The sequence below is a fragment of the Variovorax sp. H27-G14 genome, from assembly GCF_046156345.1.
Taxonomy (GTDB): Bacteria; Pseudomonadota; Gammaproteobacteria; order Burkholderiales; family Burkholderiaceae_C; genus Variovorax.
The window spans coordinates 428725-541049 of sequence record NZ_JAYLVN010000002.1; the positions used below are offsets into that span (position 1 = coordinate 428725).

General features: G+C 65.5%; 105 protein-coding genes, 3 tRNA genes and 1 pseudogene (1 of these 109 running past the window's edge). 62 read left to right on the top strand and 47 right to left on the bottom strand.

Annotated features, from left to right (window positions below; genetic code table 11):
- The 3 genes in view from cobT to VLK31_RS07550 are tightly spaced (at most 53 nt apart) and all read left to right on the top strand, a layout consistent with a single transcriptional unit that may run on beyond the window.
- Window positions 1–867, top strand: the 3' portion of a protein-coding gene (gene cobT / locus VLK31_RS07540) for a nicotinate-nucleotide--dimethylbenzimidazole phosphoribosyltransferase (protein WP_409168040.1). It extends 171 nt beyond the left edge of the window; the window shows 867 of its 1038 coding nt (coding positions 172–1038); its start codon lies beyond the left edge, outside the window; it ends in the stop codon at window positions 865–867.
- Between the two features lie 53 nt (window positions 868–920).
- A complete protein-coding gene (locus tag VLK31_RS07545; protein ID WP_409167762.1) occupies window positions 921–1715 on the top strand; it encodes an adenosylcobinamide-GDP ribazoletransferase in 795 nt (264 codons plus the stop codon).
- Window positions 1712–2287: a histidine phosphatase family protein gene (locus tag VLK31_RS07550; protein WP_409167763.1), complete on the top strand. Its 576-nt coding sequence runs from the start codon at window positions 1712–1714 to the stop codon at window positions 2285–2287. The genes VLK31_RS07545 and VLK31_RS07550 overlap by 4 nt, the downstream gene beginning before the upstream one ends.
- Before the next feature lie 31 nt (window positions 2288–2318).
- On the opposite strand, the gene VLK31_RS07555 is transcribed toward VLK31_RS07550, so the two are convergent.
- Entirely contained in the window at window positions 2319–5150 is a 2832-nt protein-coding gene (locus VLK31_RS07555) for a LuxR C-terminal-related transcriptional regulator (protein ID WP_409167764.1), read from the bottom strand.
- Window positions 5151–5293: 143 nt separating this feature from the next.
- On the opposite strand from VLK31_RS07555, the gene VLK31_RS07560 reads away from it, so the two are divergent.
- Entirely contained in the window at window positions 5294–6856 is a 1563-nt protein-coding gene (locus tag VLK31_RS07560; protein WP_409168041.1) for a methyl-accepting chemotaxis protein, read from the top strand.
- 29 nt (window positions 6857–6885) lie between these two features.
- Here the strand turns inward: VLK31_RS07560 and VLK31_RS07565 are convergent, their stop codons facing one another.
- Complete coding sequence (locus tag VLK31_RS07565) at window positions 6886–7737, bottom strand: Ivy family c-type lysozyme inhibitor (RefSeq protein ID WP_409167765.1); 852 nt, start codon at window positions 7735–7737, stop codon at window positions 6886–6888.
- A gap of 14 nt (window positions 7738–7751) precedes the next feature.
- A complete protein-coding gene (gene nth / locus VLK31_RS07570; RefSeq protein WP_409167766.1) occupies window positions 7752–8399 on the bottom strand; it encodes an endonuclease III in 648 nt (215 codons plus the stop codon).
- Between the two features lie 109 nt (window positions 8400–8508).
- Between nth and VLK31_RS07575 the strand changes: the two genes are divergently transcribed.
- Window positions 8509–9696 carry a PLP-dependent aminotransferase family protein gene (locus tag VLK31_RS07575; RefSeq protein WP_409167767.1) on the top strand — a complete coding sequence of 396 codons (1188 nt, stop codon included), beginning with the start codon at window positions 8509–8511 and terminating at the stop codon, window positions 9694–9696.
- Window positions 9697–9703: 7 nt separating this feature from the next.
- Here the strand turns inward: VLK31_RS07575 and VLK31_RS07580 are convergent, their stop codons facing one another.
- Window positions 9704–9931 carry a hypothetical protein gene (locus VLK31_RS07580; RefSeq protein WP_409167768.1) on the bottom strand — a complete coding sequence of 76 codons (228 nt, stop codon included), beginning with the start codon at window positions 9929–9931 and terminating at the stop codon, window positions 9704–9706.
- Between the two features lie 75 nt (window positions 9932–10006).
- Here VLK31_RS07580 and VLK31_RS07585 point away from each other — a divergent pair, with 75 nt between their 5' ends.
- Window positions 10007–10336, top strand: coding sequence for a DUF6172 family protein (locus VLK31_RS07585; protein WP_409167769.1), 330 nt, complete (start codon window positions 10007–10009; stop codon window positions 10334–10336).
- 7 nt (window positions 10337–10343) lie between these two features.
- Here VLK31_RS07585 and VLK31_RS07590 read toward each other — a convergent pair whose 3' ends face one another.
- The 3 genes from VLK31_RS07590 to mfd form a co-directional block, all read right to left on the bottom strand.
- On the bottom strand, window positions 10344–11408 hold the full coding sequence (locus VLK31_RS07590; RefSeq protein ID WP_409167770.1) for an Ldh family oxidoreductase: 1065 nt from the start codon (window positions 11406–11408) through the stop codon (window positions 10344–10346).
- Between the two features lie 387 nt (window positions 11409–11795).
- Window positions 11796–12509 carry a phosphoserine phosphatase SerB gene (gene serB / locus VLK31_RS07595; protein WP_409167771.1) on the bottom strand — a complete coding sequence of 238 codons (714 nt, stop codon included), beginning with the start codon at window positions 12507–12509 and terminating at the stop codon, window positions 11796–11798.
- On the bottom strand, window positions 12506–15988 hold the full coding sequence (mfd, locus tag VLK31_RS07600; RefSeq protein WP_409167772.1) for a transcription-repair coupling factor: 3483 nt from the start codon (window positions 15986–15988) through the stop codon (window positions 12506–12508). The genes serB and mfd overlap by 4 nt, the downstream gene beginning before the upstream one ends.
- A 188-nt stretch (window positions 15989–16176) precedes the next feature.
- Between mfd and ispD the strand changes: the two genes are divergently transcribed.
- Window positions 16177–16899, top strand: a complete 723-nt coding sequence (gene ispD, locus VLK31_RS07605; RefSeq protein WP_409167773.1) for a 2-C-methyl-D-erythritol 4-phosphate cytidylyltransferase — start codon at window positions 16177–16179, stop codon at window positions 16897–16899.
- Window positions 16896–17384: a 2-C-methyl-D-erythritol 2,4-cyclodiphosphate synthase gene (ispF, locus tag VLK31_RS07610; protein ID WP_409167774.1), complete on the top strand. Its 489-nt coding sequence runs from the start codon at window positions 16896–16898 to the stop codon at window positions 17382–17384. The genes ispD and ispF overlap by 4 nt, the downstream gene beginning before the upstream one ends.
- Before the next feature lie 35 nt (window positions 17385–17419).
- Here ispF and VLK31_RS07615 read toward each other — a convergent pair whose 3' ends face one another.
- Window positions 17420–18835, bottom strand: a complete 1416-nt coding sequence (locus tag VLK31_RS07615) for an ATP-binding protein (RefSeq protein WP_409168042.1) — start codon at window positions 18833–18835, stop codon at window positions 17420–17422.
- 74 nt (window positions 18836–18909) lie between these two features.
- Window positions 18910–19641 carry a two-component system response regulator OmpR gene (gene ompR, locus VLK31_RS07620; RefSeq protein WP_409167775.1) on the bottom strand — a complete coding sequence of 244 codons (732 nt, stop codon included), beginning with the start codon at window positions 19639–19641 and terminating at the stop codon, window positions 18910–18912.
- Between the two features lie 152 nt (window positions 19642–19793).
- On the opposite strand from ompR, the gene VLK31_RS07625 reads away from it, so the two are divergent.
- Together VLK31_RS07625 and VLK31_RS07630 are read left to right on the top strand one after the other, a co-directional pair.
- The gene (locus VLK31_RS07625) at window positions 19794–20183 is read left to right on the top strand and encodes a hypothetical protein (protein WP_409167776.1); all 390 of its coding nucleotides are present in this window, start codon (window positions 19794–19796) and stop codon (window positions 20181–20183) included.
- A 98-nt stretch (window positions 20184–20281) separates the two neighbouring features.
- Window positions 20282–20986 (top strand): SIMPL domain-containing protein, encoded by a 705-nt coding sequence (locus VLK31_RS07630; RefSeq protein WP_409167777.1) that lies wholly within the window; start codon window positions 20282–20284, stop codon window positions 20984–20986.
- 52 nt (window positions 20987–21038) lie between these two features.
- Here the strand turns inward: VLK31_RS07630 and VLK31_RS07635 are convergent, their stop codons facing one another.
- Window positions 21039–21809 carry a 3-hydroxybutyrate dehydrogenase gene (locus VLK31_RS07635; RefSeq protein ID WP_409167778.1) on the bottom strand — a complete coding sequence of 257 codons (771 nt, stop codon included), beginning with the start codon at window positions 21807–21809 and terminating at the stop codon, window positions 21039–21041.
- Window positions 21810–21835: 26 nt separating this feature from the next.
- Here VLK31_RS07635 and VLK31_RS07640 point away from each other — a divergent pair, with 26 nt between their 5' ends.
- The 6 genes from VLK31_RS07640 to rimO all read left to right on the top strand — a co-directional run bounded on the left by VLK31_RS07640 (window position 21836) and on the right by rimO (window position 27882).
- Window positions 21836–22840, top strand: coding sequence for an alpha/beta fold hydrolase (locus VLK31_RS07640; RefSeq protein WP_409167779.1), 1005 nt, complete (start codon window positions 21836–21838; stop codon window positions 22838–22840).
- Between the two features lie 43 nt (window positions 22841–22883).
- Window positions 22884–25088: a RelA/SpoT family protein gene (locus VLK31_RS07645; RefSeq protein ID WP_409167780.1), complete on the top strand. Its 2205-nt coding sequence runs from the start codon at window positions 22884–22886 to the stop codon at window positions 25086–25088.
- 48 nt (window positions 25089–25136) lie between these two features.
- A tRNA-Val gene (locus VLK31_RS07650) sits at window positions 25137–25213 on the top strand.
- A gap of 123 nt (window positions 25214–25336) precedes the next feature.
- Entirely contained in the window at window positions 25337–25750 is a 414-nt protein-coding gene (locus VLK31_RS07655; RefSeq protein WP_409167781.1) for a hypothetical protein, read from the top strand.
- 71 nt (window positions 25751–25821) lie between these two features.
- Window positions 25822–26382, top strand: coding sequence for a polyhydroxyalkanoate synthesis repressor PhaR (phaR, locus tag VLK31_RS07660; RefSeq protein ID WP_409168043.1), 561 nt, complete (start codon window positions 25822–25824; stop codon window positions 26380–26382).
- A gap of 93 nt (window positions 26383–26475) precedes the next feature.
- On the top strand, window positions 26476–27882 hold the full coding sequence (rimO, locus tag VLK31_RS07665; RefSeq protein WP_409167782.1) for a 30S ribosomal protein S12 methylthiotransferase RimO: 1407 nt from the start codon (window positions 26476–26478) through the stop codon (window positions 27880–27882).
- Window positions 27883–27963: 81 nt separating this feature from the next.
- Here the strand turns inward: rimO and VLK31_RS07670 are convergent.
- Window positions 27964–28048, bottom strand: a tRNA-Leu gene (locus VLK31_RS07670).
- Window positions 28049–28279: 231 nt separating this feature from the next.
- Window positions 28280–28364, bottom strand: a tRNA-Leu gene (locus tag VLK31_RS07675).
- Between the two features lie 81 nt (window positions 28365–28445).
- Between VLK31_RS07675 and rnr the strand changes: the two genes are divergently transcribed.
- Together rnr and VLK31_RS07685 are read left to right on the top strand one after the other, a co-directional pair.
- Window positions 28446–30728 carry a ribonuclease R gene (rnr, locus tag VLK31_RS07680; RefSeq protein WP_409167783.1) on the top strand — a complete coding sequence of 761 codons (2283 nt, stop codon included), beginning with the start codon at window positions 28446–28448 and terminating at the stop codon, window positions 30726–30728.
- A gap of 54 nt (window positions 30729–30782) precedes the next feature.
- The gene (locus tag VLK31_RS07685; protein WP_409167784.1) at window positions 30783–31547 is read left to right on the top strand and encodes an SDR family oxidoreductase; all 765 of its coding nucleotides are present in this window, start codon (window positions 30783–30785) and stop codon (window positions 31545–31547) included.
- Window positions 31548–31557: 10 nt separating this feature from the next.
- Here VLK31_RS07685 and VLK31_RS07690 read toward each other — a convergent pair whose 3' ends face one another.
- Window positions 31558–33018, bottom strand: coding sequence for an NAD(P)H-hydrate dehydratase (locus VLK31_RS07690; protein ID WP_409167785.1), 1461 nt, complete (start codon window positions 33016–33018; stop codon window positions 31558–31560).
- Window positions 33019–33071: 53 nt separating this feature from the next.
- On the opposite strand from VLK31_RS07690, the gene VLK31_RS07695 reads away from it, so the two are divergent.
- Window positions 33072–33500: a hypothetical protein gene (locus VLK31_RS07695; RefSeq protein ID WP_409167786.1), complete on the top strand. Its 429-nt coding sequence runs from the start codon at window positions 33072–33074 to the stop codon at window positions 33498–33500.
- On the opposite strand, the gene VLK31_RS07700 is transcribed toward VLK31_RS07695, so the two are convergent.
- Window positions 33490–34743: a D-amino acid dehydrogenase gene (locus VLK31_RS07700; protein ID WP_409167787.1), complete on the bottom strand. Its 1254-nt coding sequence runs from the start codon at window positions 34741–34743 to the stop codon at window positions 33490–33492. The genes VLK31_RS07695 and VLK31_RS07700 overlap by 11 nt on opposite strands.
- Window positions 34744–34795: 52 nt before the next feature.
- Window positions 34796–36121 carry an amidase gene (locus tag VLK31_RS07705; RefSeq protein ID WP_409167788.1) on the bottom strand — a complete coding sequence of 442 codons (1326 nt, stop codon included), beginning with the start codon at window positions 36119–36121 and terminating at the stop codon, window positions 34796–34798.
- Window positions 36122–36331: 210 nt separating this feature from the next.
- Here VLK31_RS07705 and rpsB point away from each other — a divergent pair, with 210 nt between their 5' ends.
- The 21 genes from rpsB (at window position 36332) to VLK31_RS07810 (ending at window position 58070) form a co-directional block, all read left to right on the top strand.
- Window positions 36332–37087 carry a 30S ribosomal protein S2 gene (gene rpsB, locus VLK31_RS07710; protein ID WP_409167789.1) on the top strand — a complete coding sequence of 252 codons (756 nt, stop codon included), beginning with the start codon at window positions 36332–36334 and terminating at the stop codon, window positions 37085–37087.
- 81 nt (window positions 37088–37168) lie between these two features.
- Entirely contained in the window at window positions 37169–38092 is a 924-nt protein-coding gene (tsf, locus tag VLK31_RS07715; RefSeq protein ID WP_409167790.1) for a translation elongation factor Ts, read from the top strand.
- Between the two features lie 96 nt (window positions 38093–38188).
- Window positions 38189–38911 (top strand): UMP kinase, encoded by a 723-nt coding sequence (pyrH, locus tag VLK31_RS07720; protein ID WP_409167791.1) that lies wholly within the window; start codon window positions 38189–38191, stop codon window positions 38909–38911.
- Window positions 38912–38922: 11 nt separating this feature from the next.
- The gene (gene frr / locus VLK31_RS07725) at window positions 38923–39483 is read left to right on the top strand and encodes a ribosome recycling factor (protein ID WP_409167792.1); all 561 of its coding nucleotides are present in this window, start codon (window positions 38923–38925) and stop codon (window positions 39481–39483) included.
- A gap of 8 nt (window positions 39484–39491) precedes the next feature.
- Window positions 39492–40232, top strand: coding sequence for a polyprenyl diphosphate synthase (gene uppS / locus VLK31_RS07730; protein ID WP_409167793.1), 741 nt, complete (start codon window positions 39492–39494; stop codon window positions 40230–40232).
- 12 nt (window positions 40233–40244) lie between these two features.
- Window positions 40245–41090, top strand: a complete 846-nt coding sequence (locus VLK31_RS07735) for a phosphatidate cytidylyltransferase (protein ID WP_409167794.1) — start codon at window positions 40245–40247, stop codon at window positions 41088–41090.
- A complete protein-coding gene (gene ispC, locus VLK31_RS07740; protein WP_409167795.1) occupies window positions 41087–42274 on the top strand; it encodes a 1-deoxy-D-xylulose-5-phosphate reductoisomerase in 1188 nt (395 codons plus the stop codon). The genes VLK31_RS07735 and ispC overlap by 4 nt, the downstream gene beginning before the upstream one ends.
- Window positions 42275–42299: 25 nt before the next feature.
- Complete coding sequence (rseP, locus tag VLK31_RS07745; RefSeq protein WP_409167796.1) at window positions 42300–43673, top strand: RIP metalloprotease RseP; 1374 nt, start codon at window positions 42300–42302, stop codon at window positions 43671–43673.
- A 38-nt stretch (window positions 43674–43711) separates the two neighbouring features.
- Window positions 43712–46147: an outer membrane protein assembly factor BamA gene (gene bamA, locus VLK31_RS07750; RefSeq protein ID WP_409167797.1), complete on the top strand. Its 2436-nt coding sequence runs from the start codon at window positions 43712–43714 to the stop codon at window positions 46145–46147.
- Window positions 46148–46693, top strand: coding sequence for an OmpH family outer membrane protein (locus tag VLK31_RS07755; protein WP_409167798.1), 546 nt, complete (start codon window positions 46148–46150; stop codon window positions 46691–46693).
- Between the two features lie 14 nt (window positions 46694–46707).
- Complete coding sequence (gene lpxD / locus VLK31_RS07760; protein ID WP_409167799.1) at window positions 46708–47685, top strand: UDP-3-O-(3-hydroxymyristoyl)glucosamine N-acyltransferase; 978 nt, start codon at window positions 46708–46710, stop codon at window positions 47683–47685.
- Complete coding sequence (fabZ, locus tag VLK31_RS07765) at window positions 47682–48167, top strand: 3-hydroxyacyl-ACP dehydratase FabZ (protein ID WP_177206549.1); 486 nt, start codon at window positions 47682–47684, stop codon at window positions 48165–48167. The genes lpxD and fabZ overlap by 4 nt, the downstream gene beginning before the upstream one ends.
- Before the next feature lie 23 nt (window positions 48168–48190).
- Complete coding sequence (lpxA, locus tag VLK31_RS07770) at window positions 48191–48979, top strand: acyl-ACP--UDP-N-acetylglucosamine O-acyltransferase (RefSeq protein ID WP_409167800.1); 789 nt, start codon at window positions 48191–48193, stop codon at window positions 48977–48979.
- Window positions 48980–48989: 10 nt separating this feature from the next.
- Complete coding sequence (lpxB, locus tag VLK31_RS07775; RefSeq protein ID WP_409167801.1) at window positions 48990–50138, top strand: lipid-A-disaccharide synthase; 1149 nt, start codon at window positions 48990–48992, stop codon at window positions 50136–50138.
- Window positions 50110–50853: a ribonuclease HII gene (rnhB, locus tag VLK31_RS07780; RefSeq protein ID WP_409167802.1), complete on the top strand. Its 744-nt coding sequence runs from the start codon at window positions 50110–50112 to the stop codon at window positions 50851–50853. Before lpxB ends, rnhB begins: the two co-directional genes overlap by 29 nt.
- Before the next feature lie 5 nt (window positions 50854–50858).
- Window positions 50859–51644: a TrmH family RNA methyltransferase gene (locus VLK31_RS07785; protein WP_409167803.1), complete on the top strand. Its 786-nt coding sequence runs from the start codon at window positions 50859–50861 to the stop codon at window positions 51642–51644.
- Window positions 51645–51784: 140 nt separating this feature from the next.
- Window positions 51785–52978: a glutamine-hydrolyzing carbamoyl-phosphate synthase small subunit gene (gene carA / locus VLK31_RS07790; protein ID WP_409167804.1), complete on the top strand. Its 1194-nt coding sequence runs from the start codon at window positions 51785–51787 to the stop codon at window positions 52976–52978.
- Window positions 52971–56222, top strand: coding sequence for a carbamoyl-phosphate synthase large subunit (gene carB, locus VLK31_RS07795; RefSeq protein ID WP_409167805.1), 3252 nt, complete (start codon window positions 52971–52973; stop codon window positions 56220–56222). The genes carA and carB overlap by 8 nt, the downstream gene beginning before the upstream one ends.
- Window positions 56223–56230: 8 nt before the next feature.
- Window positions 56231–57100: a Kdo hydroxylase family protein gene (locus VLK31_RS07800; protein WP_409167806.1), complete on the top strand. Its 870-nt coding sequence runs from the start codon at window positions 56231–56233 to the stop codon at window positions 57098–57100.
- A gap of 66 nt (window positions 57101–57166) precedes the next feature.
- The gene (gene greA / locus VLK31_RS07805; protein ID WP_409167807.1) at window positions 57167–57643 is read left to right on the top strand and encodes a transcription elongation factor GreA; all 477 of its coding nucleotides are present in this window, start codon (window positions 57167–57169) and stop codon (window positions 57641–57643) included.
- 10 nt (window positions 57644–57653) lie between these two features.
- Window positions 57654–58070 (top strand): DUF4149 domain-containing protein, encoded by a 417-nt coding sequence (locus VLK31_RS07810; RefSeq protein ID WP_409167808.1) that lies wholly within the window; start codon window positions 57654–57656, stop codon window positions 58068–58070.
- A 44-nt stretch (window positions 58071–58114) separates the two neighbouring features.
- Here the strand turns inward: VLK31_RS07810 and VLK31_RS07815 are convergent, their stop codons facing one another.
- Window positions 58115–58873, bottom strand: a complete 759-nt coding sequence (locus VLK31_RS07815; RefSeq protein ID WP_409167809.1) for a glycosyltransferase — start codon at window positions 58871–58873, stop codon at window positions 58115–58117.
- Window positions 58874–58875: 2 nt separating this feature from the next.
- Window positions 58876–59355 carry a YhbY family RNA-binding protein gene (locus tag VLK31_RS07820; RefSeq protein WP_409168044.1) on the bottom strand — a complete coding sequence of 160 codons (480 nt, stop codon included), beginning with the start codon at window positions 59353–59355 and terminating at the stop codon, window positions 58876–58878.
- A 33-nt stretch (window positions 59356–59388) separates the two neighbouring features.
- On the opposite strand from VLK31_RS07820, the gene VLK31_RS07825 reads away from it, so the two are divergent.
- The 5 genes from VLK31_RS07825 (at window position 59389) to VLK31_RS07845 (ending at window position 64904) form a co-directional block, all read left to right on the top strand.
- Complete coding sequence (locus VLK31_RS07825; RefSeq protein ID WP_409167810.1) at window positions 59389–60057, top strand: RlmE family RNA methyltransferase; 669 nt, start codon at window positions 59389–59391, stop codon at window positions 60055–60057.
- A 177-nt stretch (window positions 60058–60234) separates the two neighbouring features.
- Window positions 60235–62151 (top strand): ATP-dependent zinc metalloprotease FtsH, encoded by a 1917-nt coding sequence (gene ftsH / locus VLK31_RS07830; protein ID WP_409167811.1) that lies wholly within the window; start codon window positions 60235–60237, stop codon window positions 62149–62151.
- Window positions 62152–62272: 121 nt separating this feature from the next.
- Entirely contained in the window at window positions 62273–63088 is an 816-nt protein-coding gene (gene folP, locus VLK31_RS07835) for a dihydropteroate synthase (RefSeq protein ID WP_409168045.1), read from the top strand.
- Window positions 63085–64422 carry a phosphoglucosamine mutase gene (gene glmM, locus VLK31_RS07840; protein WP_409167812.1) on the top strand — a complete coding sequence of 446 codons (1338 nt, stop codon included), beginning with the start codon at window positions 63085–63087 and terminating at the stop codon, window positions 64420–64422. The genes folP and glmM overlap by 4 nt, the downstream gene beginning before the upstream one ends.
- Complete coding sequence (locus VLK31_RS07845) at window positions 64419–64904, top strand: GNAT family N-acetyltransferase (protein WP_409167813.1); 486 nt, start codon at window positions 64419–64421, stop codon at window positions 64902–64904. Before glmM ends, VLK31_RS07845 begins: the two co-directional genes overlap by 4 nt.
- Window positions 64905–64998: 94 nt before the next feature.
- Here the strand turns inward: VLK31_RS07845 and VLK31_RS07850 are convergent, their stop codons facing one another.
- From VLK31_RS07850 to lexA, 9 genes are all read right to left on the bottom strand, one after another.
- Entirely contained in the window at window positions 64999–66270 is a 1272-nt protein-coding gene (locus tag VLK31_RS07850) for an acyl-CoA dehydrogenase family protein (protein WP_409167814.1), read from the bottom strand.
- A gap of 50 nt (window positions 66271–66320) precedes the next feature.
- Entirely contained in the window at window positions 66321–67427 is a 1107-nt protein-coding gene (locus tag VLK31_RS07855) for a phosphotransferase (protein ID WP_409167815.1), read from the bottom strand.
- A 9-nt stretch (window positions 67428–67436) separates the two neighbouring features.
- Window positions 67437–68156, bottom strand: coding sequence for a Crp/Fnr family transcriptional regulator (locus tag VLK31_RS07860; protein ID WP_409167816.1), 720 nt, complete (start codon window positions 68154–68156; stop codon window positions 67437–67439).
- A gap of 61 nt (window positions 68157–68217) precedes the next feature.
- Window positions 68218–68997 carry an oxepin-CoA hydrolase, alternative type gene (locus VLK31_RS07865; protein ID WP_409167817.1) on the bottom strand — a complete coding sequence of 260 codons (780 nt, stop codon included), beginning with the start codon at window positions 68995–68997 and terminating at the stop codon, window positions 68218–68220.
- Window positions 68998–69004: 7 nt separating this feature from the next.
- On the bottom strand, window positions 69005–70525 hold the full coding sequence (locus VLK31_RS07870) for a 3-hydroxyacyl-CoA dehydrogenase (protein WP_409167818.1): 1521 nt from the start codon (window positions 70523–70525) through the stop codon (window positions 69005–69007).
- 168 nt (window positions 70526–70693) lie between these two features.
- A complete protein-coding gene (locus tag VLK31_RS07875) occupies window positions 70694–71887 on the bottom strand; it encodes an MFS transporter (RefSeq protein WP_409167819.1) in 1194 nt (397 codons plus the stop codon).
- Complete coding sequence (locus VLK31_RS07880) at window positions 71884–72891, bottom strand: D-2-hydroxyacid dehydrogenase family protein (RefSeq protein ID WP_409167820.1); 1008 nt, start codon at window positions 72889–72891, stop codon at window positions 71884–71886. Before VLK31_RS07880 ends, VLK31_RS07875 begins: the two co-directional genes overlap by 4 nt.
- Before the next feature lie 110 nt (window positions 72892–73001).
- Window positions 73002–73379: a hypothetical protein gene (locus VLK31_RS07885; protein ID WP_409167821.1), complete on the bottom strand. Its 378-nt coding sequence runs from the start codon at window positions 73377–73379 to the stop codon at window positions 73002–73004.
- A gap of 137 nt (window positions 73380–73516) precedes the next feature.
- Complete coding sequence (lexA, locus tag VLK31_RS07890) at window positions 73517–74200, bottom strand: transcriptional repressor LexA (RefSeq protein ID WP_409167822.1); 684 nt, start codon at window positions 74198–74200, stop codon at window positions 73517–73519.
- A gap of 73 nt (window positions 74201–74273) precedes the next feature.
- Here lexA and VLK31_RS07895 point away from each other — a divergent pair, with 73 nt between their 5' ends.
- On the top strand, window positions 74274–75239 hold the full coding sequence (locus tag VLK31_RS07895; RefSeq protein WP_409167823.1) for an asparaginase: 966 nt from the start codon (window positions 74274–74276) through the stop codon (window positions 75237–75239).
- 32 nt (window positions 75240–75271) lie between these two features.
- Here the strand turns inward: VLK31_RS07895 and adk are convergent, their stop codons facing one another.
- From adk to VLK31_RS07925, 6 genes are all read right to left on the bottom strand, one after another.
- Window positions 75272–75928 carry an adenylate kinase gene (adk, locus tag VLK31_RS07900; protein ID WP_409167824.1) on the bottom strand — a complete coding sequence of 219 codons (657 nt, stop codon included), beginning with the start codon at window positions 75926–75928 and terminating at the stop codon, window positions 75272–75274.
- Between the two features lie 136 nt (window positions 75929–76064).
- Window positions 76065–76838 (bottom strand): 3-deoxy-manno-octulosonate cytidylyltransferase, encoded by a 774-nt coding sequence (gene kdsB, locus VLK31_RS07905; RefSeq protein WP_409167825.1) that lies wholly within the window; start codon window positions 76836–76838, stop codon window positions 76065–76067.
- Window positions 76835–77017 (bottom strand): Trm112 family protein, encoded by a 183-nt coding sequence (locus tag VLK31_RS07910; protein WP_007836935.1) that lies wholly within the window; start codon window positions 77015–77017, stop codon window positions 76835–76837. The genes kdsB and VLK31_RS07910 overlap by 4 nt, the downstream gene beginning before the upstream one ends.
- Complete coding sequence (gene lpxK, locus VLK31_RS07915; RefSeq protein WP_409167826.1) at window positions 76998–78029, bottom strand: tetraacyldisaccharide 4'-kinase; 1032 nt, start codon at window positions 78027–78029, stop codon at window positions 76998–77000. The genes VLK31_RS07910 and lpxK overlap by 20 nt, the downstream gene beginning before the upstream one ends.
- The gene (locus VLK31_RS07920) at window positions 78030–78455 is read right to left on the bottom strand and encodes an ExbD/TolR family protein (protein ID WP_409168046.1); all 426 of its coding nucleotides are present in this window, start codon (window positions 78453–78455) and stop codon (window positions 78030–78032) included. It lies immediately after the preceding gene.
- Window positions 78456–78522: 67 nt separating this feature from the next.
- Entirely contained in the window at window positions 78523–79155 is a 633-nt protein-coding gene (locus tag VLK31_RS07925) for a MotA/TolQ/ExbB proton channel family protein (RefSeq protein WP_409167827.1), read from the bottom strand.
- A 313-nt stretch (window positions 79156–79468) separates the two neighbouring features.
- On the opposite strand from VLK31_RS07925, the gene xseA reads away from it, so the two are divergent.
- A complete protein-coding gene (gene xseA, locus VLK31_RS07930; protein WP_409168047.1) occupies window positions 79469–80761 on the top strand; it encodes an exodeoxyribonuclease VII large subunit in 1293 nt (430 codons plus the stop codon).
- A 142-nt stretch (window positions 80762–80903) separates the two neighbouring features.
- Window positions 80904–81485: a superoxide dismutase gene (locus VLK31_RS07935; RefSeq protein ID WP_409167828.1), complete on the top strand. Its 582-nt coding sequence runs from the start codon at window positions 80904–80906 to the stop codon at window positions 81483–81485.
- Between the two features lie 69 nt (window positions 81486–81554).
- Here VLK31_RS07935 and VLK31_RS07940 read toward each other — a convergent pair whose 3' ends face one another.
- From VLK31_RS07940 to VLK31_RS07950, 3 genes are all read right to left on the bottom strand, one after another.
- Entirely contained in the window at window positions 81555–82013 is a 459-nt protein-coding gene (locus VLK31_RS07940) for a DUF192 domain-containing protein (protein ID WP_409167829.1), read from the bottom strand.
- Window positions 82014–82110: 97 nt separating this feature from the next.
- Window positions 82111–82308, bottom strand: a complete 198-nt coding sequence (locus VLK31_RS07945; RefSeq protein WP_409167830.1) for a hypothetical protein — start codon at window positions 82306–82308, stop codon at window positions 82111–82113.
- Between the two features lie 154 nt (window positions 82309–82462).
- Window positions 82463–82786: a cell envelope biogenesis protein TolA gene (locus VLK31_RS07950; protein WP_409167831.1), complete on the bottom strand. Its 324-nt coding sequence runs from the start codon at window positions 82784–82786 to the stop codon at window positions 82463–82465.
- Between the two features lie 218 nt (window positions 82787–83004).
- Here VLK31_RS07950 and icd point away from each other — a divergent pair, with 218 nt between their 5' ends.
- From icd to sbcB, 12 genes and pseudogenes are all read left to right on the top strand, one after another.
- A complete protein-coding gene (gene icd / locus VLK31_RS07955; protein ID WP_409167832.1) occupies window positions 83005–84264 on the top strand; it encodes an NADP-dependent isocitrate dehydrogenase in 1260 nt (419 codons plus the stop codon).
- A 371-nt stretch (window positions 84265–84635) separates the two neighbouring features.
- Window positions 84636–87350, top strand: coding sequence for a type VI secretion system ATPase TssH (tssH, locus tag VLK31_RS07960; protein ID WP_409167833.1), 2715 nt, complete (start codon window positions 84636–84638; stop codon window positions 87348–87350).
- Window positions 87351–87380: 30 nt separating this feature from the next.
- Window positions 87381–87622, top strand: a pseudogene (locus tag VLK31_RS07965) (type VI secretion system contractile sheath small subunit); the annotation flags it as partial.
- Between the two features lie 203 nt (window positions 87623–87825).
- Window positions 87826–88311: an Hcp family type VI secretion system effector gene (locus tag VLK31_RS07970; protein ID WP_409167834.1), complete on the top strand. Its 486-nt coding sequence runs from the start codon at window positions 87826–87828 to the stop codon at window positions 88309–88311.
- Window positions 88312–88496: 185 nt separating this feature from the next.
- A complete protein-coding gene (gene tagF, locus VLK31_RS07975; RefSeq protein WP_409167835.1) occupies window positions 88497–89231 on the top strand; it encodes a type VI secretion system-associated protein TagF in 735 nt (244 codons plus the stop codon).
- Window positions 89228–89791 (top strand): hypothetical protein, encoded by a 564-nt coding sequence (locus VLK31_RS07980; RefSeq protein WP_409167836.1) that lies wholly within the window; start codon window positions 89228–89230, stop codon window positions 89789–89791. The genes tagF and VLK31_RS07980 overlap by 4 nt, the downstream gene beginning before the upstream one ends.
- Window positions 89788–90102: a hypothetical protein gene (locus VLK31_RS07985; protein ID WP_409167837.1), complete on the top strand. Its 315-nt coding sequence runs from the start codon at window positions 89788–89790 to the stop codon at window positions 90100–90102. The genes VLK31_RS07980 and VLK31_RS07985 overlap by 4 nt, the downstream gene beginning before the upstream one ends.
- Window positions 90099–90713 (top strand): hypothetical protein, encoded by a 615-nt coding sequence (locus VLK31_RS07990; protein WP_409167838.1) that lies wholly within the window; start codon window positions 90099–90101, stop codon window positions 90711–90713. The genes VLK31_RS07985 and VLK31_RS07990 overlap by 4 nt, the downstream gene beginning before the upstream one ends.
- Before the next feature lie 137 nt (window positions 90714–90850).
- Window positions 90851–91210, top strand: a complete 360-nt coding sequence (gene clpS / locus VLK31_RS07995; RefSeq protein ID WP_409167839.1) for an ATP-dependent Clp protease adapter ClpS — start codon at window positions 90851–90853, stop codon at window positions 91208–91210.
- Window positions 91211–91277: 67 nt separating this feature from the next.
- Complete coding sequence (gene clpA / locus VLK31_RS08000) at window positions 91278–93599, top strand: ATP-dependent Clp protease ATP-binding subunit ClpA (RefSeq protein ID WP_409167840.1); 2322 nt, start codon at window positions 91278–91280, stop codon at window positions 93597–93599.
- Window positions 93600–93752: 153 nt separating this feature from the next.
- Window positions 93753–95198, top strand: a complete 1446-nt coding sequence (gene cls / locus VLK31_RS08005; protein WP_409167841.1) for a cardiolipin synthase — start codon at window positions 93753–93755, stop codon at window positions 95196–95198.
- Complete coding sequence (gene sbcB, locus VLK31_RS08010; protein WP_409167842.1) at window positions 95199–96638, top strand: exodeoxyribonuclease I; 1440 nt, start codon at window positions 95199–95201, stop codon at window positions 96636–96638.
- Between the two features lie 48 nt (window positions 96639–96686).
- Here the strand turns inward: sbcB and VLK31_RS08015 are convergent, their stop codons facing one another.
- Window positions 96687–98309 carry an ATP-binding cassette domain-containing protein gene (locus tag VLK31_RS08015; RefSeq protein WP_409167843.1) on the bottom strand — a complete coding sequence of 541 codons (1623 nt, stop codon included), beginning with the start codon at window positions 98307–98309 and terminating at the stop codon, window positions 96687–96689.
- Window positions 98310–99030: 721 nt separating this feature from the next.
- A complete protein-coding gene (locus tag VLK31_RS08020) occupies window positions 99031–100008 on the bottom strand; it encodes a Bug family tripartite tricarboxylate transporter substrate binding protein (RefSeq protein ID WP_409167844.1) in 978 nt (325 codons plus the stop codon).
- Between the two features lie 68 nt (window positions 100009–100076).
- On the opposite strand from VLK31_RS08020, the gene VLK31_RS08025 reads away from it, so the two are divergent.
- Window positions 100077–100997 (top strand): NAD-dependent protein deacetylase, encoded by a 921-nt coding sequence (locus VLK31_RS08025; protein ID WP_409167845.1) that lies wholly within the window; start codon window positions 100077–100079, stop codon window positions 100995–100997.
- Between the two features lie 8 nt (window positions 100998–101005).
- On the opposite strand, the gene VLK31_RS08030 is transcribed toward VLK31_RS08025, so the two are convergent.
- The 9 genes from VLK31_RS08030 to VLK31_RS08070 form a co-directional block, all read right to left on the bottom strand.
- Window positions 101006–102226, bottom strand: coding sequence for an immunity 26/phosphotriesterase HocA family protein (locus tag VLK31_RS08030; protein ID WP_409167846.1), 1221 nt, complete (start codon window positions 102224–102226; stop codon window positions 101006–101008).
- A gap of 92 nt (window positions 102227–102318) precedes the next feature.
- Complete coding sequence (locus VLK31_RS08035; protein WP_409167847.1) at window positions 102319–103215, bottom strand: oxaloacetate decarboxylase; 897 nt, start codon at window positions 103213–103215, stop codon at window positions 102319–102321.
- Window positions 103216–103247: 32 nt separating this feature from the next.
- Window positions 103248–104462, bottom strand: a complete 1215-nt coding sequence (locus VLK31_RS08040) for an ABC transporter substrate-binding protein (protein ID WP_409167848.1) — start codon at window positions 104460–104462, stop codon at window positions 103248–103250.
- Between the two features lie 41 nt (window positions 104463–104503).
- Window positions 104504–105247 (bottom strand): ABC transporter ATP-binding protein, encoded by a 744-nt coding sequence (locus tag VLK31_RS08045; protein ID WP_409167849.1) that lies wholly within the window; start codon window positions 105245–105247, stop codon window positions 104504–104506.
- Complete coding sequence (locus VLK31_RS08050; RefSeq protein ID WP_409167850.1) at window positions 105231–106082, bottom strand: ABC transporter ATP-binding protein; 852 nt, start codon at window positions 106080–106082, stop codon at window positions 105231–105233. The genes VLK31_RS08045 and VLK31_RS08050 overlap by 17 nt, the downstream gene beginning before the upstream one ends.
- Complete coding sequence (locus tag VLK31_RS08055) at window positions 106079–107062, bottom strand: branched-chain amino acid ABC transporter permease (RefSeq protein WP_409167851.1); 984 nt, start codon at window positions 107060–107062, stop codon at window positions 106079–106081. The genes VLK31_RS08050 and VLK31_RS08055 overlap by 4 nt, the downstream gene beginning before the upstream one ends.
- A gap of 10 nt (window positions 107063–107072) precedes the next feature.
- Complete coding sequence (locus VLK31_RS08060; RefSeq protein ID WP_409167852.1) at window positions 107073–107936, bottom strand: branched-chain amino acid ABC transporter permease; 864 nt, start codon at window positions 107934–107936, stop codon at window positions 107073–107075.
- 16 nt (window positions 107937–107952) lie between these two features.
- A complete protein-coding gene (locus VLK31_RS08065) occupies window positions 107953–108507 on the bottom strand; it encodes a 3-isopropylmalate dehydratase (RefSeq protein WP_409167853.1) in 555 nt (184 codons plus the stop codon).
- Window positions 108504–109790 carry a 3-isopropylmalate dehydratase large subunit gene (locus tag VLK31_RS08070; protein ID WP_409167854.1) on the bottom strand — a complete coding sequence of 429 codons (1287 nt, stop codon included), beginning with the start codon at window positions 109788–109790 and terminating at the stop codon, window positions 108504–108506. The genes VLK31_RS08065 and VLK31_RS08070 overlap by 4 nt, the downstream gene beginning before the upstream one ends.
- Window positions 109791–109961: 171 nt before the next feature.
- On the opposite strand from VLK31_RS08070, the gene VLK31_RS08075 reads away from it, so the two are divergent.
- The gene (locus VLK31_RS08075) at window positions 109962–110777 is read left to right on the top strand and encodes an IclR family transcriptional regulator (protein ID WP_409167855.1); all 816 of its coding nucleotides are present in this window, start codon (window positions 109962–109964) and stop codon (window positions 110775–110777) included.
- 1 nt (window position 110778) lies between these two features.
- Here the strand turns inward: VLK31_RS08075 and VLK31_RS08080 are convergent, their stop codons facing one another.
- The gene (locus VLK31_RS08080; protein ID WP_409167856.1) at window positions 110779–112065 is read right to left on the bottom strand and encodes an amidohydrolase family protein; all 1287 of its coding nucleotides are present in this window, start codon (window positions 112063–112065) and stop codon (window positions 110779–110781) included.
- Between the last annotated feature and the right edge of the window lie 260 nt (window positions 112066–112325).

The window sequence follows — 112325 nt, forward strand, 5'->3', positions numbered from 1 at the left end:
CAGATGCTGGTCTGCGCCGGCGACCACGGGCTGGCGGCGCGCGGTGTCTCGGCCTACCCGAGCGACGTGACCTGGCAAATGGTCGAGAACTTTCTGGCCGGCGGCGCGGCGGTGAGCGTGCTGGCGCGCCAGCACGGCCTGGCGCTCACGGTGGTCGATTGCGGCGTGCGCCGCGACTTTCAGGCCCGCCCCGGGCTGGTGTCGCGCCGCATCGCCGAAGGCACCGCCGACGCGTCGGCGGGCCCCGCCATGACCGCCGCGCAGTGCGCGCAGGCCATCTCCAACGGCCGCGAGGTGGTGCGCGCGCTGCCGGGCAATGCGCTGCTGCTGGGAGAAATGGGCATCGGCAACAGCTCCGCTGCCGCGCTGCTGCTGTCGCGCCTGGCCGGGCTGCGCATCGACGACTGCACCGGCGCCGGCACCGGGCTGGACGCTGCGGGCCTGGCGCGCAAACGCGAGGTGCTGCGCGAGGTGCTGGCGCTGCATGCGTCCGCCACCGCGCCGCTGGACGCGCTGGCCGCCTTCGGCGGGTTCGAGATCGCCACGCTGGTCGGCGCGGTGCTGCAGGCGGCCGAGGAGCGCCGCGTGATCGTGCTCGACGGCTTCATCGCCAGCTCGGCCGTGCTGGTGGCGCAGGCGCTGCAGCCCGCCGTGCTGCAGCGCTGCGTGGCAGCGCATTGCTCGGCCGAGCCGGGGCACCTGCTGCTGCTGGCGCACCTGGGGCTCGACCCGCTGCTGAACCTCGACCTGCGGCTGGGCGAAGGCTCGGGCGCCGCGCTGGCGTGGCCGCTGCTTGAATCGGCCTGCCGCATCCTGCGCGAGATGGCCAGCTTCGAGGCGGCTGGCGTGTCGCGCAAGGACGCCTGAGGCGGCACGAACAGGCACCAGGCACCAGGCAACCAAGCAACCAAGGCACCCGGATGAACGGCATTCGCCACTTTTTGCTCGCGCTGCAGTTTTTCACGCGGGTACCCGTGACGGGCCCGCTCGCGGCCTGGGTCGGGTTCAGCCCGCAGATGCTGCGCGCCAGCGCGGCACACCTGCCGGGCATCGGCTGGCTGGTGGGCGCGGTGGCGGCGGGGGTGTTCGTGGGCGTGGGCATGGGCCTGCCCGGCGTGGCGGGCGCGCTGGCCGCCGCGGTGTTGAGCACCTTTGCCACGGTCATGATGACCGGCGCCTTCCATGAAGACGGGCTGGCCGACGTGGCCGACGGCCTGGGCGGCTCGGCCCGGCGCGACCGGGCGCTGGAAATCATGAAGGACTCGCGCATCGGCGCCTTCGGCGCGGTGGCGCTGGTGCTGGCGCTGGGGCTCAAGTTCGCGCTGCTCGCCACGCTGGCCGGGCAGGGGTGGCAGGCGGCGGGCATTGCCGTGGTCGGCGCGCATGTGCTGTCGCGCCTGATGCCGCTCTTTCTGATTCGCTGGCTGCCCTATGTGGGCGACAGCGGTGCCAGCAAGGCCAAGCCGCTGGCCGACGCCATCACCGGTGGCGCGCTGGCCATCGCCTTCGTGTGGGCGCTGCCGGCGGTGGCGTTGCTGCTGTGCGCGCACGACGCGGTGCACGTGGGCGCGGCCGTGCTGGTGGCGGTGCTGGCGGCGGGCTGGATGGCGCGGCTCCTTGTGCGGCGCCTGCAGGGCTTTACCGGCGACGGCCTGGGCGCGACCCAGCAGGTCTGCGAGCTGGCGATCTACCTCGCGCTGGCGTGGCGCGCATGAGCGCGGGCCGGCGCACCCTCTGGCTGCAGCGCCACGCGCCGGTGGTGGCCGAGCCGGGCCTGTGCTACGGCGCGACCGACCTGCGGGCGCACGCGCACGCCACGCTGGCCGCCGCGCAGCGCATCGCGCCCCTGCTGCCAGTCGGTGTGGTGTTGCGCAGTTCCCCGCTGCGGCGCTGCGCCGAACTGGCCGACGCCATCGTGGCGCTGCGCCCCGACCTGTCAGTGCAGCACGACGCCCGCCTGGCCGAGATGAATTTCGGCGCCTGGGAAGGGCGCCCCTGGTCCGCCATTGCGCGCGAAGAAATCGACGCCTGGACCGCCAACTTTGCCGACGCGCCTGCCGGTGTTCACGGCGAGAGCGTGCGCGGCTTCATGCAGCGCGTGGCCGCCGCGCACGACGAATGGCGGGCCGGCGAGTGCAGCGCGCTGTGGGTCACGCATGCCGGCGTGCTGCGCGCCGTGACGCTGTTGCAGCGCGGTGTTCGCTGCGCCGAAACCGCCGCCGACTGGCCCGCGGGCGAGCTGGCGTTCGGCGGCTGGCTGACGTTCGAGCACCCGCCCGGCAACTGACGCAGCCGCGTTTTTCTGCCTGCCGCCGCCGTCAGGGCTGCCCGCCGGCGTCGCGTTCCTGTTCCATGCGCATGCGCGCGCCCACGGCCTCGCGCCCGTGGGCGTCCAGCTTCAGGTAGATGTTCTTCAGGTGCCACTTGACCGTGTCCAGCGACAGCCCGAGCGTGAGCGCGATCTTTTTGTTGGGCATCGACTGCACCAGCAGCTCGACCACCTCGGCCTCGCGCAGCGTGAGCAGGCGCACCAGGCTGCGGTCGTCCCGAAAGCGCGGGGCCGGCGGCGGCGCGGTGGCGCGCTCCGGGCGCTGGGCGCGGGCCAGAGCTTCGATGCGCTCGGCGAAGAACACCAGCACCGGGTCGAGGTTGGGCACCGCGCGCGCCGCCTGAATGAGCTGCAGCGCGTTGTCGTGCGCGCCCAGCAAGGTCTGCATCAAGCCCAGCCGGTGGGCCATGCGCAGGGTGGCGCGCACCCGTGCGCCGCTGGCCTCGGTGCGCCCGAGCCGGCGCTCGGCCTCGGCCGCCTGCAGTTGCAGGGCCGCCACCGCGCCGACCTGGCCGCGCTGCTTGTAACGCTGCACCAGCGCTTCTGTCTTCGACAGTGCCAGCGGCCACTGGCCCTCGTGCATCGCCATGCGCACGCGCGCCTGCTCCAGCGCGTCGGCCACTTGCCTCAGGGCGCCGGCTTCGTCCTGCGGGTGCGCCGCGTGCAGCGCCTCCAGCGCCTGCAAGGGCACGCGCGCCGCGTCGACGTCGTTGCGCGCCAGCTGCACCTGGAGCTGCTCCAGCAGCACCCAGGCCAGCGCGCGGTGCGTGCCCAGGCCCTGCAGAAAGCTTGCGGCCTGCGCAAGGTGCGCCAGCGCATCGCGCCACTTGCCGGCGGCCTGCTGCGCGCGGTTGGTCATGAGGATCATGCGCAGCGTGGTGTCGGGAATCAGGCCGTCCTGCGTGCCCGGCTGCGCCTCGATGTAGCGCGCCGCCACTTGTGGACCCTGCTGCTCGCACAGCACCTGCGCGAGCAGTTGCGCGGTGAGCCGGGTCACTTCGACGCACTGCGTGCCGCGTGCTTGCACTTCGCTCAGCACATGGCGGTAGATGCGCTCGGCGCGGTGCATCTGGCCCTCGATGGCGTACGACAGACCCACCAGGCACTGGCCCACCAGCGAGCCGAACAGGCTCTCGACCACCGGCTCGCCGTTGACCAGGGCCAGCGGCTCGTCGCGCTGAATCTGCCGCGCCCGCTCGAACTCGCCGTTGCGCAGGTGCAGCCAGGTCAGCACGTTGCGCCGCCCGGCGCGCGCAAACTCGTCGGCCGCCGCCGGTGGCGCCAGAAGCTGCGAAACCAGTTGGGACAGCGCGTGGCTGTCGTCGCGGCGGATGGCGAGCAGGCACTCCAGCAGTGTCAGCCGGTAGCGCATGGCCGGGTCGATGCCGGCCGGCTCCGCGCGCAGGGCGGCAATGCCCTGGGCGCAGTCGTCCAGCCGGTAGTCGGCCAGCGCAACCCAGCCCAGCCACTGCCGCAGGTTGGCGCTGTCGCCCAGCGTCGCGGGGTCGAGCTGGCGCATCAGCGCGATGGCCTCGATCAGCTGGCCGCCCATGAACAGCGCCAACGCGCCGCGCTCGGCCAGCCGGTGGGCCGCCTGGGTGTCGTGGGCGGCCAGCGCGTGGCGTACGGCCTGGTGGTGCATGCCGCGCAGCGCGAGCGAGGGCCAGGCCTTGGCATGGAGCTTGAGCCGCTCGGCCTCGGGCCAGGCGGCCAGGCGCGCCAGCAGCACGCGGCGCAGCAGCGGGTGCAGTTGCCACCAGCGCTCGCCGGCCGGGCCTTGTGGCACCACCGACAGCAGGCCCTCGCGCGCCGGCGGGCCGAGCAGCTCCGTGCACAGGGTCGGGGTGTAGCCGGCGCCCGCCAGCTCGGCGCACAGCGACGCGCTGAAGCGGGTGGGGGCCGCGCACAGCGTGAGCAGGCGCAACTGCGTGGCGGACAGCCGCGGAAAAACATGGGCGGCGAAGTACGCCGAAAAGGGTGCGAGGTCGGGCAGCCCTTCAGGCGGCAGCGGCTGCGTGCCGCGCCGCCGGCGCACCACGGCGCTGGCCAGCCGCAGCAGGGCCGGCCAGCCGTCGGTCATGCGATGGAAGGCCGCGGCGGTGCGCGCGTCCAGGTCGGGCAGGCGCATGCGCAGGTAGTCGAGCGACTCCGCCAGGCTGAAGCGCAGGTCGTCGTTGTCCAGCTCCAGCGCCTGGGTGGGGGCATGGGCCGGCGCCAGGGGCAGCGGCAAGGTGATCGGAAGGGTGAAGGGGAGGCTGTCGCGGCTGGCAAACACGCACAGCAGGTTGGCCGGCGCATACGCCACCAGCAGTTGCAGGGCGTTCAGCACGTTGTCGCTTTGCGCGCTTTGCACGTCGTCCACGATCAGCACCAGCCTTCGGCCGCGGGCGGCAATGCCGCGCACCAGCGCGATGACCAGCCGCTCGATGGCGTCGGCGTCAGGGCGGGCGTGGGCCACGGCATGCCGCGCAATGCCCGCGTCCACGGCGGCCAGCGCGGCCATGAGGGCGGCCATGAAATGCAGGTCGCCTTCGGCCATGTTGCCCAGGCTGTTCAGGCTGGCCAGCCGCAGCCAGGCGATGTCGGTGCCCGCGGACACCAGCTCGCGCTGCCAGCTCAGCAGCAGCGAACTCTTGCCGAACCCGGAGGGCGCGCGCAGCACGATGCAGCGGCGCTCGTGCGCCGCGGAGAGCCGATCTAGCAGGGCTTGGCGCACCAGCAGGCGGCGGCTTCGGGTGCGCAGCGCGGGCGCGTTGGGCAGGCCGGGAGCGCCTTGAATACCGTGAGGGCCGAAAGTGCCGGAATGAGGGGCAGGTTGCATCGGCCCGGATTTTCATCGATCCCGACCCCCAGATGTATCCCATGTTCAAGGGTTTGCCCACCCCACCTTTCAGGGGTGGGGTGACGCACGGCGAGCCGGTCGATAACCGATCACACCACCATGGAGCTCGTCCTATGTTCGCTATGTTCGTTCTGTCGAATCTCAAAATCGGCGCCCGCCTGGGCTTGGGTTTTGCGCTGTTGCTGTTGTTGCAGCTGGTGATTGCGGGCATTGGCCTGCACGAGATGGCCAACCTGTCGGACCGCATCGCTTTTGCAACCGAGGTGGGGGCCGGCAAGCTGGACCAGCTGAACAACGTGCAGTCGGCCATCGGCAAGCGGGCGATTGCGGCGCGCAACCTGGCGCTGGTGACGGACCCGGCCGCGCAGAAGGGCGACGTGGAGTTGGTGGCGCGCTCGCAGCGCGAGATCGACAGCGGGCTGCAGAACCTGGCCACGCTCATGGCCAACCCGGCGTCGACCAACGCCGAGGAGCGCCAGATGCTCGACAGGCTGCGCGCGCTCGAGGTGCTGTACCTGCCCATTGCCGGCAAGGTGCTGACCCTGGCCACCTCCAACCAGACCGAGGCCGCCGTGAAAGTGCTCACGCAGGAGTGCATGCCGCTGCTCAACCAGGTGCTGTCGCATGTGTCGACGTTTCAGCAACTGCTGAAAAAGAGCGCCGACGAGAGCGCGACCTCCGCGCAGGCGGCCTACCAGCGGGCCAAGTGGATCATTCTGTCGATCAGCGGCGCGTCGCTGATCGGCGGGCTGCTGCTGGCGTTTCGCATGACGCGCTCCATCACCCTGCCGCTCGGGCAGGCGGTGACGGTGGCGCAGCAGGTGGCCTCGGGCGACCTCACGGCGCGCATCGAGGTGGCGGACAAATCGGAGTCGGGCCTGCTCATGAACGCGCTGCGCGCCATGAACGACGAGCTGGCCAAGGTGGTGGGGCAGGTGCGCGCGGGCACCGATTCGATTGCCACGGCGTCGGAGCAGATTGCCATCGGCAATCGCGACCTTTCTTCGCGCACCGAGGAGCAGGCCAGCTCGCTGGAGCAAACGGCCGCGTCCATGCAGGAGCTCACCTCCACCGTGAAGCAGAACGCGGACAACGCGCGCCTGGCCAACCAGCTGGCCGACTCGGCCTCGCAGGTGGCCTCGCGCGGCGGCGCGGTGGTGGAGCAGGTGGTGGAGAAGATGGCCTCCATCCATGCGTCGTCGCGCAAGGTGGTGGAGATCATTGGCGTGATCGACGGCATTTCGTTCCAGACCAACATCCTTGCGCTGAACGCGGCGGTGGAGGCGGCCCGCGCGGGCGAGCAGGGGCGCGGCTTTGCGGTGGTGGCCTCGGAGGTGCGCAACCTGGCGCAGCGCTCGGCCGCGGCGGCCAAGGAAATCAAGACGCTGATCGGCGACTCGGTGAACGAGGTGCACGCGGGCAGCGCGCTGGTCAACGAGGCCGGCAAGACCATGGAAGAAATCATGGGCAGCGTGCGCCGGGTGACGGACATCATGGCCGAGATCACCGCGGCCAGCCAGGAGCAATCGAGCGGCATCGAGCAGGTGAACGACGCCATCAAGCAGATGGACCGCACCACGCAGCAGAACGCGGCGCTGGTGGAGCAGGCCTCTGCCGCGGCGCAGTCGATGAACGATCAGGCCGCGGGGCTGGTGGGGGCGGTGCGCATGTTCAAGCTGCGCTGAGCGGGGGCGTCAGTTCAGCGCGGTTCGACTCAACTCTTCTGACGCCATTGGGTGCGCCAGAGCTTGTCGAGCTGCGGCGCCAGCGCGGCCGGTGGCGCGCCCACCAGACGGTTCTTGCCGTCGCGCTGCACCAGCCCGTAGATGCGGCCCGACCCCTGGTCGTAGAGGGCGATGGCGTTGTTGTCGTGGCAGTCGTGCGGCTTGCAGAAGGCGTGCAGCAGGTAGCGCGTGCCGTCCACCGTGACCCACTGGGGCTCGGGCGCGGGGCCTTCGCGGCGCACCAGCCAGGGGTCGTTTTCGCGCGGGCCCAGCGCGGCGCGCCAGGCCTTCTGCATTGCAGGGCCCTGCGCCAGCGCGGCGGGGCTGCCGGTGGGCGGCGGTGGCACTTTGGCGGCCGGCGCGTCAGCGGGCGGCGGCGCGGCGCGGGCGGCACCGTCGCAGCGCCAGTAGCGCAGCTTCATCATCTCGGGGCCGAGCTGGCCGGCCACCGGCTTGTCGGCGTCCAGCGTGATCGACTGGCCGCGCGCGTCGCGGTAGACCAGAAACGTGAGGGCGCCGGCCTTGTCGGCCTCGGCGATCAGCGCCACGTCGAAGCCGGCCGGCGGCGGGCTGTTGCCGAAGAAGCTGTAGGCCGTTTGCGGCGCCTTGCCGACCACGCGGCGCTTGCCGCTTTCGGCAATCAGCATGTCCTGGCGCACCTGCAGCGTGGGCGCGGCGGCGTCGGCGCAGGTGGTGGACCAGCGCCCGCCGTACAGGGCCATGGCGTCGGGCGGCAGGCCGCCGGTCGGCTGAGACCAGGCCGCGGCCGGGAGCAGGGCGCCCAGCAGCAGGGCAGCCACCAGCGGGGCGGGAGGGGAACGGTGCTTCTTCTGTGTTGTCATTCTTTGGGGTGCTGTCATGTCGTCTTGGGCGCGGGGGTCTTGGGCTTGAAGGCGCAGAAGGTGTGCACGGCGCATTCCCAGCAGCGCGGCTTGCGCGCCACGCACACATAGCGCCCGTGCAGGATCAGCCAGTGGTGCGCGTTCAGCCGGTACTGCAGCGGCACGCGCTTCTCCAGCTTGAGCTCCACCTCCAGCGGCGTCTTGCCCGGTGCCAGCCCGGTGCGGTTGCCCATGCGAAAGATGTGCGTGTCGACCGCGATGGTCGCTTCGCCGAAGGCCGTGTTCAGCACCACGTTGGCGGTCTTGCGGCCCACGCCGGGCAGCGCTTCCAGTTCGGCGCGCGTGCGCGGCACTTCGCCGCCGTGCAGCTCCACCAGCATGCGGCAGGTTTCGATCAGGTGCCTGGCCTTGCTGCGGTACAGGCCGATGGTCTTGATGTATTCCTCCAGCCCCTCCACGCCCAGGTCGTAGATGGCCTGCGGCGTGTTCGCCACCGGAAACAGCTTGCGCGTGGCCTTGTTCACGCCCACGTCGGTGGCCTGCGCCGACAGCAGCACGGCGGCCAGCAGCTCGAAGGGGGTGGTGTAGTCGAGCTCGGTCTTGGGCTCGGGGTTGGCCGCCTGCAGGGTGGCGAAGAAGAGGGGGATGTTTTCTTTTTTCATGGGGCGGGAAGCGGCTTTAGCGCAATATATCGTTGAAAGGCCCGGGCCTTACGCAGCTTTATTGCCCGCCGCTTTCGCGACAATGGCACCCCAGAAAGAGAGCCACACCATGCAATTCGCCTCCCGCCTCGACAACGTCGAAACCTCCGCCATCCGCGAACTCTTCAAGCTGCTGGGCACGCCCGGCATCATCAGTTTTGCGGGCGGGTTCCCGGACAGCGCCATGTTCGACGTCGAGGGCCTCAAGGAGGCGAGCCAGAAGGCACTGAGCGAAGAGCCCGGCGCTGCATTGCAGTACGGCGCCACCGAAGGCTACGAGCCGCTGCGCACGCAGCTCAGCGCCTTCATGAAGACCAAAGGCGTCAGCGTGGACCCCAGCGGCCTGATCGTCACCACCGGCAGCCAGCAGGCGCTTGATTTGCTGGGCAAGACCATGATCTCGCCCGGCGACAAGGTGATCGTCGAAGGCCCGACCTTCCTGGCCACCATTCAGTGCTTTCGCCTGTACGGCGCGCAGCTCATCAGCGCGCCCATCGACGAAAACGGCGTGAAGACCGACGAGCTCGAAAAGCTCATTGCCGAGCACAAGCCCAAGTTCGTGTACCTGATTCCCACCTTCGGCAACCCCAGCGGCGCCATGCTGAGCCTGGAGCGGCGCAAGAAGGTGCTCGAACTCGCGGTGAAATACCAGACGCTGGTGGTCGAGGACGACCCCTACGGCGACCTGTACTTCGGCGAGGCACCGCCGCCGTCGATCCTGGCCTTGAGCCAGAGCGTGCCCGGCAGCCGCGAGCTGATTGCGCACTGCGGCAGCCTGAGCAAGGTGCTGAGCCCGGGCTTGCGCATCGGCTGGATGATTGCGCCGGCCGAGCTGCTGGGCAAGGCCACCATGTGCAAGCAGTTCAGCGACGCGCACACCAGCACGTTTGCGCAGGCCACGGCCGCGCAGTACCTCAAGAGCGGTCGCATGCCCGGCACGCTGGCGCATGTGCGCGAGGTGTACGGCCAGCGGGCGCTGGCCATGGGCAGTGCGCTGAAGCGCGAGCTGGGCGATGCGATCAGTTTCACGCAGCCGCACGGCGGCCTGTTCTTCTGGGCGCGCCTGACGGGCGCCAACGGCAAGCTGGCCGATGCCAATGTGCTGGCCAAGCGCGCCATCGAAAAGCTCGTGGCCTTCGTGCCCGGCGCGCCGTTCTTTGCCGAGAACCCGGATCTTGCAACGCTGCGCCTGAGCTTTGCGACGGCCGATGTGGCCAAGATCGAAGAGGGAGTGAAGCGCCTGGGTCAGGCGCTGTAGAACCTCGTCAGGGCGAGCGATGCAGGCGGGGCGCCGCCAGCAGGTTCAGGTTGTCTGAAATGGCCGCATCCACATTGGGATAGCGGCCTTTCATTTTCGAGAGCGTCATGATGGTCTGCAGCGCCTTCAGGTCCTTGACCGACGGCGCCACCTTGATCTGCGCGATGGCCGCTGGGGCGTTGCCTCCGTTCACCAATGCCATCACCTTGCCTGCCCAGTCGTTTGCGCGCGCCATGTCTTTCACCTGCTTTCCATTGAGCCGCCGACTGTACACAGGACGGAGGGGGGCTCGACAGAGTTACGATCACCCATGAGAAAAACCTTTCAGCTTCAAGTCGAGGGCAAGCACCCCGACCGCCATCTCGAAGCCATCAAGCACGAGATTCGCAAGTACATCAAGCGCGAACGCCGCCGCGACCTGCCCGAAGGCAGCGACTTCTGGGACTTCGATTGCAAGTTCGGCGCCGCCGAAGAATCCGCCGAAGTGGTGCACCTGTCGGCCCTCACCGGGCTGATCGACGGTGTGGTCAAGGAGGGTGGGCCGCAGTTCTACGTGGAAGTGGTGGCCAAGGCCGCCAAGCGCGCACCACGGGCACCCGGCGAAGCGGCCGCTGGCGCTTCCGAATTCGAAGAAGACTGAGCTTTCGTCAGACCAGCGCCTGCGCCAGCCGCAGGCCATGCCGCTGCTCCGCATCCTGCAGCGAGCGCGCAATTGACGGGTGCAGCCGCACCCCGTTCACCGTTTGTGCTTCCCGACGCTTCAACCCGCCTTCACCCGGCAGCCGGACAGGCTTGGCCGGGTCGATGGGCGTGTTGTCGCGGCAGCGCTCGGCCACATGGTCCATCTGGCGCAGGAAGGCTTCCTTGCCGCCGAAGGCGTGCAGGTCGTGCAGCGTGATGTGCACCGTGGCGCCCCAGCCCTCGGGCGGGTCGGCCCGGCCGTGGCCTGCAAGCCCGGCGGTGAGCGTCTCTACCAGCAGCGCCATGCCGTAGCCCTTGTGGCCATGGCTGAGCCCGCCGACCGGCAGCAGCGTGCCGGGCGGCTGGTCGAACAGCACCTGGGGGTTGTTCGACGGCTTGCCGGTGGCGTCTATGAGCCACTCTTCGGCAAAGTGCTCGCCGGCCGCGCGTTTGCGGTTGCTCATGCCGTTGGTGGTGATGGAGGCCGAAATGTCGACCATCACGCCGCCGTGTGACAGCGGAAAGCCCATGGCCAGCGGGTTGGGCGTGAACACGGCTTGCGTGCCGCCGAAGGGCGCGACGCTGGCCGCGTTGGGGTCGGAGCAGGCCAGCAGCATGAGCATGTCTTCCCGCAGGGCGCGCAGCATGTAGACGGCGAGGCAGGCGATGTGGTGGCTGCGGCGAATGACGAGCGAGGCGGTTCCCAGTTCTCGCGCGCGTGGCACGAGCAGGTCCATGCCCTGGTCCATGAGCCACGGGCCGGGGAGGCGATTGCCGTCCCACAGCACGGCGGCGGGGCGGTCAGACAGCACTTGCGGTGCGCCCTCGCGCGTCATGCCGCCGGATTCCAGTTCTTTCACGTAGCCGGCCAGCAGGGCGAGGCCGTGGGTGTCGTGACCCAGCAGATCGCCTTCGACAAGGGTACGAGCGACGCTGTCGGCCATGGATGCGGCGAGGCCGGCTTTCTGCAGCAGGGCACTGGCGTAGTCCTGCAGGGCGTCTGCGCGGTAGAGGGGGGCGGTGTCGGTCATTTTCTTGGTCCTTGTCGCGTTTCGGGTTTGCTTGTTTTGGGCTTTTGTTCGTTGGCTTTGTTTTTGGCGCTGTTGTTCTTGGTGCTGCTGTTCTCGGTGCTGCTGTTCAGGGCGTGTGCACAGGCCGCCGGGTACTCCCCTCCGCGAATGTCCCCCGGGGCTGCGCCCCTCCTCCTTTATTTCGCTGCGGGGAGCACCCGACGCCCTGTGCACCAGGGCACGCTCTGGGTGATCGCACGATCAACCCCGGCTCTGAAAACGCTCACGTCGATGGGGTGCCTTGCGCAGCGAAATAAAGGAGGAGGCCGCAGGCCGGGGGACATTCGCGGAGCAAGGCACCCCGTCGGCGTGAGCGTCGCCCCGGACAGCGCCCTTAACAACGCCCGTTCACACCAGTACTTCCAACAAGCGATCCAGCCCACCGTCGTTGATGGCAACCATCGCCTGTTCGCGCACCTTGGGCTTTGCGTGATAGGCCACGGAGAGTCCCGCTTTACCCATCATCGGCAGGTCGTTCGCACCGTCACCGACGGCGATCGTCTGCTGTGCGGAGATGCCCATCAGCGACGCAATCTCCAACAGCGTACGGCGCTTCTCCGCACCGTCGCAGATGTCACCCCAGCTCTGCGTGACGACCTTGCCGGTGAGCTGGCCATCGGCTTCTTCCAACAGGTTGGAGCGCGCAAAGTCGATGCCCAGCCGGTCCTTCACACGGTTCGCAAAGAAAGTGAAACCACCCGACACCAACAGCACCTTCAGGCCGGCCGCCTTGCAGGCCGCCACCAACTCCGTCGCGCCCGGGTTGAGCTGCAACCGCTCGTCGTACACCTGCTGCAAGGCTTGCACCGGCACGCCCTCGAGCAACGCCACGCGGCGGCGCAGACTGTCCTTGAAGTCCTTGATCTCGCCGCGCATCGTCGCCTCGGTGATCGCGGCCACCTCAGCCTTTTTGCCGACAGCGTCGGCAATTTCGTCGATGCACTCGATGTTGATCAGCGTCGAGTCCATGTCGAACGCAATCAGCTTGAAGTCGGCGAGCTTCAACGGTGGCGTCATGCGCTGAATGACCAGGCCGGGGGAAATTTCTTGAGGGGCGCTCATGCGTTCACGGTGTCCTTGACGGTGGGTTGACCCAGGCTGCGCAGCACGTCGCGCACCATCTGGGCCCGCTCCCTCGGCTCCTTCAGCTCGCGCTCGATGCGCAGCTTCTCGTTGCCGGCGAGCTTGATGTGCTTGTTCTTCTGGATCAGCTGGATGATGGCCATGCCATCGACCGGCGGGTCTTTCTTGAACGTGATGTTGATGATGCCGGGCGCCGCGTCCACCTTCACCACGCCGTATGGCCGCGCGAGCACGCGCAGGCGGTGCGTGTCGATCAGCGTCTGCGCCTGCGGCGGCAGCTTGCCGAAACGGTCGACAATTTCTTCCAGCAGCGTGTCGATCTGGTCGGGCGTTTTTGCGGTGGCCAGCTTCTTGTAGAACGACAGGCGCAGGTGCACGTCGCCGCAATAGTCGTCAGGCAGCAGGGCGGGGGCGTGCAGGTTGATCTCGGTAGTGACCGACAGCGGGGAGAGCAGGTCGGGCTCCTGCCCGGCCTTGAGCGCGCGCACGGCCTCGCTGAGCATCTCGTTGTAGAGCTGGAAGCCGATCTCCATCATGTTGCCGCTCTGGTTCTCGCCCAGTACCTCGCCGGTGCCGCGAATCTCCAGGTCGTGCATGGCCAGGTAGAAGCCGGAGCCCAGCTCTTCCATCTGCTGAATGGCGTCCAGCCGCTGCGCCGCGTGCTTGGTCAGGCCTTCGGTGTCGGGCACCATCAGATAGGCATAGGCTTGGTGGTGCGAACGCCCCACGCGCCCGCGCAGCTGGTGCAGCTGCGCCAGGCCGAACTTGTCGGCGCGGCTCATCACGATGGTGTTGGCAGTCGGCACGTCGATGCCGGTCTCGATGATGGTGGAGCACAGCAGCAAGTTGTAGCGCTGCGCCACAAAGTCGCGCATCACGCGCTCCAGCTCGCGCTCGGGCATCTGGCCGTGGGCCACGGCAATGCGGGCCTCGGGCAATATTTCTTCTAGCTTCTGGCGGCGGTTTTCGATGGTCTCGACCTCGTTGTGCAAGAAGTACACCTGCCCACCACGCTTCAGCTCGCGCAGCACAGCCTCGCGAATCACGCCGGTGCCTTCGTTGCGCACGAAGGTCTTGATGGCCAGGCGCCGCTGCGGCGCGGTGGCAATCACGCTCAGGTCGCGCAGGCCTTCCAGCGCCATGCCCAGCGTGCGCGGAATGGGCGTGGCGGTGAGCGTGAGCACATCGACCTCGGCGCGCATCGCCTTCATCGCCTCCTTGTGGCGCACGCCGAAACGGTGCTCCTCGTCGATGATGAGCAGGCCCAGGTTCTTGAAGTTGATCGACGGCGACAGGAGCTTGTGCGTGCCGACCACGATGTCGACCGTGCCCTCGGCCAGCCCTTTGGCGGCGGCATTGATTTCCTTGGTCGAGCGAAAGCGGCTCATCTCGGCCACGCGAACCGGCCACTTGGCGAAGCGGTCGACCAGCGTCTGGTAGTGCTGCTCGGCCAGCAGCGTGGTGGGCGCGAGCAGCGCGACCTGCTTGCCGCCGGTAACGGCAATGAACGCCGCGCGCAGGGCCACCTCAGTCTTGCCGAAACCCACGTCGCCGCAGATGAGGCGGTCCATGGGCTGGGGCGAGATCATGTCCTGCACCACGGCGTGGATCGCGGCCTTCTGGTCGGCGGTTTCGTCGAAGCCGAAGTCGTTGCTGAACACCTCGTAGTCGGCCGGCGAGTAGCGAAAGGCATGGCCTTCGCGCGCGGCGCGGCGGGCGTAGATGTTGAGCAGCTCGGCGGCCGAGTCGCGCACCTGTTCGGCGGCCTTGCGCTTGGCTTTTTCCCACTGGCCGGAGCCGAGCCTGTGCAGCGGGGCTTCGTCGGCGCTCACGCCGGTGTAGCGGCTGATCTGATGCAGCTGGCTCACCGGCACGTACAGCGTGGCCTTGTCGGCGTACTCCAGGTGCAGCATTTCCTGCAGCAGCGGCTTGCCCTCTTCGTCGACGCCCTGGCCCAGGTCCATGTGGACCAGGCCGCGGTAGCGGCCGATGCCGTGCGCGCTGTGCACCACCGGGTCGCCCACGTTGAGCTCCGACAGGTCCTTGATGAGCGCCTCGACGTCGCTGACCTGCTCCTGCTTCTTGTTGCGCCGGCGCGTGGTGGGCGCGGTGGCGAACAGCTCGGTTTCGGTGACCAGGTCGATGCCCTGTTCGCGCCAGGCGAAGCCCGAGGCCAGCGCGGCGGTGGCAATGCCGATTTTTTCGTCCGCGGAGGCTTCGAACTCGGCCAGCGAGTCGAAGGCCGGCGGGCTCACGCCGCTGGCGCGCAGAAAGTCGAGCAGGCTTTCGCGGCGGCCGTCGCTCTCGGCGATCAGCAGCACGCGGTGCGGCGTGTCGCGAATGTGGGCCTTCAGGCCCACCAGCGGGTCTTCGGCGCCGCGCACCACGGCGAATTGCGGCAGCTTGTCGAATTCGGCGTAGGGCGCCTCTGTGGGCACGTCGCCTCGGATGGCCAGTTGCGCGTAGGGCTTGGCACGCTGGTAGAACTGCTCGGCATTCAGGAACAGCGCCTCGGGCGGCAGCGCCGGGCGTTCCGGGTCGCCCTGCACCAGCCGGTAGCGCTCTTGGGTGTCTTGCCAGAAGTGCTGGAACGCGGGCTCCAGGTCGCCGTGCAGCACCACGGTGGCGTCGGGCCCCAGGTAGTCGAACACGGTGGCCGTTTCTTCGAAGAACAGCGGCAGGTAGTACTCGATGCCGGCCGTGGCCACGCCGTTGCCCATGTCCTTGTAGATGCGGCTCTTGGTCGGGTCGCCTTCGAGCAGCTCCCGCCAGCGGCTGCGAAAGCGCCCGCGCGCGTCGTCGTCCATGGGGAACTCGCGCCCGGGCAGCAGGCGCACTTCGGGCACCGGGTACAGGCTGCGCTGAGTGTCGGGGTCGAAGGTGCGGATGGAGTCGATCTCGTCGTCGAACAGGTCGACGCGGAACGGCACCAGCGAGCCCATGGGGAACAGGTCGATCAGCCCGCCGCGCACCGCGTATTCACCCGGGCTCACCACCTGGGTCACGTGGCTGTAGCCGGCCAGCGTGAGCTGGGCCTTGAGCCTGGACTCTTCCAGCTTCTGCTTGGCCTTGAAATGGAAGGTGTAGCCGGCCAGGAACGCGGGCGGCGCCAGCCGGTAGAGCGCGGTGGTGGCGGGCACCAGCACCACGTCGGCCTCTTTCTGGCTGATGCGCCAGAGGGTGGCCAGGCGCTCGCTGATCAGGTCCTGGTGGGGCGAGAAGGCGTCGTAGGGCAGCGTTTCCCAGTCGGGGAACAGGGCGCAGCGCAAATCGGGCGCGAAGAAGGCGATTTCGTCGATCAGCCGCTGGGCGTCGTTGGCGTCGGCCGTGAACATGGCCGTGGCGCGCCCCGAGGCTTTCTCGCGCATGGCGAGTTGCGCCAGCAGCAAGGCATCGGCCGACAGGGGGGGGCGCGGCAGCGTGAAACGCTTGCCCGCCGTGAGGAGGGGGAGGTCCATGGAACGCTTAGAAAATGCAGCACCCCTTGCCTGCCGGCAAAGGGTAAATGCACAACACCCCTTGCCGGCTGGCAAGGGGTAAATGCACAACACCCCGCGCCAGCTGGCGAGGGGTGTGTGAAGGGCGCAATTCTAGAATGGCAGCCCTTTATTCGCTTGTCGGCCATTGCCGACGCCGGGCCGCCCACATGCCTTCTTCCCGACTTTTCGTGCTGATTCCGTGCGCCGGCTCCGGCCACCGCGCGGGCCATGCACAGTCCACCGCTCCCAAGCAGTACCGGCGCCTGGCCGGCGCGCCGATGGTGGCCCACACGCTGGACGCCTTCCGCGCGCTGGCGGGCCGCTTTGCCGGGCTGGCGCTGGTGGTCTCGCCCGACGACCGCGAGGTCGATGCCGCGCTGCCGCGCTTTCCCGCCGACAACGAACACCTGCTGCGCGTGGGCGGCGTGACCCGCGCGGCCACGGTGCGCAACGGGTTGGTGGCGCTGCGCCAAAAAGGCGCCGGCGCGCACGACTGGGTGCTGGTGCACGACGCGGCACGCTGCCTTGTCACCTCCAGCCAGATCGAGGCGCTCATCGCGGCCTGCGAGCACGACGCCGTGGGCGGCCTGCTGGCGCAGCGGCTGGCCGACACGCTGAAGGTGTCGACGCCCGAAAGCCGGGTGTCGCAAACGCTGTCGCGCGCCGACAAGTGGCTGGCCCAGACGCCGCAGATGTTCCGCATCGGCATGCTGCTCGACGCGCTGGAGCGCACCGGCGACGCCGTGACCGACGAGGCCAGCGCCATCGAGGCCATCGGGCTGTCGCCGCTGCTGGTGCCGGGCAGCGCGCAGAACTTCAAGGTGACGTTTCCCGAAGACTTTGCATTGGCCGAAGCCGTGCTGCTGGGCCGCCAGAAGGGCATCGCATGACATCGCCGTTTCACATCCGCGTGGGCGAAGGCTGGGACGTTCACCAACTGGTGGCCGGGCGCAAGCTGATTCTGGGCGGCATCGAGGTGCCGCACATCACTGGCCTGCTCGGGCACTCGGACGCCGACGTGCTGCTGCACGCCATCACCGATGCTGTGCTGGGCGGCGCGGGGCTGGGCGACATCGGCCGGCATTTTCCCGACACCGACCCGCAGTTTCGCGGCGCCGATTCCGCGGTGCTGCTGGCCGAGGCGGCGCGCCGGGTGCGTGCGGCGGGCTGGGAAATCGGCAACGTCGACAGCACGGTGATCGCGCAGGCGCCCAAGCTGGCACCGCACATTCCCGCAATGTGCCAGCGCATTGCCGACACGCTGGGCATTGCGCTGGACCAGGTGAACGTGAAGGCCAAGACGGCCGAGAAGCTGGGCCCGGTGGGCGAGGGCCGCGCGATGGAAGCCCGCGCGGCCGTCTTGTTGCACCGCTGACGCCCGGGTTGAGCTGGGCCAGCGCGCTGCTCAGGTCAGCTGAGGGCCGGTTTCTTGCCCGGCTGCGGCTCGGTGCCCACCGCCATGGCGCGCGGCATGCGAATGTGCGCCGCCAGGCCGCGGCCCGGCGTGCTGGTGAGCGCAAAGGTGCCGCCCATGCGCTCGATGTTCTTCGCCACGATCGACAGCCCCAGACCGGCACCAGCCGCCGAAGTGCGCGCCGCGTCGCCGCGGAAGAAGGGCTTGGTCAGTTGCGAGAGCAGGGCGGGCTCGACACCCGCGCCGTGGTCGCGCACCTTGATGAGCACCGCGTCGTTGTTGGCCTGCGCCTGGATGGTGACGTCGGCCACGCCGGTGGAGGGCGACTTGCCGTAGCGCCGAGCGTTCTCCACCAGGTTGGAGATCACGCGGGTGAGCTCCACCTCGTCGCCCATCACGCGCAGGTCGGGCGGCACCTCGACCTTGATGTTCATCTCTTCATAGTCCTGCACGGCGTAGGTGCAGGCGTCGACCACATCGCGCAGCAGCACCGGGCGCGGATCGACATGGTCGGGCCGCGCGTAGTCCAGAAACTTGTCGATGATGGCGTCGAGCTGGGCAATGTCCGCGGCCATGTGGTCGCGGGCATCCTCGTCGGCCACGCTCATCTCGGTTTCGAGCCGCAGGCGTGCGAGAGGCGTGCGCAGGTCGTGCGAGATGCCGGCCAGCATGATGGCGCGGTCCTGCTCGATCTTTGCCAGCTGGTCGGCCATGCGGTTGAAGCCGATGTTGACCGCGCGAATCTCGTTGGTGCGGGCGCGTTCGTCGAGCCGGTGCGCCTCGTACTCGCCTTCGCGCACCTGCATGGTGGCGCGCGACAGCTGCTTGAGCGGCAGGTTGATGAGCCGCGTGATCAGCGCCGCGCCGGCCAGCGACAGCGCCATGGCCGTGCTGAGCCACACCAGCCAGGTGCGCCCGCCCACGCGGCTGAAGCGCGTGGGGTCGAGCAGCAGCCAGTAGGTGTCGCTTTCGATGGTGAAGCCGATCCACAGGCCCGCCTCGTCGTTCACGCGGCTGGCCACCGTGGTGCCTTCGCCGAGCTGATCGATCAGCTCTTCTGTGACGCGCTGGTCGAGCGCGCCGCTGGTGTAGGGCTCGAACCGGTCGTTGGGCTCGCGCGGCAGGATGCGCACGCCTTCCTGGTCGGCCAGCGTCTTGATCAGCGACACCCGCGTGATGGCGTCCGAATACACCAGCGCCGCGCGCGTGAGGTTCACGAGCGAGGCGATCTGGTGGGCGGTTTGAATGGCGCGCGGCTCGTACTCGAGCGAGCGGAAGGTCTGCAGCCAGGCAACGGTGCAGCCTATGAGCAGCAGCGCCAGCAAAAAGAAGGTTCGCCAGAACAGGCTGAAGCCGAGCTTCAGGCCAGGGCGACGGTCACGCTGCGCGCTCGCCTCGAGCGGGCTGGGCATGGTGACCTGCGCACCGTCCTCCTGCGCGGAGCCGGGCCTGGCGGATTGGCCGATGGCCACCTCTCAGCGGCGCGTCAGGCCGTGCCGTCCGGCACGAACACGTAGCCCACGCCCCAGACGGTCTGGATGTAGCGCGGCGCGGCGGCGTCGGACTCGACCAGCTTGCGCAGGCGCGAGATCTGCACGTCCAAGCTGCGGTCGAAGGGCTCGAACTCGCGCCCGCGCGCCAGCTGGGCCAGCTTTTCGCGCGACAGCGGTTGACGCGGATGGCGCACCAGCGCCTTCAGCATCGCGAACTCGCCGGTGGTCAGCGAGAGCTCTTCGCCATCCTTCTTCAGGGTGCGCGAGCCGAGATCGAAGGCGAACGGGCCGAAGTTGACGGTCTCGTTCTCCGTGGAGGGCGCGCCCGGCGCTTCGAGCGGCGGACGGCGACGCAGCACCGCGTGCACACGGGCCAGCAGTTCGCGCGGGTTGAAGGGCTTGCCCAGGTAGTCGTCGGCGCCGACTTCGAGGCCGACGATGCGGTCGACGTCTTCGCCTTTGGCGGTGAGCATGATGATCGGGGTGCGGTCGTTGGCGGCGCGCAGGCGGCGGCAGACGGACAGGCCGTCTTCGCCGGGCATCATCAGGTCGAGCACGATCAGGTCGACCGTGTCGCGCAACAGGATGCGGTTGAGCGCCTTGCCGTCTTCGGCCACGATCACTTCGAATCCTTCTTGCGTCAGGTAGCGGCGCAGGAGGTCGCGGATGCGGGCGTCGTCGTCGACGATCACGATCTTGTCGGTGCGAGCGGGAACTTGAGTCATTTCTACAACGATGAATTTGTAACAGCGCCGATTCTGAAGGCGTTAAGCCTTCGTTGAGTCAGATTTACTTATGGTTTGACACTAAGTTACAAAACTTGCGGACGCTCGCGGTCTGGTCATCCGACGTTCGCTCAGAGGTGGCAAAGTTCCCATTGGCTTATGACTTCAGCTCAATGAGACTTACTTTTTCCGCACTCCCTTTCGTCCTTGTTTTCGCCTGCGGCCCGTCGCAGGCGGTGTTTGGCGATTTCCTCAGGGTGGGCGAAGTGCGCCGCAGCGAAGTGCGGGACGCCGTGGCGGCCCACCGTTTCGCGCAGCGTGAAGAGGTGCAACGCGAAGAGGCGGCCGCCGGGCGCCGCCTGACCGCGGCGGAACTGTTCGAGTTGCGCCAACAGGTGCGCGGCCAATGGACCCTGCCTTCGGCGGGGGCTCTGGCGCATTCGGCAGAATCGCAGCCGGCCGAACGCATCGTGCCGGCACCGGCGCCCGATTCGTCGAACGAGCGCAGCCTGTTGACCGCGCCGCGCAGCCAGCGGCGCTGAGGCGCCCGCCGGGCACCGGCCGGCCGGCCTGCTTTTCTGCCGTTTGCAGCGGGCAGACTCAGGCCTGTCTTTCATACCAATCCAGGGAGTACATCGTCTTGAAAACAATCAAATTGCTCGCGGCCTGCGCCGCACTGACCATTGCCGGCACCGCGCTGGCGCAGAACGCCGCCACGCCCGCGCCACAGAACGTGCTGCAGCTGACAGCTGCCGGCACGGTCGAGGTTCAGCAAGACCTGCTGAGCATGACGCTGTCGACCACCCGCGACGCCAGCGACGCGGCCACCGTGCAGACGCAGCTGAAGGCCGCGCTCGACGCCGCGCTGGCCGAGGCCAAGAAGAGCGCGCAACCGGGCCAGCTCGACGTGCATACGGGCAACTTCAGCCTGTCGCCACGCTACAGCAAGGACGGCAAGATCAATGGCTGGCAAGGCTCCAGCGAGCTGGTGCTCGAAGGGCGCGACTTTCCGCGCATCACCCAGGTGGCCGGGCGCATCAGCACGCTCACCGTGGCCAACGTGGGCTTTGGCCTGAGCCGCGAGCAGCGCGCCAAGACCGAGACCGAGGCGCAGACCATGGCCATCGACAACTTCAAGCAGAAGGCCAATGAGCTGGCAAAGGGCTTCGGCTTTGGCGGCTACACGCTGCGCGAGGTGTCTGTGAATGCGAGCGACAACGGCCCGATTCGCCCGCGGATGATGGCCATGCAGGCCAAATCGTTCTCTTCCGACGCGGCAGTGCCGGTGGAGGCTGGCAAGACCAGCGTGATGGTGAGCGTGTCGGGCTCGGTGCAGCTCAAGTAGCGTGAATGGCGGGCAGGGCGCCTGGCTGCTCTGCCTACCGCATGGCTAACCTTTACTGGGCAGTCCAGCCGCCGTCCATGGCCCAGGCCACGCCGCGCACCTGATCGGCTGCCGGCGAGCACAGGAAGACGGCCAGGCCGCCCAGTTGCTCGACGGTGGTGAACTGCAGCGAGGGCTGTTTTTCACCCAGCAGCTCGTTTTGCGCCTGCGCGGCGGTGATGCCTTCGCGCGCGGCGCGGTCGTCGATCTGCTTTTGCACCAGCGCGGTCAGCACCCAGCCAGGGCAGATGGCGTTGGCGGTGATGCCCGTGGTCGCGGTTTCGAGCGCGACCGACTTGGTCAGGCCGACGATGCCGTGCTTGGCCGCCACATAAGCCGATTTCTGCGCCGAGGCCACCAGGCCGTGGGCCGACGCAATGTTGACGATGCGGCCCCAGTTGGCCTCGCGCATCGCTGGAATCGCCAGGCGCGTCGTATGAAAGGCGCTGGTGAGGTTGATGGCGATGATGGCGTCCCAACGTTCGGTGGGAAAGTCCTCGACCTTGGCGACATGCTGGATGCCGGCGTTGTTCACAAGAATGTCGACGCGGCCGAATTTTTCCGCGGCGAACTTCATCATGTCTTCGATCTGCTCGGGTTTGCTCATGTCCGCGCCGTGGTACTCGGCACGCACGCCGAGCGCCTCTATCTGGGCCTTGGGCGCCTGGGCATCGCCGAAGCCGTTGAGCACGATGTGGGCGCCCTGTTGAGCAAGAGCCTTGGCAATGGCAAGGCCAATGCCGCTGGTGGACCCCGTGACAAGCGCGGTTTTGCCTTTGAGCATGTAGATCAATCTCCGGATGAATTAGGATGCGACGAGACAATTATCCGCACCAGAACGACCTCGTTTTCATGACCGAACCGACGCTTCATTACGTGGCGTGCGACGACGCCCAAGGCGGCCATCGCATGGCCTATTGGCAATGGGGCGACGCCCGCAGTGCGAGGGTCGTGGTCTGCGTGCACGGCCTGACCCGGCAGGGGCGCGATTTCGACGCCCTGGCCCAGGCCATCGTGGCGCGCGCCGACGGCGACGTTCGCGTCGTCTGCCCCGACGTGGTCGGGCGCGGGCGAAGTGACTGGCTGCGCGACCCGGCCTTCTACCAGGTGCCTGTGTACGCGGCCGACATGGTGGCGCTGATCGCGCAACTGAACGGCGAACAGGCCATCGACACGCTCGACTACATCGGCACCAGCATGGGCGGGCTGATCGGATTTGTGCTGGCCGGACACAAGGCGCTGCCGCTGGCGCGCCCCATTCGCCGCTTCGTCGCCAACGACGTCGGCCCGACCATCGAGCCGGCTGCCGTTCAGCGCATCGGTGCCTATGTGGGCAAGAGCGGGCAGTTCGAGAGCGTGCAGGCCGCGGCGGACGCCATGTGGGCGCTGTCGACCACCTTCGGACCGCACACGCCGGCCCAGTGGTTGGCGTTGTCTCAGCATATGGTGGTGCCGGCGTCGCAACGCACGGCCGATGGTTCGGCCAAGGTCGAAACCGAAGGCCAAGCCGAAGAAGGCACCGAGGGCGCCTGGCTGCTTCATTACGACCCCGCCATCGGCGTGGCGCTGCGTGCCATCACGCCCGAAGCGGCGGCGCAGGGCGGGGCCATCATGTGGGGGCTGTACGACGCCATCGAGGCGCGCACGCTGGTCACGCGCGGCGCGGTGTCCGATTTGCTGTCGCGCGACACGGCCCTGGCCATGACGCAGCGCGGCCCGCATGCCGCACTGGTCGAGTTCGACGGCGTAGGCCATGCGCCGACCTTTGTCGATCCCGCGCAGATCGCCGCTGTCACCGACTTTCTGTTCGATTGACTGACCTGTGAAGCGCGATTCCTCGAGTCTTCAGACGGCCCCCATGTCCGACGCGACCATGGTCGACTATCCGTTGTCCGCCGCCACGGCCGACCGCTCACCGGTCATGGAAAACATGCTGGCGCGCGCCCGCGCGTTCGCCGAGCCGCTGATTGCCGATGAAAAGCTGGACACCGGCGAGAACACGCTCGCGCACGCCGACGCGGTGGCCGCCATCGTTGCGAAGATGGGCGGCTCCGAGGCCATGCAGGCCGCGAGCTACCTGGTGTATTCCTGCCAGCACCTGAACCGCCCGCAGGAGGTGATTGCCAAGGTGTTCGGCGACAACTTTGCCGCGCTCGCGGTCGAGACGACCAAGCTGGTGCGCGTGCAGGAGCAGGCGCGCTCGGCCACTCAGGCGCACCAGATCGAAGGCGCCGGCGCGCAGACCGAGAACGTGCGCAAGATGCTGCTCGCCTTCTCGCGCGATCTGCGCGTGGTGATGCTGCGGCTGGCGTCGCGCCTGCAGACCTTGCGCCATGCCGCCGCCAGCAAGCAGCCGGCGCCCGAGAGCGTGGCGCGCGAGTCGCTGCAGGTGTTTGCGCCGCTGGCCAACCGCCTGGGCATCTGGCAGGTGAAGTGGGAAATCGAAGACCTGTCGTTCCGCTTCCTGGAGCCTGAAACCTACAAGCTCATCGCGCGGCTGCTCGACGAGAAGCGCATCGAGCGGGAAGGGCACATCGAGCAGTTGCGCTCGCAACTGGAGAGCGAACTGCAGGCCGAGGGCGTGAAGGCCACGGTGCAGGGGCGGCCGAAGAACATCTACAGCATCGTGAAGAAGATGCGCGGCAAGTCGCTCGACTTCGCGCAGGTCTTCGACATTCTGGCGCTGCGGGTGGTGGTGCCCGACGTCAAGGATTGCTATGCCGCGCTGGCGTGGGTGCATTCGCACTTCCAGCCGATCGACGAAGAGTTCGACGACTACATCGCACGGCCGAAGCCCAACGGTTACCAGTCGCTGCACACGGTGGTGCGCGAGCTGGTCGACGGCAAGGCGGGCAAGCCGATCGAGATCCAGATTCGCACCGAGGAAATGCACGACCACGCCGAGCATGGCGTGGCGGCGCACTGGGCCTATAAAGAAGCGGGCCACAAGGGCTACGCGGGCGTGTGGGCCAGCGGCGAATACGACGCCAAGATTGCAGTGCTGCGGCAACTGCTGGCGTGGGAGCGCGACCTGTCGGGCGGGCTGCAGGGGCAGGGCCTGTTCGACGACCGCATCTATGTGCTGACGCCCGATGCCGCAATCGTCGAATTGCCGCAGGGCGCGACGCCGGTCGACTTTGCGTACACCGTGCACACCACGCTGGGCCACCGTTGCCGCGGTGCGCGCGTTGACGGCGCCATGGTGCCGCTGAACACGCCGCTGTCGAACGGGCAAACGGTGGAGGTCATCGCGGCCAAGGAAGGCGGGCCTTCGCGCGATTGGCTCAATGCGGAGCTGGGTTACCTGGCGAGCCACCGTGCGCGGGCCAAGGTGCGTGCATGGTTCAACGCACAGATCACGCACGAGACGGTGGCACGCGGCCGCGAAGCGGTCGAGAAGCTGCTGCAGCGCGAAGGCAAGACGGCGGTGCGGCTGGAAGACCTGGCGTCGCAGCTGGGCTTCAAGTCGGCGGACCATCTGTTTGAAGTGGTGGGCAAGGACGAGTTCTCACTGCGCAATATCGAGACGCTGCTGCGTCCGCCGGAACCCGCACCGGGACCCGACGACGGCGTGCTGATCAAGAAGGCGCGCGGCAGCGAGAAGTCGGGCAAGGGCGGCGTGCTGGTGGTGGGTGTGTCTTCGTTGATGACCCAACTTGCAAAGTGCTGCAAGCCCGCACCGCCTGATGCAATTCGCGGCTTCGTTACGCGCGGTCATGGCGTCAGCGTTCACCGCAGCGATTGCAGCAACTTCCGCACGATGGCGGTGAAGGACAGCGAGCGCGTGATCGATGTGGAATGGGGTGCGCCGAAGAAGGGCGCGGAGGTGCCTGTTTATGCGGTGGACGTGTTCGTGGAAGCGGCCGACCGCCAGGGCCTGCTGCGAGATATCTCGGATGTGTTCGCACGCGAGAAGATGAATGTGATCGGCGTGCAGACGCAGTCGGTCAAGGGCACGGCATGGATGACGTTCACCGTGGAAATTGCAGACGCCGCGCGGCTTACGCAGGTGCTCGGATTGGTTATTTCGGTAATTGGAGTGCGATCTGCGCGTCGTCGCTGAAAAGCGCGATTTCTACTGCTACAATAAGTGCTTCTCGGACACATCCTTAGGCGCGTAGCTCAGCTGGTTAGAGCACCACCTTGACATGGTGGGGGTCGTTGGTTCGAGTCCAATCGCGCCTACCAATTTCTGTTCAATCCCGGCCAACCACCGGATCAATTGAACAGAGCAGGCACCGGGTTCCCCGGTGCCTTTATCGTCCTCAGTGGTGATGCAAATAAAGACCATGGCCAACTTGTTGTGCTACCTTGGTCACACGCAAACCATTTCCCAATTTCTTGATAAGCGATCAGATGAATACGCGATCAACGCTGGTTGATCGGGCTCATGCCGACAAGCGTCTTGCCGCATTGTTGAAGCAGGCTCCGCTCGAGTTCGCGCGTGCCGTGTATGGCATCAACGACTACGCAGGTGGCCGCACCGAAACCATGGCAGCGCGTGAAGTGGCGCGCGCCCAGCGACAGGGTGTGCCGTTGAGCGAAGAGCGCGCCGAGCAGCGGGCACGCGCCTACCTGCCGACGGTCGGGCAAGAGCATTGCCCGCGTTGCTGGGTTGTCTACGGACAAAAAACACCGCTGCAGTTTCGAGAGTCGGCCGAAGATCGCCCCGAAACGGCGTCCTGCCATTCGTGCGGCGCTGAGTACGCGACATCGCAGGACTGAAGGTGCTGCACGCGGTCAGGGTAAACCTTGTCGCGGCGCAGCAAAACCGCTCCCTAGAATCATCCGATGACATGGGCGTCCATGTGAAGGAGTCCGCAGTGCAGAGCAAGAAGTCCGGGGTCAAGCCGGTCCAGCGTGTGATCAAGAAGTACCCCAATCGAAGGCTCTACGACACCGAGACATCCACGTACATCACCTTGGCCGAGGTGAAGCAGCTGGTGATCCAGAGCGCCCAGTTCGTGGTGCGCGACGCCAAGACGGGTGACGACCTCACGCGAAGCATTCTTTTGCAGATCATTCTGGAAGAAGAGGCGGGCGGCGCACCAATGTTCACCGAGCCGGTGCTGTCCCACATCATTCGCTTCTACGGGCAGGCGATGCAGGGCTACATGGGTCCTTACCTCGAAAAGAACATCCAGGCAATGACCGAGGTGCAGGCGCAATTGGCCGACAAGGCCGAAGGCCTGACGCCGGAGATGTGGTCGCGCTTCATGAGCATGCAGTCGCCAATGCTGCAGGGGCTGATGGGCAATTACGTCGAGCAATCGAAGAATGTTTTTGTGCAGATGCAGGAGCAGATGCAGAAAAACACCGAACAGGTTCTGGGGGCCTTTGGCATCAAACGCCCCTGAATGCAGCGCAGCTGTCCGACGGCGCTAGCACTGTAGCCGAAGGTTATCCAATGAATGCCCCGGTGTTCCCGATAGCTGGGACAATAGAGGCATATGAGCGAAGTTGCCTCCCCCGAACGCATGGCCACGCCGACCGCCCCCAAGGTCGGATTCGTGAGCCTGGGCTGCCCCAAGGCCCTTACCGATTCCGAATTGATCCTGACCCGGCTGAGCGCCGAGGGTTATCAAACCTCCAAGACCTTCGAAGGTGCCGATCTTGTGATCGTCAACACCTGCGGCTTCATCGACGATGCTGTCAGAGAAAGTCTGGACACCATCGGCGAAGCGCTGGCTGAAAACGGCCGTGTGATCGTCACTGGTTGTCTGGGCGCCAAGACTGGCGACCAAGGCGGCAATCTGGTGCGCCAGATGCACCCTAGTGTGCTGGCTGTGACCGGCCCCCATGCCACCCAAGAGGTCATGGATGCGGTGCACGCCAATTTGCCCAAACCTCATCACCCTTTCATCGACCTGGTGCCCAACACCTTCGGCGTGGCTGGCCTCAAGCTGACACCACGCCACTACGCCTATCTGAAGATCAGCGAAGGTTGCAACCATCGTTGCACCTTCTGCATCATTCCCTCGATGCGTGGCGACCTCGTGTCGCGACCGGTCGGCGATGTGCTGAGCGAAGCCAAGGCCCTGTTCGAAGGCGGCGTGAGAGAGCTTCTGGTGATCAGCCAGGACACCTCGGCCTACGGTGTCGACGTGAAGTACCGCACCGGGTTCTGGGACGGCAAGCCGGTCAAGACCCGCATGCTCGAACTGGTGCGCACGCTGGGCGAAATTGCCGAGCCTTATGGCGCATGGGTTCGGTTGCACTACGTCTACCCGTATCCGAGCGTCGACGAAGTCATTCCGTTGATGGCCAGCGGCTCCGTGCTGCCCTACCTCGACGTGCCGCTGCAGCACAGCCACCCCGATGTGCTCAAGCGCATGAAGCGCCCGGCCAGCGGCGAAAAGAACCTGGAGCGGCTGGCGCGTTGGCGCGAGATGTGCCCGCAACTCGTGGTCCGCAGCACCTTCATTGCCGGCTTTCCCGGCGAGACGGAGCAGGAGTTCGAACATCTGCTCGACTTCATTCGTGAAGCCGAAATCGACCGTGCGGGGTGCTTTGCCTACAGCCCGGTGGAAGGCGCCACGGCCAACGACATTCCGGGCATGCTGCCGGAGGTCGAGCGCGAGGCGCGCCGCGCGCGTTTCATGGAAGTCGCGGAAGCCGTGTCAATTGCCAAGCTGCGCAAGCGCGTGGGCTCGACGATGCAGGTGCTCGTCGATTCGGCTCCCGGCATGGGCCGCAAGGGCGGGGTGGGGCGCACCTATGCCGATGCACCGGAGATCGACGGCACGGTTCGCTTGCTGCCGCCCGAGAAGATCAGCAAGACGTTGAAGGTGGGTGAGTTCACCCGCGCACGCATCGTGGGCGCTGAAGGCCACGACCTGATCGCACTGCCGGTTTGATGCGGATTCGTACAGACAAGAAAAAAGCCACCGGAGACCGGTGGCTTGTTTCGAATGACCTGGCGGGGGTCAGCTTGAATTTGGTGCCCAGAAGAGGACTCGAACCTCCACGATGTTACTCGCTAGTACCTGAAACTAGTGCGTCTACCAATTCCGCCATCTGGGCTTCATGTCTGCCGAAGCAGTCATGTTTTTTTGCTTCTCAGCAAAGACTACGATCATACCAAACTTTTTGCGCCATTTCGGCTGTTGCGCCTGCTCGTTTGCACATGATTGTGCGTCGGGTGTCGCAACTTGGCCGCATTGCCCGTTTGATGATGAATCAAACGGCCATGAAAAAAGCCACCGGAGACCGGTGGCTTGAATCGAATGACCTGGTAAAGGTCTTGTTTAAACTTGGTGCCCAGAAGAGGACTCGAACCTCCACGATGTTACTCGCTAGTACCTGAAACTAGTGCGTCTACCAATTCCGCCATCTGGGCCCATAGAACTGCAGAAGCAGCTCTGTTTTGAATTTCAGGAAAGAAGGAGATCATATCAAAAATAATGTCACTTCCAGCGGCTTGCTGGATGAATTCGAAGGAACTGTTCAAGGTCATCGCGATGGCCACGGTTTCGTTCAGCGCGACGACGGTGAAGCAGACATCTATCTGCCCCCGAACGAAATGCGCGCGGTGCTGCACAAGGACCGCGTCAAGGCGCGTGTCGTGCGGCAGGACCGTCGCGGTCGCCCTGAGGGGCGCGTGGTGGAAATCGTCGAGCGTCCGGAGCAGCCGATCATTGGCCGCCTGCTGCACGAAGGCGGTATCTGGCTCGTTGCCCCCGAAGACAAGCGCTACGGGCAGGACGTTCTGATTCCCAAGGGCGCCACCGGCCCCGCGAAAGTGGGGCAGGTCGTCGTGGTGCAGCTCACCGAGCCGCCGGCGTTGTTCGGCCAACCCGTGGGCCGCGTGAGAGAAGTGCTGGGCGAGATCGACGACCCCGGCATGGAAATCGAAATTGCCGTGCGCAAGTACGGCGTGCCGCACGAGTTCTCCGCGGAGTGTCTGGCCGAGGCCAAGGCCTTGCCAGAGAAGGTGCGCCCCGCCGACAAGAAAGGCCGCATCGATCTCACCGACGTGCCCCTCGTCACCATCGACGGCGAAGACGCACGCGACTTCGACGACGCTGTGTACTGCGAGCCCGCGAAGGTGGGCCGTGGCAAGGGCTGGCGCCTGCTGGTTGCCATTGCCGACGTCAGCGCCTATGTGAAGACCGGTTCGTCGATCGACATCGACGCCTACGACCGCGCCACCAGCGTCTACTTTCCGCGCCGCGTCATTCCGATGCTGCCCGAGAAGCTGTCGAACGGCCTGTGCTCGTTGAACCCGGAAGTCGAACGCCTGTGCATGGTGTGCGACATGCTGGTCGCGGCCGACGGCGAGATCTACGCGTACCAGTTCTACCCGGCCGTGATGTTCAGCCATGCGCGCTTCACGTACACCGAAGTTGCGGCCATTCTGGGCAACACGCGCGGCCCTGAAGCGGCCAAGCGCAAGGACCGCGTGAAGGACCTGTTGAACCTCGCCGACGTCTACAAGGCGCTGCTCAAGCAGCGCGGCAAGCGCGGTGCGGTCGACTTCGAAACCACCGAGACGCAGATCATCTGCGACGACGCAGGGCGCATCGAGAAGATCGTGCCGCGCACGCGCAATGAAGCGCACAAGATCATCGAAGAAGCGATGCTCGCGGCCAACGTTTGCAGCGCCGACTTCATCGCCGAAGGCAAGCACCCGGGCCTGTTCCGCGTGCACGAAGGTCCGACGGCGGAGAAGAAGGAAATCCTGCGCGGCTACCTCAAGGCGATGGGCGTCGGCCTGACCATCACGGACGACCCCAAGCCGGGCGAGTTCCAGGCCATTGCCACGGCCACCAAGGACCGGCCCGATTCGCAGCAGATCCACACCATGCTGCTGCGCTCGATGCAGCAGGCCATCTACACGCCGTTCAACAGCGGCCACTTTGGTCTGGCGTACGAGGCGTACACGCATTTCACCAGCCCGATCCGGCGCTACCCCGACCTGCTGGTGCACCGCGTGATCAAGGCGATTCTTACCAAGACGCGCTACCAGTTGCCGATGCTGCCCACCCCCGGCGAGGCGCATGCCAAGCTGGCGAAGCGGCTCGCATCGCGCGTGAAGGCGCCGACCAACAAGCCGCAGAAGGCGACCATCGCGCCCAGCAAGGAAGTGCTGGCGTGGGAAGCGGCTGGCCTGCATTGCAGCGCCAACGAGCGGCGTGCCGACGAGGCCAGCCGCGACGTCGAAGCCTGGCTCAAGTGCAAGTACATGCGCGAGCACCTCGGCGAGGAATACGGCGGCGTGGTCACAGCGGCCACCACCTTCGGCATCTTCGTCACGCTCGACGCGATGTACGTCGAAGGGCTGGTGCACATCACCGAACTTGGTGGCGAGTACTTCAAGTTCGACGAAATGCGCCAGGAGCTGCGCGGCGAACGCACCGGCATTCGCTATGCCATCGGCACGCGCGTGCGGGTGCAGGTGAGCCGCGTCGACTTGGACGGCCGCAAGATCGACTTCCGCCTCGTGCGCGAAGGCGAAGACCTGATGTCGCGTGCGATGAAGGACAAGGGCGCGGCACCTTCGGGCGCGCCGGTCAAGGCATCCGCCAAGCGCGGGTCGCGCCACAAAGCAGACGCCGGTGGGGCCGAGCCGCGCGGCGATCGCGTGGAGCGCTCCGACCGTGGCGCGCCGGCGCCGGTCGGGCCGCAATCGGCCATGCAGGCCTTCAAGTCGGCGGTCAAGAAGGCCGCCAACAAGATGAAGGGGCGCAAGCCGCGCCGCTGATGCCTTGCCGCATGAATCATTCGACTAACCTTGAAAAAGAAAGAGACAGAGAGCATGAGCGCTGAAGACAACAAGGGCCGCATCGCCATCGTCACGGGCGCAGGCTCCGGCATCGGCCGCGCCGCTGCGCTGGCGTTGCTGGGTGACGGCTGGAACGTGGTGCTGGCCGGGCGCCGCCTGGAGCCGCTGGCGCAGGTGGCAGAAGAGTCGGGCGCCGGTGCGCGCGCCTTTGCGGTGCCCACCGACGTGGCCAAGGCCGAGTCGGTGCAGGCCCTGTTTGCCGCTGCGGTCGAGCGCTTCGGGCGCGTCGACCTGCTGTTCAACAACGCCGGCGTGGGCAACCCGCCAGGCCCGTTCGAGGACTGGACGCCCGAGCAATGGCAGGGCGTGGTCGACATCAACCTGACGGGCATGTTCTTCTGCATTCAGCAGGCGTTTCGCACGATGAAGGCGCAGACGCCGATGGGTGGCCGCATCATCAACAACGGTTCCATCTCTGCCACCGCGCCGCGGCCGAATTCGGCCGCCTACACGTCCACCAAGCACGCGGTCGAAGGGCTCACCAAGACCGCGTCGCTCGACGGGCGCAAGTACGACATCGCGGTGGGGCAGGTGGATGTGGGCAACGCCATGACCGAGCTGGCCTCGCGCATGGCCAAGGGTGTGCCGCAGGCCAATGGCGAGCTCGCCATCGAACCGCTGATCGACGTGAAGATCGTGGGCCAGTCGGTGCTCTACATGGCCAACCTGCCGCTGGAAGCCAACGTGTTGTTCCACACCATCATGGCGACGAAGATGCCCTTCGTGGGGCGCGGCTAAAAGCCTTTCGTCAAACGGGCGCGCGGCGGGCGAGCGTGCCCGCCGTGAGCGGGGCCGCATCGGCTGGCCAGGTGTCGGCGATGTGGCCGTGCTGCCAGACGGCATCGCGCGCTGCGCCGAATGCGGGTTGTCGCATGGCCAGTGCAGCGCCGACCATGCCGGCCAGCACATCGCCGGTGCCCGCGGTTGCAAGTCGGGCATTGCCGGTCAGGTTGATGACTGGCAACGTGCCTTCTGCACCTGCAATCACGGTGCCAGAACCCTTGAGTACCACAACCACGCCAAAGCGTGCGGCGAGCCGTTGCGCGGCGACCAGGCGGTCGGCTTGCACTTCGGCTGCGGTGCAGTCGAGCAGCCGTGCCGCTTCCAGCGGGTGCGGCGTGATGACGGTGGGCGCTCCGCTTTTTCCTCGTAAGGCGAGCTGCGCCTGCAGTGAGACATCGGTGGCGATCGCGTTGAGCGCATCGGCATCGATCACCAAGGCTGCCGCCGTCGAGAGCACGCGTGGCAGCATTTCGCGCACCAGTTCCCCCGCGCCGCAACCGCACACCACCGTCATGGCCGACAGGTCCAGCGCATGGGCGTCGCGCAGCATCAGCTCGGGTTGCGCGGTGTCGACGGGCGCCGCAGTGGCGTCGAGCAGCCCTACGAACACGCGTCCCGCGCCCGCGTGCAGGGCGGCCGAACCGGCCAGCAAGGCGGCGCCCGCCATGCCCGGTGCGCCGCCCACCACCGCGACGTCGCCATAGCTGCCCTTGTGCGATGCATGGGTGCGCGCTTGCGTGGCGGGTGCGCCGGTGATGCGCGCCGTTGGTGGTTGGTTGAATGTGCCGCAGCCAAGGTCGTCGAACCACACAGTGCCTGTCGCGTCGCGGCCTTGGGCGGTGAAGAGGCCGGGTTTCAGTGTGAGGAAAGTGAGGCAGGTGCGCGGCGATGTTTGTCTGGAGTCGGCACCGTGCGGCAGCGTGCCGGTGTCGGCATTCAAGCCCGAAGGCACGTCGACACTGAGCACGGGCTGCCCGCTGGCGTGCATCGTGGCCAGCCACTCGGCGATCGTGCCCTCGGGCGGGCGCGTCGCACCGATGCCCAGCAGCGCGTCGATGGCCAGCTCATAAGCCGAAGGTGGCGTTGCCGCAAAGCTGACACCCGCATCGCGGGCACGCTGCAGCGATGCCTTGGCATCCGGCGGCAAGCGGGTTTCGTCGCCGGAAAAAGTGACGACGGTAAAAAAGCCGCGCTGCCTCAACTGTGCCGCCGCCTCGAAGCCGTCGCCCCCGTTGTTGCCCGGCCCGCATGCCACCCAGACTGTGCGTGCATGCGGCGCGATCGCCATCGCGAGCCGCGCGACGGCAAGGCCTGCGCGCTGCATCAGCGTGTGCGGGGGCAGGTCGGCCGCTGCGGCTTGCTCCATGCGGCGCGTGGCGGCGATGTCGAACAGATCGGCGACGGTAGCGGACGTGATGCGTTGCATCTGGCCATTGTGCGGCCGCACCTCCTGTGCCGCCTGCCTCCTATCATCGAGCGATGACGCTCAAGACCGTTGGCTGGTTGTTGGTCCTGCTGCTGGCGTGGTTCGCCGGCTTCATCGGCATGGCGTTCGCGCTGGTCGCCGGCGCGGGATGGGCGCTGGGTTGGCTGGCCGTGGTGTGGGGCCTGTACCTGCTGGCCGTGACGCTGCGCCGCGTGCCATTGCGCGATGTGGCCTGGGCCGCGGGCGTGGGTTACGGCTTTGGCGTGATCCGCTGGCTCGACGTGCCCGCCGAAGCCGGCGCGGGTTGGCTGCGTTGGCTGGTGATGGGCGCCGACCTGCTGTGTCTTGCGTTCTTCGTGTTGATTGCGCCCGCGCTCCTGGCCTGGGTCGCGAGCAAGTGGATGCCACGGCCCGAGCCCGAACTGCCGGTAGAAAAGCCGGCCAGCCCGGAGCGTCTGCGCCGCTGGGGTCCTAGAGACTGAGCCGCTCGACTCCAAGCCCTTCGAGGTCGACACCCGGGTCCTGTCCTGCAATCAGGTCGCCCAGCACCCGTGCGCTGCCGCACGACAACGCCCAGCCGCTCGAGCCGTGCCCGAGGTTGAGCCACACCCCCGGAATGCCGCTGGCGCCCAGCACCGGCGGGCCGTCCGGCAGCATCGGCCGTGCGCCTTTCCATTGCTGAATGCCTGACTGCAATGTGGCCGCGCCCGGGAACCAGTCGTGCAGCACCTTGTAGAGCGTTTGAATGGCGGCCGGGTTCATGGTGTCCAGCGAGCCGCCGATCTCGGCGCTGCCGGCCACGCGCACGCGCTGGCCCAGGCGGGAAATGGCGACCTTGTAGCGTTCGTCCATTACCGCGCTGCGCGGGGCGTTGAGCGGCTCGCGGATGGGTGCGCTGACCGAATGGCCGTAGATCGGCGTCATCGGAATGCGCAGGCCCAGCGGGCGCAGCAGTGTGGCTGAAGCCAGGCCGGCACACACCACGACCGCGTCGTAGCGCACCGGGTCCGAGCCGGCTGCCAGCGACAGCGAGGTGGGCGCCGCGCGGCTCAGCGGCGCAATGTCGCAGTTGAAATGAAACTGCGCGCCGAACGCCTCCGCCTCCCACTTGAGCAGCAGCGCGAACTGGCGGCAGTTGGCCACTTCGTCTTCGGGCAGGTGAATGGCGCCGGCCAGCGGGGTGTCGGGGTTGAGCGCAGGCTCGATAAGTCGAGCCTCGTCGGCGTCGACCTCGCGGAACACGCTGCCGGCCGCCCGCAGCACATCGAGCCCGGGTTGCACCAGTTTCTTGTCGCGCTTGGAACGCAGCAGCACCAGGTAGCCGTCGCTGCGTTCGTAGCTGAGCTCGCGCGCCTCGGTCACTTCGTGCAGCCGGGTGCGGCTGTAGAACGCCAGGCGTTGCATGCGGGCACGGTTGGCAAGGTAGGTCTCCAGCTTGCAGGCTTTTTGCCACCGCGACATCCAGCCGATGTCGCGCGCATTCAGCGGCCAGCGCAGCTTGATGGCTCCTTGCGAGGACAGCAGCGAGCGCAGAACCTTGCCGCGCATGCCGGGGGCAGCCCAAGGTGTGACATACCCGGGTGCGACCACGCCCGCGTTGGCGAAGCTGGCTTCTTCTGCGGCGGCGCCTCGGCGCTCGAACACGGTCACTTCATGACCGTCGGAAACCAGTTCCCAAGCGGTGGTGACGCCGATGATGCCGGCGCCCACGATCGCGATTTTCATTGAATGTTCTAGATAAAGGAGACGGCCGACGCCCGTTGGACGGGCGACAGCACTATTGTTTTTGCAGCACTTGCTCGGTTTGGAGCGCCACCGCGAGCACGGCGTCGTCGTGCAGCGCGGCATGCCAGAGCATGAGGCCGACCGGGAGTTCACCGGCGGCGTGGCAGGGCAGCGAAATGGCGCAGCCGTCGAGCATGTTGATGATCGACGGATTGCGCAACAGAAGGGCGTTGATACGGAAAAATTCGTCATCGCGCTCGGCGCCCGGCGCCACGCTGGCAATGGACGGCGCGGTGATCGGCACGGTGGGCGACAGCACGGCGTCGAAGGCGTCGAGCCTGGTTTCGACGCGGGAGATCCAGTCGCGGCGGCCATTGACGAGGTCAATGTATTCATGGGCCTTCATGGTGGCGCCGCGCAGGATGCGCTGGGCCACGCGCGGGTCGTACCCGGCACCGCTGCGCTCCAGCAGCAACCGGTGCCAGGCATGGGCCTCGGCAGCCGAGAACCCGCCTGTGGCGTTGAGCGTGGCCAGCTCCGCGAGTTCGGGCAGCTCGATCTCCTGAATGCGTGCACCGGCAGCGCGCAGCGTGGTCAGCGTGCGTTCGAAGGCAGCGGCCACGGTGGGCTCGATGCCGTCGAAAAAGACGTTCTTCACCACCGCCAGCCGGTAGGCCGCCAGCGGCGCATTGCCGGCAGTGACGCGTCGCGCCGCGAGGATCTCGTGGGCGGTGATGGCGTCGCGCACCGACCGCGTCATGGCGCAGACCGTATCGAGCGTGCTCGACAGCGGCAGCGCGCCGTCGGCCGGTGTGAGGCGAGCGGTGTTCTTGAAGCCGACGATGCCGTTCAGCGCGGCCGGGATGCGGATCGAGCCGCCGGTGTCCGAGCCCAGGCCGATGAAGGCCGCGCCGCTGGCGACCGACACCGCGGCGCCGGAAGACGAGCCACCGGGGACGCGCGGTGTGACGGCATCGCTGACGTTGGCGGGCGTTCCGTGATGCGGATTGACGCCCACGCCCGAAAACGCGAATTCCGACATGTTGGTGCGCCCCGTCAGCACGCCGCCCGCGGCGCGCAGCCGGGCCACGGCCAGTGCGTCGGCCTTTGCGGCGGGCGCGTGGCCCAGAACGACGGAGCCCGCGGGGGTGGGCTGGCCCTGGATGTCGAACAAATCCTTGGCGGTGAACGCCAGCCCGCACAGCCGGCTTTGCGGGTTGGATTCGGCCACGGCCTGGCGGGCCTCATCGAACATCGTGCGGGTGAAGACGTGCGCACAAGCCGGCGACTGGGCAATGTCGATGGCTCGCTCCATTTCGGTGCGCGTATCGGAGCCACCTGCCAGAAGGGTGAGACGGGTGGCTTGGAGATCGTTCATGGGTGGCTGCAGGTGCCGCGCGTGCGGCTCAGGTTCAGGAAAGGGAGGGCGGCGGGCGTGCTATACTCTTTGGGTTTCGCTGGTCGGGCAATGGCTCTCGTTGTCTCCAGCAAAACACATCCGCAAACCGGCCCAATCAAGGTGTTGTGACTCCATTCAAAAGAGCACAAAACGGGCTGGATTTTAGACCCAACCTTTGGAGTTAATTCAATGTCTACCACCATGCGCGAAATGCTGGAAGCCGGTGTCCACTTCGGTCACCAAACCCGCTTCTGGAACCCCAAGATGGCTCCGTTCATCTTCGGTCACCGCAACAAGATTCACATCATCAACCTGGAAAAGTCGCTCCCGATGTTCCAGGACGCGATGAAGTACGCCAAGCAACTCACGGCCAACCGCGGCACGATCCTGATGGTCGGCACGAAGCGTCAAGCCCGTGAAATCGTGGCGTCGGAAGCCCGCCGCGCCGGCGTGCCTTTCGTCGACACCCGTTGGCTCGGCGGCATGCTGACCAACTTCAAGACCGTCAAGACCTCGATCAAGCGTCTGAAGGACATGAAGTCCCAGCAAGAAGCCGGTCTCGACTCGCTGAGCAAGAAGGAGCAACTGACCTTCTCGCGCGAAATCGCGAAGCTCGAAAAGGACATCGGCGGCATCCAGGACATGACCGCGCTGCCCGACGCCATCTTCGTGATCGACGTGGGCTTCCACAAGATCGCGGTGGCTGAAGCCAAGAAGCTGAACATTCCGCTGATCGGCGTTGTGGACTCCAACCACTCCCCCGAAGGCATCGACTACGTGATTCCTGGCAACGACGACTCGTCGAAGGCTGTCGCGTTGTACGCCCGCGGCATCGCCGACGCCATCATCGAAGGCCGCAACAGCGCCGGCGGTGACGTGGTCAAGGCCGTGGCCGAAGGCAGCAGCGACGAATTCGTCGAAGTCGAAGAAGGCGCTTCGGCCTGATTGGCGCGCTCGCGAGCCTGAAGAAGGGGCTTTGGTGCCCCTTTTTTTTAACCTGATTTTTGGATTTACGGAGTTACACAAATGGCTGCAATTACCGCAAGCATGGTCGGCGAACTGCGCGCCAAGACCGACGCGCCCATGATGGAATGCAAGAAGGCCCTGACCGAGGCCGAAGGCAACATGGAAAAGGCCGAAGAGCTGCTGCGCATCAAGCTCGGCAACAAGGCTGGCAAGGCATCGGGCCGCATCACCGCTGAAGGCGTGGTCACGGCTTTCGTCGACGGCAATGTCGGCGGCATGATCGAAATCAACTGCGAAACCGACTTCGTCACCAAGAACGACAGCTTCCTGGCGCTGGCCAATGCCGCTGCCATGCTGGTCGCGAAGAACAACCCCGCGGACATCGCCGCGCTGAGCGCGCTGGCCTATGAGCAGGACGGCTTCGGCCCCACGCTCGAAGACGTGCGCAAGGGCCTGATCGGCAAGATCGGCGAGAACATGAGCTTTCGCCGCTTCAAGCACTTTGCCGGCAACAGCAAGCTGGCGTCGTACCTGCACGGCACGCGCATCGGCGTGATGGTCGAGTTCGAAGGCGACGACACGTCGGCCAAGGACGTGGCCATGCACATCGCCGCCATGAAGCCGGTCTCGGTTCAGGCATCGGACGTGCCTGCCGACCTCATCGAAAAAGAGCGCGCAGTTGCTGCCGGCAAGGCGGAAGAAGACCGCAAGACGGCCGAAGCCGAAGGCAAGAAGCCGCAGCCGCCCGAAATCGTTGCCAAGCGCATCGAAGGCGGCGTGCAGAAGTTCCTGAAGGAAGTCTCGCTGCACAACCAGCCGTTCGTGAAGAACGACAAGCAGACCGTCGAGCAAATGCTCAAGGCCGCCGACACCTCGATCAAGGGTTTCACCCTGTACGTGGTCGGCGAAGGCATCGAGAAGAAGGTTGACGACTTCGCCGCCGAAGTGGCCGCACAAGTCGCTGCCGCCAAGGCAGCCGCCTGATCTCGCTGCCACTACAGCGGCGGTGCGCAAACGCGTGCCGCCGCTTTTTCACCGTCACGTTCTACACTCGCCCTCGCCAATCAAAGGAAATTGCCCATGTCTGATCCCCGCCCAGCCCACAAGCGAATCTTGTTGAAGCTGTCGGGAGAGGCACTGATGGGCGATGACGCCTTCGGCATCAACCGCGCCACCATCGTGCGGATGGTCCAGGAGGTGGCCGAGGTCGTGAACATGGGCGTCCAGGTGGCGGTCGTGATCGGCGGCGGCAACATCTTCCGTGGTGTCGCCGGCGGCTCGGTCGGCATGGACCGTGCCACCGCCGACTACATGGGCATGCTGGCCACCGTCATGAACTCGCTGGCCCTGGCCGATGCCATGGACAAGCAGGGCCTCATTGCCCGCGTGATGTCCGCCATTGCCATCGAGCAGGTGGTCGAGCCCTATGTGCGCCCCAAGGCCCTGCAGTACCTCGAAGAGGGCAAGGTCGTGGTGTTCGCTGCCGGCACAGGCAACCCGTTCTTCACGACCGACACGGCCGCGGCGCTGCGCGGTGCCGAAATCGGCGCCGAGCTGGTGCTCAAGGCGACCAAGGTCGACGGCGTCTACACCGCCGACCCCAAGACCAACCCCAATGCGACGCGCTATACCTCGCTCACTTTCGACGAGGCGATTGCGCAGAATCTCGGCATCATGGACGCCACGGCCTTCGCGCTGTGCCGCGACCAGAAGCTGCCGATCAAGGTGTTCTCGATCCTCAAGAACGGCGCGTTCAAGCGCGTCGTCATGGGCGAGGACGAGGGCACGCTGGTGCATGCCTAGGAGCCAATAAGATGACCATTGCAGAAATTCGGAGCACGACCGACGCGAAGATGAACCAATCGCTCGCGGCGTTCCAGAACAACCTCACCAAGATCCGTACCGGGCGCGCCAATTCGGCGCTGCTCGATTCGATTCATGTCGACTACTACGGCTCGCAAGTGCCGCTGAGCCAGGTGGCCAACGTGTCGGTGCTCGACTCGCGCACCATCAGCGTCCAGCCCTGGGAAAAGGGCATGGGCGCCAAGATCGAGAAGGCCATCCGCGAAAGCGACCTGGGCCTGAACCCGGCGTCCATGGGCGACCTGATCCGCGTGCCGCTCCCCGCCATGAGCGAAGAGCGCCGCAGGGAAATGACCAAGCTGGTGCGCAACGAAGGCGAAAGCGCCAAGGTCGCCACGCGCAATCTGCGCCGCGACGCGAATGAAGCGGTCAAGAAGCTGGTGAAGGACAAGCTGGCGTCGGAAGACGACCAGAAGCGCGCCGAAGCCGAGATCCAGAAGGTCACCGACCGTCATATCTCGGAAATCGACCGCCTGATCGCGGCCAAGGAAGCGGAGATCATGGCCGTTTGAGGCCTGCCATGGCCTCGACTCCGTTGCGCAATCCGCCGCGCATTCCGCACCACGTTGCCATCGTCATGGACGGCAACGGGCGTTGGGCGACGCGGCGTTTTTTGCCCCGCGTGGCAGGGCACAAGCAGGGCGTCGAGTCGCTGCGCCGTTGCGTCAAGGCCTGTGCCGACCGCGGCGTGGGCGTGCTCACGGTGTTCGCGTTTTCCTCGGAGAACTGGAACCGTCCGGTCGAGGAAGTCTCCGGACTGATGGACCTGATGGTCGGCGCGCTCGCCCGCGAGGTGCCCCGGCTGAGCCGTGACGGCGTGCGCCTGCACTTCGTCGGCGAGCGGGCAGGCCTGTCGCCGAAGATGGTGAAGGGCCTGGTGGACGCCGAGGCGGCCACCGCGCACAACACGCGCATGCAGCTCAACGTGTGCTTCAACTACGGCGGTCGCTGGGACATCGCCAAGGCCGCGGCCAAGCTGGCGGCCCAGGGCGAACCCATCACCGAACTCAGCCTGGACCGCGCCATGGCGCTGGCCCACGTGCCCGACCCCGACCTGTTCATCCGCACGGGTGGCGAGCAGCGGTTGTCCAACTTCCTGCTCTGGCAGAGCGCCTACGCCGAGCTCTTCTTCAGCGACAAGCTGTGGCCCGAATTCGACGAGGCCGCGCTGGACGAGGCCATTGCCGCGTTCCAGGGCCGTGAGCGTCGCTTCGGTCAAACCTCGGCGCAGGTCGTGGCCCCCCACGGCCAGACGGCCTGACAACCTTCCCGCATGCTCAAACAACGCATCCTCACGGCGATCGTGCTGCTCGCGATCCTGCTGCCAGCGCTGTTCTATCGAAACCACATCCCCTTTGCCTGCGTGATGCTCGTGCTGATCGGCGCGGCGGCATGGGAGTGGGGGCGCCTGAACGGCTACGGCCAGCGGATGTCGGTGTTCCTGGGCATCGAAACGGTGATGCTGTGCGCCCTGTCGTGGTGGCTGGGGCTGCTGAACCAGTCGCTGGTGCTGATGTGGACCCTGGCCAGCGCGGCCTGGGTGCTTGGCGGCGCCGTGTTGCTGCGCGTGGCGGTGCCGGGCTGGCCCCGCATTCCGCGCGGGCTGCGGCTGGTCGCTGGCCTGCTGGCGCTGTGGGTGGCGTGGCTGGCGGCCGTGCAGGCCCGCATGGTCGGCATCAACTTTCTGCTGTCGATCCTGGTGCTGGTATGGGTGGCCGACGTGTTCGCCTATTTCGCCGGACGCGCTTTCGGTCTCAAGTTCACCCGCAACAAGCTCGCTCCCGCGATCAGTCCCGGCAAGAGCTGGGAAGGCGTGTGGGGCGGCATGGTCGGCGTGGTCGTGCTGGCCTTTGCCTGGGTCTGGGCCGACAAGGCCGCCGGCGCGAGTGTGGCCAGCCTGTACACCCGCCTCAACGAGCGCGGCTGGTGGCTGGTGCTGCTGGGCGCGTTGTTCCTCGCGGCGATGAGCGTCGTGGGCGACCTCGTCGAATCTCTCATCAAGCGCAGTGCCGGCGCCAAGGACAGCAGCCGGCTGCTTCCGGGCCATGGCGGCGTGCTCGACCGCGTGGATGCCCTCTTGCCGGCGCTTCCCATTGCCATGATGCTGGCCTTCCTGTGAACACTCCCCGACAACGCGTCACGGTGCTCGGTTCGACCGGTTCGGTTGGCGTGAGCACGCTCGACGTGATGGCGCGGCACCCCGAACGCTTCGAGGTGTTTGCGCTTTCCGCGGCCACCAAGGTCGACGAACTGCTGGCGCAGTGCGCGCGGTTTTCGCCGCGTTTCGCCGTGATGGCCAGTGCGCCACACGGCGCGCTGCTGGCCGAGAAAATCAAGCAAAGCAGCCTCGCAACAGTTGTGTTGACGGGTGAGGACGCTCTTGAAACGATAGCGTCGCACGACGAAGTGGACGCCGTCATGGCCGCCATCGTCGGCGCCGCCGGCCTCGGCCCGTGCCTGGCCGCGGCGCGTGCCGGCAAGCGTTTGCTGCTGGCCAACAAGGAGGCACTCGTCGTTGGCGGCGAGCTCTTCATGCGCACGGTGCGCGAGGGCGGGGCGACGCTGCTGCCCATCGACAGCGAGCATTCCGCCATCTTCCAGTCGCTGCCCGAAGACCCTTCGACCTGGGCGCGGCGCATCGACAAGATCATCCTGACCGCCTCGGGCGGGCCGTTCCGTACGCGGGCGCCCGAAACGCTGGGCACGGTCACGCCGGAGCAGGCGTGCGCGCATCCGAACTGGGTCATGGGCCGCAAGATTTCGGTCGACTCGGCAACCATGATGAACAAGGCGCTCGAGGTAATCGAGGCGTGCCACCTGTTCGGTGTGTTGCCCGAGCAGATCGAGGTGGTCATCCACCCTCAGAGCGTGGTGCATTCGATGGTGCAGTTCACCGACGCTTCGGTCATCGCCCAACTCGGCACGCCCGACATGCGGGTGCCGATTACGGTCGGCCTTGCCTGGCCGGAGCGCATCGAGAGCGGCGCGGCGCGGCTCGACTTCCGCCAGATGTCGGCACTGACCTTCAATGAACCCGACGCGGCACTTTTCCCCGGACTGGCCCTGGCCTGGCACGCATTGCGCGCCGCGCCGGGTACCACGGCCGTTCTGAACGCGGCCAACGAGGTCGCGGTGGAGGCTTTCCTGGACCGGCGCCTGCGTTTTGACCGCATTCATGCGGTCAACATGGAAACTTTGGAGGCGGTGACGCCCTCCAAGCCCGCATCGCTCGCCGACCTGCTGGCGCTCGATGCCAGCGCGCGCGCGGCGGCCAATGCCGCGGCACTGCGTTTCTCGGCCTGACGCTCTCCAGAAACCAAGGATTCCGATGCTGCTCACTGTCATAGCCTTTGTGGTTGCGCTCGGTGTCCTGATTGCCGTGCACGAATACGGCCACTACCGGGTGGCAGTAGCTTGCGGGGTCAAGGTCGAGCGCTTCTCGGTCGGCTTCGGCAAGGCGCTGCTGCGCTGGACGCCGAAGCGCCAGCACCCGGGGCAATCGACCGAGTTCGTCATTGGCGCGTTTCCGCTGGGCGGCTACGTCAAGATGCTCGACGAGCGCGAAGGGCCCGTGGCGCCCGAAGAGCGTCACCGTGCGTTCAACACCCAGCCGCTGCGCTCGCGCGCGGCCATCGTCGCCGCTGGACCAATCGCCAACCTGCTGCTGGCAGTGGTGCTTTACACGGCGGTCAACTGGATCGGCGTGCTGGAGCCGGTGGCCAAGCTGGCGCGACCGGTGGCGGCCTCCCTGGCCGAAGCCGCAGGGCTGCGCGGCGGTGAGCACATCACGCAAGCGGGCTTCGACGGCGACCTGTCGCCCGTCCAATCCTTCGAAGACCTGCGCTGGCGCATGACGCGAGGCGCCCTCGACGGCCACGACCTCACGCTCGAAATCGCAGGCGAGGGCGGCCAGGCTGCTCGAAAGGTGGTGCTGCCGCTGAGCCGGTTGGAGACCCGCGACGCCGATCCGCAGATGTTCCGCAAGATCGGCGTGCTGGCGCCCCTGACCCGGCCCGAGATCGGCGAGGTCATGGCTGGCAGCGCGGCTGAGCGCTCGGGTCTGCGCAACGGCGACGTGGTCCGCACCATCGGCACGACCGCCATCGTCGACGGTCAGCAACTGCGCGAAGTCATTCGTGCCTCGGTCGACGGCGACCAGCCGCGCACCCAGGCCTGGCAACTGGTGCGAGGCGGCCAGCCGCTCACCCTCGACGTGAAGCCCGAAGTGCGGGAAGAGGGCGGCGCCAAGGTCGGGCGCATCGGCGCATTCGTGGGCACGGCGCCTGAAATGGTGACGGTGCGTCAGGGTGTGGTCGACGGCGTGTGGCGTGGCGTGGTTCGCACCTGGGAGGTGTCGGCGCTGACCGTGCGCATGATGGCCAAGATGGTCATCGGCGAGGTATCGCTCAAAAATCTGAGCGGTCCGCTCACCATTGCCGATTACGCGGGCAAGTCCGCGAGCCTCGGTTTTACGCAGTATCTGGTGTTCCTGGCGCTCATCAGCGTGAGCCTGGGCGTGCTCAATCTCATGCCGCTGCCAGTCCTCGATGGGGGGCACCTGATGTATTATCTTTGGGAGGGCCTGACCGGCAAGAGCGTCTCTGACGCCTGGATGGAACGGCTTCAGCGCGGGGGTGTTGCCCTGCTGCTGGTCATGATGTCGGTCGCACTCTTCAACGACGTCACGCGGCTCTTTGGTTAACTTTCTGCCGGCCCTTTCCGTGCCGGCTCAATTCACAGATGAACAAAAACTTCAGTCGCTTTCGCCTGCGTAGCGTTGCCGCGGTGGTTGTCAGTGCGCTCGCGGCCACTGCAGCCTGGGCCGTCGAGCCTTTCACGGTGCGCGACATTCGCGTCGAAGGCCTCCAACGCGTCGAAGCCGGCACGATCTTCGCGTCGCTGCCTCTGCGTGTGGGCGATACCTACAGCGACGAGCGCGGTTCGGCCGCCATCCGTGCGCTGTTCGACCTGGGGTTGTTCAAGGATGTGCGTATCGACGTGAACGGCAACGTGCTGGTGGTGATCGTCGAAGAGCGTCCCACCATCGCCGACGTCGACTTTGTCGGCACCAAGGAATTCGACAAGGCCGCACTGCAAAAAGCCTTGCGCGAAGTCGGTCTGACCGACGGCCGCCCGTACGACAAGGCCCTGGCCGACCGCGCCGAGCAAGAGCTCAAGCGCCAGTACGTGAGCCGCAGCCTCTACAACGCGCAGGTCGTGACCACCGTCACGCCCATCGAGCGCAACCGCGTCAACCTGACGTTCACCGTCACCGAAGGCGACTCGGCACGCATCCGCGAAGTGCACGTGGTCGGCAGCAAGGCCTTCAGCGAATCCACGCTGCTGAGCCTGTTCGACCAGGACAGTGGCGGCTTCATGAGCTGGTACACCAAGTCGAACCAGTACTCGCGCGCCAAGCTCAACGCCGACCTCGAAACCCTGCGCTCGTACTACATCACGCGTGGCTACCTCGAGTTCCGCATCGATTCGACCCAGGTCGCCATTTCGCCGGATCGCAAGGACCTGACGGTGACGGTCAACATCACCGAAGGCGAGAAGTTCGTGGTGTCGAGCGTCAAGCTCGACGGCAACTACCTCGGGCGTGACGACGACTTCAAGTCGCTGATCACCATCAAGCCGGGCGAGCCGTACAACGGTGAGCAGGTCACCGAGACCACCAAGGCCTTCAACGATTATTTCGGCACCTTCGGCTATGCGTTCGCACGCGTGCAGGCGCGCCCGGAAATTGACCGCGTCAACAACCGCGTGGCGCTGACGCTGCAGGCCGAACCGGCGCGCCGCGTGTACGTGCGCAAAGTGTCCGTGGGCGGCAACAACAAGACGCGCGACGAAGTCATTCGCCGCGAATTCCGCCAGTTCGAAGCCTCCTGGTACGACGGCGACAAGATCAAGCTCTCGCGCGACCGCGTGGATCGCCTGGGCTTCTTCACCGAGGTGAACGTCGATACGCAGGAGGTCCCAGGTTCGCCCGACCAGGTCGACCTGACCGTCAACGTGGCCGAAAAGCCCACCGGCAGCCTGCAACTGGGTGCTGGCTACTCGAGCGCCGAAAAGGTTGCGCTGACCTTCGGCATCTCGCAGGAAAACGTGTTCGGCTCGGGTAACTTCCTGGGCGTGCAGGTCAACACCAGCAAGTACAACCGCACGTTGTCGCTGACCACCACCGACCCGTACTTCACGCAGGACGGCATCTCGCGCACGATCAGCCTGTACCACACCACCACGCGTCCGTACTCGTCGTCGATCGACGGCGACTACAAGCTGGTGAACCAGGGTGGGTCGATTCGCTTCGGCGTGCCGTTCAGCGAAGTCGACACGGTCTTCTTCGGTATCGGCCTCGAGCGCTACGCGTTCGACGCGAACAGCTCGACGGCATTCTCCGGGCTGACCACGCCGCCGTCCTACCTGAACTACTTCCAGTGCCAGAAGGACCCGACCGGCATTCTGGTGACCGGTTGCAATCAGAAGAGCGTCTGGGGTGTCCCATTGAGCGTGGGCTGGGGCCGCGACAGCCGCGACAGCGCGCTGATTCCGACCACCGGCCGTCTGCAGCGTGCCAACCTCGAAGTGGGTGCTGCCGGCGACATGAAGTACTTCAAGACGAACTACCAGTACCAGCAGTTCTTCGCAATCAACAAGCAGTACACCTTCTCGATCAACGGCGAAGTTGGCTATGCCAAGGCGCTGGGCGACAAGGTCTACCCGATCTTCAAGAATTTCTACGCGGGCGGCCTCGGCTCGATCCGTGGTTTCGAGCAGAACTCGCTCGGTCCGCGCGACCTGCCGCTGTTCGGTCAGACCGAAGGCGCGGCCATCGGCGGCACCAAGAAGGCGATCTTCAATGCCGAGCTGAGCACGCCGTTCCCCGGCGCTGGCAACGACCGCACGCTGCGCCTGTATGGCTTCTTCGACGTCGGCAACGTGTTCGGTTCGCGCGCTGCCGGCCTGACCGACGAGCAGTGGAAGGCAGAGAAGAAGCTGCGTGCTTCGGTGGGTCTGGGCGTCAGCTGGATCTCGCCGCTGGGTCCGCTGCGCCTGGCCTATGCCTTCCCCATCAAGTCCCAGAAGGAAGTGGTCGACCCGAGCACCGGGTTCATCACCATCCCGAAGGATAGAATTCAGCGCCTCCAATTCCAGATCGGAACGTCTTTCTAAATGAAGAATTTGATTCGCGCCGCGGCCGGCGCGTTGTTGATTCCCGCCTTCGTACTCGCTTCGGCGCCCGCGCAGGCCCAGGAAACCTTTCGCATCGGTTTCGTGAATCCCGACCGTGTATTGCGTGAAGCACAGCCGGCCAAGGCGGCGCAAGCCAAGCTCGAGGCCGAGTTCCTGAAGCGCGAGAAAGAACTGACCGGCCAGGGCGATGCGCTGAAAGCGGCTTCCGAGAAGTTCGAGCGCGAAGCGCCGACCCTGTCGGAAAGCCAGCGTGTCACCCGCCAGCGCGGTCTCGTCGACCAGGACCGAGACTTCCAGCGCAAGCGTCGTGAGTTCCAGGAAGACCTCAACGCGCGCAAGAACGAAGAGCTCCAGCAGGTCTACGAGCGCGCCAACCGCGTGGTGAAGCAGGTAGCTGAGACTGAAAAGTACGACGCCATCCTGCAGGAAGCGATCTACATCAACCCGAAGCACGACATCACCGACAAGGTGATCAAGGCGCTGAACGCGTCGGTCAGCTCTTCTGCGCCTGCGGCCGGCAAGTAACGCCGGGAGCCGGCGTGTCATTGCAGCTCGGAGCCGTTGTTGACGCCCTTGGGGGTGAGCTTCATGGCGATGCGGCGCTGTCCATCGCGCGGCTGGCGCCGCTGCAGAATGCACAGCCCGATGCGCTGAGCTTCCTGAGCCATCCCAAATACCAGCAGGAACTGGCGGCCTCGAAAGCCGCTTGCGTCATCGTGTCGCCCGCCATGCGCGAGGCGGCTGCCGCGCGTGGGGCGTACATCGTGACGCCCGACCCCTACGTTTACTTTGCTCGTCTGACGCAGCTCTGGAAGGCGCAGCACGCGCGCCCGGAGGCTGACCTGGTGCATCCCAGCGCGGTGATTCATGTCGAAGCGCAGGTCGACCCGACGGCGCGCATCGGCGCGCTGTGCGTGGTGGAGCGGGGCGCGCGCATCGGTGCGGGCACGGTCCTGAAGTCGCGCGTGACGGTGAGCGAAGACTGCGTCATCGGCGAGCGTTGCCTCTTGCACCCGGGCGTGGTCATCGGTGCGGACGGCTTCGGACTTGCGCTGCATCAGGGGCAGTGGATCAAGATCGAGCAGTTGGGCGCGGTACGCATCGGCAACGACGTCGAGATTGGCGCCAACACCTGCATCGACCGCGGCGCGCTTGACGACACCGTCATCGAGGACGGCGTGAAGCTCGACAACCTGATTCAGATCGGCCACAACGTGCACGTCGGCAAGAACACCGCCATGGCGGGCTGCGTCGGTGTGGCCGGCAGCGCCATCATTGGTGCCAACTGCACCTTTGGCGGGGGCGCCATCGTGCTGGGCCACCTGACGGTGGCCGACGGCGTGCACGTGTCCGCCGCCACCACGGTTACCCGTTCGATCCACAAGGCCGGTCAATACACCGGCATGTTTCCCATCGATGACAATGCGAGCTGGGAAAAAAATGCGGCAACGCTCAAGCAGTTGCACAGCCTGCGCGAACGACTGAAGGCGCTGGAGAAGGCTCCCTCGAAAAAATGACGACGATGCAGGAACAGAACATCATGACCAAGCCAGCGATAGCGCTCGACATCCACCAAATTCTCAAGCTCCTGCCTCACCGCTACCCGTTTCTGCTGGTGGACCGCGTGCTGGACATGGAAAAGGGCAAGCGCATCACCGCGCTCAAGAACGTGACGATGAACGAACCGTTTTTCAACGGCCACTTTCCGCACCGTCCGGTGATGCCGGGCGTGCTGATGCTCGAAGCCATGGCGCAGGCCGCGGCGCTGCTGTCGTTCCATTCGCTGGACATCGTGCCGGACGACAACACGGTCTACTACTTTGCCGCCATCGATGGCGCGCGTTTCAAGCGCCCGGTGGAGCCTGGTGACCAGCTGACGCTCGAAGTCGAAATCGAACGCATGAAGGCGGGCATTTCCAAGTTCAAGGGCCGTGCGCTGGTGGGCAGCGAACTCGCCTGCGAAGCGACGCTGATGTGCGCGATGCGCCAGATCAACTGATCCGGCCGCAGTCAACACAAGGCATGACCCAGGTTCATTCGACAGCACTCGTCGACCCCCAGGCCGAGCTCGACGCCTCGGTGTCGGTCGGCCCGTATACCGTGATCGGCCCGCATGTGCGTGTGGGCGCGGGCACCACCATCGGCGCGCATTGCGTGATCGAAGGGCGCACGGCCATCGGGCGCGACAACAAGATCTTCCAGTTCTCGTCCCTGGGCGCGATTCCGCAGGACAAGAAGTACGCGGGCGAGCCGACCGAGCTGGTCATTGGCGACCGCAACGTGATTCGCGAGTTCTGCACCTTCAACCTCGGCGTGCCGGGGGCAGGGGGCGTGACGCGCGTGGGGCACGACAACTGGATCATGGCGTACACGCACATCGCGCACGACTGCCAGGTCGACAACCACACGACGCTGTCCAACAACACTACGCTGGCTGGGCACGTGCATCTGGCGGACTGGGTCACGGTCGGCGGTCTCACCGGCATCCACCAGTTCGTATCTGTCGGCGCTCATGCAATGCTTGGTTTCGCAAGTGCGGTTACACAAGACGTGCCGCCTTTCATGCTGGTGGACGGCAATCCCCTCGCGGTGCGCGGCTTCAACGTCGTCGGTCTGCGCCGGCGCGACTTTTCCGCGCAGCGGCTTGCCGCAGTGAAGCAGATGCACCGGCTGCTGTATCGCCAGAACAAGACGCTCGACGAGGCGCGTGCCGGCATTGCCGCGCTCGCCGCCGAGATGCCGGAGGCTGCCGGCGACGTTGCGCTGATGGACGCCTTCCTCGCCAGCTCGACACGCGGCATCGCGCGCTGACGTGACGGCGATGCAGAAGGACGCACAGCGACGGTTCGCGCTGGTCGCTGGCGAAGCGTCCGGCGACCTGCTCGCCGGCCTGCTGCTCGACGGGCTGCAAGCCCGTTGGCCCGGCCTTGAAACCGTCGGTATCGGCGGTCCCCGCATGCTGGCCCATGGCTTGCAGAGTTGGTGGCCGCAAGAAAAGCTCGCGGTGCGCGGCTATGTCGAGGTGCTGCGGCACTACGCCGAGATCGCCGGCATCCGGCGCCAATTGAAGGCGCGGCTGTTGCGCGAATGGCCCGAGCTGTTCATCGGCGTCGACGCGCCCGATTTCAACCTCGACCTAGAAGCCGGCCTGCGCAGCCGCGGCATGAAGACGGTGCACTTCATCTGCCCGTCGATCTGGGCCTGGCGCCCGGAGCGCATTGAGAAGGTCCGCGCCGCCGCTGACCATGTGCTGTGCATCTTTCCGTTCGAGCCGGCATTGCTGGCCGAGCACGGCGTGGCGGGCAGCTACGTGGGCCATCCGCTGGCCAACGTGATCCCGATGACGCCCGACCGCGCCGCCGCTCGCGCCGCCATTGGTCTGTCGCCCGACGCGCAGGTCGTCGCGTTGCTGCCTGGCAGCCGCCGCTCCGAAGTGCGCTACCTGGCCGCGCGCTTGTTTGCCGCCGCCGCGCTCATGCAGAAGCAGCGGCCCGGCATTCAATTCGTGGCGCCGGTTCTTCCGGGCCTGCGTGCCGAAGTCGAGGTCCTGCTGCAGGCCAGCGGCATGACCGGGCGCGTGACGCTGCTCGACGGCCAGTCGCATGCCGCCCTGGCCGCCTGCGACGCCACGCTGATCGCCAGCGGCACGGCCACGCTGGAGGCGGCGCTGTTCAAGCGGCCGATGGTCATCGCGTACAACATGAACGGGCTGTCGTGGCGCCTCATGCAGCGCAAGCAGTTGCAGCCCTGGGTGGGCCTGCCCAACATCCTGTGCCGCGACTTCGTGGTGCCTGAGTTGCTGCAGGAGGCCGCCACGCCCGAGGCGCTGGCCCAGGCCACGCTGGCCTGGCTCGATGCGCCCGAGAAGACGCAGGCGCTGCAACAAAAATTTTCAGAGCTGCATGTGCAATTGCAGCGCGATACGCCGACACTTTGCGCCGATGCGATCCAGAAAGTTCTTGAAGGCTGAGCAGGCCGCGCTGGTGTGGGATGCACCGGGCCTGATGGCGGGCGTGGACGAAGCCGGCCGCGGGCCGCTGGCCGGCCCTGTGGTGGCGGCCGCGGTGATTCTCGACGACCTGCGGCCGATCCCCGGCCTGGCCGACTCCAAAACCCTCACCGCATTGCAGCGCGAACGCCTGTACGACCAGATTCTGGCCAAGGCGCTGTGCTGCTCCATTGCGCAGGCCACCGTCGAAGAAATCGACACCCACAACATCCTGCAGGCCACCATGATCGCCATGCGGCGCGCGGTCGAAGGGCTGCGGCTGAAGCCGGTGAAGGTGCTGGTCGACGGCAACCGCCTGCCCACGCTCGACGTGCTGGCCGAGGCGATCGTCAAGGGCGATTCGCGCGTGAAGGCGATTTCGGCCGCGTCGATTTTGGCGAAGGTGCACCGCGATCGGCTCTGCGAGCAACTGCACACCGAATTTCCGCACTACGGCTTTGCCGGACACAAGGGTTACGGCACGCGGGAGCACCTGGAGGCGCTGCAGCGCCATGGCGCCTGCGTGCATCACCGCCGCTCGTTCAGTCCGGTGGCCGCGGCGCTGGCCCGCACCGGTGGCGTGCTGAGCGTGATGCTGCCCGTGGACGCCTTGCAGCCCGCCTTGCAGCCCGCCGTGCAGCCCGTGGTGGTGATCGTCACCGCCGAGACCGTGCTCGACCTGCGCGCGGCGCCCTGACCCCCATGACCTCCGACACCGGCGCAAGCCACATCAGCTCGCGCGACAACCCGCTGCTCAAGGACCTGCGCAAGTTGGCGCAAGACCCGGGCGCTTACCGCAAGCTGGGCCGTATCTGGCTCGAAGGCGACCACCTGTGCCGCGCTGCGCTGGCGCGCGGCGTGAAGCCGGCGATGGCCGTGTTTTCAGAGTCTTTTTGGCCTGATGCGCCTGCCGAATGGTCGCATGGTGCTATCAAAACGGTAGTGGTCAGCGACGACTTGCTGCGCGGCGCCAGCGGCCTGGAGTCGCCCGCGCAGGTGGGCTTCGTACTCGACCTTCCATCCCGCCCCGAGCTGCTGCCCGACGCGCCCACAGTGGTGCTCGACCGCCTGCAGGACGCGGGCAACGCGGGCTCTATCCTGCGCAGCGCAGCGGCGTTCGGTTTCACCCAGGTGATCGCGCTCAAGGGCACGGCCGCGCTGTGGGCGCCGAAGGTGCTGCGCGCCGGCATGGGCGCCCATTTTGGCCTGCGGCTGATCGAGGGTGTGGACGCCAAGGCGCTCGACGCGCTGCGGGTGCCGCTGGTCGCCACCAGCTCGCACCGCGGCGACTGGCTCCACAATGCCGAGCTGCCGCATCCCTGCGCCTGGCTGATGGGCCACGAAGGGCAGGGCGTGTCGGCCGCGCTCGAAGCGCGTGCCACGCACCACATCCGCATTGCGCAGCCGGGCGGCGAGGAGTCGCTCAACGTGGCGGCCGCCGCCGCCATCTGCCTTCACGCGAGCGGCGCGGCATTGCAGCTCAAATAACACACTCAGACCGAGCTACAATCGGGGGCTTACTCGCAATAGCGTCGCCCGGCCGCCTTCAACGCCAAAATCCCCTTAAGCAGCAGTCCGCAGGCCACGCGCCTGGGGCTCCGGGCGACCGTAACCATTCGGAGAACCCAGTGCTTTTGTCACTCAAGGGAAACTTCCCGCCCGCCATACTGGCGCTCGCAGACGGCACGGTCTTTCAAGGCAGCTCGATCGGAGCCGCCGGCTCCACGACCGGTGAGGTGGTGTTCAACACCGCCATGACCGGTTACCAGGAAATCCTCACCGACCCCAGCTACTGCCAGCAGATCGTGACCCTCACGTATCCGCACATCGGCAACTACGGCGTCAACGGGGAAGACATCGAAGCCGACAAGATCCATGCCGCCGGGCTGATCATCAAGGACCTGCCCCTCGTTGCGTCCAACTTCCGCAAGACCGCCACACTGACCGAGTACCTCGTGTCCGGCAACACGGTGGCCATTGCGAACATCGACACCCGCAAGCTCACGCGCCATTTGCGCACCCACGGCGCGCAGAACGGCTGCATCCGGGGCCTGGCGCAAGGCGAGGCCGTGACGCAGGCTTTGATCGACAAGGCCATCGCCGCCGCCAAGGCCGCGCCGAGCATGGCCGGCCTCGACCTGGCCAAGGTGGTGTCGGTCACGCAGACCTACGAGTGGACCGAAACCGAGTGGAAGCTGGGCGCGGGCTACGGCGTGCAGATCACGCCCAAGTTCCACGTGGTTGCGTTCGACTACGGCGTCAAGAAGAACATTTTGCGCATGATCGCGCAGCGCGGCGCGCGCATCACGGTGGTGCCGGCGCAAACGCCCGCGGCCGACGTGCTCAAGCTCAAGCCCGACGGCATCTTCCTGGCCAACGGCCCCGGCGACCCGCAGCCTTGCGACTACGCCATCAGCGCCGTCAAGGAGCTGATCGAAACCGGCATTCCGACCTTCGGCATCTGCCTGGGCCACCAGATCATGGCGCTCGCCTCGGGTGCCAAGACCTTCAAGATGAAGTTCGGCCACCACGGCGCGAACCATCCGGTGAAAGACCTGGACAACGGCCGCGTAAGCATCACCAGCCAGAACCATGGCTTTGCGGTCGACGAGAAGTCGCTGCCGGCCACCCTGCGTCCCACCCATATCAGCCTGTTCGACAACACGCTGCAGGGCCTGGCGCGCACCGACAAGCCCGCGTTCTGCTTCCAGGGTCACCCGGAAGCCTCGCCGGGCCCGCACGACATCGGGTACCTGTTCGATCGGTTCACGGCACTCATGGAAAAGCACAAGACGGAAAAGACGGAGAAAGAGAATGCCTAAGCGCACAGACCTCAAATCGATCCTCATTATCGGCGCCGGCCCGATCATCATCGGCCAGGCCTGCGAGTTCGACTACTCCGGCGTGCAAGCCTGCAAGGCACTGCGCGAAGAGGGCTACAAGGTCATTCTGATCAACAGCAACCCCGCGACGATCATGACCGACCCGGCCACGGCCGACGTCACCTACATCGAGCCCATCACCTGGCAGACGGTTGAAAAGATCATCGCCAAGGAACGCCCCGACGCCATCCTGCCGACCATGGGTGGCCAGACCGCGCTGAACTGCGCGCTGGACCTGTGGCGCAACGGCGTGCTCGACAAGTACACGGGCGCAGCCACCGGCAAGGCCGTGGAGCTGATCGGCGCCACGCCCGAGGCCATCGACAAGGCCGAAGACCGCCTGAAGTTCAAGGACGCGATGACCAAGATCGGCCTTGGTTCGGCCCGCTCGGGCATCGCGCACACCATGGACGAAGCCTGGGTCGTACAGAAGACGCTCGGCTTCCCGACCGTGATTCGTCCCAGCTTCACGCTCGGCGGCACCGGTGGCGGCATTGCCTACAACCCGGACGAATTCGAGACCATCTGCAAGCGCGGCATCGAAGCCTCGCCGACCAACGAGCTGCTGATCGAAGAATCGCTGCTCGGCTGGAAAGAGTACGAGATGGAGGTCGTGCGCGACAAGGCCGACAACTGCATCATCGTCTGCTCGATCGAAAACCTCGACCCGATGGGCGTGCACACCGGCGACTCGATCACCGTGGCCCCCGCGCAGACGCTGAGCGACAAGGAATACCAGATCCTGCGCAACGCCTCGCTGGCCGTGCTGCGCGAAATCGGCGTGGACACCGGCGGCTCCAACGTGCAGTTCTCCATCAACCCGAAGGACGGCCGCATGGTCGTCATCGAGATGAACCCGCGCGTGTCGCGTTCGTCCGCGCTGGCCTCCAAGGCCACGGGTTTCCCGATTGCCAAGGTCGCGGCCAAGCTGGCCGTGGGCTACACGCTCGACGAGCTGCGCAACGAAATCACCGGCGGTGCAACCCCCGCGTCGTTCGAGCCGTCGATCGACTATGTGGTCACCAAGATCCCGCGTTTCGCCTTCGAGAAATTTCCGCAGGCCGACTCGCGTCTCACGACGCAGATGAAGTCGGTGGGCGAGGTGATGGCCATGGGCCGCACCTTCCAGGAATCGTTCCAGAAGGCCCTGCGCGGCCTCGAAGTAGGCGTGGACGGCCTGAACGAGAAGACGCAAGACCGCGAAGTGCTCGAAAAGGAACTGGGCGAGCCCGGCCCCGAGCGCATCTGGTACGTCGGCGATGCCTTTGCCATGGGCCTGAGCGTGGACGAAGTGTTTGCGCTGACCAAGATCGACCCGTGGTTCCTGGTGCAGATCGAAGAGATCGTGAAGATCGAACTCGAACTGGAAACCAAGTCGCTGGACGACATCGACAAGGACACGCTGCTCGCGCTGAAGAAAAAGGGTTTCTCCGACCGCCGCCTTGCCAGGCAGCTCAAGACCACCGACACGGCCATTCGCGAGAAGCGCCGCGCCCTGGGCGTGCGCCCGGTCTACAAGCGCGTGGACACCTGCGCGGCCGAGTTTGCGACCAACACGGCCTACATGTACTCGACCTACGAGGACGAGTGCGAAGCCGACCCGACCGACAAGAAGAAGATCATGGTGCTCGGCGGCGGTCCCAACCGCATTGGCCAGGGCATCGAGTTCGACTACTGCTGCGTGCACGCCGCCCTCGCCATGCGTGAAGACGGCTACGAGACCATCATGGTCAACTGCAACCCCGAGACCGTGTCGACCGACTACGACACGTCCGACCGCCTGTACTTCGAGCCGCTCACGCTGGAAGACGTGCTCGAAATCGTCGACAAGGAAAAGCCCCTTGGCGTGATCGTGCAGTACGGTGGCCAGACGCCTTTGAAGCTCGCGCTCGACCTCGAAGCCAACGGCGTGCCGATCATCGGCACCTCGCCCGACATGATCGACGCGGCCGAAGACCGCGAGCGCTTCCAGAAGCTGCTGCACGAGCTGGGCCTGCGCCAGCCGCCGAACGCCACCGCGCGCACCGAACCCGAAGCGCTCGAAAAGGCTGCGGCCCTCGGCTACCCGCTGGTGGTGCGCCCGAGCTACGTGCTCGGCGGCCGCGCGATGGAAATCGTGCATGAGCAGCGCGACCTCGAGCGCTACATGCGCGAAGCGGTCAAGGTGAGCAACGACTCGCCGGTGCTGCTCGACCGCTTTTTGAATGACGCCGTGGAATGCGACGTCGACTGCATCCGCGACGCCGAAGGCGGCACGCTGATCGGCGGCGTCATGGAACACATCGAACAGGCCGGCGTGCACTCGGGCGACTCCGCCTGCTCGCTGCCGCCCTACAGCCTGAACGCAGACACCATCGCCGAGCTGAAACGCCAGAGCGCCGCCATGGCGGCCGCGCTGAACGTGGTCGGTCTGATGAACGTGCAATTCGCGATTCAGCAGAAGGACGGCAAGGACGTCATCTACGTGCTCGAAGTGAACCCGCGAGCCTCCCGCACTGTGCCCTTCGTGAGCAAGGCCACCGGCATCCAGCTGGCCAAGGTGGCGGCACGCTGCATGGCCGGCCAGTCGCTGGCGTCGCAGGGCGTGACCAAGGAAGTGACACCGCCGTACTTCAGCGTGAAGGAGGCCGTGTTCCCGTTCGTCAAGTTCCCGGGCGTGGACACCATCCTCGGCCCCGAGATGAAGTCGACTGGCGAAGTGATGGGCGTGGGCAAGACCTTCGGCGAAGCTTTCGTGAAATCGCAGATCGGCGCGGGCACGCTGCTGCCCAAGTCGGGCAAGGTCTTCATCTCAGTGAAGAACAACGACAAGGCGCGTGCGGTGGAAGTGGCGCGTGGCCTGGTCAAGCTCGGCTTTGTGCTGACCGCGACCAAGGGCACGGCCGCCGCCATCAGCGCGGCCGGCATCGAATGCGTGACGGTGAACAAGGTGACCGAAGGCCGCCCGCACATCGTGGACATGATCAAGAACCACGAAATTGCGCTGGTCATCAACACGGTGGAAGAACGCCGCAACGCGATCACCGATTCGCGGCAGATCCGCACGTCGGCGCTGCTGGCTCGCGTGACCACGTTCACCACCATCTTTGGCGCCGAAGCGGCGGTCGAAGGCATGGGCTTCATGGACGAGCTGGGCGTGATCTCGGTGCAGGAGATGCACGCGCAACTGGCGGCCATCGCCTGAACGTCGCCATGCAAACGCAGCTCGTCGAACTGGACCTGACGGACTGGAGCGCGGCCACGCCCAACGCGGCGTGGATCGCCGAGCTCGAAGCGGGCAAGGTGCTGTACTTTCCGCGCCTGGGCTTCGAGCTGCGGCCTGAAGAACGCAGCCTGCTGACGCCCAGCCTGTTGTCGCCCGACGTGCGCAACATCAGCCTCGACGCCAACGGCAAGCTCAAGGGCGCTATCGGCGACGAGGCGGTGCAGAGCACGGCGGCGGCGATGGTAGGGCGCTTCCGGGCGCAAGCCACGCAGCTCGTTCACGGGCTGCTGCCGCACTACACGTCGGCCTTGCGCCTCGCGCCCACCAGCTACAGGCCGGCACAGGTCGAGACGCGGGTGCAGTCTTGGCGCGCGGACGATCGCCGGCTGCATGTCGACGCGTTCCCGTCGCGGCCCAACTACGGCGAACGCATCCTGCGTGTGTTTACCAATGTGAACCCTGACGATGCGCCTCGCGTGTGGCGCGTGGGCGAGCCTTTCGAGGACATCGCCAAGTGCTTCCTGCCGCGTGCCAAGCCGTATGTGCGCTGGCAGGCCAAGTTGCTGCGCGCCTTGCGTGTGACGAAGTCGTTCCGCAGCGAGTACGACCACCTGATGCTGCAGCTGCACGACGGCATGAAGTCGGACCTGGCGTATCAGGAAAGCTCACCGCAGGAAACCGCCAAGTTCCCGCCGGGTTCGGTGTGGGTGTGCTTCTCCGACCAGACCTCGCACGCCGTCATGGCGGGCCAGTACATGCTCGAGCAGACGCTTCATCTGGCTGCATCGAAGCAATACAATCCCGACTCGAGCCCGCTCGCCATCCTGAGCCGGCTGACCGGACGCACACTCGTCTGATCCTGTCCCTCACTCGACCGCCGAACGGCAGCGTTCGGCGGTTTCGCTTTATGGAGAAACAACAACATGGCAACTGTTCCTGTCACCAAGCGCGGCGCTGAAAAATTGCGCGCCGAACTGCACCAGCTCAAGACGGTGGACCGTCCCTGGGTCATCAACGCAATTTCCGAAGCGCGCGCGCAGGGCGACCTGAGCGAAAACGCCGAGTACGAAGTTGCCAAGGACCGCCAGGGCTTCATCGAAGGCCGGATCCAGGAAGTCGAAGGCAAGCTCTCGGCCGCGCAGATCATCGATCCGAGCGAGCTCGATGCGGGCGGCAAGATCGTCTTCGGCTCGACCGTCGAGCTCGAGGAAGAAGAATCGGGCGAGTCCGTGAAGTACCAGATCGTGGGCGAAGACGAAGCCGATTTGAAGCTCGGCCTCATCAACATCTCCAGCCCGATTGCACGCGCGCTCATCGGCAAGGAAGAGGGCGACACGGCCGAAGTGCAGGCCCCGGGCGGCCTGAAGCGCTACGAGATCGTGGCCGTTCGCTACCTGTGATGCTGCAGCGATGAAAGACCGCGTTGCGTTGATGCTGGCCGCCTTCTGGTGGGGCAGCCTCACCACGATCGGCTTTCTCGTGGTGCCTATGCTGTTTGCACGGCTCGGCAACCCGTCGGTGGCGGGCAACTTTGCCGCTCAGTTGTTCGAGGCGCAGAGCTGGATTGCGATCGGCTGCGGGCTGATCCTGCTGGTTCATTTCAGGGCCAAGGCGGACGAAGGCATGCACGGCTTTGTCATGACCGCCATGTTCCTCATCCTGGGCGCGCTGCTGTTGGCTTTGCTCCAGCAGTACGCCGTGGCACCGCGCATCGTGGCACGCGACAACCTCAAGCTGTGGCATGCCGTGGGAAGCGGCATGTACCTGGTGCAGTGGGTGTGTGCCGGCGTGCTGCTCTGGCGGATGGGCGCGCGCAAGCCGGACTGAACGGCAGAGGCTGCAGCCGCCAATGGCTGCGCCACCTCTCGTTCTTACTCTTTCCAGTATTTGGCGACCCAGGTCGCCGGCCGGATGTACCGGAAGGCGCGGTTGCGGCGCCCCGCCAGCGCGTCCGGCGGATTGCACTCGCCATGGAACACCATGATGCGGGCATCCTCGGGCACGAAAGGCTCTTCCCAGTAGTTGGTCGGCCAGGTCGGAATGCCGTTGTACTTAAAGCTCGGGCACCAGGCCTCGGGCCAATAAGCCAGCTTGCCCTGCTTGTGGAGCACATCCGACAGGTAGGCCTGCTCGTTGCGGTAGTCCGACTGCACCTTGTCCATGTTGGCGCGGAAGTACGCCAGCACGTCGGCATGCGCCCCCAGCTCGAAGCGATAGACCGACGAATTGCCTGTGATCCGCTCGCGCCGCCAGGGGCGTGCGTAGTCGTGAATGATCAGGAACTCACCGGGTTGCTCGAAGAAGGCGTCCAGGCTGCCCACAACGACCACGTCGAGGTCCAGGAAGAGGGCGGTGCCGCGCAGGCCGTGCAGGTCCTGCTCGAAGGTGGTGAGCTTCTTCCAGGCGCCATCGCGCTGGCCGGGGGCCAGCTGCAGGTTGAGCGATGGAATCGGCAGGCACGTCACCTCGGGGTGAATGCCGTTGCCGTCGTCGGTCAGGCACACGAACTTGAAGTCGCCGCGCAGATTGCGGCGGACCATCGCGTAGAGCCGGTTGACGTATTCGGGGCCGTATTTCGTGCCCCATTTCATGCAAAGGATATGGCGCTGGGCGCCTTGCACTGCCGCCAAGCTCAGTCTGCCTGGTTGCGCTTCTTGGCCGACAGCGGTCGTTTGGCCTTGGCGCGCTTGATGTTGCCGCCCGGGGTGAGGCGTTGGTTGCCGAGCACGCGAAGGGTTTTGATTTCGGGGCGCTGGCCACCGCGCTTGCTGTACTTGACGATTTTTACGTCACGCGGGCCGGGCATGCGGTCTTCGTCGACCACACGCTCTTTTTCAGGAATCGGGCGCCACAGCACCAGCAGCTTGCCGATGTGCTGGATCGGGGCGGCGTCGAGTTCGTCGGCCAGCTCGCGCAGCATGGCGTCGCGGGCGAGGCGATCGTCGGAGAAAACGCGGATCTTGATCAGGCCATGGGCCTTCAGCGCCGCGTCGGCTTCTTTTTTTACGGCAGGGGTGAGCCCATCTCCGCCGACCATGACGATCGGATCCAGGTGATGAGCTTCGGCGCGGTGCACCTTGCGCTCGGCAGGGGTAAGTTGAATGGCGGACATCCCCGTATTATCGACGCGTACACGAAGAACCTCATGAGCACCAAAGCCAAAAGCAAAAAAGTCAATAAAGCGTGGCTTCACGACCATATCAACGACCCCTACGTAAAGCTCGCCGCGCGAGAGGGATATCGGGCACGCGCCGCCTACAAACTCAAGGAAATGGACGAGTCGCTGGGGCTGGTCAAGCCGGGCCAGCTGGTGGTGGACCTCGGCTCCACGCCGGGTGCGTGGAGCCAGTACCTGCGCCGGCGCATGTCGCCCGACGGCGCAGCAGCCGGTTCGCTGAACGGCACCATCGTCGCGCTGGACATGTTGCCCATGGACCCCATCGAGGGCGTGACCTTCCTGCAGGGCGACTTTCGCGAAGACGCGCTTTTGCAACAGTTGCTGGTGGTGCTGGCAGGCCGAAAGGCCGATCTGGTCGTCTCGGACATGGCGCCCAACCTGTCGGGCATCAGTTCCGCCGATGCGGCCCGCGTTGCGCACCTGATCGAGCTGGCCATCGATTTCGCGCAGAACCACCTCAAACCTGAGGGCGCGCTGGTGGCCAAGCTGTTCCACGGGAGCGGCTACGACGACCTGGTGAAGCTCTTCAAGGCAAACTTCCGCACCGTGAAGCCCTTCAAACCCAAGGCGTCGCGCGACAAATCGTCTGAAACTTTCCTCGTGGGAATGGGCCTGAAGGCCCTGGATACGGCTTGATACCTTGCCGAATAACGTTTGCAAAGGGTGCTCCCAGGGCGCAAACCCCTGTCAGCCTATGGCTGCATTAGGGAAATGCCCGCTTTTCGCAGCTTGAAAAGCCTAAAATGGGGCGCAATTGCGTACCCATAGCGCGTTTTTCATATCCTCGTCACGCGCTTTCGACTGGAGCTTCGTTTGAACAATCAGTGGTTTTCTAAAGTTGCCGTATGGCTCGTCATTGCCATGGTGTTGTTTACTGTTTTCAAACAGTTCGACACCCGCGGCGGCGTCGGGTCTGGCGCAGTCAGCTACTCCGAGTTTCTGGACCAGGTCCGGAACAACCAGGTCAAGAGCGCCATCATTCCCGAAGGCGCTGGCGGCGGCGAGATCGTCGCTGTCACCAATGACGACCGCAAGATCCGCACGACCGCCACGGTGCTCGACCGCGGTCTGGTGGGCGACCTGATCGACCACAACGTCAAGTTCGACGTCAAGCCGCGTGAAGAGGGCTCGCTCCTCATGACGCTGCTGGTCAGCTGGGGCCCGATGCTGCTGCTGATCGGCGTGTGGATCTACTTCATGCGGCAGATGCAGGGCGGCGGCAAGGGCGGGGCGTTCAGCTTCGGCAAGAGCAAGGCCCGCATGATGGACGAGAACAACAACACGGTTACTTTCGCCGACGTCGCAGGTTGCGACGAGGCGAAAGAAGAGGTCCGTGAAGTCGTCGACTTCCTGAAGGACCCGCAGCGCTTCCAGAAGCTCGGCGGCCGCATTCCCCGCGGCTTGTTGCTGGTCGGCCCTCCCGGTACCGGCAAGACCCTGCTGGCCAAGTCGATTGCCGGCGAAGCAAAGGTGCCTTTCTTCTCGATCTCCGGCTCCGACTTCGTTGAAATGTTCGTCGGCGTGGGCGCGGCCCGTGTGCGCGACATGTTCGAGAACGCCAAGAAGAACGCGCCCTGCATCATCTTCATCGACGAAATCGATGCAGTGGGTCGTCAGCGCGGCGCTGGTCTGGGCGGCGGCAACGACGAACGCGAACAAACCTTGAACCAGATGCTGGTCGAGATGGACGGTTTCGAAACCAACCTTGGCGTGATCGTGGTGGCTGCCACCAACCGCCCGGACATCCTGGATGCCGCACTGCTGCGCCCGGGTCGTTTCGACCGCCAGGTGTATGTCACGCTGCCCGACATTCGCGGCCGCGAACAGATCCTCGGTGTGCACATGCGCAAGGTCCCATTGGGCCAGGACGTGAACCCGAGCGTCATCGCCCGCGGCACGCCCGGCATGTCCGGTGCCGACCTGGCCAACCTGTGCAATGAAGCTGCCCTGATGGCCGCCCGCCGCAATGCGCGCGTGGTCGAAATGCAGGACTTCGAGAAGGCCAAGGACAAGATCTTCATGGGCCCCGAGCGCAAGAGCATGGTCATGCCCGAGGAAGAGCGCCGCAACACGGCCTACCACGAGTCTGGCCACGCCCTCATCGGCAAGCTGCTGCCCAAGTGCGACCCGGTCCACAAGGTGACGATCATTCCACGTGGCCGCGCCCTTGGCGTAACGATGAGCCTGCCGGCGCAAGACCGCTACAGCTTCGACCGCGAGTTCATGCTCAACCAGATCAGCATGCTGTTCGGTGGCCGTATCGCCGAAGAAGTGTTCATGCACCAGATGACCACCGGCGCCAGCAACGACTTCGAGCGTGCGACATCCATCGCCCGCGACATGGTCACGCGTTACGGCATGACCGACGCGCTGGGTCCGATGGTCTACGCAGAGAACGAAGGCGAAGTGTTCCTGGGCCGCTCGGTCACCAAGACGACCACCATGAGCGAGCAGACCATGGAAAAGGTCGACGGCGAAGTGCGCCGCATCATCGACGAGCAGTACGCTCTGGCGCGCAGCCTGATCGAAGCGAACAGCGACAAGATGCACGCCATGGCCAAGGCGCTGCTTGAATGGGAAACCATCGACAGCGAACAGCTCGACGACATCATGGCGGGCCGCGCACCGCGCCCGCCCAAGGACTGGACGCCGCGCATCCCGCCTTCGGGCAGTGGTGGCAGCGGCGGCACGCCGGCGGTCAACCCTGACCCGGCGCCCACTGCAGCCTGAGGTGGCATCGACATCGCACAACAACGGGGCCTCTGGCCCCGTTTTTCATGGCGCAAGGGTGGCCCCGGCCGCGGTCTGGCAGACCTCGCGTTTTCGCATCGATCTCGCGCAGCCGCGCGTGATGGGCATCGTCAATGTCACGCCCGACTCTTTCTCCGACGGCGGTGCCCACGCCTCGACCCAGGCGGCGCTGAAGCATTGCGAGCAGTTGCTGGCGCAGGGCGCCGACATTCTGGACATCGGCGGTGAATCGACCCGCCCCGGCAGCCCCGCGGTGCTGCTCGACTACGAGCTGGCGCGCGTCGTGCCCGTGGTGCGTGAGGCGGTGAAGCTGAACGTGCCGATCTCCGTCGACACGTACAAGCCCGAGGTCATGCGCGCGGTGCTCGACCTGGGCGCGGACATCGTGAACGACATCTGGGCGCTGCGCCAACCGGGCGCGCGCGAAGCCGTCGCAGCGCATCCTTCGTGCGGCATCTGTCTGATGCACATGCATCGCGACCCGCAGACGATGCAGACCGTGCCGATGGCCGGCGATGTCGTTCCCGAGGTGCTCGCGTTCCTCGCCGAACAGCTGCAGTTGCTGCAGGCACAGGGCGTTGATTTTTCACGGATCGCGCTCGACCCTGGCGTCGGCTTCGGCAAGACCGTGACACAGAATTTCGCCTTGCTGGCGCGCCAGCGCGAACTGCTCGCGGGTGGCCTGCCGTTGTTGCTGGGCTGGTCGCGCAAGTCGTCGATTGGTGCGGTCACTGGCATCGAGGTGGCGGGGGAGCGCATCGTGCCTAGCGTGGCCGCGGCGGTGCTGGCCGTGGACCGTGGCGCGGCCGTGGTGCGTGTGCACGACGTGCGCGACACCGTGGCCGCCCTTGCGGTATGGCGCGCCATGAAGGGCCAGGAAACACAAATTCAACAAAAACAGACAGAACAACCATGACCCGCAAATATTTCGGCACCGACGGCATCCGTGGCACGGTCGGCCAGTCCCCGATCACCCCCGACTTTGTGCTGCGCCTGGCGCATGCGGTGGGCCGCGTGCTCAAGAAGACCCAGGCTCGCCCGACGGTGCTGATCGGCAAGGACACCCGCATTTCGGGCTACATGCTGGAGTCGGCGCTGGAGTCGGGCTTCAACTCGGCTGGGGTCGACGTGGTGCTGCTCGGCCCGCTGCCCACGCCCGGCGTGGCGTACCTCACGCGTGCCCAGCGCGCCAGCCTTGGCGTGGTAATCAGCGCAAGCCACAACCCGTACCCCGACAACGGCATCAAGTTCTTCAGCGCCCAGGGCACCAAGCTCGACGACGCCTGGGAGCTCGCGGTCGAGGCCGTGCTGGAAGAAGCACCGGTGTGGGTCGATTCGGCCAACCTCGGCAAGGCTCGCCGACTGGACGATGCGGCCGGCCGCTACATCGAGTTCTGCAAGAGCACTTTCGCCAACGACCTGACGCTGCGCGACATGAAGCTGGTGGTCGACGCCGCCCACGGCGCGGCCTACCAGGTGGCGCCCAACGTGTTCCACGAACTGGGCGCGGAAGTGATCAGCATCGGCGTGTCGCCGAACGGGTTGAACATCAACAAGGGCTTTGGCGCGACCCATCCCGAAGCGCTGGTTGCCGAGGTGACCGCGCAGAAGGCCGACTACGGCATTGCGCTCGATGGCGATGCCGACCGCCTGCAACTGGTCGACGCCGACGGGCGCCTGTTCAACGGCGACGAATTGCTCTACCTCATGGTGGCCGAGCGCATGGCGCGCGGCGAGAAGCCGGTGGGCGTGGTCGGCACGCTCATGACGAACAAGGCCGTCGAGGTCGCGCTGCGCAAGCAGGGCATCGAGTTTGTGCGCGCCAAGGTCGGCGACCGCTACGTGCTCGAAGAGCTCGACAAGCGCGGCTGGATCCTGGGCGGCGAGGGCTCCGGCCACCTGCTGGCGCTCGACCGCCACACCACGGGCGATGGCATCGTGAGCGCGCTGCAGGTGTTGCAGGCCTGCGTGCGCAGCGGCAAGACGGTGGCACAGCTGCTCGAAGGCGTCACGCTGTTCCCGCAGACGTTGATCAACGTGCGCATCTCGCCTGACCAAAACTGGAAGGACAACCAGGCGCTGGCCAGCGAAACCGAACGCATCGAGGCCGAACTGGGCGACGCAGGCCGCGTGCTGATTCGTGCAAGCGGCACAGAGCCGCTGGTGCGCGTGATGGTGGAGGCGCGTGACGCGGCGCAGGCCGAGTCCTGCGCGCAGCGCCTTGCGGCCCTGTTGAAGCCTGCGCAATGACGCAGATCGACGTTCGCATGGTCGACTACCGCAACGCGGCGCAGGCCGCTGCGCTGGTCGACCTGCTCGACGGGTACGCACGCGACCCCGCAGGCGGCGGCACACCGCTCGATGCGGCCGTGCTGCAGGGCCTGCCCGAGGCGCTGGCGGCGCGGCCACAGGCCTTCAGCGTGGTCGCGTACGAGGGCGAGCAGCCGGTCGGCCTGATCAACTGCATCGAGGGCTTCTCGACCTTCGCCTGCAAGCCGCTGGTGAACGTGCACGACGTGGTGGTGCTGGCCAGCCACCGCGGACAGCGTGTGGCGCAGAAGATGTTTGCCCTGGTCGAGCAGGAGGCGCGCAATCGGGGCGCCTGCAAGCTCACGCTCGAAGTGCTGTCGGGCAATGCGCCCGCGCTGCGCAGCTACGAGCGCGAGGGCTTCGCGGGCTACCAGCTTGACCCGGCTTTCGGCCACGCGCTCTTTCTGCACAAGAAGCTCTGAAATAGAAAAGGGCCGGGGCGAATTGATCGCCGTCGGCCCTTGTTCCAGCCCTATCCCCTGTACATCCCCGAGGGGAGAGGGCGCAATTCAAGAATCAGGAGCGCGTCACCGGCATCTCGGCGTCAGCCTTGCCGGGCGCGTACTTGCCCAGCTCCCACTTGGCGATCGCGTTGCGGTGCACTTCGTCCGGGCCGTCTGCGAAGCGCAGCGTGCGCGCGCCGGCGTAGGCGGCTGCCAGCGGGAAGTCGTCGCACATGCCGCCGCCACCGTGCACTTGCATAGCCCAGTCGATCACCTGGCAGGCCATCGAGGGTGCAACCACCTTGATCATGGCGATCTCGTTCTTCGCGACCTTGTTGCCGGCCACGTCCATCAGCCAGGCGGCCTTCAGCGTGAGCAGGCGGGCCATGTCGATCTTGCAGCGGGCTTCGGCAATGCGCTCCTGCGTCACGGTTTGCGAGGCCACGGTCTTGCCGAAGGCGACGCGCGACGAAGCGCGCTTGCACATCAGCTCGAGCGCGCGCTCGGCCAGGCCGATCAGGCGCATGCAGTGGTGAATGCGTCCGGGGCCAAGGCGGCCTTGCGCGATTTCAAAGCCACGGCCTTCGCCCAGAAGAATGTTGTCGACGGGAACGCGCACGTTCTCGAAGTGCATCTCCACGTGGCCGTGCGGCGCGTCGTCGTAGCCCATCACGTTGAGCGGGCGCACGATGCGAATGCCCTTGGCGTCCGCCGGCACGATGACCATGCTCTGCTGCGAATGGCGCGGTGCGTCGGGATCGGTCTTGCCCATGGTGATGAAGACCGCGCAGCGCGGGTCGGCCGCACCGGAAATCCACCATTTGTGGCCGTTGATCACGTACTCGTCGCCCTGGCGCTCGATGCGCGTGGCAATGTTGGTGGCGTCACTCGAAGCCACATCGGGCTCGGTCATTGCGAAGGCCGAGCGAATCTGGCCTTCCAGCAGTGGCTTGAGCCAGCGGGCCTTGATTTCTTCCGAGCCGTAGCGCGCAATGGTCTCCATGTTGCCGGTGTCGGGCGCCGAGCAGTTGAAGGCTTCGCTGGCCCATGGCACCGCGCCCATGATTTCGGCCAGCGGTGCGTATTCCTGGTTGGTCAGACCCGCGCCGGCGTAGCCGGAGGCCGAGGCGCTGTCGACCGGAAGAAACAGGTTCCACAGGCCCTGGGCCTTGGCCTTTTCCTTGACCTTCTCCACCGTCTTCAGCGCGGTCCAGCGCTTGCCGGCGACGGTGTTGGCCGCCAGCTCAGCGCTGTACTCGGCCTCGGCCGGGTAGATGTTGTCGTCCATGAACGCCTTGACGCGTTTCTGCAGATCTTTGGTCTTGGCCGAGTATTCGAAGTCCATCTTGTGTCTCCTTGTAGGTCCTGTGTGGGTCCGGTGTGGGTGGGAGGCCGTTACGCCTTCTGGGCAAACTGCCAGGCCATGTCGGCCATGGGCCGTGCGCCGCGTGCCGAAGCCACGGCTTGCTCGCTCGATGCGGTGCCGGCCTCGACCCGTTTGGCAATGCCTTGCAGGATCGCGGCCATGCGGAACAGGTTGTAGGCCTGGTAGAAGTTCCAGTCGGGCGCCAGCGCCTCGGGCGTGCTGATGCGGGTGCGCTCGCAATAGCGGCGGATGTATTCGCTCTCGGTCGGAATGCCGAGCGACACAAGGTCCACGCCGCCGATGCCGCGCCCCGTGGTGGGCGGCATGTGCCACGACATGCAGTGGTAGCTGAAGTCCGCGAGCGGGTGGCCCAGCGTGGAAAGCTCCCAGTCGAGCACCGCGATGATGCGCGGCTCGGTGGCATGGAACATCACGTTGTCCAGGCGGTAGTCGCCATGAACGATGGACACCTTGCTCTCGTCACGTGCGCTCGCCGGCATGTGGGTGGGCAGCCAGTCGATCAGCCGCTCCATGGCATCGATGGGCTGCGACAGCTCGCCGGCGCCATCCGCCGAAGCCTTGTACTGCTTGCTCCAGCGGCCGATCTGGCGGTCGAAGTAGTTGCCCGGCTTGCCGTAGTCGGCCAGGCCGCGGGCAGCAAAGTCGACCGTGTGCAGTGCGGCAATCACGCGGTTCATCTCGTCGTAGTAGGCCGCGCGCTCGGCGTTGCTGAAGCCGGGCAACGACTGGTCCCACAGCACGCGGCCCTGCATGAACTCCATCACGTAGAACGCGCGGCCGATGATGCCTTCGTCCTCGCACAGGCAGTGCATGCGCGGCACCGGCACGTCGGTGCCGGCCAGCCCGCGCATCACCTTGAATTCGCGTTCCACCGCATGCGCCGAGGGCAGCAGCTTGGCGACCGGGCCCGGCTTGGCGCGCATCACGTAGCTTTGCGACGGCGTGATCAGCTTGTAGGTCGGGTTCGACTGCCCGCCCTTGAACATCTCTACTGTCAGCGGCCCCTTGAACCCGTCGAGGTTCTTCTCAAGCCAGGCTGCGAGCGTGTCGACGTCGAAGGCATGCTGTTGCGAGACGGCACGGGTGCCGATGAAGTTGGAGAAGTCCTGGCTCATGTCAGTGTTCTAGCTTTCGGTTTCCGAGACGCGCATGAGGCCCGCCCGATCGAGCACCACCAGCCCGGCCGGTTCGATGCGGATCGTGCCCTCGCGCTCCATGGTCTTGAGTTCCTGGTTCACCCGCTGGCGCGATGCGCCCAGCAGTTGCGCCAGTTCTTCCTGCGCCAGCTGCAGCCCGATGCGCGTCTGGCTGCCATCGTCCAGGTTGGGCACGCCGTAGCTGCGCACGAGGTGAATCAGCTGCTTGGCCAGGCGCGCGCGCAAGGGCAGGGTGTTGAGGTCTTCCACCAGACCGAACAGCGTGCGGATGCGGCGTGCCTGCAGGCGCATCAGCGCTTCGTAGAGCTCCACGTGCGCGGCCAGGATCTTGTGGAAGTCGCCCCGCGCCACGCACAGGATGGTGCTGTCGCCATGCGCATAGGCGTCGTGCGTGCGCCGGTCCCCGTCGAACATTGCCACGTCGCCGAACCAGATGCCCGGCTCCACGTAGGTCAGCGTCACCTGCTTGCCCGAGACGGCCGTCGAACTCACGCGCACCGCGCCCTTGGCGCAGGCAATCCAGTGTTCGGGCGGGTCGCCGCGGGCAGCGATCAGGTCGCCGTCCTTGTAGCGTTTGACAAAGGCGCATCGGAGGATGTCGTGCCGTAGCGATGGAGATAGGGAAGAAAACCAGCGACCACTGTTGATCGCTTCACGTTCTTCGATAGTAAGAATGGGGTCGTCCATTGGTCTGTCCTCTCGGCGACTGAAAAGCTGGGGGGTGTCACGGGAGCGACGCAGCGCGGCGTCACTCGTACTGCGGTGGCTTCTTGTCGAGGAACGCGGCAATGCCGATGCCCGCGTTCGCATGGTGCAGGTTGCGCACGAAGTGGTCGCGCTCCTGCGACAACTGCGACGTGAGCGTGGCGCCACGCGCATCGCTCAGCAGCTCCTTGATGCTCGCAAGCGAGTTGGGCGCGCGCGCGTTCAGCTTGGTGGCCAGCGCCAGCGCGCCGGCCAGTGCCTGGCCGCTTTCCGTGAGCTCGTTGACCAGGCCCAGCGCGTGCAGCCGGGCCGCGTCGATGCGCTCGCCGTTCATGAGCCATTCGCTGGCCAACTGGCGTGGCAGCTGCCTGCCGAGGTGCCAGCTCAGGCCGCCGTCGGGCGACAGCGCCACGTTGCTGTACGAGGCGGCAAACACCGCGTCGCGTGCCGCCACCACGAAGTCGCAGGCCAGCGCAAGCGAGAAGCCCGCGCCCGCGGCCGCGCCTTCGACCGCCGCAATGATCGGCTTGGGAAAGGTGCGGATCGAATCGATCCAGTTGTGCAGGCCCTCGATGCTCTCGGCCTGCACCGAACGGTCGAGCTGGCGGTTGGCCAGCAACCGCTGCAGCGAGCCGCCGGCGCAGAACCATGCGCCTTCGCCCACGATGACCACGCTGCGGATCTCCGCGCTGCCCTCGGCGCCGTTGAGCGCCTCGATGCCCGCGGCGTAGATCTCGGGGCCCAGTGCATTGCGCTGGGTCGGGTTGGCGATGGTCAGCACCATGGTGCTACCTTCGCTGGTGCTCTTGAGTTCAGCGGTCATGGCGTGTTCATTCTTCTTCGTGCAGCAGGCTCAGGCCGAGTGCGCCGCGGCGGCGCAGCCACGGGCTCGGGCGATAGCGCGGGTCGCCGTACACCGTCTGCAGGTTGAACAGCACCTCCAGCATGTTGGTCGGGCCGTAGAGGTTGCCCATGGCGAGCGGGCCGCGCGGATAGCCCAGGCCCAGTTGCACGGCCGTTTCCAGGTCGCCCGGCGTGCACACGCGCTGCTGGCACATGTCGGCGGCAATGTTGACGATGGCGCCGATCACGCGCTGCGTGACGAAGCCGCCGCTGTCGCGGATCACGCTCACGGCCTTGCCGTCGCGTGCGAACAGGGCATGCGCCATGTCGCGCATGTCGCGGCGCGTGGCCGGGTTGGTGGCGAGCACGCGGCGCTTGGTGGCGGCGTCGTCGATCAGCATGTCGATGCCCACGGTGCGCGTGGCGTCCAGGCGCTCGACCGCGGCCACCGTGGTCACGTCGAAGCCCAGCGGCGCAACCAGAATCAGCGAATGCGCGGCGGGCGTGGCGCCGCTGTCGATCTGCGCGCCCAGCGTGTTCACCAGGCGCAGCAGTTCGGCACGGCGCGCGGCGCGCGGCGACACCCACACCGAAGGGCTGCCCTCGACCACCGGAGGCGCGGCCTCGGGCGTCTGCTGCATCACGCCGTCGGTGTAGCGGTAGAAGCCTTCGCCGGTCTTGCGGCCCAGTGCGCCGGCGGCCAGGCGCTGCGCGGTGATCACACTTGGGCGAAAGCGCGGCTCTTCAAAGTACTGGTGGTAGATCGACTCCATCACCGGGTGCGACACGTCGAGCGCGGTCAGGTCCAGCAGCTCGAACGGGCCCAGGCGAAAGCCGGCCTGGTCTTTCAGGATGCGGTCGATGGTGACGAAGTCGGCCACGCCTTCGCCCACGATGCGCAGCGCCTCGGTGCCGTAGCCGCGGCCCGCGTGGTTGACGATGAAGCCTGGCGTGTCCTGCGCCTGCACTGCGCTGTGGCCCATCTGTTTGGCGTAGCCGGCCAGTTGGGTGCAGACCTCGGGCGCGGTCTTGAAGCCCGCCACCACCTCGACCACCTTCATCAGCGGCACCGGGTTGAAGAAGTGAAAGCCCGCGAAGCGCTCGGGGCGCTTCAGGCCGGCCGCAATGGCCGTGACCGACAGCGACGAGGTGTTGGTGACCAGCGTGGCGGTCTCGGCCACGATGCCTTCGAGTTCGCGGAACAGCGCGCGCTTGACTTCCAGGTCTTCGACGACCGCCTCGACCACCAGGTCGCAGCCGGCCAGCGCCTGGGCCGAATCGACGGCCTTCACGCGGGCGATGTACAGGTCGCGCGTGGCGGCGTCGATCTTGTTCTTTTCGTGCAGCTTGTTCCACTGGGCGACGAGGGCCTCGCGGCCGCGCTCGGCGGCGCCCGCAAAGCTGTCGAGCAGCAGCACGTCGCTGCCGGCCTGTACGGCAATCTGCGCGATGCCGCGACCCATGGCGCCGGCGCCGACGACGCCTGTTCGGGTGTAGTTCACTGTCATGTGCTGGAGGGTTTCAATGGTTGAGTGGTGTCCGGGCCTGCCGCGCAGGCGTTGATGCGGCTGCCGCAAGGGTGCTGGCGAAGGCTTCGATTTTGCAGTCCCGCGCGCAGGGGGCGTGACGGGTTTTACGCGGGGGCATGTTTTCAGCCCTCGGAGGTCGATGGCCGATCAGCCGGGCCGCCCGCTGCGGTCGATGGCCACGCTGAGCACCATGGCCACCATCAGCACGCCAAAGCCGACCCAGCTCATCCAGGCGGCCGCGTCGTTGGCCAGCAGCCAACCGCCGAGCGCCGCACCCACGGCCTGGCCCGTGTAGATGCCGGAGCTGTTCAATGCCACCGAGCCTGGCGCCAGGGTGGGTGCCAGGCCCACCAGGCGGGCCTGCTGCGCCGAATTGGTGGCGAAGCAGCCCAACCCCCAGGGCACCAGCACCACGGCCAGCCAGGCGAGCGTGGAGGCCAGCGGCCACAGCAGCAGGCTCAGCGTGATCAACGCGGTGGTCACCAGCACCATCCGCCCGGCGCCGATGCGGTCGATGAAGCGGCTCACGAGCATGTTGCCGAGCAGGCCGAAGACGCCGAACAGCGCCCAGATCAGGCTCAGCGTGGTGGCGTCCGCGCCGTAGCTCTGCTTGAGGATCGGGCCGAAATAGCTCGACAGCACGAACTGCCCGGTGCCCTGTAGCGCGGTGACCGTGACGATGCCCATCAGCACCGGGCTGCGCAGCACGCGCGACCAGGCCGCGGCTGTGAGCGCGACGGGGCGGACGGCGTTGGGCATGGTCAGCCAGATCGATGTCGCGCTGGCGACACTCAAGAACGCGATGGCCATGAAGGCCATGCGCCAGCCCAGGTATCCGCCAATCAATGCGCCGATGGGCAGGCCCAGCACCGAGGCCATCGACCAGCCCAGAAAGACGAAGGTCACCGCACGCCCGCGCTGCTCGGGCGGCACCAGCAGGCCGGCGCAGGCCGCCGCCTGTGGCGTGAAGATGGCCGGTGCAATGACCGTGAGCATGCGCACCGGAAGCAGTGCGCCAAAGCTCGGCATCAGCGCCGAAAGCGCATGCCCGGCGGCGTACCACAGCATGGTGAGGGCCAGCAGCCGGCGGCGGTCCCAGCCCGCGACCGCAGCGGCCAGCAGCGGTGCACCGATGCACATCACCACCGCGGCGGCCGTGATCAACTGGCCCGAGGTGGCCACGCTGATCGACAGCGAACTGCTGATTTCGTTGAGCGTGCCGGGCACCACCATCACGCCGGTGCCAATCACGAAATTGCCGGCGAGGAGCGCCCAAAGTGCGCTATTGGATGCGCTTTTTGGTGCGCCTTGCGCCGCGCGCCGCGGCGCAGGCAGGCTCACCGACGGACCTGCAGCGCGCCGGGGTTCACGATGTTGGTGGGGTTGCCGTTGATGTAGCTCACGACGTTGTCGAAAGCCTGGCCGAAGTAGCTCTCGTAGCTCTCCTGCTCCACATAGCCGATGTGCGGCGTGCAGATGCAGTTTTCCAGCCGCAGCAGCGCATGGCCTTGCAGCGGCGGTTCGCTCTCGAACACGTCAATGGCGGCCAGGCCGGGGCGGCCACGGTTGAGGGCGGCAAGCAGCGCGTCGGCCTCGACCAGTTCGGCGCGCGACGTGTTCACGAACAGCGCCGTGGGCTTCATGCGGGACAGGTCTTCGAGCGTGATGAGGCCGTTGGTCTCGTCATTGAGCCGCAGGTGCACAGACAGCACGTCGGCCGCGGCAAAGAATTCATGGCGGTTCTGGGCCACTTGGAACCCGTCGGAGCGCGCCTTGGCGCAACTGGCCTCACGCCCCCAAATAACGACCTGCATGCCAAACGCCTGCCCGTAGCGCGCCACGAGCTGGCCGATGCGGCCATAGCCCCAAATGCACAGCGTCTTGCCCTTGAGCACCGAGCCCAGCCCGAAGTTCGGCGGCATCGACGCCGACTTGAGCCCCGACTGTTGCCAGGCACCGTGCTTGAGGTTGCTGATGTACTGCGGCAGCCGTCGCATCGCGGACATGATGAGTGCCCACGTGAGTTCAGCCGGCGCCTGCGGAGAGCCCGAGCCCTCTGCCACCGCTACGCCGCGTTCCGTGCATGCGGCCACGTCGATGTGGCCGGCAATGCGCCCGGTCTGCGAAATGAGTTTGAGCTTGGGCAGCTTTTCAATGAGCTGACGCGAGATCTGCGAGCGCTCGCGAATCAGCACGATCACGTCTGCGTCCTTGAGACGAACCGACAACTGCCCGATGCCCTTCACCGTGTTGGTATAGACCTTGGCCGCGTACGCGTCCAGCTTGGCGGCGCAGCGCAGCTTGCGCACGGCGTCCTGGTAATCGTCGAGGATCACAATGTTCATGGCGTGCCATTGTGCCTCGCACCATCGCCATGTCGCAGCGGTGAACGTTTGGATACCCAGGCCCGGGCGGCTTTCGGGCCCGCTTCCGCAGGGCTTCCTGGGCGTTTGCGTCAGTGCAGCCGCGTCGAGCGGTGGGCCGTGGCCATGATCTCGGCGGTTTCGAGTGCGGCCAGGCGGTCGAGTTCGGCACACACGTCCGCCATGCGACCGGAGATCACGACGCGGTCGTTGCGCTGCTGGCCCTTGCCGTCGACCACGCGAACCACGCGCAGCGGGCGTGCGGGTGCCGTGGCCACCGCGGGCGTTGCGGTGATGCCGCCAGCGCGGGTGGTGCAGGCGGGGCGCACGGCAACGTAGCGAAGACCTGCGGAGCTGTCGTTGGCGTCGAGATGGTCCCTGGCGTGGGGCCTGCGCGTCGGGATCAGGCGGTTGGCCAGCGACTGCAGCGGCATCCAGAAATCAGCAATGGCGAGAAGGGCGATTCCCATGTGAACTCCAAAAAAGTATGAGGTTGAACACAGGCAGGATTTCTTGAATCGGCCGCGACAGGGTGATGACGACTTTGCGCCATACGCCCGCCACCTGTCGCGGCCGGATGAGTGCTGCTGCCAGCAGGCCGCGAGGCCTACATCAGCATGGTGTTGCGGATGAGGCCGACCGCAAGGCCTTCGATTTCGAAAGGCTCGCCGGGCTGGACGATGATGGTCGGGTAGTCAGGGTTCTCGGCGTGCAGCTCGATGACCAGCTTGTTGCGCTTCAGGCGCTTCACCGTCACCTCTTCGCCCAGGCGCGCGACCACGATCTGGCCGTTGCGCGCTTCCTTGGTGGCCTGCACGGCGAGCAGGTCGCCGTCCATGATGCCGGCGTCGCGCATCGACATGCCGCGCACCTTCAGCAGGTAGTCGGGCTGGCGCTGGAACAGCGTGTTCTCGACGTAGTAGGTCTTGTCGACATGCTCTTGCGCCAGGATAGGCGAGCCGGCGGCAACGCGGCCGATGAGCGGCAGTGCCAGCTGGGCCATGCCGGGCAGCGACAGCGAGAACTGGCCGCCTTCGCGGTGGCGCGTTTCAGTGAGCGAGCGCAGGGCGTCGCCCTTGAGGCGAATGCCGCGCGAGGTGCCGCTCACCAGCTCGATGACACCCTTGCGCGCCAGCGCCTGCAGGTGTTCTTCGGCGGCATTGGCCGACTTGAACCCCAGCTCGTTGGCGATTTCGGCGCGCGTGGGTGGGGCGCCGGTGCGGGCGATGGCACTCTGGATCAAGTCCAGGATCTGCTGCTGGCGGGCTGTAAGCTTCACTGCGAACTGCATATGTGGTTCCTTGCGGCACTGGCTAGATATCCAGTACCTGTATTTTTAACCAGTTTTTAAAAGTTGACAAGTCATGGTCAATTCCTTTTCAGCTGAAGTGCAACGCGTGGTGGTTCTGGGCACTGGCGGCACCATCGCCGGCAAGGCCGCCAGCAGCGGCGACAACATCGGCTACACGGCCGGGCAGGTGGGCGTGGCCGACCTGTTGGGCGGCATCGATGCTCCGACTGGCGTGACGCTGGTGGCGGAGCAGGTGGCGCAGGTGGACAGCAAAGACATGTCCTTCGAGATATGGCGGCAACTCGCGCAGCGCTGCGCGCATTGGCTGGCGCAGCCCGACGTGGCGGGCGTGGTCATCACGCATGGCACCGACACGCTGGAGGAGACGGCGTTCTTCCTGCACTCGGTGCTCGCAGCGGCCAAACCGGTGGTGCTGACCTGCGCGATGCGCCCTGCAACGGCGCTGGCACCGGACGGACCGCAGAACGTGCGCGACGCCATCAGCGTGGCCGCAACCAAGGGTGCGCAGGGCGTGACGGTGGTATGTGCCGGCACGGTCCACAGCGCGGTGGACATCCAGAAAACGCACACCTATCGGCTCGACGCTTTCGGCTCGGGCGACGCGGGGCCGCTCGGCTATGTGGAAGAAGGGGACGTGCGCCTTGTGCGCTCATGGCCCGAAGGCGGCGGATCGCAGGCGTCGAAACCCGTCGGCGCGGGCGCGGTGACGTGGCCGCGCGTGGAGATCGTCATGAGCCATGCGGGCGCGAGCGGCGCGGTGATCGATGCGCTCATGAGCGCGGCCGTCCTTGATCCCTTGCGGGGCCTGGTGCTCGCAACCACCGGCAATGGCACGGTGCATCACGCGTTGGAAGAGGCGGCGCTGAAGGCGCAAGCCGCGGGAATTTCGGTGGTCCGCGCGACGCGTTGCATGAGCGGAAGGATCCTGCCCAAGGCAGGCGAGCAGTTGCGCGATGCGGGCGCTCTGACGCCGGTGAAGGCGCGCATCGCGCTGATGCTGGAACTGCTCGGGGAATAAAAAAGCCGCCCTGTGAAAGGGCGGCTGCGAAATCAGTTGCTCAGTGCGGCCAGCGCACGCTGCGTGATTTCATCGACCGTGCCCACGCCCTTGATGGCGCGGTACTTGGGCGCGGCGGCTGGGTCGGTATTGGCCCAGGCCGAGTAGTAGTCCACCAGCGGACGCGTCTGCTGGCTGTACACGTCCAGCCGCTTGCGCACGGTTTCTTCCTTGTCGTCTTCGCGCTGGATCAGTTCCTCACCGGTCACGTCGTCCTTGCCTTCCACCTTGGGCGGATTGAACTTGACGTGGTAGGTGCGTCCCGAAGCCGGGTGCGAGCGCCGACCGCTCATGCGCTCGATGATGTCGCTGAAGGGCACATCGATCTCGAGCACGTAGTCGAGCTTCACGCCGGCCGCCTTCATGGCGTCGGCCTGAGGAATGGTGCGCGGGAAGCCGTCGAACAGGAAGCCGCTGCCGCAATCGGCCTGCGCAATGCGTTCCTTCACCAGATTGATGATCAGGTCATCGCTGACCAGTGCACCCGCATCCATGACGGCCTTGGCCTGCAGCCCCAGCGGCGTCCCCGCCTTGACGGCGGCGCGCAGCATGTCGCCGGTCGAGATCTGGGGGATGCTGTATTTCTGGCAGATGAAGGCCGCTTGCGTGCCTTTGCCCGCCCCGGGCGCGCCCAGCAAAATTAGTCTCATGGTGTCCTCGGACGGTTCTTAGATTTTGTGTCGCACCCAGCGTCGGCCCCAGGGCTGGGCAAGGCGGAATTGCTTCGAGGATAGCATGCGTGTCCTCGACGAAATCTCCGCGCTTCCCGCAGGTGACACGGCCTTTTCAGCCCCTGGAGTTGGCGGCGAAGACGGCGCGCACCCGCGCAAGGTCTTCGGGCGTGTCGATGCCCGGACCGGGCGCAACGTGGCTCACATGCACCGCAATGCGATGGCCGTGCCACAGCGCACGCAGCTGTTCCAGCGCTTCCGTGGCCTCGACAGGCGCCGGCGGCAGCGACGGAAAGCTGCGCACGAAGCCAGCGCGATAACCGTAGATGCCGATGTGGCGCAGCGGCGCCGGCGTGGGCAGCACGGTGGGTGCCGCCCCATGGGCGGAGCCGTCGCGCCACCACGGCACCGGGGCGCGGCTGAAGTACATCGCGTTGCCTTGCGCGTCGAGCACGGCCTTCACCACGTTCGGGTTCATGAAGTCGGTGATGGAATCGATTTCGTGCGCGGCGGTGCTCATGGCGGCTTCGGCATGGGAGGCCAGCGTGGCCGCGACCGCGTCGATCAGGGCGGGGTCGATCAAAGGCTCGTCGCCCTGCACGTTCACCACGATGTCGTCGCCGTCCAGACCGAGTTGCTCGCAGGCTTCGGCCAGCCGGTCGGTACCGCTCGGATGGTCTTGCCGGGTCAGGATGGCCTCGACGCCATGTGCCCTGCAAGCCGAAATGATGGAAGGGTCGTCGCCCGCAACGACCACGCGCGCCGCGCCCGATTCGCTGGCACGCTGCGCCACGCGCACCACCATCGGCACGCCGGCGATGTCGGCCAGGGGTTTGTTGGGGAGCCGTGTCGACGCCAGCCGCGCTGGCACCAGAACGGTGAAGCTCACAGCCCGAGCTCTTCGTCGGACAGCGTGCGTGCTTCGTTTTCCAGCAGCACGGGGATGCCATCGCGCACTGGGTAGGCGAGGCGCGCGCTGCGCGAGCAGAGCTCCTGCTTCTCGGGGTTCCAGGTCAACGGACCCTTGGTGACGGGGCAGACGAGCAGTTCAAGCAGCTTGGTATCCATCGAGCGATGATAACTTTGCGTCGAGCGCGTTGAAGAATTCCGCAGAGGGCGTGAATGCCAGCGGCACGGCCAGCGCAGCGGGCGCTTTGCGCCACAACTTGACGGCGTCCTTCTCCGTGCAGACCAGCGTTCGCCCGGCGGTGGAAGGCTGCTGCCAATCGCTGAAATCATGGTGATCGGGCAGGGCGATGGTCTCGGCCAACGTGAGGCCGCGCGCGCGCAGCATCTCGAAGAAGGCTTCGGGCCGCGCGATGGCCGCCAGCGCGATCAGGGGTTGACCGCCCAGGGTGCTCAGCGGGATGTGGCGACCGTCCTGGGTCAGCGCCTCCGGGGCGAGCTGGCGCGTGGCGGTGTAGCCGCCGGCGAAGGCAGGGTGCGCTCCGCTGTGCAGCACCAGGTCGACCGGGCGCGGCCAGGCTTCGCGCAACGGGCCGGCAGGCAAGCGCCAGCCATTGCCGATGCCTCGATCGTCGAACACGCAGATTTCGATATCGCGCGCCAGCGACAGGTGTTGCAGCCCGTCGTCGCTGACGATGACTTGCGTGGCCGGATGCCTGGCGAGCAATGCGCGCGCCGACTCGATGCGCCTGCGCGCCACGAACACGGGCGCCTGGGTAACGCGATGAATCAGCGCGGGTTCATCGCCCACGTCGAGCGGATCGCTGTCGGCGAGCACTTCACGGCAGTCGTCGGTGCGCCGCCCGTAGCCGCGCGACACCACGCCCACCTGCAGCCCGCGCGCACGCAGGTGCTGCACGACGGCCATGACCACCGGCGTCTTGCCCGCGCCACCCGCGATCACGTTGCCGACCACGATCACCGGCACCGGCACGTGTTCGGCCCGAAGCCATTCGAGCCGGTACAGCAGGCCCCGCAGGGCGAAGATCGCGCCATACAGCAGCGACAGCGGCCACAGCACGCAGGCCAGCGGGCCGCGCCGCAACCATGCGCTCTGCAGCCGCGAGGCCGAAGAAGGCGCGCCGGTGTTGCTGTGGCCTTCGGAAGCAGGCACTCAGCGTCCGGCTTGCGCCGTCGACTGTGCCGCGAAGGTGATCTGCATCAAGCCGGCGCGGCGTGCGGCCTCCATGACCGTCACCACCGCCTGGTGCGGGCTGGTGGCGTCGGCGCTGATGATCACCACGCTGTCCTTGCCGCCAGTAGCTGCGGCGGCAAGTGCGGCCGCCACGGTCTCCACGCTGCGGTCGGGCAAAGCGGTCTTGTTGATCGCGTAACGGCCGTCGGCCGACACCGACACGATCACTTCCTTGGGGTAGTCGCGCTGTGCATCGACGTCCGCCGTCGGCAGCCGCAGCTGCATTTCCGTGAACTTGCTGTAGGTGGTCGACAGCATCAAGAAGATCAGGATCACCAGCAGCACGTCGATGAACGGGATCAGGTTGATCTCGGGCTCGTCGCGCGCGCCGTGGCGGAACTGCATGCGGCCGCGGGTCATGACAATCCTCCGCCGGTCCGCGCAGCACACGCAGTGGCAAGCGTGCGGGCCATCATTTGCGCAGGGCGTTCAGGTGGCGGGCAAAACGTTCACCCGAGAGCTCGAGGTTCAGCAGGTACTCGTCGACGCGGGTGCGAAAGTAGCGCCAGAAGATCAGTGTGGGAATTGCCACGATCAGGCCGAAGGCAGTGTTGTACAGCGCAATCGAGATGCCGTGCGCCAGCTGCGCCGGGTTGCCCGCGCCCACCGCGCCGTTGACCGGCGACTGCGAGCCGAAGATCTCGATCATGCCGATCACCGTGCCCAGCAGACCCAGCAGCGGCGCGGCCGAGGCGATGGTGGCCAGCGCGGGGAGGTAGCGCTCCAGCTTGTGCGCCACGGTGCGGCCCGAGGCTTCCATGGCGGCGCGCAGGTCGTCTTCGGTGCAGCGCGGATTGGCGTTCAACGCGCGCAGGCCGGCGGCCAGCACCTGGCCGAGCATCGAGTTGCGTTCCAGCTTGGTCACCACGTCGGGCCCCGGAATGGCGCCGTGCGACACGGTGATGGTTTCGTCGAGCAGCTTCGGCGGCAGCACCTTCACGGTCTTCAGACTCGTGAAACGTTCTATAACCAGCGCGAGCGCAACAACTGAACAGGCGAGCAAAGGCCAAATGGGCCAACCCGCGGCAACTATGATGGAAAACAAGAAATTCCTCCGGTCCGTAGACTGCAAATGCGCGGCGATTATCCACTGAGCCCACCATCGTCACGCGCCTTGTTTCGATGTCGGCAAAGACGCACAGATTCTGTGGATAACTTTGTGACTAACCTGCTGCGCAACACCTCCAAACCCGCATGGGGCGGCCTTTTCGCTAGAACGACTGAATTTTGAGCAGCACTTTTTTCAATGAAATCAATGGCTTGCACGAGGAACCGTGCACCTGTTTCGCTATTGCAGGCCCATGGGGCGGGTCCGCTGCGTGTTGTGGAAGAGTGGCATCGGGCCACGCGAGTGGGGCATGAGCTTGCGTGACGCGAATTCCGCGCCCGGACCGCGCGTGTGGGCGGTCGGCGCGTTGTGCCGCGCAGTGGCCGACGCGCTCGATGCGCGCTTCAATCCAGTCACGGTGCGAGGCGAGATTTCGGGCTTTTCGCGTGCGTCCAGCGGACACTGTTATTTCTCGCTGAAGGACGAATTCGGCCAATTGCGTTGTGCGATGTTCCGCCGCGCGGCCGGCCTGCTCGACTTTTCACCGCGCGACGGCGACCAGGTCGAGGTGCGCGGACGCCTTGCGGTCTACGAGCCGCGCGGCGACCTGCAACTGGTGGTCGAGAGTCTTCGGCGTGCCGGGCAGGGCGCCTTGTTCGAGCAGTTCATGCAGCGCAAGGCGAAGCTGGAAGCCGAGGGGCTGTTCGACGCGGCCCGCAAGCGGGCATTGCCGACCATGCCGCGCGCGGTCGGCGTGGTCACTTCGCTGGGGGCGGCGGCGTTGCACGACGTGGTCACGGCGCTGCGGCGGCGCGTTCCTCACATTCCGGTGGTGATCTCGCCCGCCGCGGTGCAGGGGGCCAACGCCCCCGCCGAACTGGTGCGGGCCTTGCAAACGCTCTACGATTTTGAGCCCGCCGTCGACGTCATCCTGCTGGTGCGCGGCGGTGGTTCGATCGAGGACCTCTGGGCCTTCAATGACGAAGCCCTGGCGCGCACCATCGTGCAAAGCCCGGTGCCGCTGATCAGCGGCGTGGGGCATGAAACCGACTTCACCATTGCCGATTTCTGCTCTGACCTGCGCGCGCCCACGCCCACGGCCGCGGCGGAGCTGGTCAGCGCGCCGCGTGACCTGTGGCTAGGTGCGCTCGAACTGCTCGATGAGCGGCTGAGCGATGCGCTGGGCGGGCGTCTCGATGCGCTGGGGCAGCGTCTTGACCAGGCGGCGGGGCGGCTGGGGCGGCCTTCCAACCTCGTGGCGCGACAGCAGCTTCGCTTGGCGCACCATGCGCAGCGCCTGCAGTACGCGGTGGCGTCCAGCCGTGAGCGACTGGCGCAGGTGCCGCGTGCAATCGCGGCCGATTTCCCCGTGAAATTCGAGCGCGCGCTGACGCAGCGTCGCGAGCGGCTCGAGCGAGTGGCCTTGCGTCTGCGGTTGCTCGACCCTGCGCTGGTCCTGCAGCGCGGCTATGCATGGCTCACGGACACGGACGGTCGAGCAATCGTCAGCGCCGCGCAACTTGCGCCGGGCGATGCCGTGAAGGCGCGGCTTGCCGATGGCGAGGTCGACATGAGCGTCACGCCGCCGGGCGGCGCGCGTTAGCCAGCGCGTCACACCGCCGGGCGGTGCAGCCAAAAGAAGGGCGTCACACCGCCGCGCGGTGCGACGGGCCCGCGTCCGACGCAGCATCAATAATTAATTCCTAGAATCCTTGATTCCCACAACCAACCCACGAGAAAAAACCATGGAACATGTGCTCCCACCCCTGCCGTACGCACTCGACGCACTCGCACCTGAATATTCGAAGGAAACCCTCGAATACCACTACGGCAAGCACCACAACGCCTATGTGGTGAACCTCAACAACCTGCAAAAGGGCACCGAGTTCGAAGCCCTGACGCTGGAAGAAATCATCAAGAAGGCCAGCGGCGGCATCTACAACAACGCCGCGCAAATCTGGAACCACACCTTCTTCTGGAACTGCATGAAGCCCCAAGGCGGCGGCGCTCCCACCGGTGCGCTGGCCCAGGCCATCGATGCCAAGTGGGGCAGCTACGACGCCTTCAAGGAAGCCTTCGTGAAGTCGGCCGTGGGCAACTTCGGCTCAGGCTGGACGTGGCTGGTGAAGAAGGCCGACGGTTCGGTGGACATCGTGAACACCGGCGCCGCCGGCACGCCGCTTACCACGGCCGACACCGCGCTGCTGACGGTGGACGTGTGGGAACACGCGTACTACATCGACTACCGCAACCTGCGCCCGAAGTTCGTCGAAACCTTCCTGGCCAAGCTGGCCAACTGGGACTTCGCCGCAAAGAACTTCGGCTGAGCCCGAGTTTCGCGCATGAAAAAGCCGACCCGCGGGTCGGCTTTTTTGCATGCTTCAGGCAGCGAATGCTCAGCGTTTGGTGGCTGAGAACAACTCGCCACCGAGCTTCGCGCCCTTCTTGATGTTTTTCTTGGCGAACCAGCCTTGGTTCATTTCGAGCACATAGCGCACCGGCTCGAGCGAGCAGTGCGAGTTCTCCGTCATGGGCTGCATGTCGACCAGGTTGACGATTCGGCCGTCGTCGGCCACGAAGGCAGCGGTCAGCGGCAGGATCGTGTTGCGCATCCAGAAGCACTGCGTGGCAGGCTGCTCGAACACGAAGATCATGCCCTCGGCCTGTGGCATTTCCTTGCGGAACATCAGGCCGATCTCTCGCTGCAGCGGCGTTTGCGCAACCTGCGTGTCGATCTTGTACAGGCCCACAGACAGCTGCGTGCGTGGCAGGTCGGTCTGGGGTTGCTGCTGGGCATGCGCTGGCATCACGAAAGATGCGGACGCGAGGAGCAGGGCGGCGAGATGCTTGAACATCGGACGACTCTTTCACGGCGGGGTCAGGGCCCGGCCTTAACCAAAACTGCCAATAAAAATGCCCGCTGATGCGGGCATTGCCGGTGAGCTGGAAAGCTTACACCTTCTTGGCAGCGGCCGTGTGGGCCTTGGCCACGTGGCGAACCTTTTGCTTCTTGGCAGCGACGTGCTTCTTGGCAGACACGTGCTTCACAGCCTTGGGGGCAGCGGGAGCAGCGGCGGTGGGTGCAGCTTGTTGAGCGAATGCACCGACAGCGAAGAGACCAGCAACCAGGGCGGCGAGCAGCTTGTTCATGAAGAGATCCTTTGAAATTCGTTGATTTGGATTGCCCTTCCTGCGGAAGGTAGACATTCAACGGGCCCTGCGTTGTGCGGTTGACAGTCATCTGGCTGGTGAAGGCGAAAAAAAAGCGCTCTGTTCGAGCGCTTTTTTCTGGAGGCCAGCCGAATTACTTCGGGGTGCCGCCTTGGGTCGACTTGCGCTTGACGCTGCCGTCCTTGTTGCGACGACGCTGGTCGCGCGACTCGGCACGCTTTTCGCCGGAAGCAGCAGCCTTGTCGCCACCGATGGCGCCGCCTTCGGGCGTCTTGGCTTCGTCACCAGCCGGAGCCTTGACCATGCCTGCGGGCTTGGCAGCCTTCTTGGCTTCAGCGCGTTGTTGCGACTTGCTGTTGGTCGCGTTGCCTTGTTCGGGCGTCATACCAGCCGGGTTTTGGGCATAGGCGCCAGCGGCAAACAGGCCAGCGATCATGACTGCGAGAATTTTGCTCATTGAAGATTCCTCTATCGAGAATTGGTTGGAAACGCCTCCCGGCGAGCAGAAGGTCAGCCACTAACGAGGCCGATGGCCCTACGGTTGACAAACGCTTGCTGATGGGTTGCGTCTAAAATGTACAGCGATTTGTTCATGGGCTGTACAGCGAATCCGCCCCGTGTCTGAATTCGCTGACAGTTGTCAAAATTAAGTCAATCCCGGAGCCATTTCCCCTCATGTCCAGTTATCAGCACATCAAAGTCCCGACCGAGGGTCAGAAGATCACGGTCAATGCAGACAACTCGCTCAATGTGCCTGACGAACCGGTCATCCCCTACATCGAAGGCGATGGCACCGGCCTGGACATCACCCCCGTCATGCTGAAGGTGGTCGATGCGGCGGTGGCCAAGGCCTACGGCGGCAAGAGGAAAATCCATTGGATGGAGGTCTATGCGGGTGAAAAGTCGACCAAGGTCTACGGACCCGACGTCTGGCTGCCCGAGGAAACGCTGCATGCGGTGCGCGACTACGTCATTTCCATCAAGGGCCCGCTGACCACTCCCGTGGGCGGCGGCATCCGCTCCCTGAACGTCGCGTTGCGCCAGGAACTCGACCTCTACGTCTGCCTGCGCCCCATCCGGTACTTCAAGGGCGTGCCCAGCCCGGTGCGCGAGCCGCACAAGACCAACATGGTGATCTTTCGCGAGAACTCGGAAGACATCTATGCCGGCATCGAGTTCGAAGCCGAAAGCGACAAGGCCAAGAAGCTCATCAAGTTCCTGCAGGAAGAAATGGGTGTCAAGAAGATCCGCTTCCCGAACACCTCGGGCATTGGCGTGAAGCCTGTGTCGATCGAAGGCACCGAGCGTCTGGTGCGCAAGGCGCTGCAATACGCGATCGACAACGACAAGCCCAGCGTCACCTTGGTCCACAAGGGCAACATCATGAAGTTCACCGAAGGTGGCTTTCGTGACTGGGGCTACAACTTGGCCGCCAAGGAGTTCGGTGCCGAACTGATCGATGGCGGCCCCTGGATGAAGTTCAAGAACCCGCGCACGGGCAAGGACATCATGCTGAAGGACAGCATTGCCGACGCGTTCCTGCAGCAGATTCTGTTGCGGCCTGCCGAATACAGCGTCATCGCCACGCTCAACCTCAATGGCGACTACGTGTCCGACGCGCTGGCCGCGCAGGTCGGCGGCATCGGCATTGCGCCGGGCGGGAACCTGAGCGATACCGTCGCCATGTTCGAGGCCACGCACGGCACCGCGCCCAAGTACGCCGGCAAGGACTACGTGAACCCCGGTTCCGAGATCCTCTCGGCCGAAATGATGTTGCGCCACATGGGCTGGAAGGAAGCGGCCGACCTCATCATCAGCGCAATGGAGAAGTCGATTGCCAGCAAGAGGGTCACCTATGACTTCGCACGCCTGATGGACGGTGCCACGCAAGTGAGCTGCTCGGGCTTTGGCCAGGTAATGATCGACCACATGTAAACGCCATTCTGCGTCGCCGGCATCTTGCGATGTCGGGCATCAGGCCCTTGCAGTTCCGAAGCGGAATTCAAGGGCCTTTTTGTTTGCCTGTTGACTCGCTTGCGAGGTATTGAAATTGATTCTTTAGCAGTACAAACGAAAAGACGCTCCGGACAAATTTCACAAATCGATCGCCCTCTTTTTTGACGTAACGATTGGTAGAAACTGTGCCTCGTTCGCACCCCAGGAAGGCCTCCAGAATCGCGCCAATTCCAGAAAGCATAGAGGGTCGAAATGGGCAAGACAAATGAGAAAACGGGCGTGTGTGTCGCGCATTTCGCCGCAGGGTCGTCATGCGTGGTGGTGGCATCCGCCAAGCCTGGAATCGCCCCATGACGGTCGCTCGCCGTGCCTTGTTTGGCGAGCTCAACCTCACGCTGTTCAAAAGCATCGAATCCGCCACCGCCTTCGCGCGGCTCAGCGGCAATCCCTGTGTCGAATTGGTGTACTGGCTTCACCAGCTCTGGCAGCGCAATGACAGCGATCTGCAGCGTATCTGCCGCCACTACAACCTCGATTCACATGCCATTGCGCAAGACATGGCGTCTGCGCTCGCGTCACTGCCTTCGGGCGCAACCTCGCTCTCCGATTTCTCACGCCACATCGAAGTGGCCATCGAACGTGCCTGCGCGCTGTCGCGCCTCGAGTTCGAAGACCATTGTGTGCGCAGCGCCTGGTTGCTGGTCGCGTTGCTGCAGACAGCCGAACTGCGCTGCATGCTGCTCGCCATTTCGCCTGCATTTCAGCGCATTCCTGCGGATCACCTGGGCGACGTTGTCAGAGCCATCATTGCCGACTCCCCCGAGCAGCACGAGGAAGCTCACGACGGCTCCGGCTTGCGGTCCGCGCTGGCGGGAGAAGCCAGTGGCGCTATCTCCGGCACTGTCGCAGGCCCTTCTTCATTGGCCAGGTACTGCACCGACCTGACCGAGCGGGCGCTGAGTGGGCACATCGGTCCAGTGATCGGCCGCGCGCATGAGATTCGCACGATGGCCGACATCCTGCTGCGTCGCAGGCAGAACAACCCGTTGTTGACCGGCGCGGTCAGCGTGGGCAAGACTGCCGTCGTCGAAGGTCTTGCGTTGGCCATCGTGAATGGGGAGGTGCCTCCGTCACTGCGCGGCGTGCGACTGCTCAGCCTGAATGTCGGTGCGCTGCTGGCCGGTACCAGCATGCGGGGCGAGTTCGAATCGCGGTTGAAGTCATTTCTCGACGAGGCAAGCAAGCCGGCTCAGCCGGTCATTCTCTTCATCGACGAAGTGCACAGTCTGCTCGCCGCTGGCGGTCAATCGGGCACTGGCGATGCGGTCGGCCTGCTCAAGTCGGCGCTCGCGAGCGGCACCTTGCGTACCGTGGGCGCGACCACACGGAGCGAGTACAAGCGCCATATCGAGAACGACCCCGCGCTGGCCCGGCTGTTCCAGCCCTTGCATGTAGCGGATCCGGAAGAGGCCGCCGCCATAGAGATCGTGGGCGGGCTCGTCACCAAGCTGGCGGCCCACCATGGCGTCACAGTGCTCGACGAGGCCGTGAAGGCCGCGGTCAGGCTGTCGCATCGCTACATTCCCGCGCAGCAGTTTCCCGACAAGGCAATCAGCCTGATCGACGCCGCATGCGCGCGCGTGGCCATGTCCTTGCACACGCCACCGTCCGCGGTCGCTCGATTTCGCGCGCAAACGGCGGCTTTGCAGAGCGAGCTCGACCTGCTGGTCAAGGAGCATCCTGTCATGCGGAGCACCAACAGTCGTGAGAAGGCTGTGCTTGCTGCCAAGGTGAAGTTGGTCGCAGTCACCGGCGAACCGGCATCGCACGAAGCGCGTTGGCGCGAAGAGTTGGCGGCGGCCGCGCAGATTCATGCATTGAGACGGAGTGAGGGAGAGCGCCAGAAGAGCGCAGCAGAAGAGGCGGGCTGCGCCGGGGGCATGCCGCTCCTGGTGCAGCCTATCGCCCTGAAGCCGGGTCTTCTCGCGCGCCAGAAAGACGCACCGTCGACCTTTGCCCAGGTCGACGAATACGTGGTGGCAGCCATCGTGGCCGAATGGACCGGTATTCCGGTCGACCAGATCGTGAGGAACGAAGTCGCCACGTTCTTCAACCTGCAGTCCAGGCTGGAAGAGCGCGTCATAGGCCAGAGCATTGCCCTCTCGGCCATCGCCGAGCGCATGCATCTTGCGCGGACTCGGCTTGCCGATCTGCACAAGCCAGTGGGTGTGTTCCTGCTTGTGGGTCCGTCAGGTGTTGGAAAGACTGAAACGGCCCTGGCATTGGCGCAGGTCATGTATGACGGGGAGCAAAACCTCGTCACCATCGACATGGGTAAATTCCAGGAGCCGCACACCGTGTCGACCCTGAAGGGTTCGCGCGCAGGTGGTGTGGGCTACGGGGAAGGCGCTGTCTTGACAGAAGCCGTGCGGCGCAACCCTTACAGCGTGATCCTGCTTGATGAGATCGAAAAGGCGCATCCCGATGTGCATCAGATCTTCTTTCAGGTGTTCGACAAGGGCTGGATGGAAGACGGCGATGGGCGGCACATCGACTTCAGGAACACCACGATCCTGTTGACAAGCAACACCGGCGCGGAACTCATCGAGAGGCTGCGCAAAGACGTTGCGCTCATCCCCAACCTCGAAGTCCTGTGTGAAGCGTTGCAACCGATTCTGCGCACGGTGTTTTCAGCTGCGTTCCTGGGGTGCCTGTCCGTCGTGCCGTACCTGCCCCTTGGCGCGCGCGCGTTGGCCGACATCGTTGTAATGCATCTCGACCGCGTCGTCGACCGCATGAAAGAGCAGCACGGCATCGAACTGGTCTACGCGCCCGCCGTGGTCACCGAGGTCATTGCGCGTTGCACGACCCACGAAACCGGCGCTCGCCGCGTGCTCGGCTTCATCGAGCAGAAGTTGCTGCCCATTCTTTCCAGGCAATGGCTCGATGCCCTGCATGAGAGACGAACGATCACCCGGATGTCCATCGATGTTCAGGTCTGCAGCCTTCCGGGCCAGGACTTGCAAGGAGGGCTGCCCATCGTCTGCCACACCGAGTACGCGTGATCTTTTTCTTTTTCTTCAGCAGGGAGTTTCATGGCCAGCAACAACAGCAGTCAGAAGTTCATTGCCCGTAACAGGGCACCACGCGTGCAGATCGGGTACGAGGTGGAAACCTGCGGTTCGGAAAAGAATATCGAGTTGTCCTTCTCCAGGGGCGTGCTGGCTGATCTTTCCGGTCGAGTCGACCAAGTGCTGCCGCCGGTAGCCGAGCACACGTTCTCGACCTCGACAACTTCGATGAGCGCATGAAGGCGATTCAGCCGCGCGTTGCGTTCCCAATGTCATTTCCAGCTCGAAGGCCTGACCGTTTCGCCGCGGCTCGCTGCCAAGCCGTCATCAATCAAGGACGCAGCCTGATTGCAGTGCTGCCCGTCATTCGATGGAAGTGGCGCGCAGGCGCCACCCATGCATCCGTTCAACGCGTCACTAGGGACGCTTGAGCATTTGTCATATCCAAAAATCTGGTTCGGGAGTTTTCATGGCGCAAGACATTTTTCTGAAGATCAACGGCATCGAGGGTGAGTCGCAGGATGCCGAGCACAAGAACGAGATCGAGGTGCTGGCCTTCAACTGGAAGGTTTTCCAGGAGTCCACCATGCATTCGGGGTCTGGCGGCGGCGCCGGCAAGGCCACGGTGGAGGACCTGAAGTTCGACCACTTCGTCGACCGATCGAGCCTCAACCTCATGAAGTACTGCCTGACCGGCAAGCACATTCAGGAAGCCATGCTCACCGTGCGCAAGGCGGGTGGCAACCCGCTGAACTACCTCAAATTCACGTTCAGCGACGTGATCATCACGGCCATTCAGCCCTTCGGTTCGAACGCCGACGAGATGCGCGTCAAGGAGCGCGTGCGCCTGTCGTTCTCGAAGATCAAGCAAGAGTACGCGGTGCAGAACGCGCAAGGCGGCAGTGGCGGCGCGGTGACGGCCGGCTACGACATCAAGGGCAACAAGGAGTCCTGAGTCCTTTTTCGCTCGGCCCCTGGCTTCTTGCCAGGGTTTTCGACCTCGGGGCGCGCGGCGCGCCTGTGCGCGTCGCCCGACCTCGGGGTCGGCTTTTTATTTGCAGACCTGCTCACTTGTTCCAACCGCTCGCCTATGGACAACGAAAAACTCTACGACGCACTCGAAGGCAGGGCGGCCTGACCATGTGGAACGCACTGTTCGGTGACTGGGGTATCACTCCGCCCGCTCTGTGGGGCAAGTTGCCGGGGCACTCGGATTTTGTGCGCAGCGGCGTGCGCCGTGGCGAACAAGAAGCGTGGGTGTCGTGGCTGGACGAGCAGGATATCCATGCCGGTGGACCCGCTGCGATAACAGCCCGGGCCGGTCCCATCGCGTTTGTGTTGCCTCCCGACACCCTCGCATTTGCCCGGCGACGGTTTGTGGTCGGCGTGATTGCGCCGTCAACCGACAGGGTAGGGCGCCACCATCCCGTGGTCGTTTACCAGCAGGCCCGCCCGCGTTGGGTGCAGAAGCACTTCGAAGCGCAGCTGCGCCAGCCGCGTGACTGGCAGTTCTGGTTGACTCGCGCGCTGGCTCGCCATGCACGCGCGGGCGGGCCGGCCGACCTCAAGGCCACTGTGTGGACGGTGAGGGCGTTGTGGCGCAACCAGAGGCAGGCATGCATTGCGACAGGGGACGAGGCCCAAGCCGATGTGCATGCCCGCCGCGCATGCGCACTGCTAGACCGGGGCGCGGGCGCTGCACCTTCGTACGACATTAGCGCGCAATTGCACGGCGTTCGTTATCTGCCGTGGGCCGACTGGCCGCAGCGTTTGTCGGGCGCAGGCGTTGAGAGCGCGTTCTGGCAGCAGGATGCACAGGGGCGCTTTGTCGGTGCCGCCAACCGGCTGCACAGGCTCTGGGGTGTCGCTCCATGACCAAGGCAGGCCCCGAGGACGTGCCCTTGGAAGGCCGCAACGTCGCGCCGCTGCGCCTTCTGCTGACCCACAGCCATGGTGAGCCACGCAGCAAAACGCTGCACATTTCCCCCGAAGGCGCAGGTATGGCAGAGGCGCTTGCACAATGCGGTGAGCGCGAGGACGACGCCCAGTGGCGACTGGCCAATCTGTGCCGCATCCAGTGGAGCGACGGCGCTCGATGCTGGCAACTGCTCAACAACAGCTACACGCTGATGTGCGTGCACAACGGCGAGCGTGTGCGGTCGGGCTGTCCGGTGCGTTTGGCATATGGCGATCTGCTCGAATTGGGGTTGCTGCGCTTCATGGTGCAGCCTTGGGAGGCATCCACGCGCGAGGGAAGGTCACGGGCCCCGGTCGTGGGCTCTGTCGCCGAAGGGCGGGAGTCTGCGGAGCAGCCCGCGCCGGGTTTCGGGTTGAGCGATCTGGCTGCTTACGGCGGCAGCAGTGGGACGATGTGGCTCCTTCACGGCGGGTCTGTCGATCGCTTCTTCCGGAGTTGTTTGCTTGGCGCACCATGACCCTCGTTCCCCCATTTGTCAGCCTTTCGACACTCTCCCCGGTGCTTCACGGTGCCTCTCGCCCGTACGGGTGCAGTCTTGAACACGAAGCGGAGTACGCCGTGCTGATGCCGCGCGTGTCCTCCTGCAGCGAGGTCAGCAATTGCATCAGCGCGTCCCGCGAATGGTTCGAAACCCATGAGCCCCGCAGCCCGGTCGCCATTTTGCTCAGGCAGGCCGGGCGCATGGTCGGTCGGCGCTTTTCCAAGATCGCCTGCTCGATTTCGTTCGATTCGCTGCGCAGCGGTGACGCACCCCGGGAGGCACCATGACCGTCAATTTCCCGCTTGGCATTGCCGCCATCTGCTTTGCTGTCGGGCTGCTTGGCGCGGCTCTGGCCGCCTGGGTTTGCGCGCGCAGTGCCCGCTTGCGGCTGGAGGCTCAAAGTCATGCGTTTGCGCTGGCCCGGGAAAAGGCCGGGCGCGACCTGCAGCAGGCTTTGCTGTGCATTCCGCAGTGGATGCAGCAAACCGTTCGCCTGGAACTCGAGCTGCTGGGAAGGCAGCAGGCCGAACGCTGGAAGGACTTGGTGCGTGAACAGCAGCGCTGGCACGCGGAGCAGGACCGTTTGCATCAGGCGCAATGGCATGCGGTGCTCGCGGCTTCCTCCGGCCTGCGCCGTCAGGAGCCGGTGCCTGCCGCACCAGCGATGACCCCTCCCAAGACGACGCCAGCGCCGACGCCCGTGCCGCTGCGTGCCCGGCCGCCCGAGCCGCAAAAACTCCCTCTGGCTGCACCGTCCGCGATGGCCGTTCAGACACCGCCTGAGCAGGAGCTGACCGACGAAGAAATCGATGCCTTGCCGCCCGAGTTACCGGCGCCGGCGCCCCCAGCCGGAAAAAAATGGCCTGCGCCCAGAAGGCCCGTGCTGCGCAATATATAAAGGACCGGCTGCCAGCCGGTTTTTTTATTCCTGATTTCAGTTGTCGCACACGGCCCAAGGCTCTTGATTTGTCGAATACGCGCCACCAAGTCTTTCTGCGCCGGCACGGTGCTTGCACGCTCTATAGAATCTTTTTCATGGCAACGAGAATTCCTAAAACTCCGAACACCCCGCCGGCGCAGAAACCGGCCGGGGATGACGGAGATTCGGTCGTACTGGAGCGCCGGCCGCAGAAAACTGCGCCGCCCCAGATGTACCAAGTGGTGATGCTGAACGACGACTACACCCCCATGGAGTTTGTCATCGTCGTTCTGCAGGAATATTTCAGCAAGGATCGCGAAAGCGCGACCCAGATCATGCTCAAGATCCACCTCGATGGCCGCGGCGTGTGTGGGGTCTATTCCCGCGACATGGCGGCCACCAAGGTCAATCAGGTGATGGAAGCCGCTCATCAAGCAGGGCATCCGCTTCAGTGCGTCAGCGAACCAGTTGCATGAACCAGTTGAATTGCGCAAGCTCCAACCCATCTGAGAACTTATTTACAGCAAGGCAAAAGGAAATCACATGATTGCCCAAGAACTGGAAGTCAGCTTGCACATGGCCTTCGTCGAGGCCCGGCAGCAGCGCCATGAGTTCATCACCGTAGAGCATCTGCTGCTCGCTTTGCTGGACAACCCGAGTGCCGCGGAGGTTCTGCGTGCCTGCTCGGCCAACGTCGACGACCTGCGGGCGTCGCTCACCAACTTCATCAAGGACAACACGCCCCAGGTGGCGGGTTCCGACGATGTCGACACCCAGCCCACGCTGGGTTTCCAGCGCGTCATTCAACGCGCCATCATGCATGTGCAGTCCACCGGCAACGGCAAGAAGGAAGTCACCGGCGCCAACGTGCTGGTCGCGATCTTCGGTGAGAAGGACTCGCACGCCGTGTACTACCTCCACCAGCAGGGCGTGACCCGGCTGGACGTGGTCAATTTCATTGCCCACGGCATCAAGAAGAGCGACCCGCCCGAAGCCGTCAAGGGCAGCGGCGAAGCGCCTTCCAGCGAAGGCGAAGAGGGCGGCGGCGAACGCAACGAGAAGGCTTCGCCGCTCGAGCAGTTCACGCAAAACCTCAACCAGCTTGCCAAGGAAGGCAAGATCGATCCGCTGATCGGGCGCGAGTACGAGGTCGAGCGCGTCATTCAGATCCTGTGCCGCCGGCGCAAGAACAATCCGCTGTTGGTGGGTGAGGCTGGCGTGGGCAAGACCGCCATTGCCGAAGGTCTGGCATGGCGCATCACGCAGGGCGAAGTGCCGGAAATTCTGGCCGAGTCGCAAGTGTTCTCGCTCGACATGGGCGCGCTGCTGGCGGGCACCAAGTACCGCGGTGACTTCGAACAACGCCTGAAGGGCGTTCTCAAGTCGCTCAAGGACCGGCCGAACGCCATTCTGTTCATCGACGAAATCCACACGCTGATCGGTGCAGGCGCAGCCTCTGGCGGCACGCTCGACGCGTCGAACCTGCTGAAGCCGGCGCTGTCCAGCGGCCAGCTGAAGTGCATCGGCGCCACCACCTTCACGGAATACCGCGGCATCTTCGAGAAGGACGCGGCCCTGTCGCGTCGTTTCCAGAAGGTCGACGTGGTCGAGCCGTCGGTGCAGGAAACCGTCGACATCCTGAAGGGCCTGAAGTCGCGCTTCGAAGAGCACCATGGCGTGAAGTACGCGGTGGCCGCCCTGCAGGCCGCCGCCGAGCTCAGCGCCAAGTACATCAATGACCGTCATTTGCCCGACAAGGCCATCGACGTCATCGACGAAGCCGGTGCCGCCCAGCGCATCCTGCCGCCGAGCAAGCGCAAGAAGACCATCAGCAAGACCGAGGTCGAGGAAATCGTGGCGAAGATCGCGCGCATTCCCCCGGCCAACGTCAGCAACGACGACCGCGGCAAGCTGCAGACCATCGAGCGCGACCTGAAGAGCGTGGTGTTCGGCCAGGACAAGGCGCTTGAAGTGCTCGCCTCGGCGGTCAAGATGGCGCGTTCGGGTCTGGGCAAGGGCGACAAGCCGATCGGCTCGTTCCTGTTCTCCGGCCCCACGGGCGTCGGCAAGACCGAAGCGGCGAAGCAGCTGGCCTACATCATGGGCATCGAGCTGATCCGCTTCGACATGTCGGAGTACATGGAGCGTCATGCGGTGAGCCGCCTGATTGGCGCGCCTCCGGGCTACGTCGGGTTCGACCAGGGTGGTCTGTTGACCGAAGCCGTCACGAAGAAGCCGCACTCTGTGCTGCTGCTCGACGAAATCGAGAAGGCGCACCCCGACATCTTCAATGTGCTGCTGCAGGTCATGGACCACGGCACGCTGACGGACAACAACGGACGCAAGGCCGACTTCCGCAACGTCATCATGATCATGACGACGAATGCGGGCGCCGAGACCATGAACAAGGCGACCATCGGCTTCACCAACCCGCGCCAGGCGGGCGACGAAATGGGCGACATCAAGCGCTTGTTCTCGCCTGAATTCCGCAACCGGTTGGACGCCATCGTCAACTTCAAGGCGCTCGACGAAAACGTCATCCTGCGCGTGGTCGACAAGTTCCTGCTGCAGCTGGAAACCCAGCTCACCGAGAAGAAGGTCGACGTCACGTTCAGCGACAAGCTGCGCAAGCACCTGGCCAAGAAGGGCTTCGATCCGTTGATGGGCGCGCGGCCGATGCAGCGCCTCATTCAGGACACGATCCGTCGTGCACTGGCCGACGAGCTGCTGTTCGGTCGCCTGACCGACGGTGGCCGCCTCGAGGTCGACCTCGACGACAAGGACGAAGTGCTGCTCGACATCCAGCCGCACCCGAAGAAGGAAGGCAAGTCTAAGCCTGAAGCGGAAGAAGCCGCAACCGGTTGAAAGAACCGGGCGGTTCGCGGCCGATGAGGCCGCGGGCCTGCCTCCAAAGCGCCTGAAAAGGCCGGTAGCATTCGCGCTGCCGGCCTTTTTCTTTGGCTGCGCCCCTCCCCAGACTCTGTCTCCAACCTCTGTCTTCAACCTCTTTCCCCCGCCTTGATCCTCCCCGTTATCAGCCCCGAATGGAAAACCGGCCTCTCCCTGGCGTGGAGTGGCTACATCGCCGTGCTGTCCATCTGGATCGTGATGCAAAAGCGCGCGCCGGTGTCCACCATGAGCTGGATCCTGTCGCTCGCGCTGCTGCCGTTCGCGGGCTTCGTCGTCTATTACTTTCTGGGGCCGCAGCGCCTGCGCAAGCAACGGCTCAAGCGGCTGCGCAGCCGGGCCGGCGCCTCCGCCCAGGCCGACGTGGCGCGGCTGCGCGACGCCGGGCAGCACGCGCCGCCCGCACTGCAGCAGATGGCCAGGCTGGGCACGGCGACCTGCGGGCTGCCGGTGTCGAGCGCGGTCGATGTCGAGCTGCTCTCGGGCGGCGCGCGCACCTTCGACGCCATCTTCGACGCGGTGCGCGCCGCGAAGGACCACGTTCACCTCGAGTACTACATCTTCGAGCCCGACAAGATCGGCACCGCGCTGCGCGACCTGCTGGTCGAGCGCGCGAAGCAGGGCGTGACAGTGCGCCTGCTGATCGACGCGCTGGGCTCCAAGCGAATCGGGCGCAAGTTCATGGCGCCGATGCACGCGGCGGGCGTGAAGGTGGCGCTGTTCCATGACACCAAGATCGGCCGGCGCCTGCGCCCCGTGACCAACTACCGCACCCACCGCAAGATCGTGGTGTGCGACGGCCGCGTGGGCTTCACGGGCGGCGTGAACATCACCGACGAGGAAGACAAGCGCACCAACCCCGACGCGTACCACGACGTGCACCTGCGCATCGAGGGCAGCGCGGTGCGCTGGCTGCAGACCACCTTTCTGGAAGACTGGACCTACGCCACCGGCGAAGACCCGCGCGGCATCGACGACACGCTGAACGCGTTGCTGCCGCAGCTGGAGGCGGGCAACATTCCGGTGCAGATCGTTACCAGCGGCCCCGACAACGCGATGGAAGCCATCCACCGCATGCATGTGGAGGCCATTCATTCGGCCACCACCCGCGCCTGGCTCACCACGCCGTACTTCGTGCCCGGCGAGCCCGCGCTCATGGCGCTCACCAGTGCCGCGCTGCGCGGTGTCGATGTGCGCCTGCTGGTGCCGCGGCGCAGCGATTCGGCCATCGTGAGCGCGGCGGCGCGCTCGTACTTCGACGAGCTCATTGCCGCGGGCGTGAAGGTCTGGGAGTACAAGGCGCGCATGCTGCACTCCAAGACCCTGGTGGTGGACGACCATTGCGCGATGATCGGCACCGCCAATTTCGACAACCGCAGCTTTCGCCTCAATTTCGAGGTGTGCGCGGTGGTTTATGGTCCGGAACTGGCGCGGCCGCTGGCGTCGCAGTTCGAAACCGACCTGCACAGCGCCGGCGCGGTGCGCGCCCAACGGCCCCAACCTTTCTGGCGCCGCCTGGGCGACGCCATTGCGCGTTTGTTTTCACCCCTGCTCTGAATGAACCACACCTTTCTCTGGCACGACTACGAAACCTTCGGCGCCGTGCCGCGCCGCGACCGCCCCTCGCAGTTTGCCGCCATCCGCACCGACGCCGAGCTGAACGAAGTCGGCGAGCCGCTGATGATCTATTGCAAGCCCGCGCCGGACTACCTGCCCAGCCCCGAGGCGTGCCTGATCACCGGCATCACGCCGCAGGTGTGCCTGGAGCGCGGCATGCCCGAGCATGAATTTGCCGCGCACATCGAAAAAGCCTTCTCCGAGCCCGGCACCATCGGCGTGGGCTACAACACCATTCGCTTCGACGACGAGGTCACGCGCTTCCTGTTCTGGCGCAACCTCATCGACCCGTATGCGCGCGAATGGCAGAACGACTGCGGCCGCTGGGACCTGCTGGACGTGGTGCGCCTCACCTACGCGCTGCGCCCCGACGGCATTCAGTGGCCCAAGAAGGAAGACGGCAAGCCCAGCTTCAAGCTCGAAGACCTTGCGCGCGCCAACGGCCTGCTGCACGAGTCGGCGCACGATGCGCTCTCTGACGTGCGCGCAACCATCGCGCTGGCGCGGCTCATTCGCGACAAGCAACCCAAGCTGTTCGACTTTGCCTTCAGCCTGCACAAGAAAGACCGCGTGGCCACCGAGCTGGGCCTGCCCGCGATGCGCGAGACCGCCAAGCCCTTTCTGCATGTGTCGGGCATGTTCCCGGTCGAGCGTGGCTGCATCGCCATCATGTGGCCGCTGGCCAGCCACCCGACCAACAAGAACGAACTGCTGGCCTGGGATTTGGCGCACGACCCGAGCGAGCTGCGCGACCTGGACGCCGACACCTTGCGCCTGCGCCTGTTCACCCGCAGCGCCGACCTGCCCGAAGGCATGGTGCGCCTGCCCATGAAGGGCGTGCACCTGAACAAGTCGCCGATGGTGGTGGGCAACCTGCGCACGCTGGCGCCCGCCATGGCCGAGCGCTGGAACATCGACCTCGACACCGCCATGCGCCACGCCGCCATCGCGCGCGACCTGCCCGACATGAGCGCCATCTGGTCCCAGGTGTACGCCCGCCCGAAAGAGGCCACACCGGACGTCGACGAAGACCTCTACGGCGGCTTCGTCGGCAACGCCGACCGCCGCCGCCTGAACCAGTTGCGCGCGCTGTCGCCCGAAGAGCTGGCCAAGGACCGCACCGGCTTCGACGACAGCCGACTCGACGAGATCCTGTTTCGCTACCGCGCGCGCAACTGGCCCGCGCTGCTCAGCGAAGACGAGGCCGAGCGCTGGGAGGCGCTGCGCGTGGCCAAGCTGTTCAAGGGCGAGGGCGGGGCGCGCACCATCGAGATGCTGTTCAGCGAAGTCGATGCGCTTTCGGAGAACGCCGACGAGCGCGGCGAGGAGATTCTTGGCGCGCTCTACGAGTACGCCGAGGCCATCGCGCCAGAGGCCTGATCGCGCTGCCCTTGAGCGTGATGACAAAGATGCTTTTGCAGTGCGTCGCTAAGCAGTTGCCAAAGCGGAATTGCCGATCTTTTCCTCATTTCCCAAAATGTCGACGAAGTCGAATTCGATGCCTTTGATATCCCGATGCGTCACCACAAATACGGTGGCGCATCGCAATTCTCTGCGTATCAGCTCCCAGGTTTTTGACTCCGAGCTTCTGTCCATGGAGTTTGTCGCTTCGTCGAAAAAAACCAACTCCGGGGCTCGCACCAAAATTCTGCAGATCGCCAGAAATTGCGCTTCCCCTGCGGACAGCGAACCGACATCTGAGTCGATATCGACCGGGCTGTTTCCAAGCTTGCGGCTCCAGAAATACCAATAGCCGTTCACCCTTTCTTTTCCAATGGTTTCATCGCCAAGGGAAATGTTCTCGAAGACAGAACCTCTAATTGTTGCGGGGGCGGGATTGAGGTAGTGAGTTTTTGTGGGTTGGAACAAACCCAGGCCGAGAATTTCATGATTTATTTTCTTGAGATGCGTGGATTTACCGACGCCGGAAGGCCCCTTGACGCAAATCCAGGAGCCTTTGCCTATCGTGAGCGTTTTGGCACGCAAAAAATAATCTGGCGATTGATCGAAAAGAATATGCTCCCACTCGTTCGCGCGTGAAATCGAGAAGGGCGCTTGTGCACCGCTTTTTTCCATATCTGCCAACAAGTCATACCCTCCCTTGATGGCAATCAAACCATTCTGCATGCTGTTAATTGCCAGAGATGCACTGGACAGCGGACCGAGAATTCGATCCAGATAGATCACGAGCAAAAAGAAGCTGCCCGCTGTCGACGAAACCAATCCCATCTGAAATACGGCACCCGCCATCACCGCGCCATAAATGACGCATGTGATGCCCGTCTGATAAAGCCCCCGCTCTGTTTTGATCGAGAAGAATCGGCGGTATTTGTCCAACGCGGCTTCGACCGACCTGGAAAGTCTGGCCTCCAGAAAGGCGCCGGCATTGAACTCGCGCACCAAACCCGGGTTTGAGATGTATTCGGAGAAAAAAGACGCGGTCATGTTATCTGCTTGATTTGCGTCGTTTGCTGCCGACAATTCCTTGTCGCGCTTGAAAGACACGCCAATCATGAAAACCAACCCGCCGACCACAATGTAGGCGACCAGCATGGGGCCGATGGAGATACCAATGGCAACACAGGCGACAGTCAACTGAATAAGCGTGGGAATAATGACGGCCAACAAACCGTGCAGAAAACCAATACACCCCATTTCCATTTTGGAAATGATGGATGTCTTCTCCGCAACCCATGCGCTTGCGTCGCCCCCTCGTCCCTCACGGCGCGGGATTTTTGCAATTCTGCCTGCAATCAAAGAGCAGAATGCAAAAGAAACTCTGTACAAAACGGGATTGATGACAATCCATCGTACATCCGCGATTGCCTCGCCCATGAATCGCAATAGCAAATACACCATGGCAAACGCCATCACGCTTTGGCCTGCCTCTAGCCCTCCGTGGCTCATTGCGTCTATGGCTTTTGCCATGTACAGCGGGGAAATTCCGGAAAATAACGCGGATCCAGCGACCACAGACAATGCTGTTGCCAATAATCTGATAGACCGCAGATCATAACTGCTTCGCAGGTCCAGAAATGCAGAGCGAAGCATCCGGGAGCCAAAAAATGAAAAGAACAAAATACATACCCTATTTTTTAATTAGAAACGGCTCTATTTTGGCTGCTGACAAAATTTTCCAGTTCAGATCGAAGTCGAACTGCATCGGATTAATTGCACGAACTTAGGCTTCTTTCTATTCTCGCATCCAAGGAATTCTGCAGCCTCAATTTCTCAAAAGGAACCGGTCCAGTGCATAGGGTTTGACACATCCTTGCAGTCTTCGATTCAGACTTAATTATGTAGGATGTCGGTTGTCGAATTGTGCGGCGAACCCGAGTACTTGATTTACCCTGATGTAAGTTAGGTTGTGCGTAATGTTTGTGAATGGTTAATAAATACCGATCTCAAAATTGAGATTGACAAAATCTGTCAAGCGACGACGCGATCAGCATCAGGCAGTGCACGGCAGCGTCATGACGCGCAGCAACCCTAATTCACGTAGATGAAATCGCTCGAGAAATTGCGATCCTTACAATAGTATTCGAGAGTTATTTCTGGAAAAACGGAAATTGATTTATTGATCCAGGCCACGGTTTTCAAACTGGCGGAGTTTCAGAAATGACTTGGCCCCGCTTCCATTGGAAAGCGGGGCCAGAATTCCCAATATGCGCTGATCGATGAATTACATGCGTTCAATCATGACCCGCCCGGAGTCCGAGCCATTGACCCGCATAGCACCCGCGCTCAGGTGCGTAAAGTCACAGCGCGGCACCTACAGCTTGATCCCCGCGCCCTTCACCGTCGGCCCCAGCACCTCGACCTGTTCCTTCACGAATCCGTTGAACATGGCCACCGATTCCGGCTTGGCCACGATGCCCAGTTCGGTCAGCTTCTTCTGGATCTCGGGCATCACCAGCACCTCGTTGCACGCCGCGTTGAGCCGTGCCACCACGTCCGGCGGCAGCCTGGCCGGGCCCGAGAGACCGAAGAAGTTCTCCAGCACCAGCCTGGGCTGATGAAGCTCGACCATCGTCGGCACGTCGGGCATCAGCGGGGAGCGCTGGGTGCCCGTTACCGCCAGCGGCACCAGTTGGCCGCTCTTGAAGAACGGCACGTACGAGGTGATGACGTCGATGCCCACCGGAATGGTGTTGGCGATCAGGTCGGTGGTCATGGGCGCGCCGCCGCGGTAGGGCACGTGCACCATGTTGATTCCGGTGGTCTTCTTGAGCAGTTCGCCGTGGATGTGGCCGATGGAGCCCGGCCCGCCGGAGCCGAAATCCATGCGCCCGTCCTTGCGCGCGATGGCCTCGAAGTCGGCGTAGCTCTTGATGCCCGACGGCTTGCTGGCCATGACCACCAGCGGCGCCGCGCCCAGGTAGGCGATGTGCGTGAAGCCCGTCACCGGGTCGTAGGGCTGCTTGTCGAGCGTGAACGGCCCGAGCGCGATGGGCGTGGTGTTCGACAGCATCAGCGTGTAGCCGTCGGCCGCCGCGGACGCCACCTGCGCGCCGCCGATGGTGCCGCCCGCGCCGGGCTTGTTGTCGACCACCACGGGTTGGCCCAGCTTCTTCGTGAGCTGCTCGGCCATCACGCGCGCCAGCACGTCGCTGGAGCCGCCGGGCGGGAAGGTCACGAGGATCTTGATGGCGCGGTCGGGCCATTGAGCGAAGGCCGGCAGCGCGGCCGAAGCCATGCCCGTGGCCAGGAGTTGCAGCGCGCCGCGGCGCGTGAGGCGAAAGGGGGGCATGGCGTTCTCCGATGACGGTTAAGAAGAAGGCCTTTAGCAGGATTCGAGCCGCCGACTTATGCTGCCGCATGCCAGCAAACGCCACTGCAAGCGCCACGCCGAGCGCCACCCCGAGCACCACTCCGAGCGCCACCCCGAGCATCACTCCGATCACTACTGCCAGCGCCACTGCCAACGCCGCCGCGCTCGCCGACTTCGCCACCCGCCACCCCAAGCTCTTCGTGCTCACCGGCGCGGGCTGCAGCACCGAGTCGGGCATTCCCGACTACCGCGACGTGAAGGGCGAATGGAAGCGCCCCTCGCCCGTCACCTACCAGGCCTTCATGGGCGAGGAGCTGACGCGCCGCCGCTACTGGGCGCGCAGCCTGATCGGCTGGCCGACCATGGCCGGCGCCCGCCCCGGGGCGGCACACCGCGCGCTCGCGCAAATGGAGCAGGCCGGCCGCGTGGGCCTGCTGCTGACCCAGAACGTCGATGGCCTGCATGACGCCGCCGGCAGCCGCGCCCCCATCGACCTGCACGGGCGCATCGACACCGTGCGCTGCATGGCGTGCGAACGCCGCATGCCGCGCGCCGCGTTGCAGCTCGAACTGCGCGCGCGCAACCCGCACTGGGCCGCGCTGGAAGCCCGTGCCGCACCCGACGGCGACGCCGACCTCGAAGGCCACGACTTCGCTGCCTTCGACGTGCCCGCGTGCGCGCACTGCGGCGGCTTGCTCAAGCCCGACGTGGTGTTCTTCGGCGAGAGCGTGCCGAAGGAGCGCGTTGCGGCCGCCTTCGCTGCGCTGGAAGAAGCCGATGCGGTGCTCGTGGCCGGCTCGTCGTTGATGGTGTATTCGGGCTTTCGTTTCGTGCAGGCGGCCGCCGCGGCAGGCAAGCCCGTGGCGGCGGTGAACCTGGGGCGCACGCGGGCGGATGAGTTGCTCACGCTGAAGGTCGAACGCCCGGTGGGCGAGGCGCTGGCGGAGCTGGCCGGCCAACTGGGCTGAAGGCCAATCTAGGGACGCGCGTTCGCCTTCGCCTTGCCTTTGGCCTTGGTCTTCACCTTGGGCTCGGGCGCCGCCGGCTGCATGTGCGCAATGAAGGCCTCGGGCGACAGGCTCCCGGTGCAGGCCGCATAGCTGGCGTAGTCCAACGCGTCCACACAGCCGATCTCGCCCAGCACCCGCTTCAAGGCGGCGGCGTGACCGGGGTGCCGCAGGTTCCTGGGCCGCATCGGCACGCGGCCTGCCAACGCCTGCTGCAGCGGTGTGCGGTCCAGCATGCCGATGCCCATGCCGCTGTCGGTTTTCTCGCCAATGGCGGCATCTGCCAGCCGCTGCCAGCCGAAGCCCCAGTAGAAGAACGCATGCGCATCCTGCGTGGGGGCCGTGCCGACGCCGCAGGGAAAGTCGATGTCTCCCGGCACCAGCGTCTTGCGCCCGACGACGGGGAACTGCCCCCAGAAGAGCTCGTTGTCCATCATGGTCTGCGCCGGCAGCAGCGGCCATGCGCAGAGGGTTTCGATGCCCGGGTCGCGCTCGGCCGAGGCGCCATCGAACAGCCGCACGATCAGCGGCACCGCCATCACATAGCCCCATGGATGGTCCGGCGGCAGCAGGCCTGCCGCACGAATGTCCTTGAGGCTGCCCAGCAGCAGGCCGAAGCCGTAGCGCGTGTCGTCGATGCGAAAGCGAAAGACATCGCCCGCGCCGTACTTCAGTTGCTGGCGCGGCGCTGACTTCATCTCGGCAATCTCCGCGCGCAGCCCGTCGCAGATGCGCGTCATGCGCGCGCGCAGGTAGCCGCGCAGCTCGGCATGGTTGTGCAGCTGGTCGTCCTGCCAGAAATCGATGGCGCGCATGTTGCGCGTGTTGAGCGCACGCATGCCCGATTGCTCGAGCCGCTCGCCGATGAACGAGACATTGAACCAGCGCCCGTTGGCCAGCTCCGTCATGAGCAGCACGGCCGCGGTGATCTTGCGTTCCTTGCCGCGCGCGGTTTTGGGAAGCAGGAAGGCGCGCTCGCGTGTCTCGAGCGCCACGTCGACTTCGACATAGCCATCGGCGCTCGCGCGGAAGAACTTGCGCAGTGTGTCGCCGTCGAAGAAGGCCACGGTGTCCTTGAACATCACGCGCTCCCAGTGCGGCGGCACCGGGTCAAGGCCGACGCTCTCGCGCTCCGCGTTGTCGAGTTCGAAGACAGGGTGAGACGAAGGCGTGGAGGGCAGCTTGGGCATGCCCTCCATCCTAGTTGCCGCAGATGCCGCAGTTGCCGGAAATGCCGGCGATGCGGGTCATAACCGCGATACGGGTCAGGCCGGCCCGGTGCTCAGGCCGCGCGCTTCAACGCCGGCGCATCCACCTCGTAATACGCCTGCCGTTGCTCGATGGCGTTCCAGCCGATCACTTCCTTGAACGCCGGCATCGTCGTCTGCCCGCTCGGCAGCCCGTCGACATCGCCCGTGCGGCGCTCCGACAGCACCTGCAGGTTGGCCTGCAGCGCATGCACCGTGCTCATCAGCGTGACGATGGGGTAGGTCGCAAACGCCGCCACCGACTCGATCTGCGCATGGCTCAGCTGCGCCATCCACAGCCCCTGCATCAGCTGCAGCGAGAGGCGCCGGCCCGTGGCCTCCTTGAGCTTCACCAGGTCGTCGAAGCCCTTGAAGGTGCGCGAGATCGGCTGGATCAGGTCGGCGCCGGCCTCTGCGTACTGGCACGCGCGGTCGGTCGCTTCCGAAGGGTCGATGGCATCGGTGCGCGCCACGATCAACAAGTCGGGGTCCTGGCGCGCATCCACCGCCGCGCGGATCTTTGCGACCGCGTCGCGCACTGGCACCAGCGGCATGGTGGTGGCCGCCGCGGGGCAGCGCTTGGGGCTGAACTGGTCTTCGATGGAGATCGCGACCACGCCGGTTTTTTCGAACTCGCGCACGGTGCGCGCCACGTTGATCACGTTGCCGTAGCCGGTGTCGGCGTCGGCAAAGATCGGCTTCTTCACGATGTTGGCGATGCGGTTCACCACGCCCACGTTTTCGGTGAGCGTGTACAGCTCCACATCGGGCTGGCCCAGCAGCGAGGCCGAGATGCCGAAGCCGGTGGTGAAGATGCCGTCGAAGCCCGACTGGTCGACAAGCAGCGCCGACAGCGCGTCCTGCGCGCCGGCCATCCAGAAGGTGGGGCCGGAGGTGATGCGCGCGCGCATCGTCTTGCGAACTGAGGTCATGGGGGAATTGCTCCTTCAGGAAAGTGGGCGAATCAACGCTTGACGGGGTCGATGTACCCGCCGAGCGACACAAACTTCTGGTCTTTCAGTTCCATCAGCGCCACGCCGGTCTGACCGCGCCGCGCATAGCCGCCCGCGCTCAGCGGCTGGAACGAAATCTTCGGGCCGATCTTCTGGTCGAAGCTGGCCATGCCGTCCAGCGCGGCCACCACCTTGGCGCGGCTGGGCTCGTTGCCCGCGCGCTTGAGCGACTCCACCGCCACGGCCGCGGCCGAGTAGCCCATCAGCGCCGTGGAGGAGGGGGCCGACTTCGGGTACAGCCTGGTGTAGCGCGCAAAGAAGTCCTTGATGGCCGGGTTGTCGCCTTCCACCGCGTCGTAGTACGAGGCCACGTACAGCTTGGCCGGGCTCTTGCCCAGCAGCTCCACAAACTTGGGGTCGTTCAGCCCGCCCGCGCCAAACACGGTCGGCTTCCAGCCCAGCTTTTCCGCGCCGCGGAAAAACAGCACCGCCTCCTGGCCCAGCGCATAGACGATCACCACGTCGGGCTCGGCCTGCTTAAGCTTGAACACCTGCGAGGTGATGTCGGTGGCAAAGCGCTCGAAGCTCTGCGCCTCCACCAGCTTCAGGCCGTGCTTTTCGAGCTGCTTGCTCGCAATGTCGTAGGCCGGCTTGCCCCACCCGTCGTTCTGGTAAAGCATGGCGATCTTCTTGGCCTTGAGCTTGTCCACCGCGTAGTCGATGTAGGCCGCCGTTTCGGTCGACTGCGGCGACGGCAGCACGTACAGCAGCTCGCGCGGCGGCGTGCTGGTCAGGTCGGAAATGCTCAGCGCGCCGATGGTCGGCACCTTCTTAGTGGAGCTGTATTCGTAGGCGCTGATGTTGGTGGCGTGGCCGATGTTGCCCACCATGGCCAGCACGTTGTCGCGCTCGATGAGCAGCTTGGCGTTGGCCACCGACTTTGCGGGCTTGAGCTCGTCGTCGTAGGTGATGAGCTTGATCTTTCGGCCGTTCACGCCGCCTTGCTCGTTCACCATGTCGAAGTAGGTGCGAATGCCTTCGTCCACCGCCTTGCCCATGTAGGCCAGCGTGCCCGACATCGGCTGCGAGGAGCCGAGCACGATCTCTTTGTCGAGCACGCCTTCGGCCTTGTTCTCGAAGGCGAAGGCCAGGTTCGGCAATGCGGCGGCGCACAGCAGGGCGGCGCCGGTGGCGAGCACGGTGCGGCGGGAAGCGATCTTGTTCATGGGTGTTGTCTCCTGTCGTTGATGTGGGGGAATCTTTTTGCTCAGCCGCCCAGGTAGGCGCGGCGAATGTCCTCGTTGCCGGCCAGCTCCGCGGCCGGCCCGTGCATGACGACGCGGCCGGTCTCTATGACGTAGCCCTCGTCGGAAATGTCCAGGGCAATGTCGGCGTCCTGCTCCACGATCAGCAGCGTGAGCCGCTCGCGGTCGCGAATGTCGCGCAGCGTGGAGAAGATGGCGTCTTTCAGGATGGGCGCCACGCCCATCGAGGGCTCGTCCAGCATCAGCAGGCGGGGCTTGGCCAGCAGGCCGCGCGCAATGGCCAGCATCTGCTGCTCGCCGCCCGACAGCGTGCCGGCGCGCGAGGTGATGCGCTCCTTCAGCCGCGGAAAGTAGCCCAGCACGCGCTCGATGTCCTCGCGCACCTCGCCGGCCGGTCGGGTGTAGCCGCCGAGCACCAGGTTCTCCTTGACGGACAGCTGCGCGAACACCATTCGGCCCTGCGGCACGTGCACCACGCCGCGGCGCACCAGCTGTTCGGTCGGCACGTTGGCAATGCTGCGCCCGTCGAACACCGCGGTGCCGCCCGTTACCGGCAGCAGGCCGGAGAGCGCGCGCATCAGCGTGGTCTTGCCCGCGCCGTTGGCGCCCAGCACGCACACGATGCCGGCCTGCGGCACCTCGATCGACACGCCATGCAGCGCGCGGATCTTGCCGTAGGCCGCGCTCAGGTTGTCCACGCGCAGCAGCGGTTCCCCGCGCTTTGGTTCTTCAACGGCGTTTGCCACTCTTGCCTCCTCCGAGATAGGCCTCGACCACGGCCGGGTTCTGTTCTATTTCGCGCGGCGAGCCCTGCGCCAGGAAGGCGCCGTTGTGCATCACGGTGATGGTGTCGGAGATCGACATCACCAGCGGCATGCTGTGCTCGATGAGCAGCAGCGTGGCGCCCGTGGCCTGCTGCAGCCGGCGCAGCGTGTCGCCCAGCGCGTCGATCTCGCGGTTGTTCATGCCCGCGGCGGGCTCGTCCAGCAGCATCAGCACCGGCTCCAGCGCCATGGCGCGCGCCAGTTCCACCAGCTTCTGCGTGCCGTAGGGCAGGTCGCGCACCAGCGTGTGGGCATGCGCGCCCAGCTTCAGGCTGTCGATGATCTGCTGCGTGCGCTCGCGCTGTTCGCGCTCCTCGCGGCGCTGGCGCGGCAGCCGCAGCAGCGCTTCGGCCAGCGTGCAGCGCATGGCGCCCGAGCGCGCGATGAGCACGTTGTCGAACACCGTGAGTTCCGCGAACAGCTCCAGGTTCTGAAAGGTGCGCGCAATGCCCATGCGCGAGATCTGGTGCGCCTTGCACTTAAGCAGGTCGTGCTCGCCGCGCGCGGTGCGCAGGCGCATGGCGCCCTTTTGCGGTGTGTAGAAGCGGCTGATGCAGTTGAGCATCGTGGTCTTGCCCGCGCCGTTCGGGCCGATCAGCGCGTGCACCGTGCCGGGCATCACGTCGAAGCTCACGTCCTGCACCGCGACGATGCCGCCGAAGCTCATGCGCACGTCCTGCAGCGACAGCAAGGGGGCTGCGCCGGCCGGAGGTTGCGCCCGAGTGGCGACAGGCGCGCCGTCGATCGTCGCCCTCATCGCGGCACCTCCGTGCCGGAGTTGCCTGCGGCCGCGTCCGCGCCCGGCACCTTCTTGCGCTTGAGCAGGCTGGCCAGCCCGTCGGGCAGGAACATCAGCGCCAGGATCATCGCCACGCCGTACAGCGCGCGCTGGAACTGGTCGAAGCCGAAGTAGGTGAGCAGCTGCGGCGCGCCAATGACGAACACCGCGCCCAGCACCGAGCCCATGATCGACCCCAGCCCGCCCACGATCACCATCGACACGAAGCTGATCGACACCATGATGTTGAACAGCGACGGGTCGATGAAGCGCACCACCGGCGCATACAGCGCACCCGACAGGCCCGTGTAGAACGCGCACACGCCGAAGGCAATGAGCTTGAGCTTGGTGGCGTTCAGCCCCAGCGCGCGCGAGGCCGTCTCGCTGCCCTTGAGCGCGAGAAAGCCGCGCCCGAAATGGCTCTGAGACAGGTTGCGCGCAACCCACAGCGCAGCGCCCAGCACCACCGCCACGAACAGGTGGTAGGCCCGCTCGTCCAGCGCAAAGCCGAACAGCGTGGGGCCGGGCGCGCCCATGCCGTTTTCGCCGCCCGTGAGCTCGCCGCCGGACTTGGCTATTTCCACCGAGATCATCACGAAGCCCAGCGTGGCGATGGCCAGGAACACTTCTTCCAGCCGCAGCACCGGCAGCGCCAGCAGCACGCCCACCACCGTGGCAATGGCCGCCGCAATGAGCATCGACAACACCAGCGGCACACCGAAGTGCGTCGTGAGAATGGCGCTGCCGTAGGCGCCGATGCCGAAGAACACCGCGCCGGCCATCGAGATAAGGTTGGTGTAGCCGGTGAGGATGTTGGTGCCGAAGGACGCGAGCGTGTAGATCAGCACCAGCGTGAAGATGTAGAGCACGTAGCCGCCCGGAATGAGCGGTGCAAGCACGAACAGCAGCACGAAGGCGAGCGGCGCCAGCCAGGGCCGCGAATCGAAAAGGCGTGTCATGGGGTTTGCCTCAGACTTTCTTGACCTGGCGCCGCGCCAGCAGGCCGTGCGGCCGCAGGATCAGGATGGCCAGCATCACGATGAAGGGCACCGCGTCCTTCCATTCGGAGGACAGGTAGGCGCCGGTGAGGTTGGAGGTCACGCCGATGATCACGCCGCCCAGCAGCGCGCCCGGCATGCTGCCGATGCCGCCGAGCACCGCCGCCGCAAAGGCGAAGTGCAGGGCGCTTTGCATCATCGAGAAGTGCACGAAGGTGAGCGGCGCAATCAGCAGGCCCGCGGCCGCCGCAATCACATGCGACAGCGCCCAGGCCAGCGAGTAGATGCGCTTGATGGGTATGCCCATGAGCCGCGCGGCCGTGGGGTTCTCCATGGTGGCCTGCATCGCGATGCCCAGCCGCGTGAAGCGAAAGAACGCGAACAGCGCGCCGGCCAGCGCCGCGCACACGCCCACGATGCCCAGGTCGATGCCCGCGACAATCACGCCGCCCACGTCGATGGGCGCGGCCGGGAACACGCTGGGCAGCTCCTGCGTGTCCTTGCCCCAGATCCAGATGGCGAGGTCGCCGAAGATCAAAAAGAGCCCCAGCGTGCAGATGGCCGACGACAGCAGCGCCTTGCCGATGAAGCGGCGAATGATGAAGCGCTCTATCAGCATGCCCAGCGCCGCGCCGAACAGCAGCACCAGCGGCACCACGGCCCACATCGGCAGGCCCAGGCGCACGAGGGTGCAGGCGGTGAACGCCGAGAGCATGGCCGCCTCGCCGTGCGCAAAGTTGAGGATGCCGGTCGCCTTGAACACCATCACGATGCCCAGGGCAATCAGCCCGTAGATGGCGCCCAGGGCGACGCCGCTCACGATCATCTGGAGCATGCGGTGCGCTCCAGGCTCAGGCCACGGAAGACGTGGCGGGCGCAGCAGGCGACGGTTCGCCCTGCTTTGCCAACCGTGCCTTCAGGTACGGAATGAAGCCGCCGGCCTCCAGCGTGCCACGCTCCACAGAAGACAGCCGCTCGAAAGGCAACTGCTTGCCGCTGCCAAGGTTGGTGACGGTGCTGGCTTGCCAGTCGACCTTCAGTTCGTCCCAGCGCGTGGCAATGCTGCGAATGCCGGGGCAGGTGACCAGCGGAAAGCCCATGCTGATCTCGCCACGAAAGAAGCCCGGCGAGAACGACTCGGCAATCACGCCGGCCACGCCCAGGTGGCGCATGGCGCGCATGGCGGGGTAGTGCGGGTGGCCGTAGCCGAAGTTGTGGCCGCCCACCAGCAGGTCGCCCTTTTGCACCGACTGCGCAAAGCCGGGGTCGTAGCTGGTCATGGTGACGGCGGCCAGCTCATGGATGTCGGTGAGCTTGATGTTCTTGATGCCGACGATCAGGTCGATGTCGAAGTCGTCTTCCTCAAAGATCCAGGCCGCGCGGCCTTGCAGGTTGGGCATGCTCATGCGGCGCTCCCTTCGAGGGCACGGGCCTGGGCTGCTTCAGCGAGGTACGGCCGCGGGTCTGCAATGCAGCCTTCCAGTGCGGAGGCCGCCACCACCGCCGCGTTGCAGATGAAGATTTCCGAATCCGCGCTGCCCATGCGGCCGGGCGTGTTCAGCGTGCCCGTGGACACCGCGCGCTGGCCGTCGGTCATGGTGGCGATGCGGCCGTAGCAGTAGTCGCAGCTCGACGAGCTGATGAACGCGCCCGCGTCCACCAGCGTGGCAATGAGGCCTTCGCGCGCGGCCTGCGACATGATGGCCTGCGAGGTCGGCACCACGTGCAGCTGAAAGCCCGGCTTGATGCGGCGCCCGCGCAGCACGTCGGCCGCGGCGCGCAGGTCTTCGAGCCGACCGCTGGCGCAGGAGCCGAGGTAGCCGGTGTGCACCTCCAGGCCCACGTACTCCGACAGGTCGCGCGTGTTGGCCGGGCTGGGCGGCGCCACCACGATGGGGGTGAGCGCGCTCACGTCGATGGTCACTTCGCGGTCGTACACGGCGTCGGCGTCGGGGTGCACCGGGTCGAGCGCAATCTTGGAGCGGCCTGCCGCATAGGCCATGGTCTTGGCGTCGGGCGCAATCAGCATGGTGGTCGCGCCCAGAAACATCGCCTGGCCGCAGACGGTCTGGCGGCCTTCGATGCTCATCTCGTCGATGACCGGCCCGCACAGCTCCACCACCTTGAAGCGGCAAGACGACGGGCCCAGCACGCGCACCATGTGGTGGAACACGTCGCGCGCCATCACGCCGGGTTGCAGCGTGCCGGTGAGCCTGATCTTTACCGTGCCGGGCACGGTGATCGCCATGGTTTCGCTCACGAAGGTTTCCAGCACGCTCTTGCGCGCGCCGATGGCCAGCGTGCCGAAGGCGCCCAGCTGGCTCACATGGCCGTCGAAGTGCACCGCAAAGGCGCCCGGCGTGGCGTAGCCCAGCTCGGCCGACACCTGGTGGCCGATGCCTTCGCGCTCGTGCACCGGCACGCCCTGTTCCTTGCCCCAGGCACGGGTGACCTTGTGCAGCTCTTCTTCTTTTGGCGCGGTGGCCGGCACCATGTGGTCGATGAAGAGCACGAAGCGCTCGGGGCTCGGCACCTTGTCCACGCCGAACTCTTCCTTGGCTTCCTTGAAGAACACGTCGGTGTAGCCGGGGAAGTCGTATGCAATCACAAAGTCGGGGCGGGCCAGCACTTCTTCACCGGCGCTGACGCTCTGGCGGCCGGCCACGCGGGCCAGGATTTTCTCGGTCATCGTTTGGGGCATCTGCGTTCCTTGGTATCCACAATGTGGCGACATGTGTTGTCGTCTCCCATGAATTACAGACGCGCAGGCCGTTTGCTTCGGCTGAGGTAAACCCTTAAATATCCACAATGTGGATGCAATATAAAGCGACACCTTAGAGACAAATGCAGAGGGGCAAACATGGCAGGCAAGGAATCACCACAAGGTGAGAACGCACGCACCGGCACGCAGAGCATCGAGCGCGTGGTGGGCATGCTCCGCGTTGTGGCGTCGCGCGGGCGGCGCGGCATGCGCATCGGCGAAATAGCGGCCACCAGCGGGCTGCCGCAGTCGACCTGCGCGCGCATGCTGGCGCGGCTTGAAATCGAAGGCCTGGTCGACCGCGACGTGGCCACGCGCAAATACTTTCTGGGGCCGCTGCTGCACGAGCTGGGGCTGCTCGCGCGCCCGCGCTATCGCCTGAGCGACCTGTGCGACGGCGCGCTGCACCGGCTGGCCGACCTCACGCAGGACACGCTGTACCTCAGCGAGCGCAGCGGCATGGAGGCGGTGTGCACCAACCGCGCGCTGGGCGACTTTCCGATCAAGGCGATGCCGCTGGACATCGGCATTCGCCGTCCGCTGGGCGTGGGTGCCGGCGGGCTGTCGATGCTGTGCGCCATGCCCGAGGCGGAGGCCGAGGCCATCATTCAGGCCAACGGCCACCGCTACGAAAAGTTTGCCTCGTTCACCGCCGACTTCCTGCGCGAAGCCGTGGCCCAGGGCCGCGCGCAGGGCTATGCGTTTCTGGACAGCGCGGTGACGCCCGGCACGGGCGCCATCGGCATCGCGTTTCCGCGCGAGAACCCGGTGGGCGCGATCAGCATCGCGGCCATATCGGGGCGGCTGGGCACGGACAGGCGCGACGACATGGCGCGCGAACTGCGCCGCGAGGTGCGCAAGATCGAAGCGGCGATGCTGGGCACCGCCGCCCCTGCAGTGGCAGAGGAAAGCTGACTCAGCCCGCGCGCTGCGGCGTCATCCAGCTGGTGGCGTTGCCGCGCCCTGCGATGTGCAGGCTGGCCGTGGCCGCGGGCGTTTCCGCCAGCAGTTGCCCCTTGCGAAATACCTTGAGCCGCGTGGCGCGCAGCCGGATCGCCTCGACCGGGTCGCGCGCCTGCAGCAGCACGAAGCTGGCCGCGCAGCCCGCCGCAATGCCGTAGCCCTCCAGGTGCATCACGCGCGCGGCGTTGGTCGTCACTGCCTCGAAGCACTGGCGAATGCCGGCCTGGCTGGTCATCTGCGCCACATGCAGGCCCATGTGCGCCACTTCGAGCATGTCGCCCGAACCCATGCCGTACCAGGGGTCCATCACGCAGTCGTGGCCGAACGCGACGTTCACGCCGGCAGCCATCAGTTCCGGCACACGCGTCATGCCGCGGCGTTTGGGGTAGGTGTCGTGGCGGCCTTGCAGCGTGATGTTGATGAGCGGGTTGGCAATGACCGCCACGCCGCTCTGCGCGATGAGCGGCAGCAGCTTGCTCACGTAGTAGTTGTCCATCGAGTGCATCGACGTGCAGTGCGAGCCCGTCACGCGGCCCTGCAGGCCCAGGCGCTGTGCCTCGAAGGCCAGCGTTTCGATGTGGCGTGACAGCGGGTCGTCGGACTCGTCGCAGTGCATGTCGACCAGCTTGCCGCGCTCGGCCGCCATTTCGCACAGCAGCTTCACGCTGGCCGCGCCGTCGGCCATGGTGCGTTCGAAATGCGGAATGCCGCCCACCACGTCCACGCCCTTGTCCAGGGCACGCTCGATGTTGGCCACGCCGCCTTGGGAGCGCAGCACGCCGTCTTGCGGAAACGCGACCAGTTGCAGATCGAGATAGGGCGCGACCTGGCGTTTCACCTCCAGCAGTGCATCGACCGCGAGCAGGCTCGGGTCGCTGGTGTCCACGTGCGTGCGCACCGCCAGCAGGCCTTTGGCCACGGCCCAGTCGCAGTAGGCCAGTGCGCGTTCGATGAGCGCATCGGCCGTGAGCAGCGGCTTCAGTTCGCCCCACAGCGCAATGCCTTCGAGCAGCGTGCCGCTCTGGTTGACGCGCGGCAGGCCGTAGCTCAGCGTGGCGTCCATGTGAAAGTGGGGGTCGACGAAATGCGGTGCGAGCAGCAGGCCTTGTGCGTCCAGTGTCTCGTGCGCGGGCGCGGTGAGCCCCTCGGTGACTTCGGCGATGCGCCCGTCCTGCACCGCAATCGACATGTTGGTGCGGCCGTCGGGGAGGGTGGCGTTGGTGATGAGGAGGTCGAGCATCGTGGTGGGGTCTCTGGAGGGCGGGTGATCGGTATTTTCTGCCCCGATGTCGCTGGAGTGCGCGTGGGTCTTTGAAAAGCCTGGGATGGTGGTTTGGGCGCCTTGTTCAGTTGGCAAGCTGTCAGGGTACGTTCAGGGCGGCGCTCACGCCGACGGGGTACCTTGCTCCGCGAATGTCCCCCGGGGCTGCGCCCCTCCTCCTTTATTTCGCTGCGCAAGGCACCCCATCGGCGTGAGCGTTTTCAGAGCGGCGGTTGATC

Excerpts from the sequence above, each read along its gene's own strand:
- VLK31_RS07545 (WP_409167762.1), top strand. The coding sequence starts at position 921 with ATGAACGGCATTCGCCACTTTTTGCTCGCGCTGCAGTTTTTCACGCGG.
- VLK31_RS07550 (WP_409167763.1), top strand. The coding sequence starts at position 1,712 with ATGAGCGCGGGCCGGCGCACCCTCTGGCTGCAGCGCCACGCGCCGGTG.
- VLK31_RS07555 (WP_409167764.1), bottom strand. The coding sequence starts at position 5,150 with ATGCAACCTGCCCCTCATTCCGGCACTTTCGGCCCTCACGGTATTCAA.
- VLK31_RS07560 (WP_409168041.1), top strand. The coding sequence starts at position 5,294 with ATGTTCGTTCTGTCGAATCTCAAAATCGGCGCCCGCCTGGGCTTGGGT.
- VLK31_RS07565 (WP_409167765.1), bottom strand. The coding sequence starts at position 7,737 with ATGACAACACAGAAGAAGCACCGTTCCCCTCCCGCCCCGCTGGTGGCT.
- nth (WP_409167766.1), bottom strand. The coding sequence starts at position 8,399 with ATGAAAAAAGAAAACATCCCCCTCTTCTTCGCCACCCTGCAGGCGGCC.
- VLK31_RS07575 (WP_409167767.1), top strand. The coding sequence starts at position 8,509 with ATGCAATTCGCCTCCCGCCTCGACAACGTCGAAACCTCCGCCATCCGC.
- VLK31_RS07580 (WP_409167768.1), bottom strand. The coding sequence starts at position 9,931 with ATGGCGCGCGCAAACGACTGGGCAGGCAAGGTGATGGCATTGGTGAAC.
- VLK31_RS07585 (WP_409167769.1), top strand. The coding sequence starts at position 10,007 with ATGAGAAAAACCTTTCAGCTTCAAGTCGAGGGCAAGCACCCCGACCGC.
- VLK31_RS07590 (WP_409167770.1), bottom strand. The coding sequence starts at position 11,408 with ATGACCGACACCGCCCCCCTCTACCGCGCAGACGCCCTGCAGGACTAC.
- serB (WP_409167771.1), bottom strand. The coding sequence starts at position 12,509 with ATGAGCGCCCCTCAAGAAATTTCCCCCGGCCTGGTCATTCAGCGCATG.
- mfd (WP_409167772.1), bottom strand. The coding sequence starts at position 15,988 with ATGGACCTCCCCCTCCTCACGGCGGGCAAGCGTTTCACGCTGCCGCGC.
- ispD (WP_409167773.1), top strand. The coding sequence starts at position 16,177 with ATGCCTTCTTCCCGACTTTTCGTGCTGATTCCGTGCGCCGGCTCCGGC.
- ispF (WP_409167774.1), top strand. The coding sequence starts at position 16,896 with ATGACATCGCCGTTTCACATCCGCGTGGGCGAAGGCTGGGACGTTCAC.
- VLK31_RS07615 (WP_409168042.1), bottom strand. The coding sequence starts at position 18,835 with ATGCCCAGCCCGCTCGAGGCGAGCGCGCAGCGTGACCGTCGCCCTGGC.
- ompR (WP_409167775.1), bottom strand. The coding sequence starts at position 19,641 with ATGACTCAAGTTCCCGCTCGCACCGACAAGATCGTGATCGTCGACGAC.
- VLK31_RS07635 (WP_409167778.1), bottom strand. The coding sequence starts at position 21,809 with ATGCTCAAAGGCAAAACCGCGCTTGTCACGGGGTCCACCAGCGGCATT.
- VLK31_RS07640 (WP_409167779.1), top strand. The coding sequence starts at position 21,836 with ATGCGACGAGACAATTATCCGCACCAGAACGACCTCGTTTTCATGACC.
- VLK31_RS07645 (WP_409167780.1), top strand. The coding sequence starts at position 22,884 with ATGTCCGACGCGACCATGGTCGACTATCCGTTGTCCGCCGCCACGGCC.
- phaR (WP_409168043.1), top strand. The coding sequence starts at position 25,822 with ATGGGCGTCCATGTGAAGGAGTCCGCAGTGCAGAGCAAGAAGTCCGGG.
- rimO (WP_409167782.1), top strand. The coding sequence starts at position 26,476 with ATGAGCGAAGTTGCCTCCCCCGAACGCATGGCCACGCCGACCGCCCCC.
- VLK31_RS07685 (WP_409167784.1), top strand. The coding sequence starts at position 30,783 with ATGAGCGCTGAAGACAACAAGGGCCGCATCGCCATCGTCACGGGCGCA.
- VLK31_RS07690 (WP_409167785.1), bottom strand. The coding sequence starts at position 33,018 with ATGCAACGCATCACGTCCGCTACCGTCGCCGATCTGTTCGACATCGCC.
- VLK31_RS07695 (WP_409167786.1), top strand. The coding sequence starts at position 33,072 with ATGACGCTCAAGACCGTTGGCTGGTTGTTGGTCCTGCTGCTGGCGTGG.
- VLK31_RS07700 (WP_409167787.1), bottom strand. The coding sequence starts at position 34,743 with ATGAAAATCGCGATCGTGGGCGCCGGCATCATCGGCGTCACCACCGCT.
- VLK31_RS07705 (WP_409167788.1), bottom strand. The coding sequence starts at position 36,121 with ATGAACGATCTCCAAGCCACCCGTCTCACCCTTCTGGCAGGTGGCTCC.
- rpsB (WP_409167789.1), top strand. The coding sequence starts at position 36,332 with ATGTCTACCACCATGCGCGAAATGCTGGAAGCCGGTGTCCACTTCGGT.
- tsf (WP_409167790.1), top strand. The coding sequence starts at position 37,169 with ATGGCTGCAATTACCGCAAGCATGGTCGGCGAACTGCGCGCCAAGACC.
- pyrH (WP_409167791.1), top strand. The coding sequence starts at position 38,189 with ATGTCTGATCCCCGCCCAGCCCACAAGCGAATCTTGTTGAAGCTGTCG.
- frr (WP_409167792.1), top strand. The coding sequence starts at position 38,923 with ATGACCATTGCAGAAATTCGGAGCACGACCGACGCGAAGATGAACCAA.
- uppS (WP_409167793.1), top strand. The coding sequence starts at position 39,492 with ATGGCCTCGACTCCGTTGCGCAATCCGCCGCGCATTCCGCACCACGTT.
- VLK31_RS07735 (WP_409167794.1), top strand. The coding sequence starts at position 40,245 with ATGCTCAAACAACGCATCCTCACGGCGATCGTGCTGCTCGCGATCCTG.
- rseP (WP_409167796.1), top strand. The coding sequence starts at position 42,300 with ATGCTGCTCACTGTCATAGCCTTTGTGGTTGCGCTCGGTGTCCTGATT.
- bamA (WP_409167797.1), top strand. The coding sequence starts at position 43,712 with ATGAACAAAAACTTCAGTCGCTTTCGCCTGCGTAGCGTTGCCGCGGTG.
- VLK31_RS07755 (WP_409167798.1), top strand. The coding sequence starts at position 46,148 with ATGAAGAATTTGATTCGCGCCGCGGCCGGCGCGTTGTTGATTCCCGCC.
- fabZ (WP_177206549.1), top strand. The coding sequence starts at position 47,682 with ATGACGACGATGCAGGAACAGAACATCATGACCAAGCCAGCGATAGCG.
- lpxA (WP_409167800.1), top strand. The coding sequence starts at position 48,191 with ATGACCCAGGTTCATTCGACAGCACTCGTCGACCCCCAGGCCGAGCTC.
- lpxB (WP_409167801.1), top strand. The coding sequence starts at position 48,990 with ATGCAGAAGGACGCACAGCGACGGTTCGCGCTGGTCGCTGGCGAAGCG.
- rnhB (WP_409167802.1), top strand. The coding sequence starts at position 50,110 with ATGCGATCCAGAAAGTTCTTGAAGGCTGAGCAGGCCGCGCTGGTGTGG.
- VLK31_RS07785 (WP_409167803.1), top strand. The coding sequence starts at position 50,859 with ATGACCTCCGACACCGGCGCAAGCCACATCAGCTCGCGCGACAACCCG.
- carB (WP_409167805.1), top strand. The coding sequence starts at position 52,971 with ATGCCTAAGCGCACAGACCTCAAATCGATCCTCATTATCGGCGCCGGC.
- VLK31_RS07800 (WP_409167806.1), top strand. The coding sequence starts at position 56,231 with ATGCAAACGCAGCTCGTCGAACTGGACCTGACGGACTGGAGCGCGGCC.
- greA (WP_409167807.1), top strand. The coding sequence starts at position 57,167 with ATGGCAACTGTTCCTGTCACCAAGCGCGGCGCTGAAAAATTGCGCGCC.
- VLK31_RS07810 (WP_409167808.1), top strand. The coding sequence starts at position 57,654 with ATGAAAGACCGCGTTGCGTTGATGCTGGCCGCCTTCTGGTGGGGCAGC.
- VLK31_RS07820 (WP_409168044.1), bottom strand. The coding sequence starts at position 59,355 with ATGTCCGCCATTCAACTTACCCCTGCCGAGCGCAAGGTGCACCGCGCC.
- VLK31_RS07825 (WP_409167810.1), top strand. The coding sequence starts at position 59,389 with ATGAGCACCAAAGCCAAAAGCAAAAAAGTCAATAAAGCGTGGCTTCAC.
- folP (WP_409168045.1), top strand. The coding sequence starts at position 62,273 with ATGGGCATCGTCAATGTCACGCCCGACTCTTTCTCCGACGGCGGTGCC.
- glmM (WP_409167812.1), top strand. The coding sequence starts at position 63,085 with ATGACCCGCAAATATTTCGGCACCGACGGCATCCGTGGCACGGTCGGC.
- VLK31_RS07845 (WP_409167813.1), top strand. The coding sequence starts at position 64,419 with ATGACGCAGATCGACGTTCGCATGGTCGACTACCGCAACGCGGCGCAG.
- VLK31_RS07850 (WP_409167814.1), bottom strand. The coding sequence starts at position 66,270 with ATGGACTTCGAATACTCGGCCAAGACCAAAGATCTGCAGAAACGCGTC.
- VLK31_RS07855 (WP_409167815.1), bottom strand. The coding sequence starts at position 67,427 with ATGAGCCAGGACTTCTCCAACTTCATCGGCACCCGTGCCGTCTCGCAA.
- VLK31_RS07860 (WP_409167816.1), bottom strand. The coding sequence starts at position 68,156 with ATGGACGACCCCATTCTTACTATCGAAGAACGTGAAGCGATCAACAGT.
- VLK31_RS07865 (WP_409167817.1), bottom strand. The coding sequence starts at position 68,997 with ATGACCGCTGAACTCAAGAGCACCAGCGAAGGTAGCACCATGGTGCTG.
- VLK31_RS07870 (WP_409167818.1), bottom strand. The coding sequence starts at position 70,525 with ATGACAGTGAACTACACCCGAACAGGCGTCGTCGGCGCCGGCGCCATG.
- VLK31_RS07880 (WP_409167820.1), bottom strand. The coding sequence starts at position 72,891 with ATGAACATTGTGATCCTCGACGATTACCAGGACGCCGTGCGCAAGCTG.
- VLK31_RS07885 (WP_409167821.1), bottom strand. The coding sequence starts at position 73,379 with ATGGGAATCGCCCTTCTCGCCATTGCTGATTTCTGGATGCCGCTGCAG.
- lexA (WP_409167822.1), bottom strand. The coding sequence starts at position 74,200 with ATGCAGTTCGCAGTGAAGCTTACAGCCCGCCAGCAGCAGATCCTGGAC.
- VLK31_RS07895 (WP_409167823.1), top strand. The coding sequence starts at position 74,274 with ATGGTCAATTCCTTTTCAGCTGAAGTGCAACGCGTGGTGGTTCTGGGC.
- adk (WP_409167824.1), bottom strand. The coding sequence starts at position 75,928 with ATGAGACTAATTTTGCTGGGCGCGCCCGGGGCGGGCAAAGGCACGCAA.
- VLK31_RS07910 (WP_007836935.1), bottom strand. The coding sequence starts at position 77,017 with ATGGATACCAAGCTGCTTGAACTGCTCGTCTGCCCCGTCACCAAGGGT.
- VLK31_RS07920 (WP_409168046.1), bottom strand. The coding sequence starts at position 78,455 with ATGCAGTTCCGCCACGGCGCGCGCGACGAGCCCGAGATCAACCTGATC.
- xseA (WP_409168047.1), top strand. The coding sequence starts at position 79,469 with ATGAGCTTGCGTGACGCGAATTCCGCGCCCGGACCGCGCGTGTGGGCG.
- VLK31_RS07935 (WP_409167828.1), top strand. The coding sequence starts at position 80,904 with ATGGAACATGTGCTCCCACCCCTGCCGTACGCACTCGACGCACTCGCA.
- VLK31_RS07940 (WP_409167829.1), bottom strand. The coding sequence starts at position 82,013 with ATGTTCAAGCATCTCGCCGCCCTGCTCCTCGCGTCCGCATCTTTCGTG.
- VLK31_RS07945 (WP_409167830.1), bottom strand. The coding sequence starts at position 82,308 with ATGAACAAGCTGCTCGCCGCCCTGGTTGCTGGTCTCTTCGCTGTCGGT.
- VLK31_RS07950 (WP_409167831.1), bottom strand. The coding sequence starts at position 82,786 with ATGAGCAAAATTCTCGCAGTCATGATCGCTGGCCTGTTTGCCGCTGGC.
- icd (WP_409167832.1), top strand. The coding sequence starts at position 83,005 with ATGTCCAGTTATCAGCACATCAAAGTCCCGACCGAGGGTCAGAAGATC.
- tssH (WP_409167833.1), top strand. The coding sequence starts at position 84,636 with ATGACGGTCGCTCGCCGTGCCTTGTTTGGCGAGCTCAACCTCACGCTG.
- VLK31_RS07970 (WP_409167834.1), top strand. The coding sequence starts at position 87,826 with ATGGCGCAAGACATTTTTCTGAAGATCAACGGCATCGAGGGTGAGTCG.
- tagF (WP_409167835.1), top strand. The coding sequence starts at position 88,497 with ATGTGGAACGCACTGTTCGGTGACTGGGGTATCACTCCGCCCGCTCTG.
- VLK31_RS07980 (WP_409167836.1), top strand. The coding sequence starts at position 89,228 with ATGACCAAGGCAGGCCCCGAGGACGTGCCCTTGGAAGGCCGCAACGTC.
- VLK31_RS07985 (WP_409167837.1), top strand. The coding sequence starts at position 89,788 with ATGACCCTCGTTCCCCCATTTGTCAGCCTTTCGACACTCTCCCCGGTG.
- VLK31_RS07990 (WP_409167838.1), top strand. The coding sequence starts at position 90,099 with ATGACCGTCAATTTCCCGCTTGGCATTGCCGCCATCTGCTTTGCTGTC.
- clpS (WP_409167839.1), top strand. The coding sequence starts at position 90,851 with ATGGCAACGAGAATTCCTAAAACTCCGAACACCCCGCCGGCGCAGAAA.
- clpA (WP_409167840.1), top strand. The coding sequence starts at position 91,278 with ATGATTGCCCAAGAACTGGAAGTCAGCTTGCACATGGCCTTCGTCGAG.
- sbcB (WP_409167842.1), top strand. The coding sequence starts at position 95,199 with ATGAACCACACCTTTCTCTGGCACGACTACGAAACCTTCGGCGCCGTG.
- VLK31_RS08015 (WP_409167843.1), bottom strand. The coding sequence starts at position 98,309 with ATGCTTCGCTCTGCATTTCTGGACCTGCGAAGCAGTTATGATCTGCGG.
- VLK31_RS08020 (WP_409167844.1), bottom strand. The coding sequence starts at position 100,008 with ATGCCCCCCTTTCGCCTCACGCGCCGCGGCGCGCTGCAACTCCTGGCC.
- VLK31_RS08025 (WP_409167845.1), top strand. The coding sequence starts at position 100,077 with ATGCCAGCAAACGCCACTGCAAGCGCCACGCCGAGCGCCACCCCGAGC.
- VLK31_RS08030 (WP_409167846.1), bottom strand. The coding sequence starts at position 102,226 with ATGCCCAAGCTGCCCTCCACGCCTTCGTCTCACCCTGTCTTCGAACTC.
- VLK31_RS08035 (WP_409167847.1), bottom strand. The coding sequence starts at position 103,215 with ATGACCTCAGTTCGCAAGACGATGCGCGCGCGCATCACCTCCGGCCCC.
- VLK31_RS08040 (WP_409167848.1), bottom strand. The coding sequence starts at position 104,462 with ATGAACAAGATCGCTTCCCGCCGCACCGTGCTCGCCACCGGCGCCGCC.
- VLK31_RS08050 (WP_409167850.1), bottom strand. The coding sequence starts at position 106,082 with ATGAGGGCGACGATCGACGGCGCGCCTGTCGCCACTCGGGCGCAACCT.
- VLK31_RS08055 (WP_409167851.1), bottom strand. The coding sequence starts at position 107,062 with ATGACACGCCTTTTCGATTCGCGGCCCTGGCTGGCGCCGCTCGCCTTC.
- VLK31_RS08060 (WP_409167852.1), bottom strand. The coding sequence starts at position 107,936 with ATGCTCCAGATGATCGTGAGCGGCGTCGCCCTGGGCGCCATCTACGGG.
- VLK31_RS08065 (WP_409167853.1), bottom strand. The coding sequence starts at position 108,507 with ATGAGCATGCCCAACCTGCAAGGCCGCGCGGCCTGGATCTTTGAGGAA.
- VLK31_RS08070 (WP_409167854.1), bottom strand. The coding sequence starts at position 109,790 with ATGACCGAGAAAATCCTGGCCCGCGTGGCCGGCCGCCAGAGCGTCAGC.
- VLK31_RS08075 (WP_409167855.1), top strand. The coding sequence starts at position 109,962 with ATGGCAGGCAAGGAATCACCACAAGGTGAGAACGCACGCACCGGCACG.
- VLK31_RS08080 (WP_409167856.1), bottom strand. The coding sequence starts at position 112,065 with ATGCTCGACCTCCTCATCACCAACGCCACCCTCCCCGACGGCCGCACC.